The sequence below is a fragment of the Halomonas sp. ANAO-440 genome (assembly GCF_019915905.1).
Lineage (GTDB): Bacteria > Pseudomonadota > Gammaproteobacteria > Pseudomonadales > Halomonadaceae > Halomonas > Halomonas chromatireducens.
Window position 1 is genome coordinate 57,022 of record NZ_JAHXBV010000001.1, and the last position, 115,343, is coordinate 172,364.

Sequence of the window (115,343 nt, forward strand, 5' to 3'; positions counted from 1 at the left end):
AGCCCGAGTACCGTGGTGATGGCGGTGAGCAGTACCGGGCGCAGGCGCAGCCCACCCGCTTCCAGGGCCGCCTGGGCAGGGCCGAGGCCTTCCCGACGCAGCTGGTTGTAGGTGTCGATCAGCACGATATTGTTGTTCACCACGATGCCCGCCAGGGCGATGATCCCCATGCCCACCATGACGATGCCGAAGGGCTGACCGTTGATCAGCAGGCCCATCAGCACGCCAGCCGTGGAGAACACGATGGCCGACAGTACCAGCGCAGCCTGGTAGAGGCTGTTGAACTGGGTTACGAGTATCAGTGCCATCAGGCCGATCGCCACCAGGAAGGCGGTGATCAGGAAGCGGCTGGCTTCCTCCTGCTCTTCCTGTTCGCCGGCCACATTGACCTGGACGCCGTTGGGCAGGGCGGAGGGGTCCATCGACTCCATCAGTGCCCGCAGCCGCTCGTCGGGCTGGTAGCCGTCCGCCACGTCCGCTTCCAGGGTAACCGCTCTGCGCCCATCGATGCGGTGCAGGGTGCCCACCTTGGGAGCGGGCTCGAGGCTGGCGAAGTGCGAGACGGGTATCTGGCCACGCAGGGTATTCAGTGTCAGCCGGTCGAGCTGGTCAAGGGTGCGCGAGGCGTGGGGAAGGCGTACGCGAATGTCCACTTCATCCGGGGCGTGTGCCGGCCGGTAGCTGGCGACCTGCAGGCCGGTGGTGATGAGCTGCACGGCGCTGCCGACGGCGGCTACGTCCGTACCCAGCCGGGCGGCGGCCTCGCGGTCGACGTTGAGGCGCCATTCGATGCCGGGCAGGCTGCGATTGTCCTCGATGTCGCGAAAGCCACCCAGGCGCTCCATGGCGCTGCGGATGTGGGCGACGGCGGCATCGCCGTCCGCCGGTTCCTCGGCGCTGACCTCGAGCACGATGGGCTTGCCGGCGCCGGGCCCCTCCTCCTGCTGGCGAAACTCCAGGACTATGCCGGGCAGGTCAGCGGTACGCTCGGTCATCTCGTCCATGATCTGTCGGGCTGGCCGGCGCTGCTGCCAGTCGATCAACTGGAACTGCACCACGCCGATCACGTCGTTGCCGATCTGCTCGTCGGGTACGCCGTAGGAACGGGCATAGAGCGCCTGCACTTCGCTCATGCCTGCCAGGCGTGCCTCCACGCGACGCACGATGGCGTCCTTCTCGATGGTGGAAAAATCCCCCCGGGAGCGCACGACCACCTGGGCGCCGTCGGGTTCGACCGCAGGGAAGAACTCTACGCCATGATTGAAGCGGCCGTAGCCGGTGAAAATCAGCGCCATCAGCAGCAGGGCAACGAGCAGTGTCATGCCGGGCCAGGCAAGCAGGCGGGCCAGCACGGCACGATAGAGACGCCCGCCGGCGGTGATCAGTTCGTCGCCATGGGCGGGGCGGGACGTGCGGGCGCTTAACAGTCCCCCCAGGGTCGGCAGGAAGATGAGTGCCATGGCGAGAGAGGCGAGCAGGCAGAGGATCACCGTGGCCGGCAGGTACTTCATGAATTCACCCACCACACCGGGCCAGAATAGCAGCGGTATGAAGACGGCAAGGGTGGTTGCGGTGGCGGCAATCACCGGCCAGCTCATCCGTGCGGCCGCGTTGACCCAGGCGTCGTGGGGTGACTGTCCCTCGCGCAGGTTGCGATCGGCCAGTTCGCTGACCACGATGGCGCCGTCCACCAGCATGCCGGCGACCAGGATCAGGGCGAACAGCACCACGATGTTGAGGGTATAGCCGATCGCCCAGATCAGCAGGATGCCGGTGAGGAAGGCGCCGGGAATGGTCAGCCCCACCATCAGCGCCGAGCGCAGCCCCATGGCGGCCAGTATCACGACCAGCACCAGAACCACTGCGGTCAAGACGTTGTTGAGCAGCTCCGAGAGCATCTGCTCGACGGTGTCCGACTGGTCCATGATGGTGGTGATGCTGAGTTCGTCCGGCAGCAACGGTTCGGCCTCCGCCAGCACCTGGCGGACGCTGGCGATGGTGGCGATCAGGTTGGCCCCGGCGCGCTTGGAGATTTCCAGCACCAGGGCGGGTTCGTCGTCGATACGGGCGAACCCGTCGGGATCCTTGAAGGAGGGGTGGATCCAGGCGACATCGGCGAATGTCACGACCCGGTCACCGTCGACCTTGACCGGCATGTCCATGACGTCTTCCAGCGATGCGATGATTCCCGGCACCTTGATCGGGGCGCGGCCGGCGCCGGTGTCCAGGCTGCCTGCGGCCACCAGCCGGTTGTTGCGGCTGATGAGGCTGAAGAGTTCATCGAAGTCCACACCGTAGCTGTCGAGCACCAGGGGGTCGAGCACGATCTCCAGCATCTCCTCGCGCTCGCCGCCGATATCCACCTCGAGAACCTCGGGTATCCCCTCCATGGCATCCTGGAGGCGACGGGCGATGGCGAGGCGCTGGGTTTCCTCCAGGGCACCGGATATGCCCAGGGTCAGTACCGGGAAGAGCCCAACGTTGACCTCGAAGACCCGGGGTTCATCGGCCTCCTCGGGTATTTCTGCGCTGGCGATATCGACCTTCTCGCGGACGTCGGCCAGCGCCTGGCGCGGGTCGAAGCCGGCATCGAACTCCAGGGTCACGGCGGCGTGGCCCTCGCTGGACTGGGCCGTCATCTTGCTGACCCCTTCGATGGTGCGCAGCTCCTGTTCCATGGGGCGAACCAGCAGCCGCTCGCCATCCTCGGGGCTGACCCCCTCAAGCGAGAGGGAAACGTAGATGATGGGAATCGCGATGTCCGGATTGGCCTCCTTGGGCACTACCTGCCAGGCGGCGAAGCCGGCCAGCAGCAGCGAGGCCAGAATGAGCAGGGTGGTCCGCGAACGGTCCAGCGCTGCTTCGATCAGGGTGCGCATGGTCAGGGGGTCTCCCGTGCCGCCTGGTCCTGCTCGATCGCCACCGCCGTGACACGATCGCCCTCCGTGACGAACCCGCCCCCGAGGGTGATCAGGCGCACCGTCTCGGGCAGGCCGGTGGCCCGCACCTCCCGGGTATCGGTCTCCACCAGGCTGACTCGGGAGATCACGACCCTGTCGTCATCGTCCAGATGCTTCACGCGCAGTTGGCCCTCTTCATCCAGCTCCAGCAGCGCAGGAGAAAAGCGGTGAACGTAGCGCTCCGGCAGGGTGATGGTCAGGCTGGCGCTGGCGCCGGCAACCCGGCGCCGCTCCGGGTTGTCGAGGGTTGCCTCGATGTAGTACGAGCGGGTGGCATCGTCGGCGCGGCTGGCCACATGGGTCAGTTCGCCGGGGAGCGTGGTGCCGTCCAGCAGGCGCACCTCTACGGGCAGGCCGGGTTCGAGGGTCAGGGCGTCACGTTGAGAAACCCAGGCGCTGGCGGTGAGGCGGCGGTCATCGATTAGTCGGCCGTAGGCCTCGCCGGGCTGCAGTACGTCGCCGAGCTCCACGTCCAGGCGGTCGAGCTTGCCGTCGAAGGGGGCAGCGGGGCGGGTCTCGGCCAGGGCATGGCGCAGTTCGGCCACATCGGCGGCGGCCATGCTGACGCTGCTCTGCAGGCGGAGGTATTCGGGTTGGGAGATCAGTTCGCGCCGACGCAGGTCGTCGGCGCCGCTCAGTTCGGCCCGGGCCAGGGTGAGCTGGTCCTCGGCTCTCGCCAGCTGTGCCTCCAGGGCATCTGTCGAAAGGACCAGCAGGGACTCGCCCGCTTCCACCCGGCTTCCCAGGGAGACCGGCAGCTCCGAGACCCGTCCGGCCTGGCGGCTGCGGAGTTCCACCTCTCGGGCGGCTACCAGTTGGCCCTGAGCGACCAGGCGCGGCGCGTGGGGCGCGGCCTGGCTGAGCCGGTACTCGACGCGGGTCGGTGTCTCGGCGGGTTGGGCTTCGCCAGGGGGGGGCTGCTGCTGAAAACGATCGAAGTCGCCGAGTGCCAGCCACAGCAAGAGCGCCAGCAGCAGGACTGCGGCCAGCAGATAGGAAAGAGGAGGACGTCTGGGCATTCGAACTTCCGTGGTTTGGCGTCAGCGGCGAGTACGCGCGCTACTACAGCCTGGCGCAGAGTGTGTTAAATGAATCGCATTAATCTACTGCAAAAGCCGGGCGTTGGGCCAATTTCATTCAATCTGTTTCGTTATAGAAGCGGCAAATTCCCCTGAGGGCGATAATTTTCGCAGTATTTCATCGAAAGGGAAGACTTCGTGCACGAAATGACAGGCTTTTCCGAGGCTATCGCGTCAGCTGCCTAGCCGGAGGTCGGATTGAGTTTTGTGCACTGCAGGCATAACATTCACCGCGTTCCGAATCCGAGCCAGGGCGGCCCGATGCCGGCCGGCTCATCCTCACGGCGACCAATCCGAAGGAGCAATGATGAAAGATCCCGTACGTATTGCCATTACCGGCGGTGCTGGCCAGATCAGCTACTCCCTTATCTTCCGTATCGCGGCTGGCGACATGCTGGGCCCGGATCAGCCCGTCATTCTCCAGCTGCTCGAGATCACGCCGGCCATGGATGCCCTGAACGGCGTGGTCATGGAAGTGAACGATTGTGCCTTCCCGCTGGTGCAGGACATCGTCGCCACCGACGATCCCAATGTCGCATTCAAGGATGCCGATTTCGCCCTGCTGGTCGGCGCTCGCCCGCGCGGCCCCGGCATGGAGCGCAAGGACCTGCTCGAAGCCAACGCCGCGATCTTCTCCGTGCAGGGCAAGGCGCTGAACGACAACGCCAGCCGCGACGTGCGCGTCCTGGTGGTGGGTAACCCTGCCAACACCAACGCCCTGATCGCTTCCTGCAATGCGCCGGACCTCAGTCCGCGTCAGTTCACCGCCATGACGCGCCTGGACCATAACCGCGCCCTGACCCAGCTGGCCCAGAAGACCGGCAAGCGTGTCACCGACGTCGAGAACATGATCATCTGGGGCAACCACAGCGCGACCCAGTACCCGGACCTGGCTCACACCAAGGTGGACGGCAAGCCGGCCTTCGACCTGGTCGAGCGCGACTGGTACGAGAACACCTTCATCCCTGACGTGCAGCAGCGTGGCGCGGCGATCATCAAGGCGCGCGGTGCCTCTTCCGCCGCTTCTGCCGCCTCTTCCGCCATCGACCACATGCGCGACTGGGCGCTGGGCACCGACGGCGTGGTGAGCATGGCGATTCCCTCCGATGGCAGCTACGGCATCGAGAAGGGCATCATCTACTCCTACCCGGTGCGCTGCCAGAACGGCGACTACGAGATCGTCCAGGGTCTCGAGGTCGACGACTTCAGCCGTGGCCGCATGAAGGCCACCGAAGACGAGCTGCGTGAAGAGCGCGCCGCCGTCGAGCACCTGCTGGGCTGATCGCATAGATAGCCGCACGACAACGCCCCGACGAGACGCCTCGTCGGGGCGTTTTTTGTTGGTGTCGTGGCAGGAAAAACAGCTGTTGGAGCGCTCGGTTCGGCGCTCCGAGTTCCCATCGCGACTGGCGCCGGCAGGCGCCTCGGCGGAGGCTGCAACGTCAGTGGCTGTCGCCAGCGCAGGGTGGCACCGCCGGGAGGCCTTCGGCCTCCAGTCTTGAGCTGAAGCTTCCTCCAACAGCGGTGTAGCACCGTCGGTGGAAACAGTCGCTGTTGGAGCGCTCGGTTCGGCGCTCCGACTCCGCATCGCGACTGGCGCCGGTAGGCGCCCCGGTGAAGGCCACCGTCAATCCCGCAGGCTGATGATCCGCCAGCCTTTCTGCTCGGCCACTTCACGCAGGGTGTCGTCCGGGTCGACGGCAACCGGGTGGTCGACGAGCTCCAGTAGCGGCAGGTCGTTGTGAGAGTCGCTGTAGAACCAGGAACCGTCCAGGGTCAGGTCCTTGTCGGCCAGCCACTCCTCCAGGCGCTTCACCTTGCCTTCTCTATAGCTGGGCGTGCCGCTCACCTTGCCGGTATAACGGCCGTCGACCATTTCTGGTTCCACGGCGATCAGATGGTCGATGCCCAGGCGTTCTGCAATCGGGCCGGTGATGAAGCGATTGGTGGCGGTGATGATCAGCAGGGTGTCGCCCCGGGTCCGATGCCTGGCGACCAGTTCCTCGCCCTTGGCGAGGATGTGAGGTTCGATCTTGCTGGCCATGAACTGCTGGTGCCAGGCGGCCAGCTGTTCGGGGCTGTTGTCGACCAGTGGTTGCAGTGCCACGGCGAGGAAGGCGTGGATATCCAGCGTGCCGGCGTTGTAGTCGGCCATGAAGCGGTCATTGGCTTCCCGGTAGGCCTGCGGGTCCACAGCGCCCTGTTCCAGCAGGAACTCGCCCCAGGCGTGGTCGCTGTCGATGGACAGCAGGGTGTTGTCCAGGTCGAAGATGGCCAGACTCACGGCTTACCTCTTTCGATTGTTGAATGCATGGTTGAATAGAAGCCAGCGGCAGATAACGACTGACATTCATAAAAGCCCCGGATTATGGCAGACATCGCTCGCCGGTGCTAAGCCACGGGTCGTGCTGCTTTCCTCTCCTTGTACAGTGTGCATGGGAGGCGCCGTTATTTTGTTGTATTGATGCGCTTCCCGGCATTGTGGAAGAATGGCTATCAATGATGAATTTACAAGGTGACGTCCGTGATCGACGCTGACGGCTTTCGCCCCAACGTTGGCATCATCATCGCCAACGGAAAGGGGCAGCTGCTTTGGGCACGTCGGGTAGGACAGAATGCGTGGCAGTTTCCCCAGGGAGGCATCAAGGCAACCGAAACACCGCAACAGGCCCTCTACCGCGAGCTGGAAGAGGAAATCGGCCTGACTACCGATGACGTCGAATTGCTTGCCTGTACCCGGGGATGGCTACGCTATCGCCTGCCGCGACGCATGGTTCGCATGCATTCCAAACCGGTCTGTATCGGCCAGAAACAGAAATGGTTCCTGCTGCGGATACGCTGTCAGGAGAGCCGGATTTGCATGGATCGTTCGGGGAAGCCCGAGTTCGATGGCTGGCGCTGGGTCAGTTATTGGTATCCACTGGGCCAGGTCGTACCCTTCAAGCGTGAGGTCTATCGCCGTGCATTGAGAGAGCTCTCCCCACGGGCTCAGCGGCTGGCGCTGGAAGGGCGCTGATGCACAGTCGGTGGCAGTCCAGGAGTCGGGCGAGTCGTAACGACGGTGTCGATGGCACTATCTCGCATCGATTTCCTCAGCTAGGCGGGAGATGAGAACAATGGAAAGTAAAACGCCGATGCTGGAGGTTCTGCGACGGGTCATCCAGGAGGTAAACGGGGCTCGCAACCTGGATGCGGCCCTGGCCACCATGGTGCGTCGTATCCGCAAGGCCATGCATACCGATGTGTGCTCTTTCTACCTCTTCGACCCCGAGATCGAAGAGCTGGTGTTGATGGAGACTATCGGTCTCCACAGCCGGGCCGTGGGGCGCGTCAGCCTGCGGGTAGGGGAGGGTCTGGTCGGGCTGGTGGCGGAGCGGGAGGAGCCGCTCAACCTGGAGGATGCGCCGGCTCATCCTCGCTTCCGCTATTTCGAGGCTACCGGCGAGGAGCGCTATTCGAGTTTTCTCGGGGTGCCTATCATCCATCAGCGCCGCATGCTTGGCGTACTGGTGGTGCAGCAGGGTGAAAAACGCCGCTATGACGAGGAGGACGAAGCCTTCCTCATTACCATGGGGGCGCAGTTGGCCGGCGTGCTCGCCCATGCCCTTGCCACCGGTAGCCTGACCCGGCCTAGCTTGCCGGGTGGGCAGGCGCTTTTTACAGGCGTTGCCGCGTCACCAGGCATGGCTATCGGCGAGATCGTGGTCATCGCTCCGCCGGCGGACCTTAGCAGTGTGCCGGACCTGGTGCCCACCGATGTCGAGCACGAGATCAGCCGGCTTCGCGTGGCCATTGGACGCGTACGCGAAGAAATCAAGGCCGCCGGGGAGCGCCTGGCCAACCGGATTTCAGCTCAGGAGCTGGCGCTGTTCGAGGTCTATCAGCAGATGCTCAGCGAGGCGGCGCTTTCCCAGGAGGTCGAAAAGCGCATCCGCGAGGGCCAGTGGGCGCCGGGAGCGCTGGCTGATGTCGTGCGCCGCCACGTGCAGTATCTCGAGCGGGTCGATGACGACTATCTGAGGGAGCGCGCTGCCGACGTGCGCGACCTGGGGCGCCGCGTACTGGCCCACCTCCAGGAGGAGACCCCTCAGGTCCCCGATGTCTTTCCCGAAAGCACCATCCTGGTGGGTGATGAAATCAGCGTCGCCACGCTGGGCGAGGTGCCCAGGGAACGGCTTGCGGGCTTGGTTTCCGTGCGCGGTTCCAGCACCTCTCATGTGGCTATCATCGCCCGGGCCATGGGTATTCCCACCGTGCTGGGCATGGTCGACCTGCCCCTGCCGCGACTCTCCGGCGCCAGGGTGGTGCTGGATGGCCACCGCGGGCGACTCTTTGTGCGACCGTCGGATGAACTGGAGAGCCGTTACCGCAGCCTGATCGCCGAGGAAGAGGCGCTGACCGAGGTGCTGGAGCATGAACAGGACCTGCCCAGCGAGACTCCCGATGGCCATGTGATGCCGCTGATGGTCAATACCGGCTTGGCCATCGATATGACGGTATCGCTGAAGAAGCGAATCAGCGGTGTCGGTCTCTACCGAACCGAAGTGCCGTTCATGATTGCCGAACGCTTTCCCGGTGAACAGGAGCAGGCCAGGCTGTACCGCGATCAGTTGGAAACCTTCTCACCGCTGCCGGTGGTCATGCGCACCCTGGATATCGGCGGTGACAAGGACCTGCCTTACTTCCCCATCGAGGAGGCCAACCCCTTTCTCGGCTGGCGTGGTATCCGGGTCACCCTCGACCACCCCGAAGTGCTGATGGTGCAGCTGCGCGCGATGCTGCGTGCTTCCTGCGGACTGGGCAACCTGCAGGTACTGCTGCCGATGGTGACCAATGTCGACGAGGTCGACGATGCCCTGAAGCTGCTTGACCGGGCCATTCGCGAGCTAGGTGAAGAGGGGGTGACGGCGCAGCGCCCGCTGATCGGCGTGATGTTGGAGGTGCCGGCAACCCTCTATCAGCTCGATGCCCTGTCCGAGCGGGCCGATTTCTTCTCGGTGGGCAGCAACGACCTGACTCAGTACCTGCTGGCTGTGGATCGTAACAACCCCAGGGTTGCCGGCCTCTACGACGCCTGCCATCCGGCCGTGCTTTCGGCCATGTCACGCCTTGCGGAGGAGTCTGGCAGGTTGAAGAAGCCGATCTCGGTGTGTGGCGAACTGGCCGGCGACCCAGCGGGTGCGCTCCTGCTGATGGGGATGGGGTTCGATGCGCTGTCGATGAATGCGCCCAGCCTGCCTCGCGTTCGCGCCGCCATTCGGCGCGTGTCGTTGAATGCGGCACAGGCCCTGGTGCAGGAGACCCTGACCCTGAATACACCGGGAGCGGTGCGCAGCCACCTCTTTTCACGGCTCAGCGAATGGCAGCTGGCGCACCTGCTGCCGCCGCGGGACTGATGCGCCCATGTGCCTGATTGCCTTCGACTATCGCCCGGGCTGTCGTTTCCCCCTTAGGCTGGTGGCCAACCGCGATGAATTCTACCAGCGCCCATCGGCGCCCCTGGGGCAGTGGCAGGAGGCGCCGGATATTGTCGGCGGCCGTGACCTGGAGGCCGGTGGCAGCTGGTTGGCAGTGCATCGACGCGGCCGCTTTGCAGCCGTCACCAATGTGCGCGATCCCGAGCTCAAGGTTTCCGCCGACGCCCCCAGCCGTGGCTACCTGGTGCGAGAGGCGCTGGAGTACCATGATCTCGCCGGTTGGCTGAAAGGGCTGGCTGATGGAGAAGGCTGGCGATATGCCGGCTTCAACCTGCTGGTCGGCGAGATGGATCGGCTGTGGCATTTGCACCGGGGGCGTGACCGGCTGGTGCTTGGCGAAGTCACTCCCGGTGTCCATGGGCTCTCCAACGCCGGGCTGAACACCCCCTGGCCCAAGTTGATCAAGGCGCGACAGGGCGTGGTCGAAGCCCTGCGTTGCGGCCGTTGGCCGGAGGAAGCCCTGGCGGCCCTGTCCGATGCGTCTCGGGCCGAGGATGACCAGTTGCCCGATACCGGCATCAGCCTGGAGCTAGAGCGTCTGCTATCGGCCCCCTTCATCGTTGGTGAGCAGTACGGTACCCGTGCCATGAGCTGGCTGGAGTGGGATGCCGAGCGCGGCGCCATCCGTCTTGGGGAGCGCCGTTTCGGTCCCGGCGGCATGTTTGCCGGGGAGAACGAGGAGAGTGTCGCGCTTGCCCGCCAGGTACCGTCATGACAGCCGTATCCGCGCGGCGTACACTCTAATGAACGACGCGTTAGCACAGGGATGAGAATGCACCCCGCAATTCACAAGGATCGCCTCTGGTCGCATCTTGTCTGGCCGCTGCTATGGCCGCTGCTCCTGGCACAGCTGTTGTTGGTGCTGCTCTGCCTGGCCGTCGGGCTGTTTCTCTGGCTGGCCACACCCGACCCCACCTCCTGGGCGGCTTCCGGTTGGCTGCTGCTGACGCTGCTGGTCGGCACCACCTTGACCACCGCAGCCTTTCTGCTGCAGCTACGGCACCGGCTGCGGGAGTGCGAAGCGCAAATGGAGGAGGGGTTGGGGCGTGTTGAGCGGCTGCTGCTCGAAGCCGACCAGATATTGCCGTGCTGGCTCGCCCCTCCGGTCCTGGCCGTCTCCGACCTGGACTCCCCCAATGCGCGCCTTGAGAAACTCCAGACCAATGTGGCTCAGTTGCACGCTCGCCTGCGTCAGGCGCCCGACCTGGGAGGGTTGCTCATGTCGGTATCGCGTCCGGCACTGCTTCTTTACCAGGGTCGTATCGTCGCTGCCAACATAGCCATCGAGCGCTTGATGGGGGTGCGAGCCGAGGGCCTGGAGAGCCCGGAAACGCGGCTGCGCAGCATGCCGGTACGCGACGGGGAGCCCATTGAAATGCAGGTGCTCGATGCGGAGGAGCGCTGGCGTCAGTTGGAGGTGGAGCGTTTCGAAGCCGGGGACTATCAACTGCTGCTGTTTGACGATCTGCGCGACAGGCTGCCCCAGCTCGGGGGGCTGGTTGCTGCGCGTGAGCGTGCCCGGGAGGACTCCCGGCTCAAGTCACGCTATCTGACCCTGTTGCAGCGTGAGCTGGAGCCGTTGCTCACCGAACTGACCGAGCAGATGCAGAAACCCGATTGCCTTGCGCCGGGACACCTCACCGAACTGCGCGAGCGCATGGCCGAAGTCACCCTCCTGGTGAAGAGTCTCGCCGGTGACGGTATCGCGCATGAATCCCCCGACGGCTCGCTGGTGTCCACACCGGCTCTACCGCTGCGCGTCCTCGTCGTCGATGACGGGCCGGTCAATCGCATGCTCGCCAGCCAGGTGCTGGAAGGACAGGGCTTCGAGGTCGACTGCGTGTCCAGTGGGCAGGAAGCGCTGGATCGCCGTCCTTTGCAGGCCTACGATCTGGTGTTGATGGATATCTACATGCCCGACATGGATGGCCTGGAGGCAGCGCGCCGCTGGCGTGAGCTGGAGGCGGGCGACCCCGAAGGGAGTCGCAGCGTCCTGGTTGCCCTCACCGCGAATGCCAGTGAGGAGGATCGCCGCCGCTTCCGCGAGGCGGGGATGGACGACTACCTGGCCAAGCCCTATGGTCCCCGGGCACTCATTGACCTGTTGCGCCACTGGCGGCCGGATGCCTTCGATGTGCCCGCTTCCTCTTGACCCTGCGTGTCCGCTTTCGGCCACCCTCCCTGCCTTTTTCTGCCACTCCCCTTGTCTGCGACTGCCACCCCGGCCGGGTGAGGTGGGTGGCCCCGAGATTTATGCCTTGAGGATGCCATGAACTATCCCGATATCGACCCGGTCGCCATTGCGCTGGGGCCCTTTCAAATACACTGGTATGGCCTGATGTATGTCATCGGCTTCGTCGGAGCCTGGTGGCTGGGTCGCCTGCGGGCCGAGCGAGTGGGCCTGACCCGCGACGACGTGGGCGACCTGCTCTTCTATGCCGCCATTGGGGTGGTGGTCGGTGGCCGCCTGGGCTACGCGCTCTTCTACGGCATGGGCCAGTGGCTGGCAGACCCGCTCTGGGTGTTTCGGATCTGGGACGGCGGCATGAGCTTTCACGGCGGCCTGATCGGGGTGCTGCTTGCGGCACTCTGGTTCGCCCGGAAGAAGCGGATGGCCTTCTTCACCCTCACCGACTTCTTTGCCCCCATGGTACCCATCGGCCTTGGCGCAGGGCGGATCGGCAACTTCATCAACCGTGAGCTGCCGGGGCGGGTCACCGAGCTGCCCTGGGGCATGCCGTTTCGCGGCATGGGGCCAGAACCGCGCCACCCCACGGCGCTCTACGAGGCCTTTCTCGAGGGCCTGGTCCTCTTCGTGGTGCTCTGGTGGGTGTCCGCCCGACCTCGCCGGCGCGGGCTAGTCTCCGGGTTATTCCTGCTGCTCTATGGCGTGTTCCGTTTCCTGGTCGAGTTCTTCCGACTGCCGGATGCCCATATCGGCTATCTCGCCTTCGACTGGTTCACCATGGGGATGCTGCTGACGCTGCCGATGATCGCCTTCGGCATCGTGCTGATTCTGTGGTCGCGCCGCCAGCCGGTGGACGAGGTGTCACGAAGTGATACTCGGCCTGAATAGGACGGGAGCCGGAGAGACAGGTAGACTCACGGCCTAGCGACTATTCCATGAAAAACCCCATGCAAAAAAACATGCAGAGTTCGCCAACGATGCCTGACGACACTATCCAGCCTGCGCTCAAGCAGGCGCCACACGAGCAGTCCCCGCTCGAGCAACCCTATCTGGACCTGATGCGACTTGTGCTCGAGCAGGGCGTGGAGCGTGACGACCGCACCGGCGTGGGCACCCGTTCGGTGTTCGGCCACCAGATGCGCTTCGACCTGTCACGGGGCTTTCCTCTGGTGACTACCAAGAAGTTGCACCTGCGCTCGATCATTCATGAGCTGCTGTGGTTCCTGCGCGGCGACACCAACATCGCCTATCTGCGGGATAACGGGGTGCGTATCTGGGACGAGTGGGCCGACGAGAACGGTGACCTTGGCCCGGTCTATGGCTATCAGTGGCGTAGCTGGCCCGACCCGCGTGGCGGTCATGTGGATCAGATCGTCACGCTGCTCGACCAGATTCGCACCAACCCGGGTTCCCGGCGGCTGATCGTGTCGGCCTGGAATCCGGCACTGGTCGACGAGATGGCGCTGCCGCCGTGCCACTGCCTGTTCCAGTTCTATGTGGCCAACGGGCGTCTCTCCTGCCAGCTCTATCAGCGCAGTGCGGACATCTTCCTGGGGGTGCCCTTCAATATCGCCAGCTACGCGCTGCTGACTCAGATGATCGCCCGGGTCACGGGCCTGGAACCTGGTGACTTCGTCCACACCCTGGGCGACGCCCATCTCTACCGCAATCACCTGGAGCAGGCCGAACTGCAGCTTTCGCGCACACCGCGCCCGGCCCCGCGGCTGGTGCTGTCGCCGGGTGTCGACGACCTGTTCGACTTCCGCTTCGAGCACATCGCCATCGAAGGCTACGACCCCCATCCCCATATCAAGGCCGAGGTGGCGGTATGAACGACGAGACGCTGGTGCCGGTGGCGATGATCGCCGCGCTTTCCCGCAACCGGGTGATCGGCGTGGAGAACCAACTGCCCTGGTACCTGCCGGAGGATCTTCGCTTCTTCAAGCGCATGACCCAGGCCAAGCCCCTGGTCATGGGGCGCAAGACCTTCGAGTCGATCGGGCGCCCCCTGCCGGGTCGGATAAATATCGTGGTGACCCGGAACAGCACCTTTCGCCACGATGGCGTACGGGTCTGCCATGACCTGGCATCGGCCCTGGCGCTGGCAGACCAGCAGGCGACCATCGACGGCAGCGAGGAGATCATGGTGATGGGCGGTGGCGAGATATATGCCCAGGCGCTGCCTTTTGCCAGTCGGCTCTATCTCACCGAAGTGGATGTCGAGGTGGAGGGTGATGCCCGCTTTCCCGAGCTGGGCGACAGCCAGTGGGAGGAGGTGCAGCGTGTGCCCGGTGAGCCCGCCGATGGCCAGCCCGACTACAGCTTCGTGGAGTATCGCCGCCGCTGACGGCACGAGTCGCCGACAGGCGACATTTGTCAGCGCCCGGCTTCTGGCACAAACTTGCGGGAAGCCCTGTGCCACCCACATGCCTCTGTAGTTGATACACGACCCTGTCGCGATAGTGAATGTATTGAGAGGGCGAGTCTATAACGAGCCTGCCTGGAGGATACCGGTTTGATCGATGAGCGTTCACTCCGCCTGCTGAATGACCTGGAAGTCAGCGCCGATGCCACCCTTGGCGAGCTGCACGGCTGCCGCGTGAAAATCCGCCAGCTGCAGGAGCGTGTATCCGAACTCGAGGCGGCGCGCCTGGAGCTTGAAGAGGAGAATCGCGAGCTCGACGAGCAGAATCGTGAGCTGGAGGAGGACAATGTCCGCCTGCGTGAACGGCTGAGGAAGGGCGAACCCTCACCCATGTTCCCGGGACCGTCCCGTCGCGCCCAGGGGCTCGCCGCGTTGATCGGGCACCGTCCACGCGACGCCAACCCAGACGAGCAGGGCGCCCCGGTGCATCAGCATGAGCCTGAATCGCCTGGCGGGTCGGCCGCACCGCAGGACGGTGGTCGGCAATGGCAAGGCGAGCCACGGCTGGGGGAGCAAGACAAGCGAGCAGAAAAGCAGGAAGAACAGCAAGAAGAACAGCAGGAAGAAAAGAGAGCGGTGGAACAGGCTGAGCGCACGCGGGACGACGTGCGGGCCAACAAAGAGGAGCAGCCCAAGAACGTATCGGATGAGCGCCAGGCGCAGCTGCCCATCGAACAGGCACCCTCCGCGGAGGCGCTGCTGACGGAGTGGTACCGCCGCTACCCAGATACCTTCTTCAAGGGGCACACGCGACCGTTGAAAGTGGGCATCCATCAGGACCTGGCAGCCCGGGAGCCCTGGCCGGAGAAACTGGTGCGTCGCGCCCTGGCAGGCTACGTCAATCTACCGCGCTATCTGAAAGCCGTGCGTGAAGGCGCACAGCGCATCGACCTGGCCGGCCAGCCGGATGGTAGCGTCGATGCCCAGGCCGCCGAGCACGCCCACCGCAAGCTCGAGCGGCTCCAGGCCGAACGGCGCAAGCGCGGCCAGGCTCCTGGGCCTGGTCACCGCCGCGGTGAGAAAATCGCCAGAACCGCGAAGGGAAACCGTACCAGCAAGCGCGGCACTCCCGGGGGCGAGGCTCCCAGTGGTCGGCCCGCTGCGCCTGCGGCAGCGCAGCCGCCGTCACCGGCCTCTAACGCTCCCTCCGATTCTGCCACCCGGGCCGACCCCGACGCCCGGCTGGAAGCCAAGCTCTCGGCCCTGCTGGCCAAGCATAATGGCCGGGATGAGGGGCGCTGATAGAAGGAGTAGAAAGAAGCGTCACTGGAAGGGTTGATGGTCTACCCTTGCCAGCCTTGTATCAGCGGGGCATCATGTGCAGGCTCATCGCTGCCAGGCAACTGTTTCGACAGGCCTGCGGCTGCGGCCCGCGGGCGGGAGGCGCGCGGACCGCAATTTCAGGAGAAAGTTCCAAGGTGAAGGGGCACAGCGTAGGAAAACAGTGTTTTTTCTTATTGCGTTCCCTCATCTCCCGGTATAGAGTTCTACCTGCGAGCATTGGACTATAACAAGGCTTCGCTGCGGACATGCCCGGCCCTGGCCACTTCCTGAGAAGGAACCGAGCCAAGAGCGGCGGGATCCATGCCCGGCAAGCTACCTGCACGTGTCATTCGGATTCGTGCAGTAACGATCGAAACAGTAAGCTAGTGAAAGGAACTATAGAGATGAAAAAGACACTGTTAGCGACTGCCATTGCCGGTGCCATGGTCTACGGCGCCACTGCCGCCCAGGCCGCCACCGTTTATGACCAGGACGGCACCCAAGTCGACGTCTATGGCCGTATCAATATCGCCGCCCAGACTGGCGGTCCCGAGGCCGGTACCACCAAGCAGAGCGGCTCCGAGATCATCAACAACGGTTCGCGCTTCGGCTTCCGTGCCCGTAACGAGGTCTCCAGCGACCTGAGCGTATTCGCCAACGCCGAGTTCCGCTTTGCCGCCGACACCCGCGCGGACCAGACTCTGCAGACCCGCTCCACTTTCGTTGGCCTGGACAGCAACAGCTTCGGTCGCGTCACCGTTGGTAACTTCCTGAGCGTCTACTACACCGCCGTCGGCTCCGTGTTCGACGTGCCCCAGGGTCCGAATGCTGCGCGCATGATGGACGGTTTCGGTGCGGTCAACTCCCAGGCTGATTCCATCGCCTACTCCACGCCGAACCTGGAAGGCTTCCAGGCTCACGTGCAGGTGCAGCACTACAGCGGGAATGATTCAGTGATCGGGGCCCAGGACAACTCTTCCGAGCTGTCATGGATCGGCGCGGTCAACTACACTTGGGAAAATCTCTACCTGGGCCTGGGCTACGTTCAGTCCAAGGATCTTTCCGACGTCGGCGCAACTGCTGATTTCGGTGAGCGCGGTGGCCAGGAAGACCTGTGGGGTGCCACTGCGTCCTACCAGTTCACGCCCGAGTTCGCTGCCCGCATCAAGTATGAGGACTGGACTTCAAACGACGAGAATCTGGTTGGCCCGCAAGCCTACGACAACCTCTGGGGCCTGGGTGCCACCTTCGACTACGGCATGGGCGAGATCTACGGCGACTACTACCGCATCCGCATGGTTGACGAAGATCTGAGCAGCCGCAACCACTGGACGCTGGGTGCGACCTATCGCTTCAGCCAGCCGTTGTTCGCCTACTTCGAAGTGGTTGACTTCGACTTCGACGCTGATCAAGCTATCGCTGATATCAACGACGACCTCGAGTTTACCGTCGGTCTGCGCTACGACTTCTAAGTCGAGCCCAAACTGATTGCAAGATTCGTCGATTCGATCGACGACAGAACCGGCCCTACGGGGCCGGTTTTTTTGTAGTGCTTTCCTCTCTTATTGCACCGGTCTTTTTTCGCTTTTTCGCCGGACCCTTTCACTGTGCTTTTCCACTGCGCGGTGTCACTGACTTTCCGTGCGCTGCACCTTTGTGTAACTGAACTGGGCTTGATTCGTATCAAGGAAGCGTCCATTTTAGGGCAAGGCCCGCCATCCACGCGGGACACCGTAGGTGAGGCAGTTCAGAATTCCGGTTACAGATGCAACCAAGGAGTGCCCATGACGCTCGTGCCCTCACGACGCCAGCCGGCCAATGCGACACGCTGTGAGCGCTGCACCCTGCACGCGCGCTGCCTGCCCCTGGGCCTTGAGCTCGATGCGCTGGAATCCTTCGAGGCCATCGTCCAGAACCCACGCCCTTTGAAGCGGGGCGAGGCGCTGGTGCGACAGGGGGGCACCTTCGAGAGCCTGTTCGTGGTGCGCTCGGGCAGCCTCAAGCAGTCGGTGGCCCAGGAGGGGCAGCGCGACCAGGTGACCCACTTCTATCTGCCCGGTGAAGTGGTGGGGCTGGACGGCATCGGTGAGACCAGCTGCTATGGCAGCGTGGTGGCCATGGAGTCGACCTTCGTCTGCGAGCTGCCCTTCGACCGCCTGGAGGATCTCGCCGAGCAGTTGCCGGAGCTGCGTGGCCAGCTCTATCGCTGCATGAGTCGGGAGCTGCGCAACGACCAGCGCATGATGTGCCTGCTTTCGGGACGCACCGCCGACCAGCGCCTGGCAAGCTTCATGCTGGGGCTTTCCGAACGATTCCGCGCGCGGGGTTTCTCGCCCTATCGCTTTCATCTCTCCATGTCACGATCCGATATCGGCAGCTACCTGGGGCTGGCGCTGGAAACCGTCAGCCGGGTGCTCGCCCGTTTCCAGCAGCAGGCCATGGTCACGGTGGCGGGGCGTGAGCTGACCATCCATGACATGGAGGCGCTGGTGGCGCTGGCGGAAGAGGGGGTGGGGCGCCACTCGGGGGGGTGACGGGTATTCCCGCTTTTGCTTATGGGCTCAGGATGCCATGATGGCCTCATGCTCGTACAAAAATCGGTGGTTCGCCCTTGACCGGATGGCTGTTGTCGACCCTGCGTTCGCGCCTGCTGCTCGGTGTCAGCCTGGGCTGGCTGGTGCTGGTCGCCGCTCTGTTGGCCTATAGCCATCTCAGTGGGGGCGCGTTGGCCCAGCGCGAGAACCTCACGCATCTGGAGTACGAGGCACAGCTGATTGCCAAGCAGCTCGATCGCTCCATCCATGTGCGGCAACAGGCCCTCGCTCGCCTTCGTCCCTCCCTGGCATTGGACGAGGACCTCTTCACCCAGCTGCAGCGCCAGGAAGGACTGCTGGCACTCTTCGACCGGCTGATGGTGTTCGATGCCCAGGGTGAGCCGGTGGCCGCCTGGCCCCCCTTCGAGCATGGCGGACCCAATATCGCCGCCCGCGACTATTTCCATCATGTCCGCGGATTTCGCCGTCCCCATGTCAGCGAGCCCTACGTGGGGGGCGAGACCGGCATCCCTCAGGTGATGGTGATAGAGCCGCTGCTCGATGACGAGGGGCGCTTCCTGGGAATCCTCGGCGGCAACGCCAGCCTTCACGATGGAAGCTCCTTCGTCAACCTGCGCTCGCAGCGGATCGGCGAAGATGGCCACGTTGTCTTGACGACCGCACAGGGGCAGATCATCAGCCATCCCGACCCTGCCTATCTGATGCAGGCGGTTCCTGCTGCCGATCGGCTGCCGCTGCTGGATCGGGCCCTCTATGGATGGGAGGGCAGCGGCATGGGCGAGCAGCTGGATGGCCAGCCCGCGCTGATGGCCTTTCGCCAGGTCTGGTCGGCCGATTGGGTGGTCGGGGTCTTTCTGCCCTTGAGCCAGGCCGAGGCGCCGGTCAATCGCTATGCCACCGAGTTGCGCTGGGTGGGCTTGGCCACGGTGGCCCTGATGCTGCCGCTGCTCTGGTGGCTGCTCGGCCTGGGGCTGGCCCCGCTGCATCGGCTGGAACGCCAGATAGAGCGGGTAGGGCGTGGCGACGCCAGGCGGCTCAGGCTTCACACCACCATGCGTGAACTGCATCAGGTCGCTGATGCCTTCAACCGCCTGGAGGATCAGCGGCGCGATGCGCTCGCCTCGCGGGAGGCGCGCGAGGCCTTCCTGCAGGCGGTACTTGCCTCATCCCCGGTGGGCATGTTCCTTGCCGATATGAAGGGGCGGATCAACTACGTCAATCCGGCGCTCGAAGCCATCTCCGGCTTCAACGTAGCGGCTTCCCGCACCTCCGAGTGGGTGCGCCGGATACATCCCGAGGACCGGCCGGCCTTCATCGAGCAGTGGCGTGCCACGCTGGAGAGAGGCGATGATCACCACCTTCAGTATCGCTTCCAGCGTGACGACGAACAGCTCTGGCTGGAAGCCCAGGTGAGCCGGGTGGAGCTGGGAGACACGGCGCTGGGGTTCGTCGGCATGATCCAGGACATCACCGAGCGTCATGAGCGGGAGACTCGCCAGCTCTGGGAGGCGGAGCACGACCCGCTGACCGGCTGTCTCAATCGGCGTGGCTTCGAGAACCGCCTTGAAGAGGCCTGTGCCCTGCACCGCCGGGAAAGCGACAAGGTGCTGTCGCTGATCATGATGGATCTGGACCATTTCAAGCCAGTCAACGACACGGCAGGGCACGCCGCCGGCGACGAACTGCTGCGCCTCATCGGACAGCTGCTCGAGGAGTCGGTGCGTCAGCAGGATGCCGTGGCCAGGCTGGGTGGTGACGAATTCGCCCTGTTGCTGCCCTCCTGCCCGCTGGAACGGGCCACCGAAATCGCCGAGCGGATTCGTCGGGGTATTGAAACGCTCGAATTTCAGGTGGATGGCCACACGTTCCGTGTGACCGCGAGCATCGGCGTGTCGAACCTGAGTGTCGATGATCGGGACGGTGGCCCGCTGGTCAAGCGTGCCGACCGGGCCAGCTACCGCGCCAAGCACCAGGGGCGCAACCGAGTCGAGGTCCAGGCGGGGCTCTCGAAAGTCAGCGAGTCCTGACGGACTGTGAGCTGGCGCACCAGCTCAAGTTTTTGCCACGCCTGCCGATAATTGATGGTGATACGCGAGTAGTGTGGATGGGTCGTCTCGCATCCGGATAGTCCAGAGGAGTGCATGGCCCCTTATGCCTCACAAGACGCTAGCTATCGCCAGGGATACCATGCTCTACATGGCCGCCGCCGTCTTCATCCTGATGGGGGGGACGGGGCTGCTCACCTTCTGGCTGGGCATCGACTACCCCTTGCGCAGCGTGTTGTTGCCCGATAATGCGTTGGCCGTTCTGCTGGTGGGCGTCGGCTTCCTGGCACTCATGATGCGCTGGTCCTTGCTGTCTCGTTTAGTCGCTCTCATCCTGCTGCTGCACATGGCCTACCTGCTGGCCCATAACGTCATCGCCGGGGGCAGGGAGGTCGGCTTTTCCTGGGTAACCGGCGATGTACGGATGGGTTCCCTGGCGTCAGCGGTGCTGATGCTGGCTGCGTTCTGTCTGATGATCGGTGTCGGCCGTCGCGCAGGTCGTTGGCTATGGGCCTGTGTCGGGGTCCTGCTGGTATGCATCAGTCTCCTGGCCCTGCTCCGGCTCTTCCTGCCGGGCGGTGAGGTGGCCTGGACGCTGAACAACGCTTCCTCACCACTGCTGGGAACCTTTCTGGCCATGCTCCTGGGAGGGTCGATGCTGATGATGGCAATCGGCGTCGACCGCCCACAACCGCGAATGGGGAGACTTGCGCTGGGTGCGGGTCTCTTTGGCGTGTTGCTGAGTTGCTCTGCCTGGTACGTGCTGAACTGGCACTATCAAGAGGAGAAGCAGCTCCAGGCCAGCCATCTATTGGACAATCTGCAATACAACGCCGAGCAGGTCTTCAGCGCCCAGCTACTGCTGGCTCAACGAATGGCCGAGCGGTTGGATGCTCTCGGGATCACGCCGGACGAGGCTGCGCGCGAGAATTATGTCGAGACCTATTTCGGGGACTCCCCCGGCATGCAGGCGATTGGCCTGTCGAATGATGGGGCCTGGACATGGCGGCATTCACGGAGCGACGCGGCTGGCCAGTGGCTGACCGAGCGGGTGGATGACCCTGACGTCGTGTCGTGGCTGCAGTTGAATTTCCCCCAGCCACGCTTGATGTTGGCCGACTCGATGCATAGCCGTATGGCGCTGATGGTCACCCTGCTGCCCTCGACGGGGCAGAGGCTGGTGAGTAGCCTCGATCTTGCGGTGCTGCTGAAGGAGGAGCTGCGCGTCCAGCTGGGCAACTCCATGGTTCGCGTATCCCGCGCAGGTGAGTCGCTGATCGACATTCGAGCACCTGGCCGCACTGCGAGCGAGCTGGAGTATCCGCTTGTTGCCAGACGCCACATCGGCATGCCTGGCGGATTGCAGCTGACGCTGGATGTCTTTCCCGATGCCGTCGGCGACATGCTCAAGGCCGGGCTGATACCCGGTGGGGTGGCGCTGTCAGGACTGCTGTTGAGTTATCTCATGGCATTCAGCCTGGGGCTGGCCCATCAGCGACAGGCGGACAGGCGCTCCCTATGGGAGAGTGAGCAGCGCTACCGTTCGCTCTTTGCCTACAATCCCGATGCGGTTTTCTCCCTCGATGGTCAGGGGAGGATCGCTACCGCAAACCCGACCTGTGCCCTCATTACCGGCCTGCCCATCGAGCAGATCGTCGGCAGTCACTTTTCCCAGCTTATTCCGGCCGATGAAATAGAGCGCGTGCTCGGGCATTTCACCAATACCCTGCGGGGAGAAACGCAGCGATTCGAGGTGGCGATCGTCACCCAATCCAATAGGCCGTGCCTGCTCTATGTGACTTGCCTTCCCATCCTGGTGGACGGTGTCTCCCAGGGGGTCTTCGGCATCGCCAAGGATGTGACGGAGCAGCACAGAACCGAGACTCGCCTGCGCGTGCTCGAGCGGAGTGTGGAAGCCAGCATCAACGGCATCGTGATTGCCGACGCCACCCAGGCCGACTGCCCCATTACCTACGCCAATAGCGCCTTCCAGGTCATGACAGGCTACCGGGAGGAGGAGCTGATGGGGCGTAACTGCCGCTTCCTGCAGGGAGAAGAGACGGACCCCGAAACGGTGGCACTGCTGCGCTCTCGGCTGGCCGAGCAGCGTGAATGCCATGTCACGCTGCGGAACTATCGCAAGGATGGCAGCGCGTTCTGGAATGCCCTCTACGTGTCGCCGGTGCCCGATAGCGATGGCCGAGTGACCCACTTTGTCGGCGTACTGAACGATGTCTCCGAACGCCAGGCTTATGAAGAGCGCCTGGCCCACAGTGCCAGCCACGACACCTTGACGGGCCTGGCCAACCGGGCGCTGCTGGAAGAACGACTGATTCACCATTTCGCCTTGTCGCAGCGCCAAGGTCACACCATGGCCGTCATGTTCGTGGACCTGGACGACTTCAAGCCGATCAATGACAGCCTGGGCCATGCCATAGGAGACCGAGTGCTGGTCGAGGTGGCCAGTCGACTGAGTAGCGTCATGCGCCCTGGCGACACCCTTGGGCGGCTGGGGGGAGACGAGTTCGTGGCATTGCTGCCCGCTACGCCCCATGACGTGCAGGCGCAAATGGCAAAGCGGTTACTCAAGCTCCTGGCAAGACCTTATCGCATCGAGCGCCATGAGCTGCACCTGTCGGCGAGTATCGGTATTGCTGTCAGCAGTGACGCTGTCGACCAGCCTATGGAGTTGATCCAGCAGGCGGATATGGCAATGTACAGGGCCAAGCAGCAGGGGCGTAATGCCTATCAGTGGTTCACTCACGAAATCACCAGGCGCGTCAATGAGCGGCTGGTGATGCGCAACGAGCTCCAGGACGCCATTGACACGCAGCGGCTCCAGCTGTATTACCAGCCACTCTATGATCCGGCCCACCACATCGTCTCCGTGGAAGCCCTGCTTCGCTGGCCACATCCTGACCGGGGTTTTGTACCACCCAGTGAATTCATCCCCTTGGCGGAAGAGACCGGGCAGATCATGCCCATCAGCCGCTGGGTGCTCGAACGCGCCTGTCTCGACATGCGTCTGCTGGATACGCGAGGACTCGAAGGCCTCAAGGTAGCGGTCAATCTCTCACCCATGCAGTTTCACCGTTCGGGGTTCCTCGAGACACTGAGGGAGACACTGGGGCGCCTATCCTTTCCGGCCAACCGGTTGGAGCTGGAGCTGACCGAAGGCGTACTCCTCAATGATGCGGAGGAGGCTGTCGAGATTCTTCACGCCCTGCGCAGCATGGGGGTCGAGGTTTCCATCGACGATTTTGGCACCGGCTTTTCCAGCCTCAATTACCTCAAGCACTTGCCCATCAGCAAGGTGAAGATTGATCGCAGCTTCGTCAGCGAAGTGATCGACAGTGCGGATGATGCCTCGATCGTGCAAGCCATCATTTCCATGGCTCACCACCTGGGCCTGCTGGTCGTGGCGGAAGGTATCGAAACCGATGAGCAGCATAGCCTGCTGAAGGAGTATGGCTGTGAAATCTTCCAGGGCTTTCTGCTTGCCCGCCCCATGCCGCTGGCTCAGCTTGAGGCGCTCTTGAGAGCCGACAAGCGGACGAAGCCGGTTACCTCCGGAGGCGGCTGAGTTCGGCCTTCCCGCATTGACCTGATCGCACGGGTCAGTAGAATCACGGACACGCTTTTCGTCGCCGGGACGACCCGGTGTACGACCTCTTCATACCGGGGACGACCCCATTCCACCATGGAAGCGAAGCTCATGGCGTGGATCATTCTCGTCGTTGCCGGTCTCCTCGAGGTGGCCTGGGCACTGGGCCTGAAGGCTTCTGAGGGTTTCTCCCGGCCGCTGCCCAGCGTTCTGACCATCATCGCCATGGTTGCCAGTTTCTACCTCCTCGCCCAGGCAATGAAAGTGCTGCCGGTAGGCACCGCCTATGCCATATGGGTGGGCATTGGCGCCGTGGGTACGGTAGTGCTTGGCATACTCCTCTATGGCGACAGCGCGTCACCACTGCGCCTGCTCAGTCTGGTTCTGATCCTGGCGGGGCTGGTGGGGCTGAAGTTGGCCGGATAGGATGCAGTACAATGCACAAAAGTGAGGTATCCATGTCAATGCCGCCGCAAGGCCTACCCTCCGGCGAACTGCTCGACCAGCTGGCGCGGGCTGTGACCGACAATGATGACCTGGAAAGCCTGGTAAGGCCATTACTCGAGCTGCTGCAGGCCGTGACAGAGCTGGAATCCACTTACCTGACCACCATTGATCCGGATGAGCGTTTTCAGCACATCCAGTTTGCCTACAATCCCCATGGACTGACGATTCCCGAAGGTCTTTCGGTGCCCTGGAGCGATACGCTCTGCAAGCGTGCGTTGGATGAAGGGCGTGCGTACACCGACACTGTCGCCGAATGCTGGGCCGATTCGGGTGCGGCCAGGCAACTGGGCCTGGTGACCTACCTCAGTGCCCCGGTCAGGGTGGGTGACAGTGAGCTGTATGGCACGTTATGCGGTGCCAGCGCCTCTCGTGTCGCGGTCACCGCCGAGGCAGAGCGGCTGCTGGGCCTGTTCGCGAACCTGATCGCCCGGCAGATCGAGCGTGATCGACTGCTGCAGAAACTGCGGCAGGAGAACTCGCTGTTCAGCAGCTATGCCCTCACCGACCCCTTGACCGGCATACCCAACCGACGTGCCCTCTACCATGAGCTTTCCCGAAGCCTGGCCAATGCGGCCCGCTATGGGGAGGCACTGTATATCGCCTTCATCGACCTCGATGGCTTCAAGGCCATCAATGACCAATATGGCCATGACGCGGGTGACAGGTTCCTGATCAGCATGACCTCCGTGCTGACCAAGGGACTGCGAACCGGCGATTACCTGGCCCGGACTGGTGGGGACGAATTCGTCTTTTTTGGTCTGGGCAGCAGAGCGGATACTGCGGACAAGGATGAGGATGTCTTGCACCACCGACTCGAAAGCCTGACCACCGGACGCTTTGATATCGGGTATCAGTCTATCGAGTATCCGGGTGCCAGCGTCGGCTTGATACGGGCCGGGAACGGTGAGCGGGATATCGACGGGTTGCTGAAACGGGCCGATGCGGCAATGTATGTGGTAAAACGGGCTAGGCGGAGTAGAAGGCAGTTTTGAACCGTGTCGGTTTGCTTGGTGACTCCAATGGCAATGAGCGGACAGGGGGAGTGATAACGCTGGCAGCCGGTGGTGTTGCTTGGATATGCCAAGGGCTTCAGCCACACTGGCAGGGCAGGCATGGATGCGAGTCAAGGAGGACATATGAGACCCATCATTCGTCGCGGGCTGCTATGGGGCAGCCTCTATCTGGTATTGGCGCTACTACCACTCGGCATCGCGCTCATCGTCTTGCCCGAAGAAACCCGCGGTCTGCTCGGTGCCACCGGCGTGATGTTCGGTCTGCTGGCGCTGGGGGTGTTCGGCATGCAGGTCGTCATCTCCGGTCGGCACCGCTGGTTTGCAGAGAGCATTGGCTTCGACAATATCCTGCAGTTTCACCGCCAGACCGGGCTGCTGGCGCTGTGGCTGGTGGTGGCGCATCCGCTGCTGATTTTTGCCAGCGACCCGAGCTATATCGAGTTTCTTGACCCCCGCGACGATACCCTGCGCGCTCTGGCCCTGATCGGCTTGCTGATTGCCAGCGTGGTGCTGATCATCAGTTCACTATGGCGAGTGCAACTGGGGCTGTCCTACGAATGGTGGCGCCTGCTGCATGGTGGCCTGGCGCTATTCGTGATACTCGGCGGGTTAGGCCACGCGCTGATGGCCAGCCACTACACGGCCGGCTGGCTCACCGCCGGGCTACTCGTTGTAGTCCTGATGGTGCCGGTATATCTACTGCTCGACTCCCGACTGATCCGCCTATGGCGATTGCGCAAGCGGCCCTGGCAGGTGGTCGACAATCAGCCGGCGCTGGGTGATGCCACCACTCTGACCCTGGAGGCCGAGGGTGACCATCGCTTCGACTTCAATGCCGGCCAGTTCTTCTGGATCACCCTCGGTGACTCACCGTTCTCGCTGCAGCAGCACCCCTTCTCGCTGGCATCGAGCGCCTGCAGCCCGGGACGGGTCGCTTTCACCGCCAAGAATCTCGGTGACTTCACCGCCACTCTGCCGGACGTGACTCCCGGCACCCGGGCCTTCATCGAGGGGCCTTACGGAGCATTCATCCCCGATGTGAGCAGCGCCTCCGGGGTGGTGATGCTAGCCGGTGGTATCGGCGTGACACCGATCCTGAGCATCCTGCGCACCTTCCGCGACCAGGGGGTGACCCTGCCGCTGTGGTTGATCTACGCCAACCCCAGTTGGGACGAGGCGACCTTTCGTGATGAGCTTGCCGAGCTGGAGGCCGCGTTGCCGCTGAAGGTTATCCACGTGCTCAGCGACCCGCCCGAAGGTTGGCAGGGCGAGACCGGCTACATCGACAAGGCGTTGCTGGAACGCTGCCTGCCGGAAGATGACGGCCAGCGCGAGTATTTCATCTGCGGGCCGGAGCCGATGATGAACGCAGCAGAGGGGGCTCTGGTCGAGCTTGAAGTGCCTGCCACGCGGCTTACGTCCGATCGTTTCGACATCGTTTGAGGAGGCTGATCATGATCATGCTGCATCAATATGTCCGCTACGCCGGCAACCTGGCCGGTATCGTTCTGGTAGGGGTAGCCGTTGCGGTTGCCGTGATGGTGGTCCGATGACAGAGCGTCATCAGCTGTAGAAGCGCGTAAAGGACTCAAGCCCTTCACGCTCGGGTGCGAAGCCGTTCTCCGGTGCGTTGGGATCGGCATGGCCGAGTGCCAGCGCACACAGCACCAGCTCGCTGTCGTCCAGCGTCAGCTGCTCGCGAATCACGCGGTGATAGGGGGCGATGGCGGCCTGGGCACAGCTGTGCAGGCCCTGACCGCGAGCGGCCAGCATCAGGCTTTGCAGGAACATGCCGCAGTCCATGAAACTGCCGGTATCCAGGCGCCGGTCGAGGGTCAGGATCATCGCTACCGGGGCATCGAAGAAGGCATAGTTGCGCCTCGCCTGGGCCAGGCGCTTGTCGCGCTCCTCCCGTTGGATACCCAGTGTCTCGTAAAGGCCGTATCCGCAGCGCCGGCGCCGGCTAATATATGGCTCGAACCATTCACGCGGGTAGTAGACGTATTCGGCCTGGTGCTGGCCGGGCTCCCCATCAAAGGCTGCCTCAAGCGCATTGCGCAGTGCCGCCAGCGGCTCGCCGGTGACCACATGTATCTGCCAAGGCTGGATGTTGCTGCCGCTGGGGGCCTGTCTCGCCACGTTCAGCAGATGCTTCAGCGTCTCTCGCGGCACGGGGGTGGGCAGGAAGCGACGCACTGATCGTCGCGACAGAATGGCATCGTCTACATGCATGAAAGGCACCTCATAGCGATGAGTGGCCTATCATGGTGCCGTCTTGCCAGCAGATTTGCGATGCCGAAGACAGAGCTCATGGCTCATGTGGGGAATTACCTGGCTTGGCGCCATGACCTCGATGATTGCGACCTTCCGTTGGAGCAGGTGGCCGAGGCCTTGTCAGGCATCGCCAACCAGGCCGCGGGTAACTGAACGGTGCAGTAGCGATTCACCGCTCTCGAGTGCGCCTTGAAGGGCGGACCCAGTGACCAGGTGCAACACCTAACCCATCAGGCAAGGTATTTGCCATGCCCCTTGCTGTTGCCATCTCACGCTTCTGTATGTGGTTCACAGGCCGTACGATTCCGGCCCTGCTCCTTGGCTTGATAGAGAAGCTCGTCGGCTCTATGCACGCACTCATCCAGGTTGTCGGAGTCAATAAGTGAGCAAATACCGATGCTGGCTGTTATGTGCAGTGGAGATGAGGTGTCATCCAGCATTGGCCTGGTGACCAGGAGCTGGTGAAGCCGTTCGGCGGCATGTCGTGCTTCCGCTACGCTGGCTCTCGGCAGCATGACCACGAACTCTTCACCGCCCCAGCGACCAATGACATCGGCCTGCCGAAATACCTCCCGGCACAGCTCGGTGAAGCGCACAATGACTTCATCCCCGGCCTGGTGGCCCAGGGTGTCGTTGACCGTCTTGAAGTGATCCAGGTCGATCAGCATCAGGGCGGCCGGGGGAGCCCCGCGCTGCATCAGGGCCAACTCCTGATTGAGGCGCTGTTCGAAGGACCGGCGGTTGAGCAGGCCGGTGAGCGGGTCGGTGGCGGCATGCTTGGCCAGTTCGTGACGTGTCGCTTTCAGCTCGCGTATCAGCTCGGCCTGTTCGCGGTGGGCGTGCATCAGTTCCATGTGCGCCATCACCTGGTTGGCGAGGGCCTGGAGCGCGAAGCGCTGTCGTTCGGTCAGTTCGCGGGGCTGATAGTCGAGCACGCATAGCGTCCCGAGGGGATAGCCATCACGGCTTTCGAGAAGCGCCCCGGCATAGAAGCGTAGGTGTGGCTTCCCGGTCACCAGCGGGTTACTGGCAAAACGCGGGTCCCCGGTGGTGTCTGGTACGATGAACAGGCCCGGCTGCAGGATGGCATGCGCACAGATCGAGACATCCAGCGGGGTCTCGCGTATCCCGAGCCCCTTTTCCGACTTGAACCACTGCCGGTTGCGGTCAATGAAGTTGATAACAGCGATGGGAGCCTCGCAGATCAGCGAAGCCACCTCAACGATATCACCAAACGCCGACTCCTCGGGCGTGTCGAGGATCTGGTAGTCCGCCAGCGCCTGTAAGCGCTGGTTTTCATACTCGGCTGAGCAGAAGTCGGTGTTGTCAGGCATGAGCGCAAAGTTGTTCCGGTAAGGCAATCAGGTCGTGGCTGACCTGCTGGGTGTCAAGTAGTAGGGATTCATTGTTCATCGGCCATCCGTATTGGGTGAGTCCAGTCGCTCTGTCCTACGAGTAGAACGAGCGGTGGAAACAACCATCATGGCCCTCTTCCCTCCCCGTCACAACTGGCGCTGTCTCATGCGGGAGTGCCTGGGATGCGATGTGGGTCAATCGGCTACTTCAAGACGATACGATGCTCCGCAACCGTGCGGGACTGTGTGCCTGGCTGGTATTGAAGATGGGTTTGCAGTATGCCCCGTTTCTGGCTGACACAAGTATCGAACGTTGAGGGATCGCTTGCTGAGAGTGAGTGCGTATAGGGGCAAGCGGTTTTGAGCTATTCAAGAGTTGGCGCCCCCACCAGGATTCGAACCTGGGACCTTCCCCTTAGGAGGGGGACGCTCTATCCAGCTGAGCTATGGGGGCGCAACGGCTGCGCATTATAAGGGCTTGGGGCGGCAAGATAAACCGTGACGGCCGAGTCCCTTGCTTGCGTAACACTGTCACACCCCGTCACAGAACTGCCCACCGCCTTCGCTTGAGCGGTATAGTAGTGCTTTTTCATTCCTATGCGTTATTTGCATGTTCCTGGAAGTCCACATGATCAAGCGTCTTCTACCCGTTCTGATTCTGGCCATTGGCGTGGCCGGCTTCCTGGCGCTGCGTCTCACGCGTCCTGAGCCGGTAGAGGCGGTGGCGCAGGAGCGCAGCTGGCGAGTCGAGTCGATGGTGGTGAGCTATGGCGAGCATGTGCCGGTGCTGCCGCTGTTTGGCGAGGTGGTCTCGCAAGGCCGGGTCAGTCTGGTGGCGCCCTTGGCGGCGCGAGTTGCCGAGCGGCCGGTTCAGGAAGGGCAGCGTGTTGCAGCGGGGACCTTGCTGGTGGCGCTGGATGAGGCAGACACCCTGCCGCCCTTGCGTCAGGCTGAGGCAGAGGTGGCAGATTTAGCGGCCCAGATCGCCAACGAACGCATTCGTCACGACAATGATAGTCACTCCTTGGCGAGAGAACGCGATATCGTCGCTAACGCACAGCGACAGCTGGAGCGCACTCGCTCCCTGGTCGAGCGAAACCTTGCATCCCCCTCTGACCTGGATAATGCCGGCGACACCCTGGCCCGGGCTCGCTTGACGGTGGCCACCCGCGAGGGAGCCATTGCCGAGCACCCGGCGCGACTGCAAAGCCTGCAGGCGCGGCTGGCCCGGGCCGAAGCTGTGGAGCAGGCGGCACGACGGGATGCCGATCGAAGCCGTGTGCTGGCGCCCTTTGACGGTATCGTGACCGGGGTTCAGGTGTCACCTGGTGATCAGGTGGCAGCCAGGTCGGCACTGCTGACGCTCTATCCCCCCGAGGGACTGGAACTGTATGCCAGGGTTCCTCAGCGTTATCTGGATGAACTCGGCGAGTGGCTCGAACAGGATGAAGCGTTGTCAGCGGTTGCGGTGGAAGGCGGACAACGGTTCATCCTGCAGCGCCTGGCCGGGGAGAGCGACCCTGGCGGCACCGAGGCAATTTTGGTGTTGGAGGGCAGCGCATCCGGGCTGCGTCCGGGGGCGTTGCTGCCGGTTCTGCTGCAGCGCCCGGCGGTCGCCGACGCCCTGGCGGTGCCCTTCAGTGCCCTTCACGGCAGTGATGTGCTCTATCGCATCGATGAAGAGAGTCGCCTGCAGCGTCACAATGTGACTCGCCTGGGTGAGACCCTCGGCAATGACGGCGAGCGCTGGGCGCTGGTCAAGCCTGACGGGCTTGCCGCGGGCGAGCGCATCATTGTCACGCACCTCCCCAACGCCATGCAGGGGCTAAGGGTGGAAGTCGCTGAGTTACAGCCATGACTCGCAAGCGGGGGATAATCGGCTTCTTCGTGCATCATCGGGTCGCCGCTAACCTGGTAATGCTGGCGATGCTGCTGGGCGGCGCCCTGGGTATCGCGCGCATGAACGTCCAGTTCTTTCCCAGCTTCGCCCTGGATGTGGTCAGCGTGCGGGTCGTGTGGAGCGGGGCATCTGCCGAGGATGTCGAGCAGGGCGTCACCAACCCGCTGGAGCAACGGCTGCGCAGCCTCGACGGCCTGAAACGCATGACCTCCACGTCTGCTCAGGGCATCGCCAACATTACGCTGGAGTTTGTCGAGGGCAGCGACCCGGTGCTGGCCCTGGACGATGTGCGGCAGCAGGTCGACGGCTTTACCAGCCTGCCGGCAGATGCCGAGACGCCGGAAGTCTCCCGGGTGGTGCGCTACGAGCCGGTGGCGCGCCTGCTGGTGCGGGGCGATCTCGATGATCGTGAGTTGCGCCAGCTGGTGCATCGCTTCGAGAGCGAACTGCTCCTGCGTGGTATTGACCGTGTCGAGGTGAGCGGGTTGGCACAGCAGCAGATCAGCGTGGAGGTGCCGGCCGAGCGGCTGCAGGGTATGGCGCTGTCACTGGATCAGGTTGCCGAGCGTATACAGGGCATGTCCCGGGACCTGCCCGCCGGTATCCTGGGCCAGCAGGACAGCGCCCGGGAGCTGCGCTCCCTGGAGCAGCGGCGTGACCCACTGGCCTTCGAGAACCTGCCGATCCTCAGCGGCGACCGGGTCCAGCTGCGGCTGGGGGATATTGCGGTGATCCGCCAGGAGCCGAGGGAGGGGCAGCTGAGGCTCAGCCGAGAAGGCGAGGCGGCGGTGGAGATGCAGCTGCAGCGTGCCGAGAGCGGCGACTCGCTGGCTGCGGCCAGGGTGCTCGACGAGTGGCTGGCCGAGACCCGGCCTCAGCTGCCGCCGAGCGTCGAGCTGGAGGTGCATGACGAGTCCTGGCAGTTGATCGACGAGCGTATTTCTCTGCTGATCAAGAACGGCGCCGGCGGCCTGCTGCTGGTGGTGATCCTGCTCTACTTCTTCCTGCCGGCACGGGTGGCGCTGTGGGTGGCCATCGGTATTCCCACGGCCTTCATGGCGGCGCTTGGGGTTTTCTGGGGCATCGGCGGCTCGATCAACATGATGTCGCTGTTCGCCCTGATCATGGCGCTGGGGGTGATCGTCGACGACGCCATCGTGGTGGGTGAGGACGCCGATGCCCATCATCGCGCCGGCGAGGCCCCGAGGCACGCCTCGGCGGGAGCGGCACGGCGCATGCTGTGGCCGGTGCTCGCCTCATCACTGACCACGGTGGCGGCCTTCATGCCGCTGCTGATGGTCGGCGGCATCATCGGCAATATCCTGGGTGACATACCGATCATCATGATCTGCGTACTGATCGCCTCGCTGCTGGAGTGCTTCGTGGTATTGCCGGCACATCTGCGCAACGCCTTTGTTCCCGGCCGTTCCATCTCATCATCCAAGCGTCCCCGGAGGGGGCTGGCTGCTCTGCGCCAGGGTTTCGAGAACGGCTTCCAGCGTTTCCGTGAGGGTCCCTTTCGAGGCCTTTCTGCGCTTTCCCTTCGCCACCGGGGGGCAACGGTGGCCCTGGCTCTGGCGGTGGCCATCGTGACGGCGGGCCTGCTGGCCGGTGGTCGCATCGGATTCAATTTCTTCCCCGCGCCCGAGCCCAGCGTGCTCTACGCCAACGTCAACTTCGTGGCTGGCACCGAGCGGCAGCGGGTGGACCGTTTCCTCGATCACCTGCAGTCCAGCCTCGACGAGGCCGAGCAGTCCCTGGGTGGCAATCTGGTAAAGATGGCCGTGGTCCGCCATGGTGCCACCATCGAGGGCGGGGCCCCGAGCCGTAGTGCCGATGAAGTCGGGTCGGTGATGGTGGAGCTGATCTCGTCGGACCATCGTGAGGTGCGCAATTCGACTTTCATTGCCGCCTGGCGCGAGCGCATCGAGCTGCCGGCCGGGCTTGACAATTTCACCATCAGCGAGCGCGCTGCGGGGCCGCCGGGACGAGACGTCAATATTCGCCTGACGGGGGAGGATGCCCTGGCATTACGCCAGGCGGCGGACTCACTTCAACAGTCACTGTCCAGCCTGCCCGGCGTTCTCGATACCCAGGACGACATGCCCTGGGGGCGAGAGCAGTTGATCTATCGGGTCAACTCCTGGGGCGAGGCTCTTGGGCTGACAACCGCCGAGCTCGGCCGCCAGCTTCGCACTGCCTTTGACGGCCAGGTGGTGCAGGTGCATCAGGCCGGGGCCGACGAGATCGAAGTGCGTGTCCAGCTGCCTCGGGAGCAGCGCGAGCGCATAGCCACGCTGACGAGTCTGGCCGTGAGTTTACCCGATGGGCGCCAGGTGGGGCTGGATCAGGTCATGGACCTGACACACCGACAGGGCTTCGAGGCGCTGCGTCATGCCGATGGCCAACTGGCGGTGGAGATCACCGCCGAGCTGGATACGTCGGTCAGCTCGGCCGACCGGGTGCGCGAGTCGCTGTCGGCAGTGGTGTTGCCAAACCTGGCGCGGGATCACCACCTGCACTACAGCTTCGAAGGGCGAGCCGCAGACCAGCGCGAGACCCTGGCTGATATGCGTACAGGACTGCTGGTGGGGCTGGGCCTGATGTACGCCGTGCTGACCTGGGTCTTCGCTTCCTGGAGCCTGCCGCTGATCGTCATGGCGATCATTCCTTTTTCGCTGATCGGTGCCCTGCTCGGACACTGGCTAATGGGAATCGACCTGACCATCCTGTCGCTGTTCGGTTTGTTCGGGCTCTCCGGTATCGTGGTCAACAATGCCATCATTCTGGTCAGCTTCTATCGGCTGCAGCGCGACCGTGGCCTGGCCATCGATGAGGCACTCAACGAGGCAGTGGTGCAGCGAGTCCGCGCGGTTTTGCTCACCTCGCTGACCACCATCGGTGGGCTGTTGCCACTGCTGTTCGAGACCTCGCTGCAGGCCCAGTTCCTGATTCCGATGGCGGCCTCCATCGCCTTTGGGCTCGGGGTCTCGACCCTGCTGGTGCTGCTGGTGATACCGGCGCTGCTCTCCTGGCTCGAGCATGGCCGGGAGCGGTGGGCAGGGCGATACACGTCACCCGCGACGACAAACGAGGAGAGTCCACATGGAAGTCGATGAGTACCGTCGTCATGACGGCCTGGGTCTGGTGGCGCTGATTCGCCGCGGTGAAGTGAGCCAGGGTGAGGTCTTCGCGGCGGCCTGTGCTGCCATCGAGGCAGGCAACCCAAGCCTGGCGGCGGTGGTTCGCACCCGCTTCGAGCGGGCCCGGGCCGAGGGCCGGCAGACTGACCCCGCGGCACCCTTTGCCGGGGTGCCGACCCTGACCAAGGACCTGCTGATGGCGCTGGAAGGCGAGCCGCTGGCCTTCGGCAGTGCGTCTCTTGTCGACTGGAAAGCCCCGGTGGATTCGACCCTGGTCACCCGCCTGCGCGAGGCGGGTCTCTCCATTCTCGGTCAGACAGCCACGCCGGAGCTGGGGCTGATGGGAATCACCGAGCCACGTGCCTTTCCCCATCCACGCAACCCCTGGAATAAGGAGCACTCACCCGGTGGCTCAAGCGGCGGCGCGGCTGCTGCGGTGGCCGGTGGGTTGGTGCCGCTGGCCATGGCCGGCGATGGTGGCGGATCGATTCGCATCCCCGCCAGCTACTGCGGCCTTTTCGGCCTCAAGCCGTCGCGTGGACGGGTGCCACAGGGGCCGCTTCACGCTGAGGTGTGGCAGGGCGCCGTGGTGGAGCACGCCGTAACGCGCTCGGTTCGCGACAGCGCCGCGTTGCTCGATGCCATCAATGGCATGGACGAGGGTGCCCCCTATCCGGTGAGACCCGAACAGGGCTTCCTCGCCGCGCTGGAGCGCCCCCCCGGAGCGCTGCGTGTGGCGGTGTCGATGGGCGACCCGCTGGGCAAGCCGCTCGGGACTGTGCTTGATCCCCAGGTGCGCCAGGCTGTGGAGCAAGCGGCCAAGACGCTCGACAGTCTGGGGCACCACGTTGAGTGGGCTGATCCACCGGTGGATGGCGAACGACTGGCCAACGCCTATTTGACGCTCTATCTGGGCCATCTCAGCGCCGACCTGGCCTGGATCGCCCGCGAGACCGGCGTACCCGTGTCTCTCCTGAAGGTCGAGCCATCCACGCGAGCCATTGCCCGGCTGGGCCGTCACCTGCCAGTGCGCGACTATGAGCTGGCCAAGCGTGACTGGAATACGGCGGCCCGGGCAATGGGTGCGTTCCATCGTCGCTATGATGTGTTGCTGATGCCGGTTGCCGCCGCTCCCGCACCGCGCCTTGGCGAGCTCTACCCGCCGGCGTCCCAGGAACGCTTGATGTCAATGCTGGCGATACCGGGCCTCCCGGCACTGGCGCTCAAGGCTGGAATGCTCAAGCACTTGGCCAAGGATGCGCTGGCCCGTACCCCATTTACCCAACTGGCCAACCTCACCGGCCAGCCGGCCATGTCGCTGCCGCTGCACGTCACCCCGGCTGGCTTGCCGGTGGGGGTGCAAGTGATTGGTGCCATGGGTGGCGAGCGACGGCTGCTGGCGCTGGCGGCCCAGGTCGAGGCCGAGGTGCAATGGCATCGGCACCTGCCCAGGCCGCTCGAAGGCAGGTAGAATGCCCGCCATATTCCGCCGTTGCCGAGCCCTGCATGCCTGATCGCGTTTCTCCCTTCTCGTCGGCCGGCGATCGCCACTTCGACGGTCTGGCCGAGAAGTTTGCCGGCAGCCTCTATGGTGGCCCTCGCGGGGCACTGCGCCTGGCCCTGCTCGATCGCCTGCTGCCGGAAATGCTCCGCCTCGATGACCAGCCGGTGCTCGACGTGGGTGGTGGCCTGGGTCAGCTCTCGGGCTGGTTTGCCCGACGTGGCCATGCGGTCACTCTGGTCGAGCCGGCCGCCGATATGCTCGATCATGCCCGTCAGGCGCTGGCCGGGCAGCCGATCACCTTCGTCGAGGCATCGCTGCAGGCACTGCCGCAGCGTGCGGCGGGCCCCTGGCCGCTGATTGCCTGTCATGCGGTGCTGGAGTGGCTGCGCGATCCCCGGGCGGCGCTGGCCATCCTGGCAGGACACCTTGCGCCGGGAGGCCAGCTGTCGCTGATGGTGTTCAACCGCGATGCGCTGCGCATGTCCAACGTGGTGAAGGGCAATCTCGAGAAGGCGCTGGATGACCGTCTGGAGGGCACCGGCAAGCGTCAGCGGTTGACGCCGATCTCGCCGTTGACTCACGACCAGATTGAGACCTGGAGCGCAGAGAACGGCTTGACCATCGAAGCAGTAGCAGGTGTTCGAGTCTTCCACGACTACCTGCGCCACCCGCCGACCACGGAGGCCGACTGGACCCGGCTGGTGGCGCTCGAGCAGCGCTACTGCCGCACGGAACCCCACTGGCGGCTGGGCCGCTACCTGCTCTATACCCTGGTTCGCACCGATACCGCCACCTGCTCAAGGAGATCCTGATGCCTGCCGAGACCCCGGTCTGCCAGTTGCTCGAACGCCAGGACGCCGACTACCGAGCTTGGCTGTGGGTAGCGCCGCCCCGCGACGCCTGGCTCGAGGGCGCTGAGGATGGGGCAGGGCAGGGCAGCGTGCGCAGCGCCGATCATGCAGTGCTGCAAGCCTGGCGGGCCCGAGGCCTTGCGGCCAGCTCCCCCTTCGATGCTCCGGTGTCAGAAGAGCCCCCGGGAGTGGTGCTGTTCTGGCCCAAGGCCCACGCCCTGGGAGAGTGGTGGTTGCTGTGGCTTTGCGCCAACCTGCCTGCGGGAACGCGGCTGCAGCTGGTGGGGGAGAACCAGGGCGGCATCAGGCGGGTGCTCAAGGTGCTGGCGGCGCTGGGGCTGGGCTGTCGCAAGCGCGATAGCGCCCGGCGCTGTTCGCTGTTCGAGACACGCCTGGACCGTGTGGATATCGACCCGGATGCGGCCTGGTCCTCCTTCGAGGCCGAGGGACTGACCCTGGTCAGCCACCCGGGCGTGTTCGGCCACGGCAAGCTTGATGATGGCACCAGGTTGCTGCTCGAGCAGTTGCAGGATGTGCTGCCGGAAGGTGGTGCTAAGGGGCGGGGCGAGCTACTCGACATGGGGTGCGGCGACGGGGTGCTGGCAGCCTGGCTGGCGCGGCGCGGCCACAGGGTCACGGCGGTGGACGTCAATGGCTTTGCCGTCGAGGCGACCCGGCGCACCTTGATAGCCAACGACCTGCAGGGCGAGGCGCTGGCCGGCGATGTCTACTCGACCCTGGGCGAGCGGCGTTTCGAGGTCATCGTCAGCAATCCCCCGTTCCATCAGGAGCGCAGCATCGACTACGGTCCGGCCGGGCGCCTGATCCGCGAGGCGCCGGACCACCTGGTGCCGGGCGGCCAGCTCATCCTGGTGGCCAACGCCTTCCTGCCCTACCCGGATCTGCTGCAGAACGCCTTCGGCGGCTTTGAAATCCTTGCCGATGACCGGCGCTTTCGGGTCTATCGAGCCTGGGACGCCGGATCGCGGTAGGCGATATCCGTGATCACGTAGGTGGTGTCGCCGGCCGGAGCCTTCACCGTCACGTCGTCGTCCAGCGCCTTGCCCAGCAGGGCACGGGCCAAGGGTGCGTCGACGCTGATCCAGCGCTTGGCGGTATCGGTCTCGTCATGGCCGACGATGCGAATGCGCATCTCCTCGCCTTCCTCGTCTTCCAGGGTGACGAAGGCACCGAAATAGACCTTGTCGGTCGCCGCCGGCAGCCGGTCCACCACCTGTAGTTCGTCGAGCCGCTTGGTCAGGTAGCGGATCCGCGCGATGACGCGGTTGAGCTCCTTCTTGTTGTAGGTGTAGTCGGCGTTCTCGCTGCGGTCCCCCAGTGCCGCCGCCTCACCCACCTTGGCCGACAGGGCCGGACGCTTCACCCGTGAGAGATGCTCGAGAATGCCGCGCAGGCGTTCCGCCCCCTCGAGAGTGATCAGGTTGCTCTTGGGTTCCTGGCGCGGATCCTTGGCCGGGTCGCGCCAGCGGGTCATGTTGCGGCCCTTCATTCCGTTCCGCTCCTGTTTCGTCTGAGAGCCGCAACATACGCCATTCTCGCGGTGCGGGCCAAGCGGCAGCTCAGGAAACTGGAAGTTCATTCAAACGTTCGTTACATTGCATGGGCGAACCCGTCGTTTCGTTCAAGAATAACCCCAAGGAGACCGGACATGATTCGACACCATCTACTTGCCGTTGCGCTGGGCATCGGCATTGCACTGGCCCCGCTCGGCAGCGCCGTCGCCTGGGAAGGTGACGTGGAAGCGCTGAAGCAGCGCTGGGAGCAGATCAATACACAGCGCGCCGAGGGTGATCGTCGCCGTGCGTTGAAGTCGCTCGCCGACGAGGCCGAGCGCCTGGCAGAGGCCCATCCAGGGGAGGCCCAGCCGCTGATCTGGTATGGCATCATCGAGGCCTCTCATGCCCGTGAGCGCAGTGGTCTGGGCGCCCTTGGCAGTGCGCGCAGCGCCCGCGACGCCCTGGAAAAGGCCATTGAACTCGACCCGGAAGGGGGTAACGGTTCTGCCTACGTGACACTTGGGGCACTGTATGACCGCGCGCCGGGTCGTCCGGTCGGCTTCGGCAACAGCGATACCGCCGAGCAAATGTTCCAGCGTGCGCTGGAGATTCGACCGGACGGCATCGACGTGAACTTCTACTATGCCGCTTTCCTGGAGGATGAAGGTCGCCAGGCGGAGGCCCGCGAACATGCCCAGCGTGCCGTGGATGGCACGGCGCGTCCGGACCGGGAGACGTCCGACGAGGCACTGCGGGAAGAGGCAAGAGCCCTGCTGGGGACGCTTTGATCCTTTCTGCCTGACTCTTTCTTCCTCAACCCTCCTCCTGGCCCTGCCCTTCGCTGCCGTGCCGGTCGCTCTGACCGCACGGCAGTTGGCATTTCGGGCCCCGGTCATGATAATGGTCGCCATTCGTCGATTGGAGAATGGCATGCCCAACAGCCACGACCAGAACCTCGACTACGACCAGAGTCGCGAGCTCACGCTTCTCCCCGCTTTTTCGGCGGACGATGTGGAACTGCGCGAACGGCGCTGCCTGTATCAGGGCTTCTTTCGCCTGGAGGAGGTGCACCTTCGCCATCGGCTCTTCGACGGTGGCTGGAGCGGTGAGGTGGTGCGCGAGGTGCATTGCCGCCATGATGCCGTAGGGGTGCTGCTCTACGATGTGGAGCGGGATTGCGTCGTGCTGGTGGAGCAGATTCGTGCGGGTGCCTTGGCCGACCCCGTTTCGCCCTGGAAGCTCGAAGTGGTGGCAGGCCTGGTCGAAGCGGGAGAGAGCCGGGCCGAGGTGGCTCGTCGCGAGGCCATGGAGGAGGCCGGTTGCCCCGTCGACGAGGTGATCGAACTGCATACCTACTACCCTAGCCCCGGTGCCTGCGACGAGCGGGTCACCCTCTACTGTGCCCTGGTGGACTGTGGGGGCCTGGGAGGCGTGCATGGGCTCGACGAAGAGCACGAGGACATTCGTGTTCACGTGCTACCGTTTACTCAGGCTTGGGAACTCCTGCAGGCTGGCCGACTCGACAATGCCATGTGTCTTATCGCCTTTTACTGGCTGGCTGCCGAGCGAGCGTCTCTGAGAGCAAGGAGGTAGCGTGGCAAGAACCGCCTATGTGACCGATCTAAAGGGCCTGCAGGGTGAATGCAGTGCCAACTACCTGCGCCTGACCCGGCTGCTGGGCGACCTGGGCGCGGGTGAAACCCGACAGCTGGAGCTGACAGGGCAGAACGGCCGCTTCGGCACCCTGCATCTTGAGATACTCGAGCAGGCGCCCTATACCACCATGGCGCGGGTGACCCAGAGCGGCCTCATGGAGGGGCTCATCGAGCCACCGCGCATGCGGGTGCATCTCTATCATGATGTGCGCATGGCCGAGGTCACCGATTTTCAGCGCGAACGCCACTTCGACGGCCGCTACCGCTACCCCAACCTGCGCATGTTCCAGCCCGACGAAAAACTGCAGCTCAATCGCTTCCTTGGAGAGTGGCTGGCCCATGGCCTGGCGCACGGCCACCCCGCCGACCTGCCCGAGCTGCCTTGAAGAGGGCGTTACCTTGATGTGCGAGCTGCCCTGATGCGTATCGTCCAGATCACCGACTGCCACCTCCATGCCGATCCCCGGGCACGCTCCCGGGCCGGCTTCCCCTTGCGCCAACTCGAGGCGGTGGTGAACGCCGCCATCGGTGAGCATCCCGACCTGGTGCTGGTCACCGGCGATATCAGCCAGGATGAGACCTTGGCCTCCTATGAGCTGGCCCATGGGTTGCTGTCGCGGCTGGATTGCCCCTGGTTCTGGCTGGCCGGCAACCACGACCAGCCCCAGTTGATGGAGCCGGTCAAGGCCATCCATCGGGAGGTCGACCTCGGCGGTTGGCGCCTGTTGACGGTGGATACCAGCGTGCCTGGCCAGGCCCATGGCGAGATCGGGGAAACGCGTCTTGCCGAGCTGGTCGAGCAGTTGGTAGCGGACGACCGGCCTACGCTGCTGGCGATGCATCATCCGCCGCTTGTCCTGGGCTCGGAATGGCTCGATGCCATCGGGCTAAAGGATCGCGACGCCCTATGGCAGACGCTGGCCGACTTTCCCCAGGTAAGAATGATCCTCTGCGGTCACATTCACCAGGCGCTGGCCAGCCATCGGCAGGGAGTGGCCATCTACGGTACCCCCTCCACGACCGACCAGTTCCTGCCTGGCTCGGCTGATTTCGCCATCGACGAGGCCTCTCGTCCCGGCTATCGCATCGTGGACCTGACCGACGGCGAGTGGCTGACCTGGGTGGAGCGTGTCGACCTCTGATAGCGTAGCGTTATTCGTATATCGACTAAAAAGATAGGCAATCATTCTTTTACGTTATTATGGTTCCGGCGTTAATCTGTGTCGCATGATCCTTCTTGCCCTTAGTCATGCGAGGTACCCGGGCCGATGACCAGTCTTCATGCACCCGCACGCGAGCCGGCCGCCCAGGCTGCCGGAGCGGAGCAAGCGTCTCTTTCGCCCCAGCGCCTGACCCATCTCCAGCAGTTGGAAGCCGAGTCCATCCATATCATTCGCGAGGTGGCCGCCGAGTTTGCCAACCCGGTGATGATGTATTCCATCGGCAAGGACTCCTCGGTGATGCTGCACCTGGCGCGCAAGGCCTTCTATCCCGGCCCGCCGCCGTTTCCGCTGCTGCACGTGGACACCACCTGGAAGTTCCGCGAGATGATCGAATTCCGCGATCGCATGGCGGCTGAGGTGGGCATGGAGCTGCTGGTGCATACCAACGAAGAGGGGCGTGCCGCCGGCATCAATCCCTTCGACCACGGTTCCAGCGGCTATACCGACGTGATGAAGACCGAGGCCCTCAAGCAGGCGCTGAACAAGTATGGCTTCGATGCCGCCTTCGGCGGTGCTCGCCGGGATGAGGAGGCGAGCCGTGCCAAGGAGCGCGTGTTCTCCTTCCGCGACAAGTTTCACCGCTGGGACCCCAAGAACCAGCGGCCGGAGCTGTGGAACCTCTACAACGCCCGCATCAACAAGGGCGAGTCGATCCGCGCCTTTCCGCTCTCCAACTGGACCGAGCTGGACATCTGGCAGTACATCCATCTTGAGCAGATTCCCATCGTGCCGCTCTACTTCAGCGCCCCGCGCCCGGTCGTCGAGCGAGACGGCATGCTGGTGATGGTCGACGACGAGCGCATGCCGCTGGCCGAGGGAGAAGTGCCTGAGGAGAAGTGGGTGCGCTTCCGTACCCTGGGCTGCTATCCGCTCACCGGCGCAGTGGAGTCGAAGGCAGCCACCCTGCCCGAGATCATCCAGGAGATGCTGCTGACCCGTACCAGCGAGCGCAGCGGCCGTGCCATCGACCACGACCAGGCCGGCTCCATGGAGAAGAAGAAGCGCGAGGGGTACTTCTAATGTCACACCAATCCAACCTGATAGCCGAAAACATCGAGCAGTACCTTCACGAGCACGAGAACAAGGACCTGCTGCGCTTCATCACCTGCGGCAGCGTCGACGACGGCAAGTCGACCCTGATCGGTCGGCTGTTGCATGACTCCAAGATGATCTTCGACGACCACCTGGCGGCGATCACCCGGGATTCGAAGAAGAGCGGTACCACCGGCGATGCCGTGGACCTGGCGCTGCTGGTCGACGGGTTGCAGTCGGAGCGGGAGCAGGGCATCACCATCGACGTGGCCTACCGCTTCTTCTCCACCGACAAGCGCAAGTTCATCATTGCCGATACCCCGGGCCACGAGCAGTACACCCGCAACATGGCCACCGGCGCCTCCAACGCCAGCCTGGCGATCATCCTGATCGACGCCCGCTACGGGGTGCAGACCCAGACCCGTCGGCACAGCTTCATCGCCGACCTGCTGGGGATCAAGCACCTGCTGATTGCGGTCAACAAGATGGATCTGGTGGGCTTCGAGGAAGCACGATTCAACGAGATCGTCGCCGACTATCGTCGCTTCGCCGAGCAACTGTCGGCCAGCGACATCCGCTTCGTGCCGATCTCGGCGCTGGAAGGCGACAACGTGGTCAATCGCAGCGACCGCTCGCCCTGGTATGCCGTCGACGGCGAGCCCGGCCCGGCCCTGCTGGAGCTGCTGGAAACCGTCGAGGTGTCTCGGGATCGCAACGTGGTCGACCTGCGCTTTCCGGTGCAGTACGTCAACCGCCCGAACCTGGATTTCCGCGGCTATGCCGGTACCCTCGAAGCGGGGGTGCTGCGTCCCGGGCTTGCGGTCAAGGTACTGCCCTCGGGCAAGACCAGCCGCGTCGAGCGGGTCGTTACCTTCGACGGCGATCTGGAAGCCGCCTGGCCGGGCCAGGCGGTTACCGTCACCCTGGAAGACGAGCTCGATATCTCCCGTGGGGACTGGATCGTCGCCGAGGATGCCGATATCGCCCTGTCGAACAGTTTCGATGCCGATATCGTCTGGATGCACGAGCAGCCCCTGGCGCCGGGCCGTCAGGTGGACATTCGCCTGGCGGGGCGCTCGGTCTCCGGACAGATACGCACCATTCATCACCAGGTGGACGTCAACACCCTGGAGCGACACGGCACCGATCAGCTCGAGCTCAATGCCATCGCTCGCTGTCGCGTCGAGCTGACCGCCGAGGTGGCCCTTGACCCCTATGCGCAGAGCCCCGGCACCGGCAGCTTCATCGTCATCGATCGGCTGACCAACGTCACCGTGGGGGCGGGGATGATTCGCTCCATTGTGAAAGACGATGCCAAGCAGGGCAGTGAGGTCGACTGGGCGGCCTTCGAGGCGGACCTCAACGCACTGGTGCGCAAGCACTTCCCGCACTGGGAGGCGAAGGACGTGCGCAACCTGCTGACACGCTGATCGCGGTATCCTGCTGTCTACGACGCCCTGCTAATACTATTTTCGAAGCCCTGTTAATATACGGGGCTTCGTTTTTCGGCTGTCGATTCGCTTTTCCATCCTGCACCAGGGATTTTTATGCCACCCAACGCCGTCCCCCATGATGTTCCCTTCCGCGAGGCGGTGCATGTCTGGCTGCGTATCGCTCTGCTGAGCTTCGGCGGACCCGCGGGGCAGATCGCGGTCATGCACCGTATCCTGGTGGAAGAGAAGAAGTGGATCGGCGAGAACCGTTTCCTGCACGCCTTGAACTACTGCATGCTGCTGCCCGGCCCCGAGGCGCAGCAACTGGCGATCTACATCGGCTGGCTGATGCATCGCACCCGGGGTGGCCTTCTGGCGGGCACTCTCTTCGTGCTGCCGGGGTTCATTGCCATCCTGGCACTCAGTTACCTCTATGCGGCACTGGGCAACGTGGGCCTGGTCGAAGGGCTCTTCTTCGGCCTCAAGGCGGCGGTACTGGCCATCGTGGTCAACGCCGTGGTACGGATCGGCAAGCGGGCCTTGAAGAACAACGTGATGCTGGGCATTGCCGCCGCGGCCTTCGTGGCTATCTTCTTTCTCGATATCGCCTTCCCCCTGATCATCGTTACCGCCGCCCTGATCGGCTACTTCGGTGGTCGGGCGGGCTCGCCGCTGTTCCAGGTAGGGGGCGGCCATGATGCCAACGGGGAGAAGGGGCTTGCCGACAGTGAGTCGCTGCTCGGCGAGCAGTTGCCGGATCATGCTCGCGTCAATCGGGCCTGGTCGCTCAAGGTCTCGGCCACCTTCCTTTCCCTGTGGCTCACCCCGGTGCTGCTGCTCATTGCCGTGCTGGGCTTCGACAGTGTCTTTACCCAGATCGCCACCTTCTTCAGCCAGATGGCCGTGGTCACCTTCGGCGGTGCCTACGCGGTGCTGAGCTACGTGGCCCAGGCGGCGGTTCAGAACTATGGCTGGCTAGCCCCGGGGGAGATGCTCGACGGGCTGGGCATGGCCGAGACCACCCCCGGCCCCCTGATCCAGGTGGTGCAGTTCGTCGGCTTCATGGGTGCGTTTCGCGACGCCGGCACCCTGGACCCCTGGGTTGCGGCGACTTTTGCCGCGGTACTGACCACCTGGGTGACCTTCGTACCCTGTTTCCTGTGGATATTCCTCGGTGCGCCCTACGTGGAGCGGTTGCGCGACAATGCCGCCCTGAGCGGCGCGATGACGGCGATCACCGCCGCCGTGGTGGGTGTGGTGCTCAACCTGGCGGTGTGGTTCGGCATCCATGTGGTATTCGGCGAAGTGGGGGAGTGGCGCGGGGCGGGCCTGCGGCTGCTGATTCCCGACCTGGCCACCCTGGATCCATTGGCCCTGCTGCTCTCTGCCGGGGCCATGCTGGCGATATTCCGTTTCAAGCTGGGCATGCTCAAGGTGCTGGGCGCGTGTGCGCTGCTGGGTATGGTGTTTTCCCTGCTGAGTTAGGGAAACACTGCACAGATGCCTGCGCGAGCGAATCGCTGCGTTGTAAGGACATACCGTGGCGGGACGCCGTCTTGCTTGAACTTGGAACGCAATGCTCCACACTGACCAGTACGCCTTCCGGTTTATGGGCAGGGCCAGGTACATAGTACAGGCATGCAAGGACGGGGCTACAGGCGCAGGACGACACGGGCAGGACAAGGAGAGCCATCATGCTGGTCAATGAGATCGAGACGAAATCACGGTGTGGCCTCCTGTTCGGGGCTGCCTGATGACTCGCCAACGGCCGTCGAGACTATTGCGTCGTCTGCTACGCGCCATCGCCAGGCCGATGAAGAGCGACCGAGGCCGTGGCGGTCCCGTGGTGCATCCCTACCGTGGCTATGGCTCCACCCGCGAGGCGTTCCTGATGGGGCGTGTCTTCCGACAGACCAGGCTGGGGCGTGTCATTCCTCGCTATGGCGCCATGCGTGATGTCGCCGATGTGGCGCGTCGCATCGTCAGGCGAGGGTTGCCCGATGTGGAGGTACACGTCACCCTCGGTGGCAACGACATCACCGTGATCACAGATCATGAGGGCTATTTCAACGCGAAGCTCTCCTTGCATGAGCCGCTGCCGCTGAACACCTCCTGGCATCGCGCCGACCTTCACGTCGTGACCCATGACGGGGCGGAGCCCATCCACAGCTTCACCGATGTCTATATCCCTCCGGATGACACCGACCTGTTGGTGATCAGCGATATCGACGATACGGTGATGTATACCGGCGTGGCCGACAAGCTGCGCATGCTATACCGGCTGTTCGTCAAGCCGGCCCACCAGCGTACCGCATTTCCCGGCGTGGCTGCCCTCTATCAGGCGCTCTATGTCGGCCAGAGTGAAGAGGCTCGCCGCCCGATCCTGTATGTCTCGCGGGGCCCCTGGAGCATCTACGAAATGCTCGAGGAGTTCTTCCAGATGAATGACATACCGGTGGGGCCGATCCTGTTCCTGCGTGAGTGGGGGATCACCTGGCGAAGGCCCTGGCCGCGCCGCGCCGAAGAGCACAAGTACGCCTTGATAACCCGAATGCTGGATCTCTTTGACGACTTGCCCTGCGTACTGATTGGTGACAGCGGTCAGCATGATCCCGAAGTCTATACCCGGATCGTCAAGGAGCATCCCGGGCGGGTAAAGGCCATCTACATCCGCCGTGTCGATAGCCATGCTGACCGCGAGCGCGCCATCGATGATCTGCGTCAGGAGATCGCCCATACCGACTGCGAACTGATGCTTGCTGCCGATAGCATGGCCATGGCGGAGCATGCTTGTGAACGGGGGTTTATCTCCGAGAGCGGCTTGCAGGCGGTTCGCCGGGATTCCCGCGAAGAGACGAGTTGATGCTGATATTGCCTGTGCTTCCCTCTGCACCGTGAAACCCGCTCTGGTAGGCTTGGTCTAATCCTGAACTGCCGTGATCTGCCCTGCCGGAGTGAGACCCCCGATGATCGTCCTGCTGATCGCCATGCTGCTGGCCATCTTCCTGCTTCCCAATGCCTGGGCCAAGTGGGTGTTGGCACGTCACTCCCGAGGCCGGGACGACTATCCCGGTACCGGCGCCGAGCTGGCCGAACACCTGCTGCGGCGGATGGGCGTCGAGGGAGTTCAGGTGGAGCTGACCGAGCAAGGCGATCATTACGACCCAGAAGCGCGGCGGGTACGGCTTTCACGTGATCATTACGAAGGACGTTCCCTCACTGCCGTGACGGTGGCGGCCCATGAGGTGGGGCATGCGATCCAGCACCATCAGGGCTATGCGCCGCTGATCGCCCGAGCTCGCCTGGTGGGCGTGGCACAGAAGGCCGAGAAGATCGGCGCCCTGCTGATGATGGCAGCACCCTTCCTGTTCATCCTTACCCGACTTCCCGGTGGCCTGGCCATCGTCATAGCCATGGCGGTGATCAGCTTCGGTACGGCGGCTCTGGTTCACCTGGTGACCCTGCCGGTGGAATTCGATGCCAGTTTCCAGCGCGCCTTGCCCCTGCTCAAGGACTACGTCCCGCCCTACGACATGCCCGGCGCCCGCCATGTGCTGACCGCCTGTGCCTTCACCTACGTGGCGGCATCGCTGGCGAGTATTCTGAACCTGGGGCGCTGGCTGGTGATACTGAGGCGCTAGGGAGATTGCTCAGGGTCATTGTAGATATAAGCGCCGCTCGAGGCTGTTTCGGAGAGGTTCTCGGGCCTCCACTCCGGCCTGTCCCCGGCGCCGCACACCTACCTTGGCCGGTTGGCCATGACCACCGCCCGGCGCGGTGCGGGGTAACCCTCGCGGGTCCTTGACGGGTCCTCGGGGTCGAGGAAGTCGGCCAGCGACTGGAAGGTCATCCACTCGGTGGCGCGCTGCTCGTCGAGGGTGGTGGCGGCTTCGTCGACGACCCGCACGTTAATGAGCCCGCAGCGTTCGAGCCAATGGCACAGCGCCTTGGAAGAGGGCAGGAAGTAGACGTTGGGCATGGCGGCGTAGCGCTCGCCGGGTAGCAGTACGGTGGTCTCGTCGCCCTGCACCACCAGCGTTTCCAGCACCAGTTCGCCGCCGGGGCGCAGGGTGTCCTTCAACTGCAGCAGGTGCTCCAGCGGTGAAGGGCGGTGATAGAGCACGCCCATGGAGAACACCGTGTCGAAGAAGCCGAGTCCTTCCGGTACGTCTTCGATGCCTACCGGCAGGAAGTGAGTGCGGCCTTGGTCGGCATCTCCGACGAAGTGCCGCAGCGCCTGGAACTGGTAGTAGAAGCGCGGCGATGGGTCGATCACCAGCACGAAGGCAGCCCCCGCGCCGGTCATGCGCCAGGCGTGGTAGCCGCTGCCGCCGCCGACGTCGAGCACCCGCCGGCCGGTCAGAGGGGCCAGGTGAGGCGCTACTCGTTGCCATTTCCAGTCGGAGCGCCATTCGGTGTCGATAGGAATGCCGACCAGTGAGTAGGGGCCCTTACGCCACGGCATCAGCTTTCTGAGCAGGTTCTCGCACTGGCGGCGCTGTGAATCGGGAAGGTTGCAGTCGACCGTGACGGTATCGGCATCCAACTGGACGACGCGCGCCTCGGGCAGGGCGGGCAGCTTGGAGACAGCCTTCTCCCAGGCCGGCAGGTCGCCGTAGCGCTTGCGGTCGAGTCCTTTGGCCAACTGTCCCGGCAGGCGGGCGAGCCAGGTCTCCAGGCCCTGGTCGACGAAGGCGTGATAGAGCGGCCGCTGTTCGACGGGAATCGCCACCTCAGGCCTCCTTGAATGCGATCAGGGAGGCGAAGTTGAGGTACTGGAACCAGGTCAGCGAACGCGAGAAGCCGGCCCGGGCGAGGCGGTCATGGTGGGCATCGAGGCTGTCCGGTACCAGCACGTTCTCCAGCGCGTTGCGCTTCTGGCTGATCTCCAGGTCGCTATAGCCGTTGGCGCGCTTGAAGTCGTGGTAGCGCTCCACGCGCCAGGCGTTGTCCTGCTCGTCCAGGTCGACCACCTTCTCGGAAAGCACCAGCACTCCGCCGGGCTCCAGTGCCTCATGGAGCCGGGCGATCACGGCGTCCCGGTCTTCGCGGGGAAGGAACTGCAGGGTGAAGTTGAGTACGATCATCCCCGAGGGCCGATAGTCTAGGGTGCGGATGTCCCCCTCGGCGACCTCGATGGCATGACCGGGACATTCGGCCGCCAGGGTCTCGCGGGCCCGCGCCACCATGGCCGGTGAGAGATCCACCGCGGTGAGCCGGAAGGCATCGGGCGGCAGTTGGCCGGCCAGGGCCAGGCTCGCCGCGCCCAGCGAGCAGCCGAGATCATAGACATGGGCGCCGTGGCGCAGGTGGCGCTGGGCGATAAGCCCCAGCATCCCCAGGATCTGGCCGTAGCCGGGCACCGAGCGGCGGATCATGTCGGGAAAGCAGGCGACGACCTGTTCATCGAAGGAGAAGCGTGCGACCCGGTCCAGGGGTGTGGAAAAGATCGCGTCACGGTAAGATGCATCACTCATGGGGCATGCCGGAAAGTGCAGGTTGGCCACTATGTTACGCGTGTCGTAGGCTGGCTGCATCAATGGACGACAATGAACACGGAGGATTCACATGAGCCATTCCCCCATCGATCGGACGGCCGCTTGGGAAGTGTTGGCGGGACATGCGGGAGAGATGCGCAAGCGCCATCTGCATGAGCTGTTCGAGGATTCTCAGCGGGGCCGGACCTTCACAAGGAAGGCGGCGGGCCTGACCTTGGATCTCTCCAAGCAGCGCTGGTCCGAAGCGACCTTGGAACGGCTGCTCGACCTGGCCCGTGAGGCTGGCGTCCCGGAAGCCATCGAGGCGTTGCTTGCCGGAGAACGCGTCAATGTCAGCGAGAATCGACCAGCCCTTCACACGGCGCTACGTTTGCCAAGCGATGCCTCACTGGTGGTGGAAGGGGAGGACCTGGTACCCGGCGTGCATGCCACCCTGGCTAAGCTCGAAGCCATGGTAGAGCGCTTTCACACTCGCCAGTGGCGAGGCGCTACCGGTCATCCGATCCACGATGTGGTCAACCTCGGGGTCGGTGGGTCGGATCTTGGACCCTTGATGGTGACCCACGCTCTGGCTGACTATCGACCCGCCGATGCCGCCCATATCGATGTGCATTTCGCCTCGACCATGGATGGCTCCCAGCTGGTCGACTACCTGAGCCGCTTCAACCCCGAGACCACCCTTTTCGTGATCTCCTCAAAATCCTTTACCACCATCGATACGCTTTCCAACGCTCGTACCGCCCGTGACTGGCTGCTGTCGCGGCTGGTGCGCGACGGTAATGGCGGCGTGGACGAAGCGATGGTGATGCGCCAGCATTTCATCGGCGTCTCGGCAAAGCCCGAGAAGATGAGCGAATGGGGTATAGCCGAGGCCAATCAGCTCGAGTTCTGGGAGTGGGTGGGGGGGCGCTATTCGTTATGGGGCGCCATCGGCCTGCCCATCGCCCTGGTGGTCGGCATGGCTCACTTCCGTGACTTCCTCGCCGGTGCCCATGCCATGGACCGTCATTTCGCCGGAGCGCCTCTCGCCGACAACCTGCCGGTGCTGCTGGCCCTGGCGGGCATCTGGAACGTCAACTTCCTTGATATCCGTGCCCACTCGATCCTGCCCTACGACGGCCGGCTGGAGTATTTCGCCGCCTATCTCGAGCAACTGGAGATGGAGTCCAACGGCAAGTCGGCGACCCATGATGGCCGCGAGGTGGCTTATTCGACCTGCCCGGTGCTCTGGGGGCAGCTTGGCCCCAACGCGCAGCACGCCTTCTACCAGCTGCTGCACCAGGGCACCCAGCCGGTGGTCTGCGACTTCATCGCCCCGCTGCGGCGCTATGACGACGTCGCCGAACCGGAGACCCGAGAGCATCTCAAGTCGCAGCACCGCCTGACGCTCGCCAACTGCTTCGCCCAGTCGAGGCTCCTGATGCTGGGTGATGACGCCATCGACGAGCCGGGAGAACGACCCGGCCACAAGCGCTACCGGGGCAATCAGCCCTCCACCACGCTGCTGCTCGACCGCCTGTCCCCCGCCACCCTGGGAGCCCTGATCGCGCTGTATGAGCACAAGGTGTACGTGCAGGCGACGATCTGGGGGATCAATCCCTTCGATCAGTGGGGCGTCGAGCTTGGCAAGCAGATCGCTGGCGAGACCGAGGAGATCCTGGCCAATCACGCCGGTGGCGAACATATGGACGCTTCCACCCGGGCCCTGGTCGCGGCCGTCTGGCAGGCGGAAGCGGATGATGCGAGTCGTGACGAACGCTGAGGCGGAAGATGAAACATTCGATGAGACGAAAGTGAAACTGGCAATGCATACAGGTATTTGGGTATGCTGAGTGCGCCGAAGCGCAGGTCTAGTGCCAGCGGTGTACTCTACCTCCATGGTTTCAACAGCGGCGTTGGCTCACCCAAGGCGGCGCTGGTGCGCTTGGCCTGCAAGGCATTGGGGCTGCGCTGCGAGACGCCCCAGCTGCCGCACCGGCCGGCGGCCGCCTATCGACTCGCCGAGGCACGACTCGGCGAGCTGGGGCCCAATCCGCTGGTGGCAGGCAGCTCCATGGGTGGGTTCCTGGCCACCTGCCTGGCCGAGCGCCATGACCTGCCCGCCGTAGTGATCAACCCGGCGGTGCGGCCGGTGCGCCTGGTGACGGGCTGGGTCGATGAGGTCTTCGTCAACGCGCATACCGGCGAGCGCTTTGCCATCGAGTCGAGCCACCTCGAGGAACTGGCGAGCCTGACACCGCTGTCGGTCTCGCCCGAGCGCTATCTGCTGCTGCTGGGGACGGCCGACGAGAGCCTCGACCCGGCGGACGCCTTCGATCTCTACCGCGGTGCCCGGACCATACTGCACCCCGGTGGCGATCATGCCTTCGGCATGCTGGCAGAGTATCTTCCAGCGATTCTCGCCCACGGTGGCCACCGCCTGGAGCCCGGGCGCATTTCCGATCAGGATCTGGATATGGACGACGCATGACACAGTACAGCGCCAGCTCAATCGAAGTACTCTCCGGCCTCGACCCGGTGCGCAAGCGCCCCGGCATGTATACCGACACTACCCGCCCCAACCACCTGATCCAGGAAGTGATCGACAACAGCGTCGACGAGGCGCTGGAGGGGCATGCCCGGGAAGTGACCGTTCGGCTGCTGGAGGATGGCGGCATCGAGGTCAGCGACGACGGCCGAGGTATGCCCATCGACATGCATCCCGAACACGGCGTTACGGGGATCGAACTGATCCTGACCCGGCTCCATGCCGGCGGCAAGTTCTCCCAGTCCAGCTACCGTTTCTCCGGTGGCCTGCACGGGGTCGGGGTCTCGGTGGTCAATGCCCTGTCGCGCCGCCTTGAAGTCGAGGTACTCCGCGACGGCAGCCGGCACGCCATGGCCTTCGAGCATGGCGAGAAGGTGTCGGAGCTGGCGGTGACAGGCAGCGTGGCCAAGCGGGTCACGGGTACCATCGTGCGCTTCTGGCCCGACCTCAGCTATTTCGACAGCCCCCGACTGGCCATGGGCCGGCTCCAGCACCTGCTGCGGGCCAAGGCAGTGCTCTGCCCGGGGCTGAAGGTCACCCTGGTCGAGGCCGACGGTGCCGAGAGCGTCTGGCAGTACGAGGATGGCCTGCGCGACTACCTGGCCCAGGCCACCGATGGCTACGAGGTGCTGCCGGCCTCGCCGCTGATCGGCCATTTCGCCGACGACGAGCAGGCGGTGGACTGGGCGATCCAGTGGCTGCCCGAGGGCGGCGAGCCACTGATGGAAAGCTACGTCAACCTGATCCCCACGCCCCAGGGCGGCACCCACGTCAATGGCCTGCGTTCGGGGCTGCTCGATGCCCTGCGCGAGTTCTGCGAATACCGCAGCCTGCTGCCGCGGGGCGTCAAGCTCACCGCCGACGATCTCTGGGAGCGCGTCTCCTACGTGCTGTCGGTGAAGATGCTCGATCCCCAGTTCGCCGGCCAGACCAAGGAGCGCCTGTCGTCGCGCACCGTGGCGGCCTTCGTTGCCGGGGTGGTCAAGGATGCCTTCTCGCTGTGGCTCAACCACCACGTCGACCAGGCCGAGGCGCTGGCCGAGCTGGTGATCAACGCCGCCCAGCGGCGCCAGAAGAGCGCCAAGAAGGTGGCGCGCAAGAAGGTCACCTCGGGCCCGGCTCTGCCGGGCAAGCTGGCCGACTGCTCCGGACAGGACCCGGCCCAGGGCGAGCTGTTCCTGGTGGAGGGGGACTCCGCCGGGGGCAGTGCCAAGCAGGCACGCAACCGCGAGACCCAGGCGATCCTGCCGCTGCGCGGCAAGATCCTCAATACCTGGGAGGTCGAGTCCCACGATATCTACGGCTCCCAGGAGGTCCACGACATCGCAGTGGCGGTGGGGATGGACCCGGGCAGCGACGATCTCTCCAAGCTGCGCTACCACAAGATCTGCATTCTCGCCGATGCGGACTCCGACGGTCTGCATATCGCCACCCTGCTGTGTGCGCTCTTCGTGCGTCACTTCCCCACGCTGGTGGACGCCGGCCATGTCTACGTGGCCATGCCGCCGCTCTACCGCATCGACCTGGGCAAGGAGGTTCACTATGCCCTGGACGAGAGCGAGAAGGCGGCGATCCTGCGGCGCCTGGAGGGCAAGCGCGGCACGGTGAACGTGCAGCGCTTCAAGGGGCTGGGCGAGATGAGCCCGCTGCAGCTGCGCGAGACCACCATGGCGGTGGAGACCCGGCGCCTGGTGCAGCTCACCCGCGAAGTCGGCGACGGCACCATGGAGATGATGGACATGCTGCTGGCGAAGAAACGTGCCGGTGACCGCAAGAGCTGGCTCGAAGACTATGGCAACCTAGCGGACATAGAGGTCTAGCACCAAGGGCGAGTGGCGCCGGGGACAGGCCGCAGCGGAGGTCATTTGCCATGGATGGCAAATGTAGCGCCCAGGGATGGGTCCACAGCGCCTCCGCGAAGGCCTGTCCCCGGAAAAGCCACGGGTGTAGCAGACAACGATTCCTGAACCCTGACCACGGGCTTATCGTATGACCATGGATATCCAGGTGGCGGAGGGCGACGTCGAACGCCTCTCGCTGCGCGAATACACCGAGAAGGCGTACCTCGACTACTCGATGTACGTGATCCTCGACCGGGCGCTGCCGCATATCGGCGACGGCATGAAGCCGGTGCAGCGGCGCATCATCTATGCCATGCGCGAGCTGGCGCTGGGTGCCAACGCCAAGTACAAGAAGTCGGCGCGTACCGTCGGCGATGTGCTGGGCAAGTTCCATCCCCACGGCGACAGCGCCTGCTACGAGGCGATGGTCTTGATGGCCCAGCCGTTCAGCTACCGCTACCCGCTGGTGGACGGCCAGGGCAACTGGGGTAGCCCCGACGATCCCAAGTCCTTCGCCGCCATGCGCTACACCGAGGCGCGGCTGTCCAAGTTCGCCGAGGTGCTGCTCGCCGAACTGGGCCAGGGCACCGTCGACTGGACCCCCAACTTCGACGGCACCATGAACGAGCCGGTGGTGCTACCGGCGCGGCTGCCCCATGTGCTGCTCAACGGCGGTACCGGCATCGCCGTGGGCATGGCCACCGATATACCGCCGCACAACGTCAGCGAAGTGGTCGAGGCCACCTGTCACCTGCTGCGTAACCCGGATGCCACCACGGCGGACCTGATCGAGTTCCTGCCGGCCCCTGATTTCCCCTCCAAGGCTGAGATCATCACGCCCCGTGCCGACCTGCGCAAACTCTACGAGTGCGGCCGTGGCTCGGTGAAGCTGCGGGCACGCTACGTCCTCGAGGAGGGAAAGGTGGTTGTCACCGCGCTGCCCTACCAGGTCAGCGGCTCCAAGATCCTGGAGCAGATCGCCGCCCAGATGAACGCCAAGAAGCTGCCCATGGTGGCGGACCTGCGCGACGAATCGACCCACGAGGACCCGACACGGCTGGTGATCGAGCCGCGCTCCAACCGGGTCGATATCGAGGCACTGATGGCGCACCTGTTCGCCACCACCGATCTCGAGAAGAACATCCGCGTCAATCTCAATGTCATCGGCCTCGACGGCCGGCCGCGGGTGATGCCGCTGCCCGACATGCTCGGCGAGTGGCTGCGTTTTCGCCGCGCCACGGTCCGCCGGCGCCTGGAGCATCGCCTGGGCAAGGTGGAAGACCGGCTGCACATCCTCGAGGGCCTGCTGGCGGCCTATCTCAATCTCGACGAGGTGATTCGCATCATCCGCGAGGAGGATGAACCCAAGGCCGAGCTGATGCGTGCCTTCGCACTCACCGATCGCCAGGCCGAAGCGATACTCGAGCTGCGCCTGCGCCACCTGGCCAAGCTCGAGGAGATGAAGATCCGTGGCGAGCAGGATGCCCTGGAGGAGGAGCGCAAGCGCCTGCAGGAACTGCTCGGCAACGAAGCCGCACTGACCGACCTGATCGAGGAGGAGATCCGCGAGGCGGGGCGTGAGCACGGGGATGCGCGGCGTGCGCCGATCGTCGAGCGTGAGGAATCCCGGGCGCTGTCCGAGGTCGAGCTGATGGGTGCCGACCCCATCACCGTGGTGCTCTCCGAGAAGGGCTGGATTCGTGCCGCCAAGGGACATGACATCGACCCCGAAGGGCTCTCCTACAAGTCCGGCGACAGCTTTGCGCTGGTGGCCCGGGGCAAGACGAATCAGCCGCTGGTATTGCTCGACGACACGGGACGAGCCTATACCCTGGCGGCCCACAACCTGCCCAGCGCCAGGAGCCAGGGCGAGCCGGTGACCGGACGGGCGAATGTCGTCGCGGGAGCCCACATGGCCGGGGTCATGCTGGCCCCGCCGACCACCCGCTATCTGCTCGCGTCCGATGGCGGCTACGGTTTCGTGGCGCGCCTCGAAGATCTGACCGGCAAGAACAAGTCGGGCAAGTCGGTGCTCTCGGTACCCAAGGGCTGCAGCGTAATGCCACCGGTACAGGTGCCGGAGGGGGAGGGCTGCTACGTGGCGGCGGTATCCAACGAAGGGCGCCTGCTGCTCTTCCCGCTCGACCAACTGCCCGAGATGGCCAAGGGCAAGGGCAACAAGATGATCGATATCCCCGGCGCCCGCGCCGCTCGCCGCGAGGAGCTGGTTCGCGATATCACCTTGCTGCCGGCAGGAGCCGCGCTGGTGATCCATTCCGGCAAGCGCAAATTGACGCTCAAGGCCGCCGAACTGGATTACTATCGTGGTGAGCGTGGCCGGCGCGGCAGCAAGCTGCCCCGTGGCCTGCAGAAGGTCGATAGGCTGGAAAGCTCGGCAGACTAAAGCCATAACCTGACGGCCAGGGGCAGGTCGAAGAAGAGGTCATTTGCCATGGATGGCAAATGTAGCGCCCAGGGATGGGTTCACAGCGCTTCCTCGAAGGCCTGGCGCCGAAAGCCGTCCTATCAGCGTATCCTGAGGCATGCATGACACGACGACTGCTGATTCGCGCCACCGGCGCGGCACGACCCGGCCAGCTGGCCGGCCTGGGCCAGGCCATGGCGCGCAGTGGCGCACGGCTGCTCGATATCAACCAGAGCGTGACCTTCGGCATGGTCTCGCTGGAGGCGCTGGTCGGGCTCGACCAAGATAGCGACCTGGAGAGCGCACTGAGCGCCGCCGGTGACACCCTGGGCCTCGAGGTCCAGGCGATCCAGGTCAGCGCCGAGGATTACCAGCGCTGGAGTGTCCAGGCCAGCGAACCGCGGCTGATCCTGACCCTGCTGGCGCCCCACCTGCCGGCGGGAATCCTGGCCGAGGTGGGAGCGCTGACCGCCGAGCATGACCTGACCGTGGAGCTGATTCACCGTCTCTCCGGCCGTGAGCCGTTGGACGGTGGCGTCCCCCGGGATCACCACACCCAGGGCGCCTGCGTCGAGTGCTGGCTGCGCGGCGAAGAAGTGGATCTTGACGCGCTGCGCGAGAAGGCGCTGGCACTGGGTGCCATGCATGGCGTCGACATCGCCATCCAGGAGGACTCCATCTGGCGCCGCCATCGCCGCCTGGTCTGCTTCGACATGGATTCGACCCTGATCAAGGCCGAGGTGATCGACGAGCTGGCGCGCCGCCATGGCGTCTACGACGAAGTGGCCGAGATCACCGAGCGCGCCATGCGCGGGGAGCTGGACTTTCAGCAGAGCTTCCGCGAGCGCATGGCCAAGCTCAAGGGCCTCGACGAGACCGTGCTCGCCGAGATCGCCGATACCCTGCCGATGATGGATGGCGTCGAGCGGCTGATGTACCACCTCAAGCGGCTGGGCTATCGCACGGTGATCCTGTCCGGCGGCTTCACCTACTTCGCCAGGCACCTGCAGGAGAAGCTCGGCTTCGACGAGGTGCATGCCAATGAACTGCTGATCGAGAACGGCAAGGTGACCGGCGAGGTGCTCGAACCGATCCTCGATGCCAATCGCAAGGCCGCCCTCCTGCGGGAGATCGCCGAACGCGAAGGCCTGACCCTGGAGCAGACCATCGCCGTGGGCGATGGCGCCAACGACCTGAAGATGCTGGCCACCGCGGGGCTGGGCATCGCCTTTCGCGCCAAGCCGCTGGTGCGCAGCCAGGCACGACAGTCGATCTCGACCCTGGGCATCGATGCCGTGCTCTACCTCATGGGCTATCGACAGGTGGACCTGGAAGACGAGAGGCGCTGAAGCGCTGGTTCCAGGAGGCTTTCTGGCTTACCTTCGAAGAACCCCATCAGACCGGAGGTCGCCATGCCCCAACCGCGTTTCACTACCGAGCAACTCGAAGAGCTCAATATTCTCTGTCTCTACAACCTGGATACGACCCAGGAGGGGATCAAGGTTCACTCCAGCGCCGCCCCCGAGGCCATTGCCGCGGCAGCGCGCCTCTATGCCAAGGGCCTGGTGACACAGGCCGATGGCGGCTACATGACCCCGCTGGGCCGGGAAGCGGCCCAGCACGCCCAGGACCTGCTGGGCCTGCTCGATCCGGCCGATCTGACTACCTGACGGTACACCGCCGAATAGCCGGCGGCTCGCACCCGGCCTGGAACAGCCCCGGCCGGGTGCGGTATGCATTCAGGTATCGGACAGGATCAGGTATTGAGTACGACCCCGCCGTTGAGGTGCAATGTCTGGCCGCTCATGTAGGAGGACTCCTCGCAGGCCAGGTAGACATAGGCGGGGCCCATCTCGGAGGGTTGGCCGGCACGGTCCATCGGTACCTGGCCGCCGAACTTGGCCACCTTTTCCTCGGGGAAACTCGCCGGAATCAGCGGTGTCCAAACCGGGCCGGGCGCCACGGCGTTGACCCGGATTCCCCGGTCCACCAGTGCCATGGCCAGGGAGCGGACCAGCCCCTGGATGGCCCCCTTGGTGGCGGTGTAGTCGATCAGGGTGTCGTTGCCCTTGAAGGCGTTGATCGAAGAGGTACAGATGATCACGTCTCCTTCGTGCATATGGGGAAGCGCCGCCTGGGTCAGGTAGAAGTGGCTGAAGACGTTGGTCTGGAAGGTGCGCTGCAGCTGCTCCGGCGGGATATCAGTGATGTCATCCCAGTCATACTGCTCGGCTGAGTTGTGTGCCAGGATATTGACCTTGCCGAATTCCGCCATGGTCTCATTGACGATGTCATGGCAAAAATCCGGCTCGCCCACGTCGCCTTTCAGCACCAGGCAATGGCGTCCTTCGGCTTCGACCAGGGCCTTGGTTTCCCGTGCATCGGTCTCTTCATCCAGGTGTACGATCACGCTATCGGCCCCCTCGCGGGCATAATGCACGGCAACGGCGCGACCAATGCCGCTGTCGCCGCCGGTAATGATCGCCACCTTGTCCTTGAGCTTGTCGGCGCCGCGGTAGCTCTGACGAATGAATTCGGGCCTGGGCGCCATGGCATGTTCATCGCCCGGCTGGGATGACTGCTCCTGGGGAGGCTGTTTCTGTTCGCTCATGTGCGGGACTCCTTTTCCGTTCGCACGAACCAGTACTAGGAACGTAGGCGAGTCCGGCCGGCTCTCACAAGGCAATGGCGTAAATAATCGTTTCGTTATAGTAATTTGCGGTCAGTTGCTGTGCGTGGCGACTGGCGATATGACTGGCGGCCAGAATGACCGCCCGTATACGCCGACCGCTGCATGGTAAGATCACGCCGCAGCCATCTATTCAAGACCCAGTCTGGCATGAGATTGACACACCCATGAGCGCTTCCTTCGACACCTGGCGCCTGCGCTTCGAGCGTCTGCGCGCCAACAAGTTTTTTGAACTCGCGGTGATCTCCATCATCGTGCTCTCGGCCCTGCTGATCGGCGCGCGGACCTATGAGGAAGTCACCCGTTTCCAGCAGGCGCTGCTGGTGCTGGATGTGGCTGTCACGGTGTTCTTCCTGGTGGAGATACTGATCCGGATGGCGGCGGAGAAGCGCCTGCGCGATTTCTTCAGGAACGGCTGGAACGTCTTCGATTTCCTGATCGTCACCGCCAGCCTGATCCCCATGGACGATTCGGAAATGGTGCTGCTGGCCCGCCTGCTGCGCATCTTCCGTGTGCTGCGCCTGGTATCGATGATCCCCGAACTGCGCATGCTGATGGCGGCACTGTTCAAGTCGATCCCACGCATGGGTTATGTGGCGCTGTTGATGTTCATCATCTTCTACATCTACGGTGCCATCGGCAGCTTCCTGTTCCATGATGTGGACGAGCGGCTCTGGGGCAATATCTCGCTGGCGATGCTGACCCTCTTCCAGGTGGCCACATTCGAGAGCTGGGCAACGGCGGTGCTTTACCCGACTATGGAGCACTACCCCTACGCCTGGATCTTCTTTCTTACCTTCATCTTTCTCAACGCCTTCATCTTTCTCAACATGATGATCGGCATCGTCCTGGATGTGATGCAGAAGGAGAGCGTGGCGATCGAGCTGGAGAGTGGAACGGGTGAGGCCGCCGAGTTGCATGGTCTGCGCAACGATGTACGGCAGCTTCGCGATCAGCTGTCGCGAATGGAGGCGATGCTGGAGCGCAGGGACGGATAAACGCCTAATCTAGAAGGATCTGGACTGAATACAACAGGCCAGGCCTTGATAGCGTGGGCCGGCCCCGAAGGGAATCAGGAGGAAGGCGTGAGCGCTTCGAAACCATCGCCGACAAGACCGTTTCTGCCCCCCTATCTGCTCGAGCGTATCGCCACCGGCGGCAGTGGACGATTACGCGAATGTGCACGCCACACGCTGCTCGTCGATAGCCGGTTTCGCGCCCGCGCCGGGGCGGTGACGCTGCCTCCGGGCAGCCAGCGTCGGGGCGAGCCGGCTCGCTATGTTCATTCGGCCGAGCAGCAGCAGGTGCTGCCGGGCAAGCTGGTGCGCCGTGAAGGACAGGGCGACAGCGGTGATCCGGCCATCGATGAGGCCTACCACGGGCTGGGGGCCACCTATCGTCTGTTCTGGGAGGTCTATGGTCGCCACTCTCTTGATGACCAGGGCATGGCGTTGCTGGCTACCGTGCACTATGGCAAGGAGTACGAAAACGCTTTCTGGGACGGGAAGCAGATGGTTTTCGGCGACGGTGACGGGGAGCTCTTCAACCGCTTCACCATCGCCGTCGATATCATCGCCCATGAGCTGACCCACGGTGTCATCCAGCACGAGGCGGCGCTGGAGTATGCCTATCAGGCCGGGGCACTCAACGAGTCGCTGTCGGACGTCTTCGGTAGCCTGGTCAAGCAGCGTCAACGGCAGCAGCGTGTCGAGCAGGCCGATTGGCTTGTCGGCGAGGGCCTGTTCACGGAGCGGGTTGCCGGCCGGGCTCTGCGCTCCATGGCCGAGCCTGGAACGGCCTACGACGACCCCCTGCTTGGTAGCGACCCTCAGCCCGGTCATATGGACGACCTGGTCGAAACCCGTGAGGACAACGGCGGGGTGCATATCAACTCCGGCATTCCCAATCGCGCCTTCCATCTGGCGGCCATGGCCCTGGGTGGCCATGCCTGGGAGCGTGCGGGATGGGTCTGGTACGACACCCTGGTCGACCCACGATTGGCACGCAATAGCGACTTCGCCACCTTTGCCGGGCTGACGCGGGATAACGCCGCCAGGCGATTCGGCGCGTCGAGCGAGGTCGTCGAGGCGGTACGTGAAGCATGGCGCACGGTCGGCGTGCTGCCGTGAAACAGAATCCCGTGGGGGAGCCGCCCGCTCTGGGGCCTGGTCACGTGTTGCGTCTGAGTCGCCAGGGTGGCGTTGCCCACTTCCCCGGGCTGGCTCGTCCCCGCTGCGTCCATTGCGCTCTCTGCAGCGAAGCGCAGCTCAGCGAACTGCAGTCCCTGTTGCTGGTGTTGTCCGGGATACCCGACAGGGAGGCCGGCAACGATCGTCGTCGGTTCTGCGTGGCGCTGGTGGATGAAGGTGGTGAGGTCCTCTGGTCCCAGGTAGTCGCCGAGGAGTCGGCGCCGCAGGCGCTTCTGGTGTGGTGGCGCGAGGCCGAAATCGCGCCATCGAAGAAGAAGACGAATGGTCAGGCTTGACAAGCCGCCGCCAGACTGATTTTCTAGAGGCATGAAACTCTCATTTCGTCACCTCAGCCTTGACCTACGACTACTAACCGGCCTTTAAACGCGCCGGGCGATGCCGTGCATCGCGAAGTCTTGTTCAGGTCAGTTGAGGTACCGAAATGTCATTCCTCCCCGTCTCTATCCGTAGCCGCCGTGGTTCCGATGCGATCGTTTCCGACGTGATCGTTCGCGCACTCCGACGTGCTAGTGATTCCAGCGCCCCGGCATGCCTCGTGCAGCCGGGGCGCTTCCGTTACTGCACGTCCCCGTGCAGCCGGACTGCCCGTACTCCTGACACAACCATGACGCCGAACCGTATACTGACCACCAGAACGCCTACTCAGCGAGAATGCCGCCATGATGCTCGATAACCCCGCCGCCAAGTACCGCCCCTTCGCCGCCGTCGATCTGCCCGACCGCCAGTGGCCTGGCAAACGTATTGAAACACCGCCGCTGTGGTGCAGTGTCGACCTGCGCGATGGTAACCAGGCGCTGATCGATCCCATGGATCATGAACGCAAGCAGCGCTTCTTCGACCTGCTGGTGAAGATCGGCTTCAAGGAGATCGAGGTCGGCTTTCCCTCGGCATCCCAGACCGATTTCGATTTCGTTCGCGCCCTGATCGAGCAGGACAAGGTGCCCGACGACGTGACCATTCAGGTATTGACCCAGGCGCGGCCGCACCTGATCGATCGTACCTTCGAGTCCCTGAAGGGCGCCAAGAACGCCATCGTCCACGTCTATAACGCGACCGATCCGGTATTTCGTCGCGTGGTGTTCGGTGTCAGCAAGGAGGAGTGCATCGGCATCGCCGTGGACGCCACCACGCAGATCCGTCAGCGCATGAGCGAAGCACCCGAAACCAACTGGAGCTTCCAGTACTCGCCGGAGCTGTTCACCACCACCGAGATGGATTTCGCCAAGGAGGTGGTCGAGGCGGTGATGGTGGCCTACGGCGCAACCCCCGAGAAGCCGATGATCGTCAACCTGCCGGCCACCGTGGAGGCCGCCACGCCCAACAACTATGCCGATCAGGTGGAGTGGTTCTGCCGCAACGTGAAGAGCCGTGACAGCCTGATCGTCAGCGTGCATCCTCACAACGACCGCGGCACCGGCGTGGCGGCGGCCGAGCTGACCGTGATGGCCGGTGCCGATCGCGTCGAGGGTACCCTGTTCGGCAACGGTGAGCGTACCGGCAACGTCGACATCGTCACCCTCGCCATGAACCTCTACACCCAGGGCGTTCATCCCGGCCTCGATTTCTCCAACATCACGCCGATCATGCGCGAGGTGGAGTACTGCAATCAGCTGCCGGTACACCCGCGCCACCCCTATGTGGGCGATCTGGTATTCACCGCCTTCTCCGGCTCCCACCAGGACGCGATCAAGAAAGGCATGGCAGAGCGTCGTGCCGACCCCGAGGCTGTCTGGGAAGTGCCCTACCTGCCAATCGATCCCCTCGACGTGGGCCGCAGCTACGAGGCGGTGATCCGCGTCAACAGCCAGTCGGGTAAGGGCGGCATCTCCTATCTGCTGGAGCAGGAGCACGGCATCGAATTGCCGCGTCGGCTCTCCATCGAATTCAGCCACGTGGTGCAGGAGGTCGCGGACCGCACGGCCAAGGAGATCACCTCCCAGATGATCTACCAGGCTTTTGCCGACGAGTACCTCGAGAAGCGTGACCCCATGGTGCTGATCAATCACCGGCTCTCCTCCGAGCCGGACAGCCCCAAGGTGAGGCTCGAGGCAACCATCGAGGAGCGTGGCGAGCGCCGCAGCATCCAGGGCGAAGGCAATGGCCCGCTGGCCGCCTATATCAAGGCCCTGGCCGCTGCCGGCCACGATGTGGAGATCATCGACTACCACGAGCACTCCCGCGGCCAGGGTTCGGACGCCGAGGCGATCGCCTACGTGGAGGTGCGTATCGAGGGGGATGCGGTGTTCGGTGTCGGTATCGACGAGAGCATCACGACCGCGTCCATGAAGGCGGTGGTCAGCGCCATCAACCGGTACGCATCGACCCAGCCGCCGGCCGCCAACGTGACCGCAGCGACGCTGGAAGAAGTGAAGTAGGAGCAACCGGTCGCTCTAGGTGATCGATGCGTCGCGGCTTTTCGGCGACGGGTCTAGGCGGAGGCGCTGTGAACCCATCCCTGGGCGCTACATCCTTCATCCCTGAAGGATGACCTCCGCTTCGACCCGTCCCCGGCGCCGCTAGTGCCAAAGATTGCCCATTGGCTCATGCCCGCCGTCGCTGGTTTTGGAGCCTAAAGCGGCGTCTTGCTCGTCTCGCCGGGAATCTCCCGCACCAGCTTCGGCATCAGGAAACCCGGCAGTATCTCCCTCAGGCCCGCGACCAGCTCGCGGGCCTCTTCGTCTGGCACATCGAAGTGGGCGGCGCCCGCCACCGGGTCGAGCACATGCAGGTAGTACGGCAGCACACCGGCCTCGAAGAGCCGCTCGGAGAGGGCGGCCAGGGCGTCGATCGAGTCGTTGACGCCGCGCAGCAGCACGCTCTGGTTGAGCAGGGTGACGCCTGCTCCTTTCAGCCGCTCGCAGGTTGCCACCACCGCGTCGTCGATCTCCTGGGCGTGGTTGATATGCAGCACCACCACCTTCTGCAGGCGCGTCGCCGCGAGCCAGCCAAGCAGGGCATCGTCGACCCGGTCGGGTATCACCACCGGCAACCGGGTGTGAATACGTAGCCGTTTCAGGTGGGGGATGGCATCGAGCCGCTCCACCAGCCAGGCGAGCTGGCGGTCGCTGGCGGCCAGGGGGTCGCCGCCGGAGAGGATCGCTTCGCTGATCGTGGTGTCGCCATGTAGATACTCGAGGGAGGCATCCCACTGGCTGCGGGAGGGCGCGTTCTGCTCGTAGGGAAAGTGGCGCCGGAAACAGTACCGGCAGTTCACCGCACAGGTGGGGCTGGCGATCAGCAGGACACGGCCGGCGTACTTGTGGATCAGTCCCCGTGCCGGGGTGTGGCCGGCTTCCGCCAGGGGGTCGGTGATGTAACCGGGTACCGCCTCGCCTTCGGCGGCAAGCGGCAGCACCTGGCGCAGCAATGGGTCGTTCGGGTCGCCGTGGCGCATGCGTGCCAGGAACGCCTCCGGGACGCGCACCTCGAATAGCTCGTGGCCGCGCTCTGCTCCCGGCAGCCAGCTGTCGTCGAGGCCCAGGCGGCGGCACAGTTCCCGCGGGTCGCGAATGACGCCCGAGAGCTGGGCTTGCCAGGCTGAGGGCAGAATCAAGGGCGTCACATCGGGTTGCGATGACGCCTGTCTCTGCAAAAGGGCGGGGCTTCGGGTTATCATGCGGCACACCAGTCACATAGGCGAGGGCTTGGTTCCTCGTCGATTTCATATCCGCGCGTCCAGACCGTGCTGCGACGCGCTCGATCATTCGAGAGGCAATATGGCGAACTATTCTACCAACGAATTCAAGGGCGGGCTGAAGGTGATGCTGGACGGCGACCCCTGCTCGATCGTCGAGAACGAATTGGTCAAGCCGGGCAAGGGGCAGGCCTTCAGCCGGGTCAAGCTGCGCAACCTGATCACCGGCCGCGTCTGGGAACGTACCTTCAAGTCAGGCGAATCCCTCGAGGGTGCCGACGTGATGGATCTGGAAATGGAGTATCTCTACTCCGACGGTGATATGTGGCACTTCATGAAGACCGATGGTTCCTTCGAGCAGTATGCGGTCGAGAAGAAGGCCCTGGGCGACACGGCCAAGTGGCTCAAGGAGCAGGTGGCCTATACCGTGACCCTGTGGAACGACAACGCCATCAGCGTGACGCCGCCCAACTTCATCGAGCTGGAAGTGGTCGAGACCGACCCGGGTCTCAAGGGCGACACCGCCCAGGGTGGCTCCAAGCCGGCCACGCTGTCGTCGGGTGCCGTGGTCCGGGTGCCGCTGTTCATCAACCAGGGTGAAGTGCTGAAAATTGATACGCGCAGCGGCGAGTACGTTTCACGAGCCTAAGAAAAGAGACTCCATGGCTAGCGGCGCCGGGGACAGGTCGAAGCGGAGGTCATTTGTCAGGGATGACAAATGTAGCGCCCAGGGATGGGTTCACAGCCCCTTCGCGAAGTGTCTGTCGCCGGATCAGCCGCACTCTGCTACGGCTTCCACGTAGGCCACGCTTTCCCGGCGTGGCTTTCGTCGTTATGGAGAAGGTGTGATGACAACCGACTGGCGACCCACGGCGAGTCTCGAGACGCTGCGCGAGCGGGCGCGGCTGCTGGGGGAGGTGCGAACGTTCTTCTCCGCGCGCGGCGTGCTGGAGGTGGAGACGCCGGTGCTGGGACACGGCGGCAGCACCGACGTGCACCTGGCGTCGCTGTCGCTTACGGCAACCACGCCGGCGGGGCAGGAAAGGCTGTGGCTGCAGACGTCTCCCGAGTTTCATATGAAGCGGTTGCTGGCCGCAGATTCAGGGCCGATCTTTCAGCTGGCGCGCAGCTTTCGTGACGGCGAGGTAGGCAGCCGCCACAACATCGAATTCACCATGCTGGAGTGGTACCGCCCAGGCTTCTCCCTCGACGAGATGATCGGGGAGACGACAGCGCTGATCCGCGCCGTGCTTGGCCCAGAACTGGGGAATGAGACGGGCCCACTGCGCCGGCGGCGCTACCGTGAGCTGTTCCGGGAGGCGCTGGGGTTCGACCCCTTCACCGTGGAGCTCGATGCGCTGCGTAGCATCGCCGGCGAGCGCGGCAGTCTCGACATGGAGGACGCGCCCCGTGACGACTGCCTCGACCTGCTGATGGGCCTGGTAGTCGAGCCAGGCCTGGGACAGGAGGGGCTCGACGTGGTCGTGGACTACCCGGCCACCCAGGCCGCCCTGGCCCGGCGCCATCGTGACCCCGAGGACGGTGCCTGGGTGGCGTCGCGCTTCGAGGTCTACCTGGCGGGGCTGGAGCTCGCCAACGGCTACGACGAGCTGACGGACGTCGAGGAGCAGCGCGCGCGCTTCGTCGAGGACAACGCCGCCCGGAAGCGCCTGGGACTGACGGAAGTCGATATCGACCGGCGGCTGCTGGCGGCGCTTGAGCACGGCATGCCGTCAGGCAGCGGCGTGGCGCTGGGCATGGATCGGCTGATCCAGCTCGCCCTGGGCAGGGCGAGCGTAGCGGAGGTCATGGCCTTCGCTACGCCGAGCTGCTGAAGAACTATCACAGAAGCTTGACCGCTCGGGCTGATCCGACGACAGGCCGACGAGGAGGCGCTGTGAACCCCTCCCTGGGCGCTACCGATGCCCTGCGGCGCTCTCGCGTCCTGCTCCGCTTGCAGGGCCGGTGCTGGCCATCCATGGCCAGCCCGTTCGGAGCAGTGCTCCTCACCCATGGCATCGGACCTCCTCTTTGGCCTGTCCTCGTAGCTCCTCGCTATGAGTTTTTAAACACTCCCAGCGACTGGCCCATGGCGACCTTGGACTTGGGCGCCAGCGCATCGTCGAAATCGACCTGGCCGGCGAAGGCCATCACCACTGTGGAGCCGAGCTTGAAGCGTCCCATCTCCGCGCCGCGCTCGAGGTGAATCGGCTCGTCGAAGCGGATGCGCTGCACCTGGCCCGAGAGCGGTGTGACCTGCCCGGCCCATACCGTCTCGATGGCGGCGACGATCATGGCGCCCACCAGCACCACCACCATGGGTCCATATTCGGTGTCGAAGTGGCACACCAGGCGCTCGTTGCGGGCGAACAGGTTAGGCACGTGCTCCGTCGTGGCCGCGTTGACCGAGAAGAGCCGCCCCGGCACATAGACCATCTCGGTCAGGGTGCCGGCCAGCGGCATGTGTACGCGATGATAGTCCTTGGGCGAGAGGTAGATATTGGCGTAGCTGCCGCCGGTGTAACGTCGCGCAGCGTCGGCGTCACCGCCGAGCAGGTCGATCATCGAGAAGCGGTGCCCCTTGGCCTGCAGCAGGCGGTCCGCCTCGATGGGGCCGAACTGGGACAGGTTGCCGTCGGCGGGGGAGAGCAGCCCTTCGCCCAGGGGGCGGGCTTCCGGCTTCAGTTCCCGGGTGAAGAAGTCGTTGAAGGTGGCGTAGGCCGTGGGGTCGGGCTCGGCGGCCTCACCCATGTCCACCTTGAAGGCCTTGATGAAGGCGCGGATCAGCGCATTCTTGAGCCAGGCGACACGGCATTCGGCAAGACAACCCACCAGTCGCGAGAGCAGGTGGTGGGGGATCGGGTACTGGATCAGGGCAAAGAACTTGGCGAGAGACAAGGTAATGGTTCCGTGTCGGGCTTGGTTGAAGCCTCCCGGGCAAGGCGATTCGCGACAATCGGTTCCGAAACCCTGGTACACGCGAGCCGAGTTACGCGCCGGGCAGGAACAAGGTCCCTCTTGCCGGCCCTAAATCGACATCCCTGTCGATTTGCGCTACTCGGCTCGCTTGCACCAGCGGCCCCGCTAGGGTCGCTTCACTGCCTGCCCGAGTGGCTTGCGAATAAGGATTGGTTGGTAGCTTACTTTTCTATCGGTGTATCGTCGCGGTTGCCCCACTCCTTCCAGGAGCCGGCGTAGCCGCGGATCTTCTCGAAGCCCAGTGCCTTGCCCACCAGCCAGGTGAAGCCGCTGCGGTGGTGGCTCTGGCAGTGGGTGACCACTTCCATGTCCGGGGTCAGGCCCAGTGCTTCCAGTTCGGTAATCAGCTCGGCGTAGTCGCGAATGCGCAGTGCGCGCTCCTTGTCCATGGCCTCGGTCCACTCCATGTTGACCGCGCCGGGAATGTGGCCAAGCTGGCGATTTTCGCCCTTCTCGCCACGGTACTCCGCCGGCGAACGGGCATCCCAGATGGCGAAGCCTTTCTCGCCGAGACGCTCCTGCAGTTCGCTTCGATCAATGGCCACCTCGGGATGCAGGATCTCGGCCTCGTACTCGCTGGGACAGGGCGTGCGTAGCTCGGTGGAGACGGGTTTGCCAGCCTGGCGCCAGGCGTGAATGCCGCCGTTGAGGTAGGAATAGCGGGTATGGCCGATCAACTCCAGCGTCCACAGCAGCCGGCCGGCCCAGCCGCCGCCTTCATCGTCATAGGCTACCACATGGGTGTCGCGGGTCAGGCCAAGCTCTGAAAAGAGGTGCGATAGTGAATCGGTGCTGGGCACCTCGCAGGGTACGTCGCCTTCGCCACGCATGAGCTTGCGGAAGTCGAGAAACACGGCGCCGGGTACGTGCCCCTGGTCGTGGCTCTCGGCCTTTAGCGGTACGTCGATGATCAGTAGCTGAGGATCGTCCAGGTGCTCGGCAAGCTGTTCGGGTTCGACGATCAGCGGCAGCAGATTCTCTTCAGAGCTCATAGCGCTCTCCTCCAGTTCAGCCTTTGTGTCAGCCGGTGTCGTATCATCAATTCACTTTAGCCATCCTAAACGCTCAGGTCTCGTTGAGGCTCTCGACGATGCGGCGATAACTGGCAAAGCGTTCCGGGTGTACTTCGCCGCGCTCCACGGCTTCGAGCAGGGCGCACCCCGGCTCCTGTCGGTGGCGACAGTCGCGAAAGCGACAGCGCCCCAGCAGGTCGCGAAACTCGATGAAGCCTTCGGCGACCTGCTGTTCGTCCAGATGGACCAGCCCGAATTCACGAATGCCGGGTGAGTCGATCAGCTCGGCCTTTTCGGCGGTGGGCAGGTCATAGAGGCGTGCCGTGGTGGTGGTGTGGGTGCCCTTGCGTGAATCCTTCGACAGCGCCCCGATGCGGAGTTCCTCTTCCGGCAGCAGACGGTCGATGAGCGACGACTTGCCCACGCCGCTCTGTCCGACGAAGACCGAGGTCCGTTCGGCGAGGCAGGCATGCAGCGCCTCCAGGCCGTCTTCCCTGGCCGTGGTAGAAGTCACCACGGAATAGCCCAAGGCCTCGTAGCGGCGGAGCAGTGCCGTCAGTTCGCCACCATCCTCAGGCAGGAGGTCGATCTTGTTGAGCACCAGTACCGGCGCGATGCCGGTTGCCTCGGCGGCCACCAGGTAGCGGTCGATCAGGTTGGGGTGGGGCGCGGGCTCCACGGCGAAGACGATAAGGATCTGGTCGATGTTGGCGGCCACGGGCTTGAGCTGGCCTCGGGCATCGGGCCGCTCCAGCACGTTCTGTCGCTCGGAGCGGGCTACCACGACGCCGTCCACGACATTGCCGCTGCTGTCCTGGGCGGCGCGCCAGACGACTCTGTCGCCGGTGACCAGGCCTTCAAGGTTGGCGCGCAGATGGCAGCGCACCGGGTCGCCGCCATCATCGCCGCGAACGTCCAGGGTGCGCCCGAAATGGGCGATGACGCGGCCGGGCTGCTCGGGGCCGTATTCGCCGGCGGCGAGCTTTCGGGAGTCCTGAGCGTCGCGCTGCTCGGAGCGGCGAGCGCGCTCGGCCTGGACCTTCTCGATACGCCAGCGTTGCTGGCGGCTCAACTTGCGTTTGCTCATGGGCACCCGAAGATAGTTACAATGATGGCATTGTAACCAGCGTGGCCCGGCCTGTCCTGCTGTGCCCGCTTTTCTGGAGCTGCCCATGAATGATTCCACTGAACCGCGCCAGGATCTGCTGGTGTGGATCGATCTCGAAATGACCGGGCTTGATCCGGAGCGCGAGCGCATCATCGAGGTGGCCACCCTGATCACCGATGGTGACTTGAACCTGATCGCCGAAGGTCCTGTGCTTGCCGTCCATCAGCCCGAGGCCTTGCTGGCGGCGATGGACGACTGGAATCAGAAGACCCACGGCGAGTCGGGGCTGGTGGCAAGGGTGAAGGAAAGCACGATCGATACCGCCGAGGCGCAGCGACAGACCCTGGATTTTCTCCGGGCCCATGTTGCCCCCGGGTCGTCGCCGATGTGCGGAAACAGCGTGCACCAGGACCGGCGCTTCCTGGAGCGGGAGATGCCGGAGCTGCTGGACTTCTTCCACTACCGCAACCTGGATGTTTCGACGCTCAAGGAGCTGGCCAAGCGCTGGAACCCCGGCGCCCTGGCCGGCTTTCACAAGCGCAATACCCACCAGGCGTTGGACGATATCCGCGAATCGGTGGCCGAGCTGGCGCACTATCGCAATACGTTTCTACGGCTGGCGGGAAGTGAAAGGGATGCGGAGGAGTGACCGGGCTTCGCCCGAAGCTGTAAGCCGTAAGCTTGAAGCCGGAAGAGCGACGCTGGGGTCTGGAAGATGTGGCGCCGGGCTAGGCAGGGGGCTCCGACGTGAGCGGCGCCGGGGATAGCCCGGAGAGGAGGTCCTTTTCCAGGGATGGAAAAGGTAGCGCCCAGGGATGGGTTTACAGCGCCTCCTCGAAGGGCTGTCGCCGGTAAAGCCGCGGCTCCAGCCGCCACGGTCAGTTACTGGCAATCAGCCTGCCACGCTTCTCCCGCTGCCGCCCGAGCGCCCAGCGCACGTGTTCACGGACCAGGTCGGAAGGGTAGGCGAGGCGGGCGCGCAGGGCAGCCTCCACCGTTTCGCTCCAGGGTGCGTTACCCAGGCCCACCGCCAGGTTGCGCAACCAGCGCTCGTAGCCGATGCGCCGGGTCGGACTGCCGGCGGTCTTCTCCAGGAACTCCTCCTCCCCCCAGGCGAACAGCGATACCAGGCTGGCCCGGTCCAGGTCGTGGCGTGGGGCGAAGTCCGCCTCCTGGGTCGCGTGGGTGAAGCGGGTGAAGGGGCAGACCAGTTGGCAGTCATCGCAGCCAAACACTCGGTTGCCCATGGCCTCGCGGTAGCGCTCGGGGATGGCGCCGAAAAGCTCGATGGTGAGATAGGAGATGCAGGCCCTGGCGTCTACCACACGGTCTTCGACGATGGCTCCGGTGGGGCAGGCGGTACGGCAGGCACTACAGCTGCCGCAGTGTTCGCTCTCGAAGGGGGGATCCACCGGCAGCGGCAGGTCGACGTAAAGCTCGCCGAGAAAGAACAGCGAGCCAGCCCTGGGGTTGAGCAGCATGGCATTCTTGCCCACCCAGCCGAGGCCCGCCTTGCGCGCCAGGGCTCGTTCCATCACCGGGGCCGAATCGACGAAGGCGCGGTAGCCATAGGGTCCCGCCTTCTCCTCGATCCATTTTGCCAGGGTGGTCAGGCGCTTGCGCATCAGCTTGTGATAGTCGCGGCCCACGGCATAGCGCGAAACGTAGGCGGTATCCGGCTGGCCCAGCACCTTGGCGCTCTCCACGTCAGCGGGCAGGTAGTCGAGCCGGACGCTGACGACACGAATGGTGCCTGGGATGAGCTCCTCCGGGCGAGTGCGCTTGGTGCCATGCTTGGCCATGAAGCCCATTTCGCCATGATGGCCGGCATCCAGCCAGCGCTGCAGGTAGCGCTCGTCGTCAGCCAGGTCGACATCCGTGATGCCTACCTGCTGAAAGCCCAGTTCCCGGCCCCAGGTCTTGATGGTGTCGGCCAGGGCGGCGAGGGCGCTGTCGTCCAGGGTTGCCGGAAGCGTCATGATCGAGAAAAAACCGGGTAAATGCGTGCTGAGGGGATTGGCGAAGGCGCCATTGCGCTTACACTCCCATGATAAAGCATCCTTTGCAGGGGAGACACCGGATGTCCGCGAGCCATAGCGACATGACACGCTCGGCCACGCTGAGGCCGCTGTACCGGGCCGCCCAGGTCCAGGAACTCGACCGCCGCACCATTGCGGCGGGCATCGAGGGTTTCGCGCTGATGCAGCGGGCGGCGACGGCAGCCTGGCAGAGCCTCAAGTCCCGCTGGCCGGGAGTGAGACGCCTCACGGTGCTGTGCGGCGGCGGCAACAACGGCGGCGACGGCCACGTGCTTGCGGCCCTTGCCGGGGTGGCGGGGTTAGACGTCCAGCGCATCGTGCTCAAGGCGCCCGAGACCCTGAAGGGCGACGCGGCACGGGCTGCCGAAATGGCCACTGCTGCAGGGGTCGGCATAGTGCCATGGCAGCCGGGCCTGGACTTCACCGGCGAGGTGGTGGTCGATGCCTTGCTGGGGACCGGCCTTGGCGGTGAGGTGCGCGGTGACTTCCTCGATGCCATCGAGGCCATCAACGCCTGCGGCCTGCCGGTGCTGGCCATCGATATCCCGTCAGGCCTGGCGGCGGATACCGGGGCCGTGCTTGGGGTGTCGGTGCGGGCCACTCGCACGGTCACCTTTATCGGCGACAAGATCGGCCTGCATACCGGGCGTGCTCCCGATCTGGCTGGCGAAGTGCATTTTCGGGCGCTGGGCGTTGATGCCGGGGCCCACCGGGATCTAGGGCCGGCAGCCTGGCTGCTTAACGGCGACTTGCTTCCGGCCCTGTTGCCGCCACGGGCGCGAGATGCCCATAAGGGGGCCATGGGTCATGTGCTGGTGGTGGGAGGCGCACCCGGCTTCGGCGGTGCGGCACTGCTGGCCAGCGAGGCCGCCGCCCGGCTGGGCGCCGGGAAGATCAGCTTGGTCACGGCGCCTGAGCATGTCACGGCTTCTCTGACATACCGCCCGGAGGTCATGGTCCATGGACTGCGCGGGGCGGCCGACCTCGGTGAGCTTCCTGCCCGTGCCGATATCGTGGTGGTGGGGCCGGGGCTTGGGCAGGGCGCCTGGGGACAGGGCATGCTCCAGTCATCGCTGATGTCAGGGTTGCCTCTGGTGGTGGATGCCGACGGCCTCAATCTGCTTGCCGGCCGCTGGGCCGAAGAGCGGCGAGACGACTGGATACTGACACCGCATCCCGGCGAGGCCGCTCGCCTGCTGGGCATCAGTGCCGACGAGGTGGAGGCGGACCGACCGGCGGCAGCGGCCGAATTGCAGCGTCGGCGCGGCGGGGTGATCATACTCAAGGGTGCCGGCACTCTGGTAGCAGGGCCGATGGGGGTGGCAGTCTGCCCCTATGGCAACCCTGGCATGGCTTCAGGGGGAATGGGGGACGTTCTCTCGGGCATCCTGGGCGCGTTGCTGGCCCAGGGAGTGCCGCTGGAGAGTGCCGCAAGGCTGGGCGTGGTCGTGCATGCCATGGCTGCCGATCTGGCGGCTAGAGAAGGCGGAGAGCGTGGTCTGCTTGCTGCCGATCTGGCATCCTATGCCCGACGTCTGATCAACCCCGAGGCCAATTTTGGTATCTATCCCCAGGCAGGTAGCGATGATGCGCGTGCGACTCGATAACGAAGACTGCCAGGTCGCCTTCGGCAGGCGCCTGGGGCGTGCTCTGGGCGGCCACGGTCGTGTCTATCTGGAGGGTGAGCTGGGGGCGGGCAAGACCACGCTCACCCGCGGTGTCCTGCGCGCCCATGGGCACGAAGGGGCCGTGAAGAGCCCGACCTACACCCTGGTGGAGCCTTACGAAATCGGTGGCAAGCGTCTCTACCATTTCGATCTCTATCGGCTGGGGGACCCGGAGGAGCTGGAGTTCATCGGTGGCCGCGACTTGTTCGCCGACGACGCCCTGTGCATTGTCGAGTGGCCAAGCCGGGGTGCGGGGTGGTTGCCGGAGCCGGACTTGTGTATCACCCTGAGCCTGAGCGACCCGGGCCGTACCGCCAGCCTGGAAGCCTTCTCCGACCTGGGGCGCTCCGTCCTGATGACGTTGTCGCAGGAGATGGGCGAGGACGATGAAATTATCGAGCAGGAACGCGAAAAACAGTGATGAAGACCCGATCCCTGCCTTCCTTATTTCGCTCGAGAGAGCCAATTGCCACAGTGCTATTACGGCACTGCGCGCTATTTGCCGTGCTGTTTTCGCTGCTGCTGCTCGCCCCGCTGGCGCAGTCGGCACAGGTCGACAATGTGCGACTCTGGGCCGCTCCCGATCATGCCCGCCTGGTCTTCGACCTGTCTGGCCATGCCGAGGCCGATATCTTCCTGCTCGACGACCCTCGGCGGCTGGTGATCGACCTCGATGACAGCGGCCTCAACACCGAGCTTTCCTCATTGAACCTGGACGGCAGTGCCATTACTGCCGTACGCAGCGGGGTGCGGGACGGCAACGGCCTTCGGGTGGTGCTGGAGCTCTCCCGGGCGGTCGAGCCGCGTCATTTCACGCTGCCGCCCAATGACCAGTATGGCCATCGCCTGGTGGTGGACATGGAATACCCGGGCGAAAGCGCCGTGGAAAATCCGATCGATCCCATCGAGGCGATGATCCGGGAGCAGGAAATCGCCGCCAACCGGCACAGAAGCGGCTCCGCCGAGGCAGATGCGCCGCGCATCGATCCCGAAGTGGTGGCGCAACAGCCGGCGGCACCGCACCCACGCCGGGATATCATCATCGCCATTGACCCCGGGCACGGAGGGGAAGACCCGGGAGCGATCGGTCCCGGCGGTACGCGGGAGAAGGACGTGGTAATGGAGATCAGCCGTCGTCTGCAGCGACTGGTGGATGGTGCAGAGGGCTTCCGTGCCGTGATGATCCGTGATGGAGACTATTATATTGGTCTGCGCCAGCGCACCCGTATCGCGCGCGAGCAGAAGGCCGACTTCTTCGTCTCCATTCATGCCGATGCGTTCAACAGCCCCCGGCCGAGCGGCAGCTCGGTGTATGCCCTCTCCCAGCGGGGTGCCACTTCTGAAACCGCCCAGTGGCTGGCGGCAAGCGAGAACCAGGCCGACCTGATCGGTGGCGTGGATGGCAACCTGTCGTTGAACGACAAGGACGAGGTGCTGCGGGGCGTGCTGCTCGATCTCACCATGACCGCGACCCTCAACGACTCGTTGGCCATCGGTGGCCAGGTGCTGGATCAGTTGGGGCGGGTCAACCGGTTGCATCGTTCGCGGGTGGAGCAGGCGGGCTTCATGGTGCTGAAGTCTCCGGATATCCCTTCCCTGCTGATCGAGACGGGGTTCATTTCCAACCCCGACGAGGAGCGACGCCTGCGCGATGCGGGGCACCAGCAGAAGCTGGCCGAGTCGATCTTCGCGGGCCTGGCCGAACACTTTCGACGTAACCCGCCGCCTGCCAGCCTGCTTGCCTGGCAGCGGGACAACCAGCGCACTCCCTCTGGTAACGAGTATCGCATTCAGCCGGGGGATACCCTGTCCCAGATTGCGGCACGCCATGGCGTACCGGTAGGGCAGCTGAAACAGGCCAACGAGCTCAACGGAGACGTGATTCGTGTTGGACAGGTGTTGAGGATCCCGCGCTCATGACAACCACCGACGAAATGGCTGACGAAACGCTCGAGGTGCGTCGCATACGAGTGCTCGACCCGCGGCTGGCCAACCAGATCGCCGCTGGCGAGGTGGTCGAGCGTCCCGCATCGGTGGTCAAGGAGCTGGTCGAGAATGCCATTGACGCCGGCAGTCGGCGGATCGAGGTGGAACTCGAGGCGGGCGGCACCCGGCTGATTCGGGTGCGCGACGATGGCTGCGGTATCGGCGAGGAGGACCTGCCGCTGGCCCTGTCGCGTCATGCTACCAGCAAGATCGCCTCACTGGATGATCTCGAGGGCGTGGCCAGCCTGGGCTTTCGTGGCGAGGCGCTGGCCTCGATCAGCTCGGTGTCGCGCCTTGAGCTGGTGGCCAACGTCGCCGACGACCCCCGCAGCGGCTGGCGTGTGGTCGCCGAGGGCCGCCAGATGGAGCCGCGGGTCACGCCGGCACCGCACCCCCGCGGGACCTCCCTGACGGTTCGCGACCTGTTCTTCAATACGCCAGCGCGACGTAAGTTCCTGCGTACCGAGAAGACCGAGTACGGCCATGTGGAGGAGGCATTTCGTCGCCTGGCGCTGTCGCGTTTCGATATTGCCTGGGTTCTTCGGCACAATCAGAAGACCGTGCATCAGCTGCCTGCCAGCCCGGATGCGGCGGCTCGCGAGCGGCGTATCAGTGCATTGCTCGGCAAGGGCTTTCTCGAAAATGCCCTGCATCTGGATCTCGAAGCCGGCAGCCTCAGGCTATGGGGATGGGTCGGCTTGCCTACCCACTCCCGGGCCCAGGCCGATCAGCAGTATTTCTTCGTCAACGGCCGTGTGGTGCGCGACCGCCTGGTTGCCCACGCCATACGCCAGGCCTATCGGGATGTGCTGTTTCATGGCCGCCATCCGGTGTTCGTGCTCTACCTCGAGGTTGACCCCACGGTGGTGGACGTCAATGTCCATCCCACCAAGCATGAGGTGCGTTTCCGCGACGGCCGCATGGTGCATGATTTTCTCTTCTCGAGCCTGCATCGGGCCCTGGCCGAGGCGCGCCCCGGCGAGCAGGGTGATCGAGCCGCCGACGCGGCCGAGGGCATGTCGGCGAGCGACGAGGCGAGCCCGGCCGGGCACGAGGTCCGCGAAAGCGGCGGGCGCTGGCAACAGCAGCCCATGGCGCTGCACGCTCAGACCGGCGGCGACGGCGATAGGGTGACGCCGGATCGCGTGCGGGCCTTCATGAATGGCTATCGGGCGCTGCATCCGGAACATGAGGAGAGCCTGCTCACCCCCCAGCCGGCGGCGCCAGACGCCGGTGGTGGCGCGGCCCTTGCCGAGCGCCAGCCCGCGGTTGCGGGCACCGAGACCCTGCCGGCGCGGCCATCGCTACCCGAGGAGGATGCTACCCGCGCGCCGCCGCTGGGCTACGCCATTGCCCAGCTGCATGGTGTCTATATCCTCTCCGAGACCGAGCGCGGCCTGATGATCGTGGACATGCATGCCGCCCATGAGCGCATCGTCTACGAGCGCATGAAGCATCAGGTGCATGGTGAGGCCGGGGATGATGGTGGACTGCAGGCCCAGCCGCTGCTGGTGCCGGTGTCGCTGGCGGCCAGCGCCGCGGAAGTCTCCACCGCGGAGGCCGAGCGCGACGCCTTCTCCCGCCTGGGCGTGGAGCTCGATGTGGCCGGCCCCGAGACCTTGCTGGTACGCCAGGTACCGGCGCTGCTGATGGATGCCGATGTCGAGCCGTTGATTCGCGACATGCTGAGCGACCTGGAGCGCTACGGCCGGTCCGATCGCCTGGAGGCACACGTCAACGAGCTGCTGGCCACCATGGCCTGCCATGGCAGCGTGCGAGCCAACCGGCGGCTGACGATCGCGGAAATGAACGCTCTGCTGCGTGACATGGAGCGTACCGAGCGCAGCGGCCAGTGCAATCACGGCCGTCCCACCTGGACCGAGATGAGCATGAAGGACCTCGACCGGCTCTTTATGAGAGGACAGTAGCTCCTTGTCACTGCCAGATACCCGCCCCCCCGCCATCCTTCTGATGGGTCCCACCGCCGCCGGCAAGACCGACCTGGCCATGGCGCTGCATGAGCGCCTCGAGTGTGACCTGGTCAGCATGGATTCGGCCATGGTCTACCGCGGCATGGATATCGGCAGCGCCAAGCCCTCGCCCCAGGAGCTAGCCCGGGCGCCACACCGATTGATCGACATTCGCGATCCGGCCGAGCCCTATTCGGCGGCGGATTTTCGCGATGACGCACTTCGCGAGATGCGACAAATTACCGCAGCGGGCCGGGTGCCGCTGCTGGTGGGCGGCACCATGATGTACGCCAAGCGCCTGCTCGAGGGCGTGGCCAACCTCCCGCCGGCTGATCCGGCGATACGCGCCGAGCTATTGCGTGAGGTCGAGCGGGATGGGCTCGCCGCCCTGCATGAAGCGCTGTCGCGTATCGATCCGGAATCTGCCAGCCGCATACACCCCAATGATCCGCAGCGTCTCATGCGTGCCCTGGAGGTTTACCGGGCCACGAATAAGACCCTCACTGATCTTTGGCGGGAGCAACGTCCTGAAACCTTCCCCTGGAAGGTGTTGTCGATAGGAGTCACGCCATTCGAACGTCATATCCTGCACGAGCGTATTGCCCAACGCTTCGATGGCATGCTGGAGGACGGCTTGGTCGAGGAAGTGGCAACGCTGCGTGCCCGTGACGACCTGCACGCCGACCTGCCCTCCATGAAGAGTGTGGGCTATCGTCAGGTATGGGACTATCTCGATGGTAAGCTCGATGGCGAGGGTGATATCGAGCTGCTGCGCCAGCGCACCGTTATTGCGACGCGGCAACTGGCAAAGCGCCAATTGACCTGGCTGCGAGGTTGGCCGGGTCTACACTGGGTCGATACCCAAGGTAACGACGCGTTGAGTGAAATCCTGAAATTCGTGCGCGAATTCGGCTCTTAGCGTAAGATGTTGGCTTCGAGTGGCCGGGTGACCAGGCCAAGCCGGCATGGTGTCATGCCGCTATAGGCAGACAACCCAAGAACACAACTTCCACCCCTCATGAGAACGTTTTAGGGAGAGGTAGCATGTCCAAAGGGCAATCCCTTCAAGACCCGTACCTGAATATCCTGCGCAAGGAGCGCATTCCGGTGTCGATTTTCCTGGTCAACGGCATCAAGCTGCAGGGACAGATCGAGTCATTCGATCAGTTCGTCATACTGCTGCGCAATACCGTCAGCCAGATGGTCTACAAACATGCCATTTCCACGGTGGTGCCATCGCGTAATGTACGCCTGCCGCCGCAGGACCCTGCGGCTCAGCCGGAAAGCAACGTGTGAGGTTATTGATTGTTTTTTGAACGTCCCGATGCCGGCGAAACGGCAGTACTGGTTCATGTGGACTTTCAGGATGAGCGTGAGCGCGAGGATCCAGGTGAATTCCTGGAGCTCGTGCGCTCGGCGGGTGCTGAGCCTGCCACCCTGTTGAGTGGTAGCCGGCAACGGCCCGATTCGCGTACCTTCATCGGCAGCGGTAAGGTCGAGGAGCTGCGCGAGACGCTGAGCGTTCACGGCGCGGAACTGGTGATCTTCAACCATGCCCTGAGCCCTTCCCAGGAACGCAATCTCGAGCAGGTGCTCAAGTGTCGCGTTCTCGATCGCACGGGGCTCATCCTCGATATCTTCGCCCAGCGGGCACGTACGCATGAGGGCAAGCTGCAGGTCGAGCTGGCGCAACTGGAGTACATGTCGACCCGACTGGTGCGCGGCTGGACTCACCTGGAGCGACAGAAGGGCGGCATTGGCCTGCGTGGGCCCGGCGAGACCCAGTTGGAGACTGACCGGCGTCTGCTGAGGGCGCGCATCAAGGCAATACACAAGCGCCTCGACAAGGTGCGTACTCAGCGTGCCCAGAATCGACGTGCCCGGGCTCGGGCCGAGATACCCAGCGTTTCGCTGGTCGGTTACACCAACGCCGGCAAGTCGACGCTATTCAATGCGTTGACCGAATCGAAGGTCTATACGGCAGACCAGCTGTTCGCTACCCTCGATCCGACGTTGAGGCGCCTGGAAATCGGCGATGTGGGCCCCGTGGTGCTAGCCGATACCGTCGGCTTTATCCGCCACCTGCCACACAAGTTGGTAGAGGCGTTTCAAGCCACGCTCCAGGAGGCATCCGAGGCAACCTTGCTGGTACACGTCATTGATGCCGCAGACCCTGATCGCGAACGCAATATCAGCGAGGTCGAGGGTGTCCTGAATGAAATCGGTGCCCTGGATGTGCCGATGCTCAAGGTAATGAACAAGATCGATCTGCTAGACAGCGCTCCGCGAATCGAGCGTGACGGCCAGGGCCGCCCGGAGGTGGTCTGGGTTTCAGCGCAGGAGGGCCGGGGGCTCGACTTGCTGGAGGAGGCGCTTTCGGAGTGCCTCGCCGATGACGTGATTGACTTTTCACTGACACTTTCTCCGGAACAGGGGCGGCTGCGGGCGGGCCTGCATGAGCTTGGCGCAGTCAGAGAAGAGCATTTCGAGGAACCGGATGGCAGAGTGGGACTCAAAGTGCGACTTCCCCGGCGCGACTTCCTGCAGCTGATGTCTCGGCTGGATGAGCGGGCCGAGGATTACCTTCCTCCTGAACTGTGTGAACGCCCGGTATGGGAGGCCAGATAGCCTCGGGCTCTCTGGCCAGATGACCGGCTTCCCCATAAACAGAATAGCCAGGCGCCGTTGGCGCCGACGACAGGATGGCAACCGACTCCCCCACTACCCAGAAGACGGTGGCGGGGAGGCAACGCAGAGTGGAGACGACGTATGGCTTGGAATGAGCCTGGTGGTGGTGGCAACCAGCATGACCCCTGGAGCGGAGGGGGCCGGCGCGGCGGTGGTAATGGCGGCGGGGGCGGAAACCGTGGCGGTAACCAGGGGCCACCCGACCTTGATGAAGCCCTGAAGAAGTTTCAGGACAAGCTCAATGGCATGCTGGGTGGTCGCGGTGGCAAAGGTGGCGGTGGCAAGGGCGGCAAGGGGGGCAGCGGCAAGCCGCGCAATACTCTGGCGTTGCCCGGCCTGCTGCTCGTCATTGCCCTGGCGATTTGGGGGGCCTCGGGCTTCTATCTGGTCGACCAGGCAGAGCGCGGTGTCGTACTGCGCTTCGGCAAGTTCCAGGACGTGGTCACGCCCGGCCTGCACTGGAATCCGCCCCTGATCGATGATGTGCGCATGGTCAACGTGACCCGGGTTCGCTCGCTGACGCAATCACAGGCGATGCTGACCCGCGACGAGAATATCGTCGAGGTCGAGATATCGGCCCAGTATCAGGTCAACAATCCGCGTGACTTCGTGCTCAACGTGCGCAACCCGCAGTTGTCGATCGAGAATGCGCTGGACTCCGCACTGCGTCACGTGGTCGGTGGCACCGATATGATCGAGATCCTCACTTCCGGACGTGAAATTCTCGGCAGCTCCGTCGCCAGCCGCCTGCAGTCGTATCTGGACAGCTATGGCACCGGTATACGCCTGCAGACCATCAACATCGAGTCCACCTCGGCGCCGGCTCCCGTCATTGATGCTTTCGATGACGTCATCAGGGCTCGTGAGGATCGTCAGCGGACCATCAACGAGGGCATGGCTTACGCCAATGCCATCATACCTGCCGCTCAGGGTCAGGCGCAGCGCCTGGTCGAACAGGGTCAGGGTTATCGTGAGTCGGTGGTTGCCGAGGCTCAGGGTCAGGCGAACCGCTTCAATGCACTGCTGGTCCAGTACCGCAATGCACCGGAAATCATGCGTGAGCGTCTCTACCTGGATGCCATCGCCGAGGTCTTCGGCGAGACACCGAAGGTGCTGATCGACGTCAGCGACGAGACACCGCTGATGTATCTGCCCCTCGACCAGCGTCCCGGCGGAACCCGCAGCGGAGATGGCGAAGGTGACAGTGCCCGTGGCGAGAGCGGCGAGCTGGACCCGCGCGTCCTGGAGCGGCTCCGCACCACCTCCTCCGCGCAGGGCGGCGGCAGCAACAGTGGTATCCGCAGGGAGGGCCGCTAAATGATCAATAATCGTTCACTGATTATCGTGGGTACTCTGGCGGCCGCTGCCTGGCTGGCCAGTAACAGTCTCTATGTGGTCGACGAGACCGAACGTGCCGTCAAGCTGCGCTTCGGTGAGGTCATAGAGGAGAACATCCAGCCGGGACTGCACTTCAAGGTCCCGATCACCCAGACCGTACGCAAGTTCGATACCCGGGTGCTGACGCTGGATACCGATACCAGCCGCTACCTGACCCTCGAACAGAAGGCGGTGATCGTCGACTCCTTCGTCAAGTGGCAGGTGGTCAATCCGACCCGCTACTACGAGGCGACTGCCGGTGATGAGCTGATGGCGATCCGCCTGATCCAGCCGCGGGTCGACGAGAGCCTGCGTAACGAGTTTGGCCGGTTGGACCTTCAGCAGATCATCGCCGAGCGTCGCGACGACTTGATGATCCGGCCCACCGAGGATCTCGACTCCCTGATGCGTGAAGAACTGGGGGTCTCGATACTCGACATTCGAGTCAAGCGGATCGACCTTCCGGAAGACGTGTCGGCGGCTGTCTATGACCGTATGCGCTCCGAACGTGAGCGGGAGGCTCGCGAATGGCGAGCCCAGGGCCAGGAAGAGGCCGAGCGTATTCGCGCCAACGCCGATCGCCGTCGCCAGGTACTTCTGGCACAGGCCACCGAGCGTGCCGAAACGCTTCGAGGTGAAGGTGATGCCGAAGCGGCAGGCATCTTCTCCGAAGCCTACGGCCAGGACCAGGAGTTCTTCTCCTTCTGGCGCAGCTTGAACGCCTATCGTGATAGCTTCGATGGCGAAAAGGATATGCTGGTGCTGGATCCCTCCAGCGACTTCTTCCGCTATCTCAAGTCGCCGTTCCCAGATCAGGACTGAGTTGGAGGGGCGGGGCAGGCTTTCCGCCCCCTCCATGAGCTTTCATCCTGGCGCCCGGCGGGGTTCAACCCGCCGGCAAACGTGATAGAATCCTCGAACCGGGCGTGGCCCGGTTTTTTTGTGGGCATTCTTTGGCAACGCAAATACTTTTCGCCCCGCTTCCAACTGTCTTGCAGGATTGACAACATGACCATTGCTGACCGCTGGCTGCTGCCCGACGGCATGGACGAAGTGCTGCCGCCTCAGGCGAGCCGCATGGAAGAGCTGCGCCGGGCGCTGCTCGATCTCTATCACTGCTGGGGTTACGATCAGGTAATGCCACCGCCGGTGGAGTTCCTCGACTCCCTGCTTACCGGTACCGGCACCGACCTCGATCTGCAGACTTTCAAGCTGACCGACCAGTTGACGGGCCGCATGATGGGGGTCAGTGCCGACGTGACGCCCCAGGTGGCTCGAATGGATGCCCATTCGATGCGGCACCAGGGGCCGGCCAGGCTCTGTTACTGCACCAACGTGCTGCGCGCCAAGGCCGACCAGCATCAGGGTGGGCGCAGCCCGGTGCAGGTAGGCGTGGAGCTGTTTGGTCATGCCGGCCTGGAAGCCGACCTGGAAATCCTGCTGCTGGCGTTGACCAGTCTCAGGCTGGCGGGCGCCGAGGAGCTGCACCTGGCCTTGGGACATATCGGGATTTATCGCAGCCTGGTCGAGGCGGCCGAGCTCGATCGCGATCAGGAGCGGGCGCTGTTCGAAGCACTCGAACTGAAGTCTCCCGGCGCACTGTCGGAGCAGGTTGGTGCCAGCGTGTCGGATCCGGCATTGGCGGCAATGCTCATGGCACTTGGCGAGCTGCACGGTGGTCCGGAGGTGCTGGACGAGGCGCTTGATCACTTTACCGGTGCTCCGGTAGCGGTAACCGAGGCGCTGGCTCAGTTGAGAGCGCTGTACCAGGGTGTGCGGGATGCCCACCCTCAGGTCGACCTCTATTTCGATCTTGCCGAGCTACGGGGCTACCGTTATCACACGGGCATGATGTTTGCCGCCTTCGTGCCCGGCTATGGTCAGGCGCTGGCCAAGGGCGGACGCTATGACGATACCGGCAGGGCCTTTGGCCGTGCGCGGCCGGCGACCGGTTTTTCCATGGACCTCAAGCTGCTGGCCAGTCTGGTACAGAGCGAGCCGGCTTGCGATGGCATCTGGGCACCGGCGCAAGGCGAGGGTATAGCGGAAGCGATCGCAACACTGCGTGAGCAAGGCAAGCGCGTGGTTCAGGCCTTGCCGGGCCAGGCTACCGCTCCTGAGGCACATCGTTGCAGCCACCAGTTGGTAGATAGCGATGGTCGCTGGCAGATAGTGGCGCTTTAGACTTGACCACACCGGCAATGCGGGCCGGTCACCGAACGCGGCCCGCGGGCCGGATCATGGACGCGCCCCAGTGGGGGCGCCGACACGAGAGACGAGATCACAATGGGCAAGAACGTAGTCGTACTGGGCACGCAGTGGGGAGACGAGGGCAAGGGCAAGGTCGTCGACCTGCTGACCGAATCCGCTTCTGCAGTGGTGCGTTTCCAGGGGGGGCACAATGCTGGCCATACCCTGGTCATCGACGGTGAGAAGACCGTTCTCCACCTGATCCCTTCCGGTATCCTGCGCAAGGACAAGACCTGTGTCATCGGCAACGGCGTGGTGCTGTCGCCGGAAGCCTTGATCAAGGAGATCCGCGAGCTCGAGGCGAAGGGGGTTCCGGTACGCGAGCGGTTGCGTCTTTCGCCCGCCTGCCCGCTGATCCTGCCTTACCATGTCCGTCTCGACCTGGCACGGGAGAAGGCGCGTGGCGTCGCCAAGATCGGCACCACCGGGCGCGGTATCGGCCCCGCCTACGAGGACAAGGTCGCGCGCCGCGGCCTGCGCCTGGGGGATATGCTCCATCGCGAGCGCTTTGCCTCCAAGCTGGGCGAGGTCCTGGACTATCACAACTTCGTGCTGGTGAACTATCACGGCGAGCAGGCGGTGGATTTCCAGCAGGTGCTCGACGAAGCCATGGTCATGGTGGAGGAACTGCGCCCCATGGTCTGCGACACCGTGGGCCTGGTGCATGAGCTTCGCCGAGCCGGGGAAAACATCCTTTTCGAGGGTGCGCAGGGCTCACTGCTCGATATCGATCACGGGACCTATCCCTTCGTTACCAGCTCGAATACCACTGCCGGCGGCACCGCTACCGGCTCCGGCGTGGGGCCGCTCTACCTCGATTACGTGCTGGGCATCACCAAGGCTTACACCACCCGTGTCGGCTCCGGGCCCTTTCCCACGGAGCTCTTCGACGAGCATGGCCGCCATCTGGCCGAGCGCGGTCACGAGTTCGGCGCCACCACCGGGCGCCCGCGCCGCTGTGGCTGGTTCGATGCCGTCGCCCTGCGGCACGCCGTGCAGATCAACTCTGTCTCCGGCATCTGCCTGACCAAGCTGGATGTGCTGGACGGCCTGGAAAATATCCGGGTTTGCGTCGGCTATCGCGGCAAGGACGGCGAGGTACTCGATACGCCGGTGGATTCCGAAGGCTACGAAGCTCTCGAGCCAGTCTACGAGGACCTGCCGGGCTGGAGCGAATCGACCCTCGGGATCAAGCGAGTGGAAGAACTGCCGGCCAACGCTCGCTCCTATATCAGCTTCCTGGAAGAGAAGGTGGGTACTTCCATCGATATCATTTCCACCGGGCCGGACCGCAACGAGACCATCGTGCTGCGTAACCCGTTCGACGGCGAGTAGCCAGTTGTAAGGCTTGATCGACATCGAAATTAGTCGTTATCGGAAGAGAATACAGAAATAGAAGCAACAAGCCGGCGTAAGCCGGCTTGTTCTTTTTGGGGGGCGCATTTCAAGGCAGGCTGACGATGCCCGCCTGATGTCGCCGTGCTTCCATGCGTGTCAGGAAGACGCGCATGATGCGCTCATAAAGTGCCTTGCCCAGCACGGCATCCTCTATGCCGGCATCCACATTGGGGTTGTCATTGACTTCGATGACCACGACTCGCTCGCCGGCCTGCTTGATATCCACACCATAGAAGCCGTTGCCGATCAGGCGAGTGGCCTTGAGGGCAGCCTGAAGTACCGCGGGCGGCGCGTCATCGGGATCGTGGGTGGTGAAGCCGCCGCTTTTCATCCGTTCACCGGAATGGTCATAGATCTGCCAATGGCCACGCGACATGTAGTAGCAACTGGCGAAGAGAACCTGGCCGTCGAGCACGCCGATGCGCCAGTCATATTCAGTAGGCAGCCACTCCTGGAGCAGCAGCAGAGCGGAACTGTCGAACAGCTTGGTGGCCTCCCGTTCCAGTTGGTCTGAGTCCGAAACCTTCACCACGCCGCGGGAAAAGGCGCCATCAGGTATTTTCAAGACCAGTGGGAAGGTCATGCCCTGCAGCGATTCGGCCAGGCGGCCCCGGTCCCCGCGCTTCAAGAGCCGGCCTTCCGGTGCCGGCACCCCCCGGGCGCGTAGCAGGGCATGCAGATAGACCTTGTTGGTACAGCGCAGGATGTCCTGAGGGGTATCGATCACCACCAGGCCTTCATGCTCAGCCAGCCGGGCCATGCGATAAGTGTGGTGATCAAGCGCCGTGGTTTCGCGAATGAACAGGCCGTCGAATTCGGCAAGCCGGCTCATATCGCGGCGGGTGATGAGCGACACATTGATTCCCAGGCGGCGGCCCGCGCGGATGAACGCCCGAAGCGCGCCGCGATTGCTTGGTGGAAGGGCTTCCTGAGGATCGATAAGGATTGCCAGGTCGTAGCGATAGCGCCGACGCGCCTTGGGCGTGCGCCATACCTTGAGCGAATGGCGATTGAGCGATGAGGCGAACAGGTCCTGTTCATCGACGGTCAGGTCGCGCAGCCGCAATGGCTTGAGCCGTGACAGGCGCCATAGATCGTGACGACGTACCAGGCGGGCTTCCAGCAGCGGGCAGGGCAAGCGCTCGAACAGGCGCCGTGCCAGCCTGGCAAGCCCGGGCTCGCGACACTCGCCGAAAAGCAGGCGCAGTGTCACCTGGTCTCCAAGAAGCTGCCCCTCGCTGGCCAGCTCGCCGAGCAGCGGTGCCAGGGAGTCCAGCTGCAAGTCGGTCAGTGACTTGCGTGCCAGTGCGTTGAGCGTCTCCACGGTGGGCAGGACACGTTGCCCACGGGCCTGGGCGAGTAGCGAGACGTAGTAGCCGCGCCCCAGATAGTCCAACTCACTGCAAAGGTTGATGACATGAGTGGCCCGGTCCTGGTCGTCGCGGCTGGTACGATGCCGTCGGTCCAGTGACAGGAAATCGTCGGCACTGACCAGATCCTCGGTAGGGTAATAGGGCCGCCAGTCATCCAGGCGGTCAACGACGATACGTAGCGGGCACATGAGGTTCCTGGTTAGGTAGGGCGGCGGGAAGAGGCATTCAGCATGCCCTTGACCGGGGTTATGGACAAGATGCTGGCAGCCTGAAAAAATTTCATCCAGCGTTGCTGCTGACAAGTGTGCGATGCATAGCGACAATCCGTTGCTGCCAAACCGGAATTCATGACATGACCGTTACGTTGCGCGAGGCGCAGGCCAAGGATCTGGACGCCCTCGTTCGTCTCGAGCAGGTCGCCTTCGAGGGTGATCAATTCAGCCGTCGGCAACTGTGGCACCTGCTCAATCGGGCCAATGCCCATATTCTGCTGGTCGAGAACGCCGAGAACCGCCTGCTGGGCCATGGCATCCTGCTGTTTCGCCGAAGCAGTCAGCGTGTGCGTCTCTACTCCTTCTGCGTACATCCCGAGGCGCGTGGGATGGGAATCGGTCGCCAATTGCTCGAGGCCCTGGAGCAGGAGGCGCGGCGGTGCGGCGGTGAGCGCCTGGTTCTGGAGGTGCGTGCCGACAACCGGGTTGCGCTGGCGTTATATCGGCGCATGGGCTTCAGCCTGCAGCGTTGGCTGGAAGACTACTATGAGGATGGATGCGCCGGCTGGCAGATGGAAAAGCCGCTGACGGCGGTGTGATAGGTGAATATAACCTGCAACTGCTAGAATGCGTTTCCACCCTCCTTATAATCGGCCAGTGGGACTTGACCATGCCATCCTTCGACATCGTTTCCGAATTCGACAAGCACGAAGCCAGCAACGCCGTTGACCAGGCCAATCGCGAGATCCAGGGTCGTTTCGACTTCAAGGGTGTGACGGCGAGCCTCGAACTCAATGGTGACACCGTTCAGCTCGAGGCCGAGGTCGATTTCCAGCTGACGCAGATGCTCGACGTGCTGCGCAACCGGCTCATTGCCCGGGGTATCGATGCCCGCTGCATGGATCCCCAGGACCCCGAGCTTTCCGGCGTCCGGGCCCGCCAGCAGATCGTCCTGAAGCAGGGGCTCGAGCAGAAGGAAGCCAAGGATATCGTCAAGCGCATCAAGGATAGCAAGCTCAAGGTCCAGGCCCAGATCCAGGGCGACAAGGTCCGTGTGACCGGCAAGAAGCGCGACGACCTGCAGCAGGTCATGGCCCTGTTGCGGGGCGAGGGCGGCCCCGACCTGGCGCTGCAGTTCGACAACTTTCGGGACTGAGCGAGTGCCTTGGTGTCGTGCTGCCTTGCCGCATCACGACATTCGATGCTGGATCCTCCACCCTACTGCAGTGTGATCTGATACAGGTCAAGTCGGGGTGAAAGCGAACTTGAAATCCCGCCATTCGCCACCAATTCTGCTAATGCCAAGGGGCAACCCGACGGCATTGGGTATTCCGATTTGTGTCACTTATGAAGTGAGCAAACAGGAGGTGGCGTATGAATCTGCAGAAGCTCTCTCCCTGGAACTGGTTCAAGAGCGAGAACGCCGATACCCCGGCTCCGCCAACCACGGTTGAGCCCCGGCGGGGTGAGCTCACGCCGTTCCTGGGCATGCATCAGGAGTTGGATCGCTGGATGGACAGCGTGATGCGTCAGTTCGGCATGCCGTCCCTGGAAAGTCGCCTTGGGGACATGCCGGGTCTGCTGCAGCCACGGCTCGATATCGCCGAGCGTGGCAGCGAATACGTGATCAGCGTCGAGGTGCCGGGGGTAGAGGAGAAGGACATCACGCTCTCTCTTGACGACCATCGCCTGGTCATTGAAGGAGAGAAGCGCCACGAGAGCCGTACGGAGGAGCACCAGCTCCATCGTGTCGAGCGCTCCTATGGCAGCTTCCGGCGCGTACTGGACCTGCCGTCGGATGCCCGGGATGAGGAGATCCAGGCCTCATTCGATAAAGGGGTGCTGACGGTGCGGGTGCCGCGCAGCGAACAAGCCAAGCCGGCCCGCCGTGAAATACCAATTCAGTGAAAACGGCTGATAACCTGGTTGTCAATGCCGGTCGCTGATGACAGTATCGGGCTCGCCCAGTGGCGGGCTCTTTTTTTCGCCATAGGCAGAGGCGATTGGCCACGGCGGCAGTGATGGGCTTCAATGGTCATCAACAGGATCGCCTCATTTCCGGAGGAAGCGCATGCACTCGCTTCGCCGTGCCGCATACATTGCCCTGGCCTGGGTCAGCTTCTGCCTCGGTGTCATCGGTGTCTTCGTGCCGCTGATGCCGACAACCTGCTTCATGCTGCTGGCGGTCTGGGCGGCCTCTCGCGGATCGCCGCGTTTTGCGCTGTGGATTCGTGAGCATCCCCGCTTCGGTCCGGCCGTGGTGGCCTGGGAGGGCGAGAGAGCCATTCCCCGCCACGCCAAATGGTTGGCTGGGGCCATGCTGAGCTTCTCGATCCTGGTATTGCTGTTCACCCTCAGCGTGGTCTGGCTGAAAGTGACGCTTGTTACCGGGCTCGTGCTGCTGGGCCTGTGGATTGCCAGCCGTCCCGAGCCTCGGGGGCTTGGCGCTCCCCCCGCGCAGCTTGTTCGCCGCTGAATCGACGGCTGCCTTTGAGGTTCGGGAGCCGGCCCCCGTACAATGGTCGTCGATTCCCGTCAGGAGCCTTTCCGCGATGTCTGAACCCAAGCCGACCTATCTCAGCGACTATCGGCCGCCTGCCTACCGTGCCACTCACACCGAACTGACCTTCGATCTCAAGCCCGATGCCACCCGGGTCAAGGCTCGCCTGCACCTGGAGCGCCATCCGGAACGAGAAGCCGGCGCCGCCCTCGAGCTCGATGGCGAGCAGCTCGTGCTCAAGTCCATCGCCATCGATGGTCAGCCACTGGAACAGGATGAGTATGCGCTCACGGCAACCGGTCTGATCGTACACCGGGTGCCGGAGCGTTTCCTGCTGGATACCGAGGTGGAAATCGCCCCGCAGGAAAATACCGCGCTCGAGGGACTCTACCTCTCCAACGGCATGTACTGTACCCAGTGTGAGGCAGAGGGCTTCCGTCGCATCACCTATTACCCGGACCGACCCGATGTCATGGCGACCTTTTCCACCACGGTGATAGGCGACGCAACCCGTGAGCCGGTATTGCTTTCGAACGGCAATCCGGTGGAGCGCGGTGAGCTGCCGAGTGGGCGCCATTTCGTGACCTGGGAGGATCCACACCCCAAGCCCTGCTATCTGTTCGCCCTGGTTGCCGGGGATCTCCAGAAAGTAGAAGACAGCTTTACCACCATGAGCGGGCGCGAGGTGGCGCTGCAGATATGGGTCGAGGAGGAGAACCTCGACAAGACCGACCATGCCATGGCGTCACTGAAGCGGGCCATGACGTGGGATGAAGAGACCTACGGGCGTGAGTACGACCTGGACCTGTTCATGATCGTGGCGGTCAACGACTTCAATATGGGCGCCATGGAGAACAAGGGACTCAACATCTTCAACTCGGCAGCGGTGCTCACCCATCCCCATACCGCCACCGATGCCGCCTTCCAGCGGGTCGAGGGGATCGTTGCCCACGAATACTTCCACAATTGGTCAGGGAACCGGGTGACCTGTCGTGACTGGTTCCAGCTCTCGCTGAAGGAGGGATTCACCGTCTTCCGTGATCAATGCTTCTCTGCCGATGTCAATTCGGCGCCGGTCAAGCGCATCGAGGACGTCTCCTTCTTCCGCACAGCCCAGTTTGCCGAGGATGCCGGGCCTACGGCGCATCCGATACGCCCTGATCATTACATAGAGATCACCAATTTCTACACCCTGACTATTTATGAAAAGGGGGCAGAGGTGGTCCGCATGCTGCGCAATCTGGTGGGCTGGGAAGCTTTTCGCCGCGGCAGTGATCTCTACTTTGGACGCTTCGACGGGCAGGCGGTAACCATCGAGGATTTCGTAGGCTGCATGGCAGAGGCATCGGGGCTTGACCTGTCCCAGTTCATGCGCTGGTACTCTCAGGCCGGGACGCCGGAGATCGATGCCCACGGTGAGTACGACTATGCCAATGCCGAATACCACCTGACCCTGCGCCAGCGTACCCCGGCCACCCCCGGCCAACCTGAGAAAAAGCCGCTGCACATTCCGCTGCGTATGGGCCTGGTAGGTACCAAGAGCGGTCGTGACCTGCCCTTGACGTTGAACGGTGATTCGCTGGGTAGTGATGCGGTGATTCATCTATGTGAAGACGAACAGACGTTCATCTTCACTGACGTTTCCGAGGCGCCGGTGCCCTCCTTGCTGCGCGGCTTCTCTGCGCCGGTTCAGCTGCGCTTCCACTACAGTCGCGAAGACCTGGCATTCCTCATGGCCAGTGACTCCGACGGTTTCAATCGCTGGGATGCCGGCCAGCGACTGGCCATGCTGGCGCTGGATGACTTGATTGCTGCACACCGCAATGGTGTCGAGAAGGTGATGGATCCTCGTGTTGTCGAGGCCTTCCGGGCCCTGCTGGAGCGTGGCGGCGACGACAAGGCGGTGCTGGCCGAGATGTTGACCCTTCCCTCCGAAGCTTATATCGCCGAACAGCAGCCGCTGGTGGATGTGGATGCCATCCATGCGGCGCGCACCTTCGTCAAGCAATCCCTGGCTGTCACCCTTCGCGATGAGTTCATGGCGCTTTTCGAGGCGAATCGCTCGGATGCTCCCTATGCTCCCGAACCGGAGCAGATTGGCCAGCGCAGCCTCAAGAACGTTGCCCTTAACTACTTGATGGCGATAGAGGATGAGCAGGGCATCGAAGCGGCCCAGGCGCAGTTCCATGCCGACCACAACATGACCGACGTGCGGCACGCCTTGACCCTGCTCACTCACAGCAGCCGCACGGACCTGGCCGACCCGGCTTTGCGAGCCTTCGGTGAGAAATGGGCGCACGACCCGCTGGTAATGGACCAGTGGTTCAGCATTCAGGTCACCCGCCCTCAGTCGGATGCGCTGGACCGTGTCAGGTACCTGATGGACCATCCGGCCTTCTCATTGAAGAATCCCAACAGGGTGCGTGCCCTGGTCGGAACTTTCGCCAACCAGAACCGCGTCAACTTTCATCGTATCGATGGAGAGGGCTACCGACTGCTCGCCGATGTGGTGATCGAGCTGAATCGACTCAACCCGGAGATCGCCGCACGGCTGATCACTCCGCTGACCCGCTGGCAGCGCTTCGACGAGACCCGCCAGGACTTGATGAAGGGTGAGCTCGAGCGTATTCGCGCCGAGGAGCTCTCGCCGAACGTCTATGAGGTGGTGGAAAAAGCGCTGGCTTGAAGGCCGGCAATCGGTCGCTAGACCTGGCACGAACCACAGCGCCGCCCATGGGGCGGCGCTGCTGTTTCGGGTGGTGCTGTTGCTTCGGGCGGAGAAGGCTCAGTTGATCAGCCAGCTCAACACCGTGACGCCGAGCAGCCCCCAGATCAGGGTCGCCACCAGGCGCCGGCGCAGCAGGGCGCGCAGGCCCAGATAGAGCAGCCACAGGCCGAGAACCAGGATCAACAGGCTCACCAGGGTAGTCGGGACGCCTAGCGAAGCGGAGAGGCCGTGGAAAAATCCACGGGCGGCATCGCCCAGGTTCTGGAAGAAGTGGATCAGCAGATCCACCACGAAACGGATGATCTCGCCGAGTGTCTTGCCCAGCCAGGTAAAGAAATCTTGCATGTGTCGTTCCGGTAGCCTTACTCGATCATGTCGAGAACGGTCCCTACGATATCATCCATGGTGACCAGGCCCACCAACTTGTTGTCATCGAGCACCAGAATCCGCTTCACCACGCTGTCGGTCATCAGGCTGGCGACATGACGCACATCCAGTGACTCGCCGACGCCGATGGCCGGCTTGGCGCAGACGTCATAGACGTTGATCAAGTCGATATCACCGTTCTCGGCGACGATGGTCTTGAGGATATTGGTATAGGTAATCAGGCCCCAGGCGTCGTGGGGGTCCTGCTGCTCGACGACCAGGCTTTTGAGGTTGTGGCGCTTCATCAACCCCAGGGCGTCGCGAAGGGTGGCGAAGGGCGATACCGTCACCACGTCGCGCATCATGATGTCCTTGACCAGCATCTTTTCACTCCGTCTGTTATTGAATCAGTGGTCGTGTCTGAGCCGCTCTTCGAAGCGCTTGACCTGCGACATGTCGATGCCACCGAGGTGCTCCACGGGCAGCGTCATTACCAGACCCTTGGAGTCATCGCCGGAAGCGTTGAGTACCTGGCGTATGGCCTTAAGTACCTTGAGCGACAGACCTTTCTCCAGCGTCATCAGCATGATGCTTTGACTGCCCTCGAAGGTCAGGCCGAAGAAGGTCTTCTTGCGCTCCCCACCGATTCCTCGGCCTGACATCAGGGTCATGCCAACGGCACCCGCGTCGGTGGCGGCATCGATGCACTCCTGCTCGAGATCCTCCGGAGCGATGGCAACCAATAGCGAAAACTTCATGTCTTCTTGCCTCCAGACTTGGCCACCCAATCCATGAGGATGGCATAGCTCATAACGGTCACGATAGGGAAGATCGAGGCGAAAGCGATCAGCCCGAAGCCGTCGATCAGTACGTTACGTCCATCGATCTGGCTGGCCAGGCCAATGCCGAGCGCCGTTACCAGGGGCACGGTCACCTCGGAGGTCGTTACGCCTCCCAGGTCGAAGGCCAAAGCCACGATATACCGGGGCGCCAGGGCGGTCAGCAGGATAACCAGCGTATAACCACCGATAATGTAGTGGTGAATGGAGTCGCCGGTGATGATGCGATGTACACCGATGGTAATGCCAATGGCCACGCCGAGTGCCACCAGCAGGCGGATCACGTTGCCCTGGATCTTTCCCGCCGCTGCCTCTTCGGCCTGCTGGCCAATGGCGATCAGTGCCGGTTCGGCCATGGTGGTGGCGAAACCGATGCAGAAGGCGAAGAGATAGACCCAGAGCCAGGTATCGAGGGTGACCAATTGGTAGGCCATGCTCTGGCCGATGGGGAAGAGGCCGAGCTTGAGACCCACCACGAAGGCGTAGAGACCGATGATGACCAGGGCGAAGCCAATGCTGACCCTGAGCGGATCGGCAAGTGAACGCTTGAGGACGGCGTATTGGAAGAACAGGATCACCAGAATGATCGGCAGCACGTCGCGCAACATGCTGAAAAGATCGAGCACCATGACCAACAGCCCGGAAGGGGGCTCTGTGTCGCTGCTGGGCGCGACCAGCTCCGCGCTATTGGCGATGCTGCCCGGATCGGCGTAGACCAGGATGCCGTAGAGCTGGACGCTGATCATCGGCACCATCACGGCCAGCGCCACCAGGCCGAAGCCATCGATCAGTGAGCTGCGGCCACGAATGGAGGCCGCGAGGCCAATGCCCAGGGCGGCTATAAGGGGCACAGTGACGATATTGGTGGTCACCCCGCCGGAGTCGTAGGCCAGGCCGACGATTTCTTCGGGCGCGAAGAACGTCACCAAGACGACCAGCATATACCCCACGATCATATACCAGTGCAGGGGGTGGCCCAGAATGATTCGGAACACACCGAGCGCCATCACCAGCCCCACGGAGCCGGCAACGATCAGGCGTAGCGTCAGGGCGTTGATCCGCCCATCGCTGATCTGTGCGGCCTGATCGGCGACAGCGATCAGCGCCGGCTCGGCCACCACCGCAGAGAATCCGATGGCAAAGCCGAACAGCATCAGGATCGGCATCGAGCCGCGGCGGGCGAACTGGTTGGCCAGGCGCTTGCCCACCGGAAAGATGCTCAGTTCTAGCCCCTGCAGGAACAGCGCGACGCCAACGGCAACGATCAACAGGCCGATCGTCATGCTTAACCCGTTGTCGGGCCATTGCCTCAGCAGCAGTGCCTGAAAAAGGACCACCACAATGATAATCGGCAACAGGTTACGCATGGCATGGGCCAGCGCTTTGAGAAAATCCCTGAGTTGCTCTGCCAAGACCGGCTCCCCTGAGCATGTTCCGTTGATACGACAATCGGTCTTGTCGCTGTTAAGCGGGGCGTGGACAGGCTAGCCTGTCATTTCAGATAGTAACATTAGCCTGATTCGATGGATGACTGGCGATGTGCCACGGTCACTGGCGACATGATACGTCTGAGGCCACATTATATCATCGCGTATGGCCTTGTGTGGGAATGCCCGGTTTGTCGTGAATTGATCAGGGTCAAGACTATGTTTTTCGTCCGGAACGAGATCGCGCGCATCGCGCAAAAAGGAGAGGAGCAGCCATGAATGTCTCGTTGATCATCGTGCTGGTGGTGCTGGGCCTGCTGGTCATCTACAGCGTCAGTATTTACAACCGGTTGGTGGCCTTGAAGAACCGCTATCAGAATGCCTTTGCACAGATCGAGGTGCAGCTGAAGCGTCGCTACGACCTCATTCCCAATCTGGTGGAGACGGCCAAGGGCTACATGGCCCATGAGCGTGAGACACTCCAGGCTGTCACAGAGGCGCGTAATACGGCCCTGGCGGGCCTAAAGCACGCCGCGGCACAACCCGGAGAGCCGGGAGCCATGGCCGAACTGGCCGGTGCCGAAGGGGCGCTGGGGGCTGCGCTTGGACGCTTCAACATGGTCATGGAGGCATACCCGGACCTCAAGGCATCCGAGAATATGCGCCAGCTCTCCGAGACGCTTACCAGCACCGAGAACCGGGTCGCCTTTGCTCGTCAGGCCTTCAATGACGCGGTCATGCAGTACAACACCTACAAGCAGAGTTTCCCTCCGATCCTGCTGGCAGGTCCGTTGGGGCATCGAGAGGATGCGGCCCTGCTCGAATTCGAGGACAGCGCCGAGATTCAGGCGGCACCCAAGGTCAGCTTCTGACGGGAGTAGGAATGGACTTTTTCGGAGCCCAGGACCAGGCGCGGCGGCTGACGGTACGGCTGGTACTCCTGCTGCTCATGGCGGTGGCCGGTATGGTGGCTGCGGCGGTGCTGATCGTGGCGGTGGCCATGGCACTGCTCGATGGCGGGCAGGCCGGTGCCGATCCCCTGGCGCGTGCGTTCGAGCCGGTGTTGCTTGGCAGTGTCGCCCTTGGGGTTGTGGCAGTGGTGACTGTCGGAAGCCTGATGCGCCACCGGCAGCTCCGGGGCGGCGGCTCTGCGGTTGCCGAAGCGTTGGGGGGACGCCTGATCAATGCGAATACCCATGACACCGACGAGCAACGACTGCTCAATGTGGTGGAGGAGATGGCCATCGCCTCTGGCATGCCCGTGCCGGCGGTCTATGTGCTGGAAGAGTCCGCCATCAACGCCTTTGCCGCGGGCCACGCGCCCCACGATGCCGCCATCGGTGTCACCCGTGGCGCTATCCAGTCACTCGATCGAGACGAGCTACAGGGTGTCATAGCCCATGAATTCAGCCATATCCTGCACGGCGACATGCGCCTCAACATGCGCCTCGTCGCGCTACTCTACGGTATTCTGGTGATTGGCCTGGTCGGCCGCATGCTGCTGCGGGGCATGGTCGGTCGGCGTGCGGTGCGCAGCTCGCGTCGCGGTAACGGCCAGGCAGTAATGCTGGGTGCGGGCATTGCTCTGATGGCAGTGGGCTACGTGGGAACGCTCTGCGGCAATCTCATCAAAGCTGCCGTCAGCCGGCAGCGCGAGTTCCTGGCGGATGCCAGCGCGGTGCAGTACACCCGCAATCCGGCAGGCCTGGCGCGGGCACTGAAGCGCCTGGCAGCCCACTCCCATGGCTCCGAGCTGCGGGCCACTCAGGCAGCCGAGTTCAGTCATCTCTATTTCGGTCGCGGCCTGCGCGGCCTGAGCGGGCTCACCGCCACCCACCCGCCGCTGACTACGCGTATCGAGCGACTAGAGCCCGATTGGGATGGAAGCCTCCCGGAGCCGCGTCCGGTCAGTGACGATCCGGCAGCCGAAAGGCGTGAGCCCGGCGATGTGCCGTCGGCTGCCGGGCTGGCGGGTCTAGCCGCCGTTGATACCCTGTCGTCTCGGCCCACGACGACGCACTCTGCCGGTACGCATGGCCTTTCGCAGCGGGTCGGGCAGCCCGGCCCGGCGGATATCCTGCGTGCACGCCAGACCTTGGATGGGCTGGACGACCGCCTGCTGGAGGCTGCCCATGAGCCCTATGCCGCCCGGGCGTTGGTCTACGGCATATTGATGGGCATTGATCCATCCAGCCGCCAGCGCCAGCGTCAGGCGCTGGTGGACCAGGCGCTACCAGAGGTGCTGGTGGAGCTGGACCGCCTGGCTCCTCCGCTGGCGGCCATGACCCCTGGCCAGCGGCTGGCGCTGATCGAACTGGCTTTACCGGTACTGCGCCAGCTAACCACGACTCAGTTCGCCGGCTTCCGGACCTGCCTTGCCCGGCTGATGGCCGAGGAGACGCACCCCGGTGCCCTGCAGTGGGCGCTGCATCGTATCGTGCTTGTGGGAATCGAAGGGCCACGTTACCGTCGACACCGTCATCGTCAGCTGGCTGCGCTGGAGGCTCCCATTGCACGTTTGCTGTCGAGCCTGGCCAAGGCGGGGGATGTGGAAGAGGCTGAGGCCAGGGAGGCTTTTCAGTCCGCTCTTCAGGCGTTGCCGATCGCGCCAGCTTACATGGACCGGCTGGCGGGTCCGGCGGAGCTGGATCAGGCAGTGGAACAGCTACTGCAGTTGCCGGACGACGAAAAGATTCTGCTGCTGGATGCCATGGCGCGCTGCGTGTTCCACGACGGTCGTATTGCGCCGCCTGAGGCTGAGATGTTGCGGGCGGTTGCCTGGTCAATGGGCTGCCCTTTGCCGGCGACAGCCGCTGATTGATACCTGGCTCTACCCGCTGAAAAGGGATCGTTTTGTCGATGCGCTGTCCAACCTATTATCACAGGGCACGTGCTCTCGACTTGCAGGTTCGTCAGGGCTTTGCTGCAATGGATCTCTTTTCCTGACGGCCTCACATTGATTGGAGATACTTGAATGGCGAAGACCCCCTGGAAGCTTGCCGCGGTAGGGCTGACCCTTGCGCTGGGCCTGGCTGGCTGTGGCGATACGGAAGACGAGGCCGGGGCACCCGAGGTCGAGGAGACGGAGATTCCCGCGGGCGAGACACTGGAAGATACCATGCCCGACGATACGGAAGCGGCGACCGAAGAGGCGCCCGTGGCAGAGGAAGAGGCCACACCGGAGGACGCTGCTCCCATAGAGCCGGGCGACGATATCGAAGCGGATGCCGAGACGTTGGGTGAATCCCCGGCTGCAACCTTGGATGAAGGGAGCGCCCTGCCGGGTGAGCCTACCAGCTCGGATATCGATGCCATCCTGGAGGACACCGAGCGTCGCTTCGAGGAGGCACAGCGGCGTATTGATGAACAGTATGAAGAGGTTGAGCGAGATTCGCCGGCACTGGAGCCGATGGAAGAGTCGACGGACTTTCGCTCGACGATCGAACCCATGCAGGACGATGATACCGGCGACTCCCCTTCGGCCATCGACGAGGAAGCGGAGCGGCGAGGCGAAACGACGCAGTCGGATATCGATGCCATGCTGGAGGAAACCGAGCGTCGCTTCGAGGAAGCGCGGCGCCAACTCGACGAACAGTTCGAAGAAGCCGAGCGGCGCGACCCGCAGAGTGAAGCGCCTCAGTTCGACATCGAGGATTGAGGGCCCGTGCTGCGTCATGCCATGAAAAAGGCCCGCCGTCAGGCGGGCCTTTCGTCTGGGGGGCCAGTCTTCAAGCAGAAGCCAGGCCAATGCGCCTGCCGAAGCAGTACCTCAGTCGGCGAGCTTGATGTTGGAGGCCTGAAGGCCCTTCTTGCCCTGGGTGACCTCGAAGGTAACCTTTTGGCCATCCTGCAGGGTCTTGAAGCCGTCAGCCTGAATCTCGGAGAAGTGGGCGAACAGGTCGTCACCACCGTCGTCCGGAGAGATGAAGCCATAGCCCTTGGTATCGTTGAACCACTTGACAGTGCCAGTTGCCATTGTCGATTTCCTTACTTACTGATTGATCGTGCAGGGCACTCGGCAGTACCGGAGGCCCGAAGTGCGTGGGCAAGGCGAGAAAAGTGCGCTTCGGGTCTATCGACAGTTCGACATACTGTTAACGACTTTCCACTTGCTGTCCGACGCAACGGATAATGCATGAGTGGCGAACCACCATGCCCGCCCAAACAACTTTAGATAGAAATAATCGAAGCGTCCAGCGAATCCCGAGCATGAAATATGCCATACCGAGTCTGTCCTTGAGCCGACCCATGCCTGCCTGCGAGGCGCTACGCACCAGATCGAAAAGCTGGTTGCAGGGAGACCGCCGGCAGCGCGTAGCCAACCGGTGCGGTTCTCTGACGACCACGGCAAAGCCGCAGCCATGCTACCCGGAACGTGTTGTCCCGATCGAGGCATTGAGTGCCAGGTGTTGGTTTGTAAGGCGATGGCGTAGAATCGCCCCGTTGCCCGATTCCGGGTAATGCATCGGCAGGGAGCGCTCGAGCCATGTTGTGGGATGCCCAGTTCTGGCCATTTGTGGTTGCCATTACTCTGCTGACTCTCAGCCCCGGGGTGGATACTTTACTGGTGATCCGCAATACGGCTCGCGGTGGCGTCCGCGATGGCGTGCTGACCAGCGTAGCGATCTGCTGCGGCCTGTTCGTGCATGCCACCATATCGGCGCTGGGGATTTCCCTGATCCTGCTGCAGTCGGCATGGGCCTTCGGCCTGCTCAAGGTGGCGGGAGCCGGTTACCTGATATGGCTGGGGGTCGCCAGTCTGCTGGCGGCACGACGTGGCCAGGGCCTGCCAATTGAAGGCGTGATGGGCGCGCGCGAGGCGCGCTCGGTGTGGCGGCCGCTTCGGGAAGGGCTGCTGTCCAACGTGCTCAATCCCAAGACCGTTGTCTTCTACATGGCATTTCTGCCCCAATTCATCGCCCCGACGGACCCTGCCCTGATCAAGTCGTTGTGGCTGGCAGGCGTGCATTTCATCATCGCCAACCTGTGGCAGATCGGTATCGTCTTGACGGTGGGCAGTGCGGGGCGCTGGCTGGGAAGCCGCCTCTTTGCGCGCGTCTTGAATGGAGCAACCGGCGCGGTACTGATCGGGTTTGGCATCAAGCTGGCGCTGGAGCGTCATCCCGTTTGAGCGATTGCAAACGCTTGGGCCCCGGTATGCAACCGGAGCCCAATAAGGGGAATGCGAGTGTCGTTCGAGTGGCGCCGGCTAGTTGCGTGCCAGCAGCGAACCGTCGTAGCGCACCGTGGTTTCCGCCGAGCTGAGCATCGAAACGCCCTCGGTGCTGCCGCCGTTGGCCAGGCTCTCGAAGATGACCCGGTAGGCGAGCACCGCCTGGACATAGTCGCGTGTCTCGCGGAAGGGAATGCTCTCCACGAAGAGGTCGAACTCCTCTGGCGAGTCGCGCAGCCAGCGATCGACCCGGCCGGGGCCGGCATTGTAGGCCGCGGCTGCCGCCAGGCGATTGCCCCGATAGCGGTCGGTCATGTCGCGAATATAGGTGCTGCCCAGGCGGATGTTGAGCTCCGGGTCGAGCACGCCGTAAGGCCCGGGGTCACTGATGCCGAGCTGGCGGCTGAGCTGGGTGGCGGTGCCGGGCATTATCTGCATCAGCCCGCGGGCGCCAGCGGGGGAGAGCGCCGTCGGATTGTAGGCACTTTCGCGTCGCGCAATGCCCATCAGCAGGTAAGGGTCAACGCCGGTATTGTTGCCCCAGCGCAGGAAGTAATCCCGATAGGCTTCCGGAAAGCGCCAGTCCAGCGCGTCCCACATTTGGCCGGTGATGGTGGTCTGGACAAGGCGAGCATGCCAGCCCCGGCGCGCGGCGTAGTCGGCGAGGGCCCGCGCCTCTCTGGGTGTTCCAATGGCCACTGCATTCAGCCACTCGCTGTTGGCCAGGCCATCCTCGCCGATGCGCAGCAGGGCTTCCGTACGCTGCACGGCTGGCCACTGGGCGACCTCCTGACGATACGCCTCGTCGAAGCCATTGCGCTCGAGGTTCAGGGAATAGGGGCGATTGAGACGGTCCGATGCGGCGAAGGCGAAGAAATTGCGTCCGTCGGCAGCGCGAGCATAGGCGACCTGGGCACGCTCCGTGTCACCCAGCTGTTCGTGGGCCCGCGCCTTCCAGTATTGCCAACGACTGTTGTCGCGGGTCTCATCGGGCATTGCCTCGATCCAGCGGAGTGCGCCGGACCAGTCCCGGCTGCTCAGGGCATGGCGCACGCGCAACTCGAGTACCCGCGCGGTACCCACACGGGGCAGAATATCGTCCACCCAGCCCCGGTTATTGTCGATGTTGCGCACCAGGGAGTAGAAGGCCAGGTCCTCCTCGATGGCATGGCGATGCTCGCCGTCGAAGGTCAGGTAAGGGGCAACCTTGCGCCATGCCTCCATGGCGGCTTCGGTATCGGCACGGGTGAAGCCATGCATGGCGGCGGCAAACAGCGCCCCGCTGCCGAGGCACTCGGGGCCGATGCAGTTGGGTACTTGGGTGATGGCAGCGTAATTCCCCTGCAGGCGGGCCTTGGCGTCGCGGGCTTCCTGCCAACGACTGCCGAGCTGGCGACCCAGGTAGCTGGCAAGGCCGCTTTCGCCCTGTTGCCAGGCCAGCATCTTGCGCTCCCAGATATCGACTTCGCTGATCTCCCCCGTTTCCCGCAGTTGGCGGAACAGGGGGTCGCAGGCTGACGATTGCGAGCTGCCCACGTGCCACAGCTTTCGCCCACCCTGCGCAGCAGCCTCGGGATCGCTGCCAAGCAGCGCCGTATAGTAATGGCATTGACGTTCGGCGCCTGCGGGCTCGCCATCGGCAACGGCGAGGACGGCACCGTAGCGACCTGCGCTGCCGTAGCGGCTGATGGCCTGGCCGCGCATCCACTCGGCCAGGGGGGCGTCCTTGTGCCGCTCGATGAACGCCAGTATCTGGCTGGGCTCGGCCTGGGGCAGTTGATCGCGCAGGCGGTGATACTCCACATAGCCGTAGAGCACATGATCATTGATGGTGCTGCTGTTGATTCTGCTCCACTGCTGGTTGCGAGCCGCCTCCAGTGCCTCACGCATGGCGCTGTCGCTCGGCTGGGCATGAGCAACGAGTGGCAGGCTGATGGCAGCCGCGGCAAGCCAGGCGGCGGCGCTGTTTAGCAGGTGGCGATGGCGCATGGTGGCGGCCTCCGGAAGGCTTGAGTCGGAACCTCTGTATCGTCGCCCATTGGAGCATATTTGAGTAGGGGGTGGGTGATGATTTCCAGGGTCTTGGTTGGCTTCGTTCAACGGTGAGATGCTTGTGCGCAAACAGCGTGAGGGCTAGGCTGAACAGGTTTCTATCAAACGCTTGTTGGGCTATCGCGAGGAGTAGGATGTGACCCAAGACATACAGCCTGGCGAGGTTGTCCGCCGTGACCCCGAGGCCTGGCGAATCGCTCTGACCCGCTTCGTCTCTATCATCCCGCATACCCAGGAATTGGGACTCGAGGTGATCAGTGTGGTTCCCCCGGAGGTGACAATGCGGCTTCCCTGGCGTGACGAGCTGCTGGGCGATACCACGCGGGGGCTGGTGCATGGTGGCGTACTCACGATGCTGCTGGATACGGTATGCGGCTCTGCGGTGCTTTGCGGCCTGCCCTCGCCGGAGGTCTGCCCGACGTTGGACCTGCGCGTCGACCATTACCGGCCGGCGTTGGCGGGTCGTCCCATCATGGCCAGTGCCCGTGTGCTCTCCGTAACAGAATCGGTGGTCTTCACCGAAGGCACGCTCTGGCAGGATTCCGAGCGGCCGGTGGCCCGCGGCATTGGCAATTTCATGCGCCTGGGGCCTCGCAACACGCCGCCGGGCTTTGGTGAGGCGTTGTTCAGCGGGGCCAATGAGGGAGCGAACGACGATGGTTGACGACTTTCACGATGCGGCCTGGCTGGAGAAAACCCGGGCCGAAGGCGATGTCGCCGCCTGGCTGGAGCGAGTGCCCTATACCCGCTTCATTGGCGTTTCGGCATCGCCCGACACCGAGGGAGACGGCATGGTTTTTCATCTTGAACCGCGCCCTCACAATATCGGCAACATCCTGCTGCCTGCCGTTCACGGCGGGGTGGTGGCTGCCTTCATGGAGACAGCCGGCACCCTCGACCTGATGCTCGCGACGCGGACACCCCGGTTGCCGCGTATCGTCGACTTCTCCATTGATTATCTACGCGCGGCCCGCGTGATACCGACCCATGCTCGCTGCAGCCTTTTGCGGGAGGGACGGCGCATGGCCAATGTCCAGGTCAAGGCCTGGCAGGAGCGTGAAGATGAACCTGTGGCCACGGCGCGTCTGCACTTCGTCTTGAGCACCACAGAACACCCCGACGCTTGAAATTCCCGCCTCGGACCCCATATCGCTGAACAGTTCTACACGCGCGACGCCATGGCGGCGTCGCCGCTGGTTCAAGCCATGAGGTAACCGATCCATGTCCACTACCGCTCACGAGGAAACGCTCGGCTTCCAGACCGAGGTCAAGCAGCTGCTGCACCTGATGATTCACTCCCTCTATTCCAACCGGGAGATATTTCTACGCGAGCTGATTTCCAACGCTGCCGATGCCTGCGACAAACTGCGCTATGCGGCGCTGGACAACGATGCGCTGTATGAAGGCGACAGCGAACTGCGTATCGAGATCACGCATGACGAGAAGGCCGGCACGGTAACGGTACGCGACAACGGCATCGGCATGAGTCGTGACGAGGTGATTCAGAACCTGGGTACCATCGCGCGTAGCGGCACCGCCGAGTTCCTCAAGCAGCTCTCCGGCGAGCAGCAGAAGGATGCCAGGCTGATCGGCCAGTTCGGCGTGGGCTTCTACTCCAGCTTTATCGTCGCCGATGAGGTGACAGTGCGAACCCGCAAGGCCGGCACTGACAAGGCGGAGGGCGTCGAGTGGCGCTCCAGGGGAGAAGGCGAGTTTACCGTTGCAGATATCGAGAACGAGCGCCACGGTACCGAAATCGTGCTTCACCTCAAGCCGGATGCCAAGGAGTTTGCCGACGACTTCCGCCTCAAGGGGCTGGTGCGCAAGTACTCCGATCATATCGAGGTCCCGGTACGCATGCCCAGGATCGAGGTCGCCAAGGATGACGACGGCAATGAGATAGAGGGAAGCGAAGTTACCACCTGGGAAACCGTCAACGAGGCCACCGCACTCTGGTCCCGGCCCAAGGGCGAGATCTCCGATGACGAGTACAAGGCGTTCTACAAGCATGTGGCCCATGACTTCAGCGATCCGCTGACCTGGAGCCACAACAAGGTCGAGGGCAAGCTCGAGTACACCAGTCTGCTCTTCGTGCCGGGGCGTGCTCCCTTCGACCTCTACGAGCGGGATGGCTCCCGGGGCGTGAAGCTCTATGTGCAGCGCGTCTTCATCATGGACGATGCCGAGCAGTTCCTGCCGCTCTACCTGCGTTTCATCAAGGGGGTGCTCGATACCCGCGAACTCTCTCTCAACGTTTCCCGTGAGCTGCTTCAGCAGGATCCCAAGGTCGAGAAGATCAAGAGCGCGCTGACCAAGCGGGCGCTCGACATGCTCAAGAGGCTGGCCAAGGACAAGGAAAGCTACCAGACCTTCTGGAATACCTTCGGCACCGTGCTTAAGGAAGGGCCGGCCGAGGACTACGCCAACCGTGAAAAGATCGCAGGGCTGCTACGGTTCTCCTCAACGCATACCGATAGTGCCACCCAGGACCAGTCACTGGCCGACTACGTCGAGCGCATGAAGGAAGGGCAGGCAAAGATTTACTACATCGTGGCCGACAGCTTCAATGCGGCCAAGTCGAGCCCGCACCTGGAGATCTTCCGCAAGAAGGGCATCGAGGTGCTACTGCTCTCCGATCGGATCGACGAGTGGCTGATGAGCCACCTCACCGACTTCGACGGTAAGACCCTGGTCGACGTGGCCAAGGGTGATCTCGATCTTGGCGAGATCGAGGGTGAAGAGGAGAAGAAGGCCCAGGAAGAGACCGCCAAGGCCAAGGAGGCGCTGGTCAAGCGTGTCAAGGAGGCCTTGGGGGATGAGGTCCAGGAGGTCAAGGTGACCCATCGACTGATCGATTCGCCGGCCTGTGTGGTGCTGCCCGAGCATGAGATGGGCTTTCAGATGCGTCGCATCATGGAGGCGGCCGGGCAGAAGGTGCCTGAGGTCAAGCCGATACTCGAGCTCAACCCGGAACATGCGCTGGTCGACCGGCTCGAATCGGCTGAGGGCGAACGTTTCGCTGACCTGGCGCGAATCCTGCTGGATCAGGCGATCATCGCCGAGGGCGGTCATCTCGATGATCCGGCGGCCTACGTCAAGCGCCTCAATGCGCTGCTGACAGCCTGATTCCGCAAGGGCAACACCCCATCGATGGTCCACGTCACAGGCCGCCTTCGGGCGGCCTGTGCGTGTTTGTGATCACGGCCAGGCCGGCCCTTTACGTCAACGTCACATCCTGTTTTTTCCATTATTTCAGCCGGATAGTGCTACATTCAGTTGCTGTCGATCGACATCATTGCGGTTGTGCATTGCGGCATGGTCAGGTATGAATAGTCAGTTTGACCTATTCGAAACTTCGATAACCATAAGGGAGATCCAACGTGAAGATTGGTGCACCCAAGGAGCTCGCCCAGGGGGAGGCACGCGTCGCGCTGACCCCTGACAGTGCGCAGCTCATACACAAGCTTGGACACGAATGCCTGATCGAATCAGGAGCCGGCATCGCTGCCGGTTTCGATGACGAGGCCTATCGCTCCGCCGGTGTGGCAGTGGTGGAGAGCGCCGAGGCGCTCTGGCGCGAGGCCGAGGTGGTCATCAAGGTGCGCGAACCCAGCGACGCGGAAGCCGACCTGCTGCGGGAAGGCCAGACGCTGATCGCCTTCTTCTGGCCGGCCCAGAACGAGGCGCTGCTGGAGCGCTGCAAGGCCAGGGGCGCCACCGTGGTCGCCATGGACATGGTCCCGCGAATCTCTCGGGCCCAGAAGATGGATGCCCTGTCGTCCATGGCCAATATTGCTGGCTATCGGGCGGTGATCGAGGCGGGCAACAATTTCGGCCGCTTTTTCACCGGCCAGGTCACTGCCGCCGGGAAAGTGCCACCGGCCAAGGTGCTGGTCATCGGCGCTGGTGTGGCGGGTCTCGCCGCCATTGGTACTGCAACGAGCCTCGGTGCGGTGGTTCGCTCCTTCGACGTGCGCCCCGAGGTTGCCGAGCAGATCGAATCGATGGGCGCCGAGTTCCTGTTTCTCGACTTCGAGGATTCCCAGGATGGCTCCGGCACCGGCGGCTATGCCGCACCGTCAAGCCCCGAGTTCCGCGAGAAGCAGCTGGCGCTGTTCCGTGAGCAGGCGCCAGAGGTCGATATCGTCATCACCACGGCGTTGATTCCCGGCAAGCCAGCGCCCAAGCTGTGGCTCGAGGACATGGTCAAGGCCATGAAGCCGGGGTCGGTCATTGTCGACCTGGCTGCCGAGAAGGGCGGCAACTGCGACCTCACCAAGCCCAACGAGAAGGTGGTCAGCGACAATGGCGTGACCATCGTCGGCTTTACCGACTTCCCTTCGCGCATGGCGACCCAGTCATCGTTGCTTTACTCGACCAACATCCGTCACATGCTCACCGACCTGACGCCTGAAAAGGATGGTGCCATCGTCCATGACATGGAAGATGACGTGATCCGAGGGGCGACGGTCACTCATCAGGGTGAGGTTACCTTCCCGCCGCCGCCCCCCAAGGTCAAGGCGATTGCCGCCGCCAAGCCCAAGCCCAAGGAGAAGGTGCCGACACCGGAGGAGAAGAAGGCCGCAGAACTCGCCACCTTCAAGGTGCAGACCAAGCGACAGGTGACGTTGCTTGGCGTCGGGGGGGCATTGATGCTGCTGCTTGGCCAGATTGCCCCGGCCTCGTTCATGCAACACTTCATCGTTTTCGTGCTGGCCTGCTTCGTCGGTTTCCAGGTGATCTGGAATGTCAGCCATTCGCTGCATACGCCGCTGATGGCGGTGACCAATGCCATTTCCGGGATCATCATTCTCGGGGCGGTCCTGCAGATCGGATCGGGCAACTGGGTGGTGGTATTGCTTGCGGCGATTTCGGTACTGATCGCGACCATCAATATCGTGGGTGGCTTCCTGGTGACACGCCGGATGCTGGCCATGTTCCAGAAGTCCTGAGCGGCGGAGTAACGACATGTTGGGTCAAGGTTTTGTTTCTGCCGCAGCCATTGCGGCAAGCGTTCTCTTCGTGCTCTCCCTGGGTGGACTGAGCAATCAGGAAAAAGCCAAGCGTGCCGTCTGGTACGGCATCGTCGGCATGGCGGTGGCGGTGCTTTTCACCGCTTTCGGTCCGGGCATCGGCAACTACTGGCTGATGATCCCGATGATCGCGATCGGCTCGGTGATTGGTTGGAAAGTGGCCACGCGGGTGGCCATGACCGAAATGCCCCAGCTGGTGGCGGCGCTGCACAGCTTCGTCGGCCTGGCGGCGGTGTTCGTCGCCTGGAACGCCGATCTCGAGCGGCGTCGGGTACTGGCGGCACAGGCACTCGGTGCCGGCTACCAGGAGTTTTCGGCCTTTGCCGCCCTGGTGGCGACCAAGGCATCGGATGAACTCACCTTCCTGCAGCTCGAGGTGGTGTTCGCCATCTTCATCGGTGCGGTGACATTCACCGGTTCGGTGGTGGCCTTCGGCAAGCTGGCCGGCAAGGTGGACGGCAAGCCACATAAGCTGCCCGGCGGCCATATGCTCAATGCGGGAGCGGCCGCATTCAGTCTGCTGTTGGCGATTCTCTACCTCAACGGTGCCGGCTTCTGGACCCTGCTGATTCTCGCGGCGCTGGCCTTCTTCATCGGCTGGCACCTGATCATGGGTATCGGCGGTGCCGATATGCCGGTGGTGGTGTCGATGCTCAACAGCTACTCGGGCTGGGCGGCGGCAGCGATCGGCTTCACCCTCTCCAACGATCTGCTGATCGTCACGGGGGCGCTGGTGGGTTCCTCCGGGGCCATTCTCTCCTACATCATGTGCAAGGCGATGAACCGCAACTTCGTCAGCGTCATTCTCGGTGGCTTCGGTGGTGGCACCCAGGGGCCGGCTGCCGAGATCGAGGGCGAGCAGGTGGCCATCGATGCCGCGGGCGTGGCCAGTTCACTGAATAACGCCGACAGCGTGGTTATCGTGCCTGGCTACGGCATGGCCGTGGCCCAGGCCCAGAACGCGGTGAGCGAGCTGGTGCGCAAGCTGCGCTCGGCAGGCAAGGAGGTGCGCTTCGCCATACACCCGGTGGCCGGGCGTCTGCCAGGGCACATGAACGTACTGCTGGCCGAGGCCAGGGTGCCCTACGATATCGTGCTGGAAATGGACGAGATCAACGATGATTTCCCCAAGACCGACGTCACGATCGTCATCGGCTCCAACGATATCGTCAACCCTGCCGCCCAGGACGACCCCAACAGCCCCATCGCCGGCATGCCGGTGCTTGAGGTCTGGAAGTCCTCGGTCGTCTTCGTCTGCAAGCGTGGCCAGGGCACGGGCTATTCGGGCATCGAGAACCCGCTCTTCTACAAGGAGAACACGCGGATGTTCTATGGCGATGCGCGAGAGAGCATCGATTCGCTGCTCTCCTTGATCGACTGAGGCGATATCGCCCGGGCCGGTATCGCCGGCCCGGTGCTATGCTAGGCATCAGGCGCCCCCGAAGGGGGCGCTTTTCGTTACACTCTTCTCTCTACCCGACTTTTTCAGGGGTGAACATGTCCGATGATCCCATGCGGGTGGCGGTGCTGGGCGGGGGCAGTTTCGGTACTGCACTTGCCAGCATTGCTGCCGACAACGGGGCAGAAGTGTGTCAGTGGCTACGCGACATCGATCTGGTGGAACAGATCAACCGTGAACACCGAAACGGCCGCTACCTGCCCGACTTTGCCATCAACCCGGCGGTCAAGGCATCGAGTGATATGCAGGCAGTGCTCGAGCGGGCGGAACTGGTGCTGGTGGCGATTCCCTCCAAGGCCTTTCGTGACGTCGTGCGGCAGGCACGCCCCTGGCTTCGCTCCGACCAGATCCTGGTGAGTACGACCAAGGGTATTCAGGAGGAGGGCTTCAAGCTGATGAGCCAGATCCTTCAGGAGGAGACGGGCTTTACCCATATCGGGGTGATCTCGGGCCCCAACCTGGCCACCGAAATCGCCCAGAAACAGCTCACCGCCACGGTAGTCGCCAGCGACGACCCGCTGACTCGTACTCGGGTGCAGCAGGCGCTGAGCTGTGACTACTTCAGGGTCTATGCCAGTAACGACCGCTACGGCGTTGAGCTGGGCGGGGCGTTAAAGAACATCTATGCGATCGCCGCCGGTATGGCCGCCGCGCTGGGCATGGGCGAGAACACACGCAGCATGCTCATGACCCGGGCGCTGGCCGAGATGGGGCGTTTTGCGGTGGACCAGGGGGCCAATCCCATGACGTTCCTCGGCCTTGCCGGCGTGGGTGACCTGATCGTCACCTGCTCGTCGGACCTGTCGCGCAACTACCGAGTCGGCTATGCGCTGGGCCAGGGAAAATCCCTCGATGAGGCGGTGGCGGCTCTGGGTCAGGTAGCCGAGGGGGTCAACACGGTGCGCCTGGTGCGCGACAAGGCTCGCGAGGCCGGTGTCTACATGCCCCTGGCCGAAGGGCTCTACCAAGTGCTGTTCCAGGGCGTGCCGGCGCGCGAAATGGCGCGCATGCTGATGCGGGGGGAGCAGAGCAGCGATGTGGAATTTCTGCTCTCACGGGAAGATGTGCAGCGGGCCCACCGGCGGGTCGAGGCCGCCGACGACCAGCCGGACGCCAGCAGGCATGGGAGCGGGCAATGAGTAAGCGCCTGCTGATCATGCGCCATGGAGAGGCCGGCCCGGGCAGCGTCGATGCCGAGCGCACGCTCACCGTTCGCGGCCATGCTGAAGCTGCGCGCATGGCCGACTGGCTGCAGTATCAGGAGCTGGCCCAGGCGCGAATACTCGCCAGCCCGTATCGGCGAGCGCAACAGACGGCGGAGCATGTGGCGGCCAGCCTGGGATGTGAGATTCAGACCCTGGGTATCGTCACGCCGGACGATCCCCCCGAGGCGGTGATTGACTGGCTGCTGGAGCAGACCGGCAGAGGGCCGTTCGTGCTGGTCAGCCATATGCCGCTGGTGGGTGCCGTGACAGGGCTTCTGGTCGAGGGGCGAAGTGACCGCGGGCTGGGCTTTCCCACGGCGGCCGTGGCCGAGCTCGAAGCCGAGGTGTGGGCGACAGGCTGTGCCAGGCTGCGGCGCTTCATGGCGCCGAACGACGTGGCTTGGCCGGACCAGCGCACCTGACCATGGGAGTGAGTGCTAGCCAGAACAACCCGACTTAAATCAGCCCGGCGAGGCGCAGGCCGAAGACACCCAGGGTGATGGTAACGCTTGCCATCAGCGTGGTGAGGGCAATGATGTTGGCGGTAAGCACCGCATTGCCGCCCATCGCCTTGGCCATTACAAAGGCAGCCGCTGCCGTGGGGCTGGCGAAAAACAGGAAGAGCACACCGAGTTCGCGCCCTTCGAAGCCGACCAGCCAGGCGGCACTGGTGGCCAGTATCGGTATCGTGATCATCTTCATCAGGCTGGCGCCGGTGGCTAGGCGCCCCGATGCCCGGATCGAGCCCAGGGAGAGGGTGGCGCCGATACAGATCAGCGCCAGGGGCAGGGTCAACGAGGCAAAATACTCCCCTGAGGTCATCAGCCAGCCGGGCAGGCGTAGCTCCATTGCGGCAACCGGCACTGCTGCAACCACGGCCAGGATCAGCGGATTGTGTGCAATATGCGAAATGATGCTGCGCCAGTTGGTCCGTTGATTGGGTTGATAGGCGGCCAGGGCAATCACCGAAAAGGCGTTGTAGGTGAGAATCACCACCCCAAGCAGCAGGCCGCCGGCAGAGAGGCCATAGTCACCGTACATGCCCGCGGCGAGCGCTAGCCCGACGATGCCACAGTTGCCGCGGAAGGCGCCCTGAACATAGACGCCACGGTCTGGGTGAGGCACCCGCAGGATCGCCCAGCCCCAACTGAACAGGAAGCTGCCCAGGGTGGCCAGGGCGAAGAAGCCGAGCAGCAGGGGGTTCAGCGTGGCGTCCAGGTCGGCCTTGATGATGCTGAGAAAGATCAGCATCGGCATGGTCCCCTTGAAGACCAGTAGCGAAGCGGTATTGATGAAGGGCTGATCGATCCAGCCGGCACGCTTCAGGCCCAGACCGATGAAGACCATGACGAAGACCGGCAGCGTGACTTCCAGGGTGCCGAAGAAGACGTCGATCAGTTCCATTCAGCGAGCCAGCCACAGGCCGACCGTCACGGCGGCGATTACGGTGATCCAGAAAATTCGGTTACGGATCCGGGTATCACGCGGGGGGCGCGGCGCTGGCATGACGAGACTCCGATAGCGTCTTGGGTGTCGGGGAGTAGATGGGTTCGACTTGGCGAAATAGGGTAAACCCGTTAGCCTGCTATCGCCATAGACTTTACGTCTTGCTTGACACTGGATTACACCATGACCGCTTCCCCCGCTAGCCAACGACCGCGATTGATCTTCGCCCATGCCAACGGCTTTCCCGGCATGAGCTACCGCAGCCTGCTCGCACCGCTACACGAGCGCTTCGACGTTCATCCGGTCGATCGCCTGGGTCATCATCCCGACTACCCGGTCGGCCACAACTGGCTGGCACTGCGCGATGAGCTGCTCGATCATCTCACCCATAGTCAGGAGCCCGCCATTGGCGTGGGGCATTCCATGGGCGGCGTGCTGATGGCCATGGCCGCCGAGCGCGCCCCCGAGCGCTTCCGCTGTGTCGTCATGCTTGATCCACCGCTGATGCTGGGACTGGACGCCTGGGGGATGAAGGTGGCCAAGCGTTTCGGCTTCGTCGACCGAGTCACGCCGGCGGGCAAGTCCAGGGGGCGGCGATCGGCGTGGCCCGACCGTGAGGCCATGGCCAATCACCTGCGTCGTCGTGGCCTGTTCCGGCGCTTCACGCCCGATGCACTGCATGACTATGTTGAGGGAGGCACCCGGCTGCGCGATGATGGAACGGCAGAGCTGGTCTATGATCCAGCCATCGAGACCGAGATATTCCGCCAGCTTCCGGACCACTTGACCCGCCTTCCACGGCGCCTGCAAGTGCCTTTTGGGCTGCTCGCCGGTAGCGATTCCGACCTGATCACCCCGGCGCGACGACGTCGGCTTGAACGGCACCGGATCAAGCTGGCTCTGGTACCGGGTACGCACATGTTTCCCATGGAGCACCCCGAGGAGACGCGACAGGCATTGCTGGCAATGCTGGATGACTTGCTGGAGAACTCGGCATGAGCGATCCAAGAGACATTAGCCTGGCCGGTGGGCGGCTCGCGGGATTGTGCTGGGGTCCAGAGGAGGTGCCGACCTGGTTGGCACTCCACGGCTGGCTGGATAACGCGGCGAGCTTCTCGCGGCTGGCGCCCCTTCTGGTACGCCAACTAGGGATCCGCATCGTTGCCATCGACTTCAGCGGACACGGTCATTCGCAACATGTCGCCGGCGACTATGCGCTGTGGGACTACTGCCACGACCTGCTGGATGCCGCCGATGAGCTTGGCTTGGAGCAAACCACCCTGCTGGCTCACTCCATGGGAGCAGGGGTGTCCTGCCTGGTCGCGGCGGCACTGCCTGAACGTATCAGTCGACTGGTGTTGATCGATGGCCTGGGAGCGCTCACCACTCCAGCCGGCGATGCTGCACAACAGCTGCGCAAAGGGCTGCGCGCCAGTCGTCGTTCCCTATCGGCCCCACCACGCTACCCTGATGTCGAGACTGCCGTTGCGGCACGGGTAGCGGGTGGAGTTACGCCCATCGATGCCGAAACGGCCGCCCCGGTGGTGGCGCGCAACCTGAATGACGAAGGCGACGGTCATGTGCGGTTGCGCACCGACGGTCGCCTGCTCTGGCCCTCGCCGGTGCGCCTGACGCCGGAACAGGTCCTGGCCCTGCTCGGGTCCATCCAGGCGCCGGTGCTGTTGATCGAAGGCGAGAGTGGCATACTCGGCGGGCGGGAGTCGGCTGCCGCCGCACGATCGGCGGTTCCGACATTGACCAGGCGGGTATTGCCCGGGGGACACCATCTGCACCTGGAGCCCGGTGCGGTAGCGACAGTAGTGGGAGCCATCCTCGAATGGCAGGCAATGGAAGCGGGCGCGTAACAGGGAGCGACATCAGGAGTGGTGCAATATGAGTGGTTCAATGGCAGCGAAGACCGGTAAGCGTGTCGCCTTGACCCTTGGCAGCGGAGGCGCACGGGGCTATGCCCATATCGGCGTGATCGATGTGCTGGAGGCCCGTGGCTACGAAGTCGTGGCAATCTCCGGCTGCTCCATGGGCGCGGTCATCGGCGGTGTCTATGCGGCGGGAGAGCTCGATGCCTATCGCGAATGGGTCTGCCAGCTCGACTATTTCGATGTGCTCAAGCTGGTGGATGTCACCTGGAGCCCCATGGGAGCCATGCGGGCCAGCAAGGTGATGAGCAAGCTGCAGGGCCTGATGGGCGACATCCAGATCGAGGACCTGCCGATTCCCTTCACCGCGGTGGCCACCGATCTGGCACGTCAGCGTGAGGTGTGGTTCCAGTCGGGCTCTCTGCTGCGTGCCATGCGCGCCTCCATCGCCATCCCGGGGGTGATCACCCCGGTGCATATCGGTGCCCAGACACTGGTAGATGGCGGCCTGCTCAACCCTTTGCCGATCATCCCGACCGTATCGGCCCATGCCGACCTCATTCTGGCGGTGAATGTCACTGCCCATAGCCCGCAGCCGGTGACTCTGGAGGACCTGCTGCCGTCAGAGCGGGGCGTCGACGAAGAGGTATCAGAGAATGACTCGTCGCTGAGCGGCTGGATGGATGTGCGCGGCGCGACCCGCCGTTTTCTGGATGGGCTGGGCAACGGCGGGGAGGACGACGAGAGTGAAGCCGGGGCGGGGAAGGCCTCCACTGGTCGTCGCGCCTGGGGGCGGCTGGACATGATCCTGGCCTCCTTCGACATCACCCAGGCGGCATTGGCGAAATACAAGGTGGCAGGTTATCCCCCGGATATCCTCATCGAAGTCCCCAAGACGGTCTGTGGCGCCTTCGAGTTCCATCGTGCCGACGCCCTGATAAGGCTCGGGCGGCACCTCACCCTGCAGGCGCTGGACCAATACGAAGGTCGATCCCATGGGGGAAGCCCAGGAATGGTCGTTCAGCCGCCCCAGATGCCGGCGGAACGTGAGTCGGGAGGCGGCGTGTGAGTCTGCTAGGCATCCTGGCCACGGCGGCGTAGCAGGACATAGACCGCGCCGGTGCCCCCATCGGCATCCAGGGCCGAGCAGAAGGCGAGTACCGCCGGCCATTCGCGCAACCAGGCGTTCACATGGCTCTTTATCACGGGGTAGTTGGCGGTGCTGCCCCACGCCTTGCCATGCACGATCAGCACGCAGCGCATGCGACTGGCGGCAGCGTCACGCAGAAACCCCTCCAGTTCGCAGCGTGCCTCGTCCAGCGTAAGGCCGTGCAGGTCGAGCCCCGCCTCCCAGGCAATGCGCCCCCGCTTTAGCTGGGTGCGAGTGCGGTGGGGCAGGTCTGACAGGGCAAAATCGAGCGGCTCCGATGGGCGCACGGGCTCCACGCGGCCATCGCTGGTTCGGCTGGCAGTGTCGCTGTTCCCCGCGGCAACCGCCGCGGCGCGCCGCTCGGCCGCCGACGGATCCTTGCGACGTGGTCGCCCGGGATCGGCACGGTCGCTGACAATACGCCTCACGCCGGCTTCATGCAGTGCCTGGCGAAAGGCGCTGACATCGTCTTCATCCGGTGGGCGTCGGCGTCGGCTCATGTGCTACTCGTGGGAAGGGTTCGGGGCGCACAGTATAGCGGCCTGAGCGCGACTGTGAACCGTTGGCCACCGCGGGTACAATCGACCCCTGTCAGCAACCGATCCCACAGGAACCCACGTGGCCGAATCCTCTTCCGTTTCCCGTTCGACGCTCACCCTGGATGATGCGGCCCTGTCCGCCGACCTCGTCACGCTACGCGACTACCTGCGCTGGAGTGTCAGCGAGTTTCATCTGGCCGGCCTGTTCCACGGGCACGGCACCGATTCGCCCTGGGACGAGGGGGTCGCCTTGGTGCTGGGTTCGCTGCACCTGCCCTGGAACGTCGACCCGGCGGTGCTGGATGCGCGGCTGCTGCCCATGGAGCGCCTGCGTATCGTGGCCCTGGTACGCGAACGCATCACCACCCGGCGCCCGCTGCCGTATCTTCTGGGCGAAGCCTTCTTCGCCGGCTTTCCCTTCCACGTGGACGAAAGAGTGTTGATCCCCCGTTCGCCGATTGCCGAGCTCATCGAATCGGGGTTCGAGGCGTGGTTTCCGGATCAACCGCCGACCCGGGTGCTCGACCTCTGTACCGGGTCGGGCTGCATCGGTATCGCCACGGCGCTGCACCTGCCCACCTGCGACGTCGACCTGGCCGATATCAGCCCGGAAGCGCTGGGGGTGGCCAAGCAGAACATCCAGCGTCATGAGGTGGGTGCCAGGGTGCGGGCCGTGCTGTCGGATGTATTCGACGGCCTCGGCGGCCAGCGCTACGACCTGATTGTCTCCAACCCTCCCTACGTGGATGCCCGTGACCTGGCCACCATGCCCTCCGAGTTTCGCCATGAGCCGAGCCTGGCGCTGGAGGCGGGACATGACGGGCTCGATATCGTCCGGCGTATCCTGCGCCAGGCCCGTGAGCATCTCACCGAGGACGGTGTACTGATCGTCGAAGTGGGCAATTCGGACCGCCACCTGGAGGCCGCCTTTCCCGAGGTGCCTTTCCTGTGGCTCGACTTCGAGCGTGGCGGCCAGGGCGTCTTCGCTCTCTCTGCCGCGGAACTCGACGCCCATGCGGCGTCCTTCGCCTGATCGCTGACAGCGATCATCCATAGAATCACTCAGGAGGCACGCCCATGTCCGGCAACACATTCGGCAAGCTGTTCACCGTCACTACCTTCGGCGAGAGCCATGGGCCGGCCCTTGGCGCCATCGTCGACGGGTGCCCGCCGGGCCTGCCGTTGACCGAGGCCGACCTGCAGCAGGACCTGGACCGTCGGCGCCCCGGCACGTCACGTCACACCACACAGCGCCGCGAGCCCGACCAGGTGAAGATCCTCTCCGGCGTGTTCGAGGGGGTGACCACCGGCACCTCCATCGGGCTATTGATCGAGAACACCGATCAGCGTTCCAAGGACTACTCGAACATCAAGGATCAGTTCCGCCCCGCCCACGCCGACTATAGCTACCATCACAAGTACGGTATTCGTGACTACCGGGGCGGTGGCCGCTCCAGTGCCCGGGAAACCGCCATGCGGGTGGCGGCTGGGGGTATTGCCAAGAAGTACCTGGCCACTCAGGGCATTGAAGTGCGCGGCTACATGAGCCAGCTCGGCCCCATCGAGATCGCCTTCAAGAGCTGGGAGGCGGTACATGACAACCCCTTCTTTTGTCCCGACCCGGACAGGGTGGCCGAGCTCGAGGCCTTCATGGATGAGCTG

99 protein-coding genes and 1 tRNA gene (2 of these 100 only partly in view) are annotated in these 115,343 nt (G+C 63.7%); 76 read left to right on the plus strand and 24 right to left on the minus strand.

What is annotated here, in order from left to right; genetic code table 11:
- A protein-coding gene (locus tag KZO25_RS00270) for an efflux RND transporter permease subunit (RefSeq protein ID WP_223135455.1) crosses the window boundary here: on the minus strand, positions 1-2,879 show its 5' portion. The gene continues 211 nt to the left of window position 1, outside the view; only the first 2,879 of its 3,090 coding nucleotides appear in the window; its start codon is at positions 2,877-2,879; its stop codon lies beyond the left edge, outside the window.
- Positions 2,880-2,881: 2 nt separating this feature from the next.
- On the minus strand, positions 2,882-3,979 hold the full coding sequence (locus tag KZO25_RS00275; RefSeq protein ID WP_066445076.1) for an efflux RND transporter periplasmic adaptor subunit: 1,098 nt from the start codon (positions 3,977-3,979) through the stop codon (positions 2,882-2,884).
- A 367-nt stretch (positions 3,980-4,346) separates the two neighbouring features.
- Between KZO25_RS00275 and KZO25_RS00280 the strand changes: the two genes are divergently transcribed.
- A complete protein-coding gene (locus tag KZO25_RS00280) occupies positions 4,347-5,321 on the plus strand; it encodes a malate dehydrogenase (protein ID WP_223135456.1) in 975 nt (324 codons plus the stop codon).
- A 345-nt stretch (positions 5,322-5,666) separates the two neighbouring features.
- On the opposite strand, the gene KZO25_RS00285 is transcribed toward KZO25_RS00280, so the two are convergent.
- The gene (locus tag KZO25_RS00285) at positions 5,667-6,323 is read right to left on the minus strand and encodes an HAD family hydrolase (protein ID WP_223135457.1); all 657 of its coding nucleotides are present in this window, start codon (positions 6,321-6,323) and stop codon (positions 5,667-5,669) included.
- A 240-nt stretch (positions 6,324-6,563) separates the two neighbouring features.
- Between KZO25_RS00285 and KZO25_RS00290 the strand changes: the two genes are divergently transcribed.
- The 15 genes from KZO25_RS00290 (at position 6,564) to KZO25_RS00360 (ending at position 26,559) form a co-directional block, all read left to right on the plus strand.
- A complete protein-coding gene (locus KZO25_RS00290) occupies positions 6,564-7,055 on the plus strand; it encodes an RNA pyrophosphohydrolase (protein ID WP_066445066.1) in 492 nt (163 codons plus the stop codon).
- 118 nt (positions 7,056-7,173) lie between these two features.
- On the plus strand, positions 7,174-9,435 hold the full coding sequence (ptsP, locus tag KZO25_RS00295) for a phosphoenolpyruvate--protein phosphotransferase (protein WP_066445060.1): 2,262 nt from the start codon (positions 7,174-7,176) through the stop codon (positions 9,433-9,435).
- 7 nt (positions 9,436-9,442) lie between these two features.
- Positions 9,443-10,231 (plus strand): NRDE family protein, encoded by a 789-nt coding sequence (locus tag KZO25_RS00300; RefSeq protein ID WP_223135458.1) that lies wholly within the window; start codon positions 9,443-9,445, stop codon positions 10,229-10,231.
- A 57-nt stretch (positions 10,232-10,288) separates the two neighbouring features.
- Positions 10,289-11,668, plus strand: a complete 1,380-nt coding sequence (locus KZO25_RS00305; RefSeq protein WP_223135459.1) for a response regulator — start codon at positions 10,289-10,291, stop codon at positions 11,666-11,668.
- Between the two features lie 117 nt (positions 11,669-11,785).
- Positions 11,786-12,592 carry a prolipoprotein diacylglyceryl transferase gene (gene lgt, locus KZO25_RS00310; RefSeq protein ID WP_223135460.1) on the plus strand — a complete coding sequence of 269 codons (807 nt, stop codon included), beginning with the start codon at positions 11,786-11,788 and terminating at the stop codon, positions 12,590-12,592.
- An 89-nt stretch (positions 12,593-12,681) separates the two neighbouring features.
- Positions 12,682-13,536 (plus strand): thymidylate synthase, encoded by an 855-nt coding sequence (locus KZO25_RS00315; RefSeq protein ID WP_223135461.1) that lies wholly within the window; start codon positions 12,682-12,684, stop codon positions 13,534-13,536.
- The gene (locus tag KZO25_RS00320) at positions 13,533-14,051 is read left to right on the plus strand and encodes a dihydrofolate reductase (protein WP_223135462.1); all 519 of its coding nucleotides are present in this window, start codon (positions 13,533-13,535) and stop codon (positions 14,049-14,051) included. Before KZO25_RS00315 ends, KZO25_RS00320 begins: the two co-directional genes overlap by 4 nt.
- A gap of 168 nt (positions 14,052-14,219) precedes the next feature.
- On the plus strand, positions 14,220-15,371 hold the full coding sequence (locus tag KZO25_RS00325) for a ProQ/FinO family protein (protein ID WP_262488762.1): 1,152 nt from the start codon (positions 14,220-14,222) through the stop codon (positions 15,369-15,371).
- Between the two features lie 425 nt (positions 15,372-15,796).
- Positions 15,797-16,864 (plus strand): porin, encoded by a 1,068-nt coding sequence (locus KZO25_RS00330; RefSeq protein ID WP_223135463.1) that lies wholly within the window; start codon positions 15,797-15,799, stop codon positions 16,862-16,864.
- Positions 16,865-17,176: 312 nt separating this feature from the next.
- Entirely contained in the window at positions 17,177-17,926 is a 750-nt protein-coding gene (fnr, locus tag KZO25_RS00335; RefSeq protein ID WP_066444724.1) for a fumarate/nitrate reduction transcriptional regulator Fnr, read from the plus strand.
- A 77-nt stretch (positions 17,927-18,003) separates the two neighbouring features.
- Complete coding sequence (locus KZO25_RS00340; RefSeq protein ID WP_223135464.1) at positions 18,004-19,974, plus strand: diguanylate cyclase; 1,971 nt, start codon at positions 18,004-18,006, stop codon at positions 19,972-19,974.
- Positions 19,975-20,098: 124 nt separating this feature from the next.
- Positions 20,099-23,575, plus strand: a complete 3,477-nt coding sequence (locus KZO25_RS00345) for an EAL domain-containing protein (RefSeq protein WP_262488763.1) — start codon at positions 20,099-20,101, stop codon at positions 23,573-23,575.
- 132 nt (positions 23,576-23,707) lie between these two features.
- Entirely contained in the window at positions 23,708-24,022 is a 315-nt protein-coding gene (gene sugE, locus KZO25_RS00350) for a quaternary ammonium compound efflux SMR transporter SugE (RefSeq protein WP_066447192.1), read from the plus strand.
- 32 nt (positions 24,023-24,054) lie between these two features.
- On the plus strand, positions 24,055-25,095 hold the full coding sequence (locus KZO25_RS00355) for a sensor domain-containing diguanylate cyclase (protein ID WP_235588970.1): 1,041 nt from the start codon (positions 24,055-24,057) through the stop codon (positions 25,093-25,095).
- Positions 25,096-25,239: 144 nt separating this feature from the next.
- Entirely contained in the window at positions 25,240-26,559 is a 1,320-nt protein-coding gene (locus KZO25_RS00360; protein WP_223135465.1) for a ferric reductase-like transmembrane domain-containing protein, read from the plus strand.
- Positions 26,560-26,679: 120 nt separating this feature from the next.
- Here KZO25_RS00360 and KZO25_RS00365 read toward each other — a convergent pair whose 3' ends face one another.
- Positions 26,680-27,348 (minus strand): nitroreductase, encoded by a 669-nt coding sequence (locus tag KZO25_RS00365; protein WP_223135466.1) that lies wholly within the window; start codon positions 27,346-27,348, stop codon positions 26,680-26,682.
- 60 nt (positions 27,349-27,408) lie between these two features.
- Here KZO25_RS00365 and KZO25_RS19890 point away from each other — a divergent pair, with 60 nt between their 5' ends.
- Complete coding sequence (locus tag KZO25_RS19890) at positions 27,409-27,543, plus strand: hypothetical protein (RefSeq protein WP_262488764.1); 135 nt, start codon at positions 27,409-27,411, stop codon at positions 27,541-27,543.
- A 116-nt stretch (positions 27,544-27,659) separates the two neighbouring features.
- On the opposite strand, the gene KZO25_RS00370 is transcribed toward KZO25_RS19890, so the two are convergent.
- Together KZO25_RS00370 and KZO25_RS00375 are read right to left on the minus strand one after the other, a co-directional pair.
- Positions 27,660-28,724 carry a sensor domain-containing diguanylate cyclase gene (locus tag KZO25_RS00370; protein ID WP_223135467.1) on the minus strand — a complete coding sequence of 355 codons (1,065 nt, stop codon included), beginning with the start codon at positions 28,722-28,724 and terminating at the stop codon, positions 27,660-27,662.
- A gap of 398 nt (positions 28,725-29,122) precedes the next feature.
- Positions 29,123-29,199 (minus strand) — tRNA-Arg (locus KZO25_RS00375).
- A 174-nt stretch (positions 29,200-29,373) separates the two neighbouring features.
- Between KZO25_RS00375 and KZO25_RS00380 the strand changes: the two genes are divergently transcribed.
- Genes KZO25_RS00380 through KZO25_RS00400 form a run of 5 tightly spaced genes read left to right on the plus strand, consistent with a single transcriptional unit; the run spans position 29,374 to position 37,135 of the window.
- Positions 29,374-30,603, plus strand: a complete 1,230-nt coding sequence (locus KZO25_RS00380) for an efflux RND transporter periplasmic adaptor subunit (RefSeq protein WP_223135468.1) — start codon at positions 29,374-29,376, stop codon at positions 30,601-30,603.
- Positions 30,600-33,764 carry an efflux RND transporter permease subunit gene (locus KZO25_RS00385; RefSeq protein ID WP_223135469.1) on the plus strand — a complete coding sequence of 1,055 codons (3,165 nt, stop codon included), beginning with the start codon at positions 30,600-30,602 and terminating at the stop codon, positions 33,762-33,764. Before KZO25_RS00380 ends, KZO25_RS00385 begins: the two co-directional genes overlap by 4 nt.
- Entirely contained in the window at positions 33,751-35,259 is a 1,509-nt protein-coding gene (locus KZO25_RS00390) for an amidase (protein ID WP_223135470.1), read from the plus strand. The genes KZO25_RS00385 and KZO25_RS00390 overlap by 14 nt, the downstream gene beginning before the upstream one ends.
- Before the next feature lie 35 nt (positions 35,260-35,294).
- Complete coding sequence (locus tag KZO25_RS00395) at positions 35,295-36,104, plus strand: methyltransferase domain-containing protein (protein WP_223135471.1); 810 nt, start codon at positions 35,295-35,297, stop codon at positions 36,102-36,104.
- Positions 36,104-37,135 carry a methyltransferase gene (locus tag KZO25_RS00400; protein WP_223135472.1) on the plus strand — a complete coding sequence of 344 codons (1,032 nt, stop codon included), beginning with the start codon at positions 36,104-36,106 and terminating at the stop codon, positions 37,133-37,135. The genes KZO25_RS00395 and KZO25_RS00400 overlap by 1 nt, the downstream gene beginning before the upstream one ends.
- On the opposite strand, the gene greB is transcribed toward KZO25_RS00400, so the two are convergent.
- Complete coding sequence (gene greB / locus KZO25_RS00405; RefSeq protein WP_223135473.1) at positions 37,105-37,653, minus strand: transcription elongation factor GreB; 549 nt, start codon at positions 37,651-37,653, stop codon at positions 37,105-37,107. The two genes, KZO25_RS00400 and greB, sit on opposite strands and share 31 nt — an antisense overlap.
- 159 nt (positions 37,654-37,812) lie before the next feature.
- On the opposite strand from greB, the gene KZO25_RS00410 reads away from it, so the two are divergent.
- The 9 genes from KZO25_RS00410 to KZO25_RS00450 all read left to right on the plus strand — a co-directional run bounded on the left by KZO25_RS00410 (position 37,813) and on the right by KZO25_RS00450 (position 46,644).
- On the plus strand, positions 37,813-38,448 hold the full coding sequence (locus tag KZO25_RS00410) for a hypothetical protein (RefSeq protein WP_066445284.1): 636 nt from the start codon (positions 37,813-37,815) through the stop codon (positions 38,446-38,448).
- Between the two features lie 142 nt (positions 38,449-38,590).
- The gene (locus KZO25_RS00415) at positions 38,591-39,253 is read left to right on the plus strand and encodes an NUDIX domain-containing protein (RefSeq protein WP_066445286.1); all 663 of its coding nucleotides are present in this window, start codon (positions 38,591-38,593) and stop codon (positions 39,251-39,253) included.
- A gap of 1 nt (position 39,254) precedes the next feature.
- The gene (locus KZO25_RS00420) at positions 39,255-39,701 is read left to right on the plus strand and encodes a DUF1249 domain-containing protein (protein ID WP_066445289.1); all 447 of its coding nucleotides are present in this window, start codon (positions 39,255-39,257) and stop codon (positions 39,699-39,701) included.
- A gap of 33 nt (positions 39,702-39,734) precedes the next feature.
- The gene (locus KZO25_RS00425) at positions 39,735-40,457 is read left to right on the plus strand and encodes a phosphodiesterase (RefSeq protein ID WP_223135474.1); all 723 of its coding nucleotides are present in this window, start codon (positions 39,735-39,737) and stop codon (positions 40,455-40,457) included.
- A 126-nt stretch (positions 40,458-40,583) separates the two neighbouring features.
- Positions 40,584-41,558, plus strand: a complete 975-nt coding sequence (gene cysD, locus KZO25_RS00430) for a sulfate adenylyltransferase subunit CysD (protein WP_223135475.1) — start codon at positions 40,584-40,586, stop codon at positions 41,556-41,558.
- The gene (cysN, locus tag KZO25_RS00435; RefSeq protein WP_223135476.1) at positions 41,558-43,000 is read left to right on the plus strand and encodes a sulfate adenylyltransferase subunit CysN; all 1,443 of its coding nucleotides are present in this window, start codon (positions 41,558-41,560) and stop codon (positions 42,998-43,000) included. The genes cysD and cysN overlap by 1 nt, the downstream gene beginning before the upstream one ends.
- Positions 43,001-43,117: 117 nt before the next feature.
- Positions 43,118-44,488 carry a chromate efflux transporter gene (gene chrA, locus KZO25_RS00440; RefSeq protein ID WP_223135477.1) on the plus strand — a complete coding sequence of 457 codons (1,371 nt, stop codon included), beginning with the start codon at positions 43,118-43,120 and terminating at the stop codon, positions 44,486-44,488.
- 268 nt (positions 44,489-44,756) lie between these two features.
- On the plus strand, positions 44,757-45,866 hold the full coding sequence (locus KZO25_RS00445; protein WP_262488765.1) for an App1 family protein: 1,110 nt from the start codon (positions 44,757-44,759) through the stop codon (positions 45,864-45,866).
- A 103-nt stretch (positions 45,867-45,969) separates the two neighbouring features.
- Complete coding sequence (locus KZO25_RS00450; RefSeq protein ID WP_066445306.1) at positions 45,970-46,644, plus strand: zinc metallopeptidase; 675 nt, start codon at positions 45,970-45,972, stop codon at positions 46,642-46,644.
- A gap of 98 nt (positions 46,645-46,742) precedes the next feature.
- On the opposite strand, the gene cmoB is transcribed toward KZO25_RS00450, so the two are convergent.
- Together cmoB and cmoA are read right to left on the minus strand one after the other, a co-directional pair.
- Entirely contained in the window at positions 46,743-47,735 is a 993-nt protein-coding gene (gene cmoB / locus KZO25_RS00455) for a tRNA 5-methoxyuridine(34)/uridine 5-oxyacetic acid(34) synthase CmoB (protein WP_223135478.1), read from the minus strand.
- A gap of 1 nt (position 47,736) precedes the next feature.
- Positions 47,737-48,480, minus strand: coding sequence for a carboxy-S-adenosyl-L-methionine synthase CmoA (gene cmoA / locus KZO25_RS00460; protein WP_066445312.1), 744 nt, complete (start codon positions 48,478-48,480; stop codon positions 47,737-47,739).
- Positions 48,481-48,571: 91 nt separating this feature from the next.
- On the opposite strand from cmoA, the gene pgi reads away from it, so the two are divergent.
- The 6 genes from pgi (at position 48,572) to KZO25_RS00490 (ending at position 56,964) form a co-directional block, all read left to right on the plus strand.
- Positions 48,572-50,263, plus strand: a complete 1,692-nt coding sequence (pgi, locus tag KZO25_RS00465) for a glucose-6-phosphate isomerase (RefSeq protein ID WP_066445316.1) — start codon at positions 48,572-48,574, stop codon at positions 50,261-50,263.
- 63 nt (positions 50,264-50,326) lie between these two features.
- The gene (locus KZO25_RS00470) at positions 50,327-50,971 is read left to right on the plus strand and encodes a YqiA/YcfP family alpha/beta fold hydrolase (RefSeq protein WP_223135479.1); all 645 of its coding nucleotides are present in this window, start codon (positions 50,327-50,329) and stop codon (positions 50,969-50,971) included.
- Positions 50,968-52,848, plus strand: a complete 1,881-nt coding sequence (gene parE / locus KZO25_RS00475; RefSeq protein WP_114477320.1) for a DNA topoisomerase IV subunit B — start codon at positions 50,968-50,970, stop codon at positions 52,846-52,848. The genes KZO25_RS00470 and parE overlap by 4 nt, the downstream gene beginning before the upstream one ends.
- A 169-nt stretch (positions 52,849-53,017) precedes the next feature.
- The gene (parC, locus tag KZO25_RS00480) at positions 53,018-55,273 is read left to right on the plus strand and encodes a DNA topoisomerase IV subunit A (protein ID WP_223135480.1); all 2,256 of its coding nucleotides are present in this window, start codon (positions 53,018-53,020) and stop codon (positions 55,271-55,273) included.
- 143 nt (positions 55,274-55,416) lie between these two features.
- Positions 55,417-56,643 (plus strand): phosphoserine phosphatase SerB, encoded by a 1,227-nt coding sequence (gene serB, locus KZO25_RS00485; protein WP_223135481.1) that lies wholly within the window; start codon positions 55,417-55,419, stop codon positions 56,641-56,643.
- A 63-nt stretch (positions 56,644-56,706) separates the two neighbouring features.
- Entirely contained in the window at positions 56,707-56,964 is a 258-nt protein-coding gene (locus KZO25_RS00490; protein WP_066445328.1) for a TIGR02647 family protein, read from the plus strand.
- An 86-nt stretch (positions 56,965-57,050) separates the two neighbouring features.
- Here KZO25_RS00490 and KZO25_RS00495 read toward each other — a convergent pair whose 3' ends face one another.
- Positions 57,051-57,905, minus strand: coding sequence for an SDR family oxidoreductase (locus KZO25_RS00495; RefSeq protein WP_223135482.1), 855 nt, complete (start codon positions 57,903-57,905; stop codon positions 57,051-57,053).
- A gap of 245 nt (positions 57,906-58,150) precedes the next feature.
- On the opposite strand from KZO25_RS00495, the gene KZO25_RS00500 reads away from it, so the two are divergent.
- The 4 genes from KZO25_RS00500 (at position 58,151) to leuA (ending at position 62,568) form a co-directional block, all read left to right on the plus strand.
- Positions 58,151-58,981, plus strand: a complete 831-nt coding sequence (locus KZO25_RS00500) for an ion transporter (RefSeq protein ID WP_223135483.1) — start codon at positions 58,151-58,153, stop codon at positions 58,979-58,981.
- 87 nt (positions 58,982-59,068) lie between these two features.
- Positions 59,069-60,112 carry a M4 family metallopeptidase gene (locus KZO25_RS00505; protein WP_223135484.1) on the plus strand — a complete coding sequence of 348 codons (1,044 nt, stop codon included), beginning with the start codon at positions 59,069-59,071 and terminating at the stop codon, positions 60,110-60,112.
- On the plus strand, positions 60,109-60,468 hold the full coding sequence (locus tag KZO25_RS00510; RefSeq protein ID WP_223135485.1) for a protealysin inhibitor emfourin: 360 nt from the start codon (positions 60,109-60,111) through the stop codon (positions 60,466-60,468). The genes KZO25_RS00505 and KZO25_RS00510 overlap by 4 nt, the downstream gene beginning before the upstream one ends.
- Positions 60,469-60,852: 384 nt before the next feature.
- Entirely contained in the window at positions 60,853-62,568 is a 1,716-nt protein-coding gene (leuA, locus tag KZO25_RS00515) for a 2-isopropylmalate synthase (protein WP_223135486.1), read from the plus strand.
- Positions 62,569-62,762: 194 nt separating this feature from the next.
- Here the strand turns inward: leuA and epmB are convergent, their stop codons facing one another.
- Positions 62,763-63,809 carry an EF-P beta-lysylation protein EpmB gene (gene epmB, locus KZO25_RS00520; RefSeq protein ID WP_223135487.1) on the minus strand — a complete coding sequence of 349 codons (1,047 nt, stop codon included), beginning with the start codon at positions 63,807-63,809 and terminating at the stop codon, positions 62,763-62,765.
- Positions 63,810-63,909: 100 nt separating this feature from the next.
- Between epmB and efp the strand changes: the two genes are divergently transcribed.
- Positions 63,910-64,476, plus strand: coding sequence for an elongation factor P (gene efp / locus KZO25_RS00525; RefSeq protein WP_066445412.1), 567 nt, complete (start codon positions 63,910-63,912; stop codon positions 64,474-64,476).
- A gap of 199 nt (positions 64,477-64,675) precedes the next feature.
- Complete coding sequence (gene epmA / locus KZO25_RS00530; RefSeq protein WP_223135488.1) at positions 64,676-65,662, plus strand: EF-P lysine aminoacylase EpmA; 987 nt, start codon at positions 64,676-64,678, stop codon at positions 65,660-65,662.
- A gap of 220 nt (positions 65,663-65,882) precedes the next feature.
- Here the strand turns inward: epmA and asd are convergent, their stop codons facing one another.
- The 3 genes from asd to rsgA all read right to left on the minus strand — a co-directional run bounded on the left by asd (position 65,883) and on the right by rsgA (position 68,906).
- Complete coding sequence (asd, locus tag KZO25_RS00535; RefSeq protein ID WP_223135550.1) at positions 65,883-66,731, minus strand: archaetidylserine decarboxylase; 849 nt, start codon at positions 66,729-66,731, stop codon at positions 65,883-65,885.
- Positions 66,732-66,967: 236 nt separating this feature from the next.
- Positions 66,968-67,798: a sulfurtransferase gene (locus KZO25_RS00540; protein ID WP_223135489.1), complete on the minus strand. Its 831-nt coding sequence runs from the start codon at positions 67,796-67,798 to the stop codon at positions 66,968-66,970.
- Positions 67,799-67,871: 73 nt separating this feature from the next.
- Entirely contained in the window at positions 67,872-68,906 is a 1,035-nt protein-coding gene (gene rsgA, locus KZO25_RS00545) for a small ribosomal subunit biogenesis GTPase RsgA (protein WP_223135490.1), read from the minus strand.
- An 85-nt stretch (positions 68,907-68,991) separates the two neighbouring features.
- Between rsgA and orn the strand changes: the two genes are divergently transcribed.
- Positions 68,992-69,576 (plus strand): oligoribonuclease, encoded by a 585-nt coding sequence (orn, locus tag KZO25_RS00550; RefSeq protein ID WP_223135491.1) that lies wholly within the window; start codon positions 68,992-68,994, stop codon positions 69,574-69,576.
- 229 nt (positions 69,577-69,805) lie between these two features.
- Here orn and queG read toward each other — a convergent pair whose 3' ends face one another.
- Positions 69,806-70,906: a tRNA epoxyqueuosine(34) reductase QueG gene (queG, locus tag KZO25_RS00555; RefSeq protein ID WP_223135492.1), complete on the minus strand. Its 1,101-nt coding sequence runs from the start codon at positions 70,904-70,906 to the stop codon at positions 69,806-69,808.
- Between the two features lie 101 nt (positions 70,907-71,007).
- On the opposite strand from queG, the gene KZO25_RS00560 reads away from it, so the two are divergent.
- The 11 genes from KZO25_RS00560 to KZO25_RS00610 all read left to right on the plus strand — a co-directional run bounded on the left by KZO25_RS00560 (position 71,008) and on the right by KZO25_RS00610 (position 84,239).
- Positions 71,008-72,573, plus strand: coding sequence for an NAD(P)H-hydrate dehydratase (locus tag KZO25_RS00560; protein WP_262488767.1), 1,566 nt, complete (start codon positions 71,008-71,010; stop codon positions 72,571-72,573).
- On the plus strand, positions 72,554-73,054 hold the full coding sequence (gene tsaE / locus KZO25_RS00565) for a tRNA (adenosine(37)-N6)-threonylcarbamoyltransferase complex ATPase subunit type 1 TsaE (protein ID WP_223135552.1): 501 nt from the start codon (positions 72,554-72,556) through the stop codon (positions 73,052-73,054). Before KZO25_RS00560 ends, tsaE begins: the two co-directional genes overlap by 20 nt.
- Positions 73,054-74,553, plus strand: coding sequence for an N-acetylmuramoyl-L-alanine amidase (locus KZO25_RS00570; RefSeq protein WP_083517423.1), 1,500 nt, complete (start codon positions 73,054-73,056; stop codon positions 74,551-74,553). The genes tsaE and KZO25_RS00570 overlap by 1 nt, the downstream gene beginning before the upstream one ends.
- Positions 74,550-76,547, plus strand: coding sequence for a DNA mismatch repair endonuclease MutL (gene mutL, locus KZO25_RS00575; RefSeq protein WP_262488768.1), 1,998 nt, complete (start codon positions 74,550-74,552; stop codon positions 76,545-76,547). The genes KZO25_RS00570 and mutL overlap by 4 nt, the downstream gene beginning before the upstream one ends.
- Before the next feature lie 10 nt (positions 76,548-76,557).
- Positions 76,558-77,508, plus strand: a complete 951-nt coding sequence (gene miaA, locus KZO25_RS00580; RefSeq protein ID WP_066452215.1) for a tRNA (adenosine(37)-N6)-dimethylallyltransferase MiaA — start codon at positions 76,558-76,560, stop codon at positions 77,506-77,508.
- Positions 77,509-77,633: 125 nt separating this feature from the next.
- Complete coding sequence (hfq, locus tag KZO25_RS00585; RefSeq protein ID WP_066445437.1) at positions 77,634-77,885, plus strand: RNA chaperone Hfq; 252 nt, start codon at positions 77,634-77,636, stop codon at positions 77,883-77,885.
- A 9-nt stretch (positions 77,886-77,894) separates the two neighbouring features.
- Positions 77,895-79,217: a ribosome rescue GTPase HflX gene (gene hflX, locus KZO25_RS00590; protein WP_066445440.1), complete on the plus strand. Its 1,323-nt coding sequence runs from the start codon at positions 77,895-77,897 to the stop codon at positions 79,215-79,217.
- Between the two features lie 141 nt (positions 79,218-79,358).
- Complete coding sequence (gene hflK / locus KZO25_RS00595) at positions 79,359-80,594, plus strand: FtsH protease activity modulator HflK (protein WP_066445444.1); 1,236 nt, start codon at positions 79,359-79,361, stop codon at positions 80,592-80,594.
- Positions 80,595-81,476, plus strand: coding sequence for a protease modulator HflC (gene hflC / locus KZO25_RS00600; protein ID WP_066445448.1), 882 nt, complete (start codon positions 80,595-80,597; stop codon positions 81,474-81,476).
- A gap of 186 nt (positions 81,477-81,662) precedes the next feature.
- Positions 81,663-82,838 (plus strand): ATP phosphoribosyltransferase regulatory subunit, encoded by a 1,176-nt coding sequence (locus tag KZO25_RS00605; RefSeq protein ID WP_223135493.1) that lies wholly within the window; start codon positions 81,663-81,665, stop codon positions 82,836-82,838.
- Positions 82,839-82,940: 102 nt separating this feature from the next.
- A complete protein-coding gene (locus tag KZO25_RS00610; protein ID WP_223135494.1) occupies positions 82,941-84,239 on the plus strand; it encodes an adenylosuccinate synthase in 1,299 nt (432 codons plus the stop codon).
- A 109-nt stretch (positions 84,240-84,348) separates the two neighbouring features.
- Here the strand turns inward: KZO25_RS00610 and KZO25_RS00615 are convergent, their stop codons facing one another.
- Positions 84,349-85,863 (minus strand): RimK family protein, encoded by a 1,515-nt coding sequence (locus KZO25_RS00615; protein WP_223135495.1) that lies wholly within the window; start codon positions 85,861-85,863, stop codon positions 84,349-84,351.
- Between the two features lie 164 nt (positions 85,864-86,027).
- Here KZO25_RS00615 and KZO25_RS00620 point away from each other — a divergent pair, with 164 nt between their 5' ends.
- The 5 genes from KZO25_RS00620 to pepN all read left to right on the plus strand — a co-directional run bounded on the left by KZO25_RS00620 (position 86,028) and on the right by pepN (position 91,073).
- Entirely contained in the window at positions 86,028-86,486 is a 459-nt protein-coding gene (locus KZO25_RS00620) for a GNAT family N-acetyltransferase (protein ID WP_223135496.1), read from the plus strand.
- A 71-nt stretch (positions 86,487-86,557) separates the two neighbouring features.
- Complete coding sequence (locus tag KZO25_RS00625; protein ID WP_043512550.1) at positions 86,558-87,043, plus strand: YajQ family cyclic di-GMP-binding protein; 486 nt, start codon at positions 86,558-86,560, stop codon at positions 87,041-87,043.
- Positions 87,044-87,261: 218 nt separating this feature from the next.
- Positions 87,262-87,795 (plus strand): Hsp20/alpha crystallin family protein, encoded by a 534-nt coding sequence (locus KZO25_RS00630; RefSeq protein ID WP_223135497.1) that lies wholly within the window; start codon positions 87,262-87,264, stop codon positions 87,793-87,795.
- A 163-nt stretch (positions 87,796-87,958) separates the two neighbouring features.
- Positions 87,959-88,363, plus strand: coding sequence for a YbaN family protein (locus KZO25_RS00635; RefSeq protein ID WP_066445460.1), 405 nt, complete (start codon positions 87,959-87,961; stop codon positions 88,361-88,363).
- A 76-nt stretch (positions 88,364-88,439) separates the two neighbouring features.
- Positions 88,440-91,073 carry an aminopeptidase N gene (gene pepN / locus KZO25_RS00640; protein ID WP_223135498.1) on the plus strand — a complete coding sequence of 878 codons (2,634 nt, stop codon included), beginning with the start codon at positions 88,440-88,442 and terminating at the stop codon, positions 91,071-91,073.
- A gap of 99 nt (positions 91,074-91,172) precedes the next feature.
- Here the strand turns inward: pepN and KZO25_RS00645 are convergent, their stop codons facing one another.
- The 4 genes from KZO25_RS00645 to KZO25_RS20120 are packed head-to-tail and all read right to left on the minus strand — an operon-like array spanning position 91,173 to position 93,732.
- Positions 91,173-91,460, minus strand: a complete 288-nt coding sequence (locus KZO25_RS00645) for a hypothetical protein (protein WP_223135499.1) — start codon at positions 91,458-91,460, stop codon at positions 91,173-91,175.
- A gap of 17 nt (positions 91,461-91,477) precedes the next feature.
- Entirely contained in the window at positions 91,478-91,864 is a 387-nt protein-coding gene (locus tag KZO25_RS00650; protein ID WP_066445467.1) for a CBS domain-containing protein, read from the minus strand.
- Positions 91,865-91,888: 24 nt separating this feature from the next.
- Positions 91,889-92,239 (minus strand): P-II family nitrogen regulator, encoded by a 351-nt coding sequence (locus KZO25_RS00655; protein ID WP_066445468.1) that lies wholly within the window; start codon positions 92,237-92,239, stop codon positions 91,889-91,891.
- Positions 92,236-93,732 carry a DUF1538 domain-containing protein gene (locus tag KZO25_RS20120; protein ID WP_316935317.1) on the minus strand — a complete coding sequence of 499 codons (1,497 nt, stop codon included), beginning with the start codon at positions 93,730-93,732 and terminating at the stop codon, positions 92,236-92,238. Before KZO25_RS20120 ends, KZO25_RS00655 begins: the two co-directional genes overlap by 4 nt.
- A gap of 290 nt (positions 93,733-94,022) precedes the next feature.
- On the opposite strand from KZO25_RS20120, the gene KZO25_RS00670 reads away from it, so the two are divergent.
- The 3 genes from KZO25_RS00670 (at position 94,023) to KZO25_RS00680 (ending at position 97,405) form a co-directional block, all read left to right on the plus strand.
- A complete protein-coding gene (locus KZO25_RS00670; protein WP_066445470.1) occupies positions 94,023-94,619 on the plus strand; it encodes a LemA family protein in 597 nt (198 codons plus the stop codon).
- A gap of 11 nt (positions 94,620-94,630) precedes the next feature.
- Entirely contained in the window at positions 94,631-96,568 is a 1,938-nt protein-coding gene (locus KZO25_RS00675; protein ID WP_223135500.1) for a M48 family metallopeptidase, read from the plus strand.
- 153 nt (positions 96,569-96,721) lie between these two features.
- Positions 96,722-97,405 carry a hypothetical protein gene (locus tag KZO25_RS00680; protein ID WP_223135501.1) on the plus strand — a complete coding sequence of 228 codons (684 nt, stop codon included), beginning with the start codon at positions 96,722-96,724 and terminating at the stop codon, positions 97,403-97,405.
- Positions 97,406-97,516: 111 nt separating this feature from the next.
- Here KZO25_RS00680 and KZO25_RS00685 read toward each other — a convergent pair whose 3' ends face one another.
- A complete protein-coding gene (locus KZO25_RS00685; RefSeq protein WP_043515357.1) occupies positions 97,517-97,723 on the minus strand; it encodes a cold-shock protein in 207 nt (68 codons plus the stop codon).
- A 510-nt stretch (positions 97,724-98,233) separates the two neighbouring features.
- Between KZO25_RS00685 and KZO25_RS00690 the strand changes: the two genes are divergently transcribed.
- A complete protein-coding gene (locus KZO25_RS00690) occupies positions 98,234-98,878 on the plus strand; it encodes a LysE family translocator (RefSeq protein WP_223135502.1) in 645 nt (214 codons plus the stop codon).
- Positions 98,879-98,956: 78 nt separating this feature from the next.
- Here the strand turns inward: KZO25_RS00690 and KZO25_RS00695 are convergent, their stop codons facing one another.
- Complete coding sequence (locus KZO25_RS00695) at positions 98,957-100,909, minus strand: transglycosylase SLT domain-containing protein (protein WP_223135503.1); 1,953 nt, start codon at positions 100,907-100,909, stop codon at positions 98,957-98,959.
- A 199-nt stretch (positions 100,910-101,108) separates the two neighbouring features.
- On the opposite strand from KZO25_RS00695, the gene KZO25_RS00700 reads away from it, so the two are divergent.
- The 7 genes from KZO25_RS00700 to sixA all read left to right on the plus strand — a co-directional run bounded on the left by KZO25_RS00700 (position 101,109) and on the right by sixA (position 109,091).
- Entirely contained in the window at positions 101,109-101,636 is a 528-nt protein-coding gene (locus KZO25_RS00700; RefSeq protein ID WP_223135504.1) for a PaaI family thioesterase, read from the plus strand.
- The gene (locus tag KZO25_RS00705; RefSeq protein ID WP_066445484.1) at positions 101,629-102,099 is read left to right on the plus strand and encodes a PaaI family thioesterase; all 471 of its coding nucleotides are present in this window, start codon (positions 101,629-101,631) and stop codon (positions 102,097-102,099) included. Before KZO25_RS00700 ends, KZO25_RS00705 begins: the two co-directional genes overlap by 8 nt.
- Positions 102,100-102,193: 94 nt before the next feature.
- Positions 102,194-104,098 (plus strand): molecular chaperone HtpG, encoded by a 1,905-nt coding sequence (htpG, locus tag KZO25_RS00710; protein ID WP_223135505.1) that lies wholly within the window; start codon positions 102,194-102,196, stop codon positions 104,096-104,098.
- Positions 104,099-104,352: 254 nt separating this feature from the next.
- Positions 104,353-105,924, plus strand: coding sequence for a Re/Si-specific NAD(P)(+) transhydrogenase subunit alpha (locus KZO25_RS00715; RefSeq protein WP_223135506.1), 1,572 nt, complete (start codon positions 104,353-104,355; stop codon positions 105,922-105,924).
- A gap of 16 nt (positions 105,925-105,940) precedes the next feature.
- A complete protein-coding gene (locus KZO25_RS00720) occupies positions 105,941-107,386 on the plus strand; it encodes an NAD(P)(+) transhydrogenase (Re/Si-specific) subunit beta (protein ID WP_066445493.1) in 1,446 nt (481 codons plus the stop codon).
- Positions 107,387-107,502: 116 nt separating this feature from the next.
- On the plus strand, positions 107,503-108,603 hold the full coding sequence (locus KZO25_RS00725; protein ID WP_223135507.1) for an NAD(P)H-dependent glycerol-3-phosphate dehydrogenase: 1,101 nt from the start codon (positions 107,503-107,505) through the stop codon (positions 108,601-108,603).
- On the plus strand, positions 108,600-109,091 hold the full coding sequence (gene sixA, locus KZO25_RS00730; protein ID WP_223135508.1) for a phosphohistidine phosphatase SixA: 492 nt from the start codon (positions 108,600-108,602) through the stop codon (positions 109,089-109,091). The genes KZO25_RS00725 and sixA overlap by 4 nt, the downstream gene beginning before the upstream one ends.
- A gap of 34 nt (positions 109,092-109,125) precedes the next feature.
- On the opposite strand, the gene KZO25_RS00735 is transcribed toward sixA, so the two are convergent.
- On the minus strand, positions 109,126-110,073 hold the full coding sequence (locus KZO25_RS00735; RefSeq protein ID WP_223135509.1) for an AEC family transporter: 948 nt from the start codon (positions 110,071-110,073) through the stop codon (positions 109,126-109,128).
- Positions 110,074-110,298: 225 nt separating this feature from the next.
- Between KZO25_RS00735 and KZO25_RS00740 the strand changes: the two genes are divergently transcribed.
- From KZO25_RS00740 to KZO25_RS00750, 3 genes are read left to right on the plus strand one after another with little or no spacing between them, the layout of a single operon-like run.
- Positions 110,299-111,114, plus strand: a complete 816-nt coding sequence (locus KZO25_RS00740) for an alpha/beta fold hydrolase (RefSeq protein ID WP_223135510.1) — start codon at positions 110,299-110,301, stop codon at positions 111,112-111,114.
- The gene (locus tag KZO25_RS00745) at positions 111,111-111,980 is read left to right on the plus strand and encodes an alpha/beta fold hydrolase (protein WP_223135511.1); all 870 of its coding nucleotides are present in this window, start codon (positions 111,111-111,113) and stop codon (positions 111,978-111,980) included. The genes KZO25_RS00740 and KZO25_RS00745 overlap by 4 nt, the downstream gene beginning before the upstream one ends.
- A 28-nt stretch (positions 111,981-112,008) precedes the next feature.
- Positions 112,009-113,061 carry a patatin-like phospholipase family protein gene (locus KZO25_RS00750; RefSeq protein ID WP_223135512.1) on the plus strand — a complete coding sequence of 351 codons (1,053 nt, stop codon included), beginning with the start codon at positions 112,009-112,011 and terminating at the stop codon, positions 113,059-113,061.
- Between the two features lie 5 nt (positions 113,062-113,066).
- On the opposite strand, the gene KZO25_RS00755 is transcribed toward KZO25_RS00750, so the two are convergent.
- Positions 113,067-113,642, minus strand: a complete 576-nt coding sequence (locus KZO25_RS00755) for a Smr/MutS family protein (RefSeq protein ID WP_223135513.1) — start codon at positions 113,640-113,642, stop codon at positions 113,067-113,069.
- 118 nt (positions 113,643-113,760) lie between these two features.
- Between KZO25_RS00755 and prmB the strand changes: the two genes are divergently transcribed.
- On the plus strand, positions 113,761-114,714 hold the full coding sequence (gene prmB, locus KZO25_RS00760) for a 50S ribosomal protein L3 N(5)-glutamine methyltransferase (RefSeq protein WP_223135514.1): 954 nt from the start codon (positions 113,761-113,763) through the stop codon (positions 114,712-114,714).
- 44 nt (positions 114,715-114,758) lie between these two features.
- A protein-coding gene (aroC, locus tag KZO25_RS00765; protein WP_223135515.1) for a chorismate synthase crosses the window boundary here: on the plus strand, positions 114,759-115,343 show its 5' portion. Its footprint extends 501 nt past the window's final position; the window shows 585 of its 1,086 coding nt (coding positions 1-585); the start codon lies at positions 114,759-114,761; its stop codon lies beyond the right edge, outside the window.

Bases quoted from the DNA above. Each gene is read 5' to 3' on its own strand.
- KZO25_RS00275 (WP_066445076.1), bottom strand. From the start codon at position 3,979: ATGCCCAGACGTCCTCCTCTTTCCTATCTGCTGGCCGCAGTCCTGCTG.
- KZO25_RS00280 (WP_223135456.1), top strand. From the start codon at position 4,347: ATGAAAGATCCCGTACGTATTGCCATTACCGGCGGTGCTGGCCAGATC.
- ptsP (WP_066445060.1), top strand. From the start codon at position 7,174: ATGCTGGAGGTTCTGCGACGGGTCATCCAGGAGGTAAACGGGGCTCGC.
- KZO25_RS00300 (WP_223135458.1), top strand. From the start codon at position 9,443: ATGTGCCTGATTGCCTTCGACTATCGCCCGGGCTGTCGTTTCCCCCTT.
- KZO25_RS00305 (WP_223135459.1), top strand. From the start codon at position 10,289: ATGCACCCCGCAATTCACAAGGATCGCCTCTGGTCGCATCTTGTCTGG.
- lgt (WP_223135460.1), top strand. From the start codon at position 11,786: ATGAACTATCCCGATATCGACCCGGTCGCCATTGCGCTGGGGCCCTTT.
- KZO25_RS00315 (WP_223135461.1), top strand. From the start codon at position 12,682: ATGCCTGACGACACTATCCAGCCTGCGCTCAAGCAGGCGCCACACGAG.
- KZO25_RS00320 (WP_223135462.1), top strand. From the start codon at position 13,533: ATGAACGACGAGACGCTGGTGCCGGTGGCGATGATCGCCGCGCTTTCC.
- KZO25_RS00330 (WP_223135463.1), top strand. From the start codon at position 15,797: ATGAAAAAGACACTGTTAGCGACTGCCATTGCCGGTGCCATGGTCTAC.
- fnr (WP_066444724.1), top strand. From the start codon at position 17,177: ATGACGCTCGTGCCCTCACGACGCCAGCCGGCCAATGCGACACGCTGT.
- KZO25_RS00345 (WP_262488763.1), top strand. From the start codon at position 20,099: ATGCCTCACAAGACGCTAGCTATCGCCAGGGATACCATGCTCTACATG.
- sugE (WP_066447192.1), top strand. From the start codon at position 23,708: ATGGCGTGGATCATTCTCGTCGTTGCCGGTCTCCTCGAGGTGGCCTGG.
- KZO25_RS00355 (WP_235588970.1), top strand. From the start codon at position 24,055: ATGTCAATGCCGCCGCAAGGCCTACCCTCCGGCGAACTGCTCGACCAG.
- KZO25_RS00360 (WP_223135465.1), top strand. From the start codon at position 25,240: ATGAGACCCATCATTCGTCGCGGGCTGCTATGGGGCAGCCTCTATCTG.
- KZO25_RS00365 (WP_223135466.1), bottom strand. From the start codon at position 27,348: ATGCATGTAGACGATGCCATTCTGTCGCGACGATCAGTGCGTCGCTTC.
- KZO25_RS19890 (WP_262488764.1), top strand. From the start codon at position 27,409: ATGCCGAAGACAGAGCTCATGGCTCATGTGGGGAATTACCTGGCTTGG.
- KZO25_RS00370 (WP_223135467.1), bottom strand. From the start codon at position 28,724: ATGCCTGACAACACCGACTTCTGCTCAGCCGAGTATGAAAACCAGCGC.
- KZO25_RS00380 (WP_223135468.1), top strand. From the start codon at position 29,374: ATGATCAAGCGTCTTCTACCCGTTCTGATTCTGGCCATTGGCGTGGCC.
- KZO25_RS00385 (WP_223135469.1), top strand. From the start codon at position 30,600: ATGACTCGCAAGCGGGGGATAATCGGCTTCTTCGTGCATCATCGGGTC.
- KZO25_RS00390 (WP_223135470.1), top strand. From the start codon at position 33,751: ATGGAAGTCGATGAGTACCGTCGTCATGACGGCCTGGGTCTGGTGGCG.
- KZO25_RS00395 (WP_223135471.1), top strand. From the start codon at position 35,295: ATGCCTGATCGCGTTTCTCCCTTCTCGTCGGCCGGCGATCGCCACTTC.
- KZO25_RS00400 (WP_223135472.1), top strand. From the start codon at position 36,104: ATGCCTGCCGAGACCCCGGTCTGCCAGTTGCTCGAACGCCAGGACGCC.
- greB (WP_223135473.1), bottom strand. From the start codon at position 37,653: ATGAAGGGCCGCAACATGACCCGCTGGCGCGACCCGGCCAAGGATCCG.
- KZO25_RS00410 (WP_066445284.1), top strand. From the start codon at position 37,813: ATGATTCGACACCATCTACTTGCCGTTGCGCTGGGCATCGGCATTGCA.
- KZO25_RS00415 (WP_066445286.1), top strand. From the start codon at position 38,591: ATGCCCAACAGCCACGACCAGAACCTCGACTACGACCAGAGTCGCGAG.
- KZO25_RS00425 (WP_223135474.1), top strand. From the start codon at position 39,735: ATGCGTATCGTCCAGATCACCGACTGCCACCTCCATGCCGATCCCCGG.
- cysD (WP_223135475.1), top strand. From the start codon at position 40,584: ATGACCAGTCTTCATGCACCCGCACGCGAGCCGGCCGCCCAGGCTGCC.
- cysN (WP_223135476.1), top strand. From the start codon at position 41,558: ATGTCACACCAATCCAACCTGATAGCCGAAAACATCGAGCAGTACCTT.
- chrA (WP_223135477.1), top strand. From the start codon at position 43,118: ATGCCACCCAACGCCGTCCCCCATGATGTTCCCTTCCGCGAGGCGGTG.
- KZO25_RS00445 (WP_262488765.1), top strand. From the start codon at position 44,757: ATGACTCGCCAACGGCCGTCGAGACTATTGCGTCGTCTGCTACGCGCC.
- KZO25_RS00450 (WP_066445306.1), top strand. From the start codon at position 45,970: ATGATCGTCCTGCTGATCGCCATGCTGCTGGCCATCTTCCTGCTTCCC.
- cmoA (WP_066445312.1), bottom strand. From the start codon at position 48,480: ATGAGTGATGCATCTTACCGTGACGCGATCTTTTCCACACCCCTGGAC.
- pgi (WP_066445316.1), top strand. From the start codon at position 48,572: ATGAGCCATTCCCCCATCGATCGGACGGCCGCTTGGGAAGTGTTGGCG.
- KZO25_RS00470 (WP_223135479.1), top strand. From the start codon at position 50,327: ATGCTGAGTGCGCCGAAGCGCAGGTCTAGTGCCAGCGGTGTACTCTAC.
- parE (WP_114477320.1), top strand. From the start codon at position 50,968: ATGACACAGTACAGCGCCAGCTCAATCGAAGTACTCTCCGGCCTCGAC.
- parC (WP_223135480.1), top strand. From the start codon at position 53,018: ATGACCATGGATATCCAGGTGGCGGAGGGCGACGTCGAACGCCTCTCG.
- serB (WP_223135481.1), top strand. From the start codon at position 55,417: ATGACACGACGACTGCTGATTCGCGCCACCGGCGCGGCACGACCCGGC.
- KZO25_RS00490 (WP_066445328.1), top strand. From the start codon at position 56,707: ATGCCCCAACCGCGTTTCACTACCGAGCAACTCGAAGAGCTCAATATT.
- KZO25_RS00495 (WP_223135482.1), bottom strand. From the start codon at position 57,905: ATGAGCGAACAGAAACAGCCTCCCCAGGAGCAGTCATCCCAGCCGGGC.
- KZO25_RS00500 (WP_223135483.1), top strand. From the start codon at position 58,151: ATGAGCGCTTCCTTCGACACCTGGCGCCTGCGCTTCGAGCGTCTGCGC.
- leuA (WP_223135486.1), top strand. From the start codon at position 60,853: ATGATGCTCGATAACCCCGCCGCCAAGTACCGCCCCTTCGCCGCCGTC.
- epmB (WP_223135487.1), bottom strand. From the start codon at position 63,809: ATGATAACCCGAAGCCCCGCCCTTTTGCAGAGACAGGCGTCATCGCAA.
- efp (WP_066445412.1), top strand. From the start codon at position 63,910: ATGGCGAACTATTCTACCAACGAATTCAAGGGCGGGCTGAAGGTGATG.
- epmA (WP_223135488.1), top strand. From the start codon at position 64,676: ATGACAACCGACTGGCGACCCACGGCGAGTCTCGAGACGCTGCGCGAG.
- KZO25_RS00540 (WP_223135489.1), bottom strand. From the start codon at position 67,798: ATGAGCTCTGAAGAGAATCTGCTGCCGCTGATCGTCGAACCCGAACAG.
- rsgA (WP_223135490.1), bottom strand. From the start codon at position 68,906: ATGAGCAAACGCAAGTTGAGCCGCCAGCAACGCTGGCGTATCGAGAAG.
- orn (WP_223135491.1), top strand. From the start codon at position 68,992: ATGAATGATTCCACTGAACCGCGCCAGGATCTGCTGGTGTGGATCGAT.
- queG (WP_223135492.1), bottom strand. From the start codon at position 70,906: ATGACGCTTCCGGCAACCCTGGACGACAGCGCCCTCGCCGCCCTGGCC.
- KZO25_RS00560 (WP_262488767.1), top strand. From the start codon at position 71,008: ATGTCCGCGAGCCATAGCGACATGACACGCTCGGCCACGCTGAGGCCG.
- tsaE (WP_223135552.1), top strand. From the start codon at position 72,554: ATGCGCGTGCGACTCGATAACGAAGACTGCCAGGTCGCCTTCGGCAGG.
- KZO25_RS00570 (WP_083517423.1), top strand. From the start codon at position 73,054: ATGAAGACCCGATCCCTGCCTTCCTTATTTCGCTCGAGAGAGCCAATT.
- mutL (WP_262488768.1), top strand. From the start codon at position 74,550: ATGACAACCACCGACGAAATGGCTGACGAAACGCTCGAGGTGCGTCGC.
- hfq (WP_066445437.1), top strand. From the start codon at position 77,634: ATGTCCAAAGGGCAATCCCTTCAAGACCCGTACCTGAATATCCTGCGC.
- hflK (WP_066445444.1), top strand. From the start codon at position 79,359: ATGGCTTGGAATGAGCCTGGTGGTGGTGGCAACCAGCATGACCCCTGG.
- hflC (WP_066445448.1), top strand. From the start codon at position 80,595: ATGATCAATAATCGTTCACTGATTATCGTGGGTACTCTGGCGGCCGCT.
- KZO25_RS00605 (WP_223135493.1), top strand. From the start codon at position 81,663: ATGACCATTGCTGACCGCTGGCTGCTGCCCGACGGCATGGACGAAGTG.
- KZO25_RS00610 (WP_223135494.1), top strand. From the start codon at position 82,941: ATGGGCAAGAACGTAGTCGTACTGGGCACGCAGTGGGGAGACGAGGGC.
- KZO25_RS00615 (WP_223135495.1), bottom strand. From the start codon at position 85,863: ATGTGCCCGCTACGTATCGTCGTTGACCGCCTGGATGACTGGCGGCCC.
- KZO25_RS00620 (WP_223135496.1), top strand. From the start codon at position 86,028: ATGACCGTTACGTTGCGCGAGGCGCAGGCCAAGGATCTGGACGCCCTC.
- KZO25_RS00625 (WP_043512550.1), top strand. From the start codon at position 86,558: ATGCCATCCTTCGACATCGTTTCCGAATTCGACAAGCACGAAGCCAGC.
- KZO25_RS00630 (WP_223135497.1), top strand. From the start codon at position 87,262: ATGAATCTGCAGAAGCTCTCTCCCTGGAACTGGTTCAAGAGCGAGAAC.
- KZO25_RS00635 (WP_066445460.1), top strand. From the start codon at position 87,959: ATGCACTCGCTTCGCCGTGCCGCATACATTGCCCTGGCCTGGGTCAGC.
- pepN (WP_223135498.1), top strand. From the start codon at position 88,440: ATGTCTGAACCCAAGCCGACCTATCTCAGCGACTATCGGCCGCCTGCC.
- KZO25_RS00645 (WP_223135499.1), bottom strand. From the start codon at position 91,460: ATGCAAGATTTCTTTACCTGGCTGGGCAAGACACTCGGCGAGATCATC.
- KZO25_RS00650 (WP_066445467.1), bottom strand. From the start codon at position 91,864: ATGCTGGTCAAGGACATCATGATGCGCGACGTGGTGACGGTATCGCCC.
- KZO25_RS00655 (WP_066445468.1), bottom strand. From the start codon at position 92,239: ATGAAGTTTTCGCTATTGGTTGCCATCGCTCCGGAGGATCTCGAGCAG.
- KZO25_RS00670 (WP_066445470.1), top strand. From the start codon at position 94,023: ATGAATGTCTCGTTGATCATCGTGCTGGTGGTGCTGGGCCTGCTGGTC.
- KZO25_RS00675 (WP_223135500.1), top strand. From the start codon at position 94,631: ATGGACTTTTTCGGAGCCCAGGACCAGGCGCGGCGGCTGACGGTACGG.
- KZO25_RS00680 (WP_223135501.1), top strand. From the start codon at position 96,722: ATGGCGAAGACCCCCTGGAAGCTTGCCGCGGTAGGGCTGACCCTTGCG.
- KZO25_RS00685 (WP_043515357.1), bottom strand. From the start codon at position 97,723: ATGGCAACTGGCACTGTCAAGTGGTTCAACGATACCAAGGGCTATGGC.
- KZO25_RS00690 (WP_223135502.1), top strand. From the start codon at position 98,234: ATGTTGTGGGATGCCCAGTTCTGGCCATTTGTGGTTGCCATTACTCTG.
- KZO25_RS00695 (WP_223135503.1), bottom strand. From the start codon at position 100,909: ATGCGCCATCGCCACCTGCTAAACAGCGCCGCCGCCTGGCTTGCCGCG.
- KZO25_RS00705 (WP_066445484.1), top strand. From the start codon at position 101,629: ATGGTTGACGACTTTCACGATGCGGCCTGGCTGGAGAAAACCCGGGCC.
- htpG (WP_223135505.1), top strand. From the start codon at position 102,194: ATGTCCACTACCGCTCACGAGGAAACGCTCGGCTTCCAGACCGAGGTC.
- KZO25_RS00720 (WP_066445493.1), top strand. From the start codon at position 105,941: ATGTTGGGTCAAGGTTTTGTTTCTGCCGCAGCCATTGCGGCAAGCGTT.
- KZO25_RS00725 (WP_223135507.1), top strand. From the start codon at position 107,503: ATGTCCGATGATCCCATGCGGGTGGCGGTGCTGGGCGGGGGCAGTTTC.
- sixA (WP_223135508.1), top strand. From the start codon at position 108,600: ATGAGTAAGCGCCTGCTGATCATGCGCCATGGAGAGGCCGGCCCGGGC.
- KZO25_RS00735 (WP_223135509.1), bottom strand. From the start codon at position 110,073: ATGGAACTGATCGACGTCTTCTTCGGCACCCTGGAAGTCACGCTGCCG.
- KZO25_RS00740 (WP_223135510.1), top strand. From the start codon at position 110,299: ATGACCGCTTCCCCCGCTAGCCAACGACCGCGATTGATCTTCGCCCAT.
- KZO25_RS00745 (WP_223135511.1), top strand. From the start codon at position 111,111: ATGAGCGATCCAAGAGACATTAGCCTGGCCGGTGGGCGGCTCGCGGGA.
- KZO25_RS00750 (WP_223135512.1), top strand. From the start codon at position 112,009: ATGAGTGGTTCAATGGCAGCGAAGACCGGTAAGCGTGTCGCCTTGACC.
- KZO25_RS00755 (WP_223135513.1), bottom strand. From the start codon at position 113,642: ATGAGCCGACGCCGACGCCCACCGGATGAAGACGATGTCAGCGCCTTT.